Annotated in this window: 74 protein-coding genes and 4 pseudogenes (1 of these 78 cut by a window edge); 40 read left to right on the top strand and 38 right to left on the bottom strand. The window is 39.6% G+C overall.

The genetic code is table 11. The annotated features are described in order from the left end of the window. Positions 1–582 precede the first annotated feature (582 nt). Complete coding sequence (locus V6260_RS09430) at positions 583–1,218, top strand: isoprenylcysteine carboxylmethyltransferase family protein (RefSeq protein WP_341593833.1); 636 nt, start codon at positions 583–585, stop codon at positions 1,216–1,218. A gap of 70 nt (positions 1,219–1,288) precedes the next feature. Here the strand turns inward: V6260_RS09430 and V6260_RS09425 are convergent, their stop codons facing one another. From V6260_RS09425 to V6260_RS09415, 3 genes are read right to left on the bottom strand one after another with little or no spacing between them, the layout of a single operon-like run. Next, positions 1,289–3,313, bottom strand: a complete 2,025-nt coding sequence (locus V6260_RS09425) for an EAL domain-containing protein (RefSeq protein ID WP_341593832.1) — start codon at positions 3,311–3,313, stop codon at positions 1,289–1,291. A 4-nt stretch (positions 3,314–3,317) separates the two neighbouring features. Then, complete coding sequence (locus V6260_RS09420) at positions 3,318–3,833, bottom strand: YfiR family protein (protein WP_341593831.1); 516 nt, start codon at positions 3,831–3,833, stop codon at positions 3,318–3,320. Between the two features lie 10 nt (positions 3,834–3,843). Continuing rightward, complete coding sequence (locus V6260_RS09415) at positions 3,844–5,904, bottom strand: TonB-dependent receptor plug domain-containing protein (RefSeq protein WP_341593830.1); 2,061 nt, start codon at positions 5,902–5,904, stop codon at positions 3,844–3,846. A gap of 449 nt (positions 5,905–6,353) precedes the next feature. Here V6260_RS09415 and V6260_RS09410 point away from each other — a divergent pair, with 449 nt between their 5' ends. From V6260_RS09410 to V6260_RS09400, 3 genes are all read left to right on the top strand, one after another. Further along, positions 6,354–7,370, top strand: a complete 1,017-nt coding sequence (locus V6260_RS09410) for a galactose oxidase (RefSeq protein WP_341593829.1) — start codon at positions 6,354–6,356, stop codon at positions 7,368–7,370. Further along, the gene (locus tag V6260_RS09405) at positions 7,367–8,083 is read left to right on the top strand and encodes an SIR2 family NAD-dependent protein deacylase (RefSeq protein WP_341593828.1); all 717 of its coding nucleotides are present in this window, start codon (positions 7,367–7,369) and stop codon (positions 8,081–8,083) included. The genes V6260_RS09410 and V6260_RS09405 overlap by 4 nt, the downstream gene beginning before the upstream one ends. A gap of 152 nt (positions 8,084–8,235) precedes the next feature. Then, positions 8,236–9,033: a response regulator gene (locus tag V6260_RS09400; RefSeq protein ID WP_341593827.1), complete on the top strand. Its 798-nt coding sequence runs from the start codon at positions 8,236–8,238 to the stop codon at positions 9,031–9,033. Positions 9,034–9,090: 57 nt separating this feature from the next. On the opposite strand, the gene V6260_RS09395 is transcribed toward V6260_RS09400, so the two are convergent. Continuing rightward, a complete protein-coding gene (locus tag V6260_RS09395) occupies positions 9,091–10,410 on the bottom strand; it encodes a M20/M25/M40 family metallo-hydrolase (protein ID WP_341593826.1) in 1,320 nt (439 codons plus the stop codon). A gap of 792 nt (positions 10,411–11,202) precedes the next feature. Between V6260_RS09395 and V6260_RS09390 the strand changes: the two genes are divergently transcribed. The 7 genes from V6260_RS09390 (at position 11,203) to V6260_RS09360 (ending at position 23,237) form a co-directional block, all read left to right on the top strand. Next, positions 11,203–15,186 carry a DEAD/DEAH box helicase gene (locus tag V6260_RS09390; RefSeq protein ID WP_341593825.1) on the top strand — a complete coding sequence of 1,328 codons (3,984 nt, stop codon included), beginning with the start codon at positions 11,203–11,205 and terminating at the stop codon, positions 15,184–15,186. Next, the gene (locus tag V6260_RS09385) at positions 15,183–17,306 is read left to right on the top strand and encodes a PIN domain-containing protein (protein ID WP_341593824.1); all 2,124 of its coding nucleotides are present in this window, start codon (positions 15,183–15,185) and stop codon (positions 17,304–17,306) included. The genes V6260_RS09390 and V6260_RS09385 overlap by 4 nt, the downstream gene beginning before the upstream one ends. Beyond that, positions 17,303–18,439, top strand: a complete 1,137-nt coding sequence (locus V6260_RS09380; RefSeq protein ID WP_341593823.1) for a hypothetical protein — start codon at positions 17,303–17,305, stop codon at positions 18,437–18,439. The genes V6260_RS09385 and V6260_RS09380 overlap by 4 nt, the downstream gene beginning before the upstream one ends. Before the next feature lie 4 nt (positions 18,440–18,443). Then, positions 18,444–20,288, top strand: coding sequence for an AAA family ATPase (locus V6260_RS09375; protein WP_341593822.1), 1,845 nt, complete (start codon positions 18,444–18,446; stop codon positions 20,286–20,288). Continuing rightward, a complete protein-coding gene (locus tag V6260_RS09370; protein ID WP_341593821.1) occupies positions 20,288–20,869 on the top strand; it encodes a 4Fe-4S single cluster domain-containing protein in 582 nt (193 codons plus the stop codon). Before V6260_RS09375 ends, V6260_RS09370 begins: the two co-directional genes overlap by 1 nt. Positions 20,870–21,041: 172 nt before the next feature. Next, complete coding sequence (locus tag V6260_RS09365; protein WP_341593820.1) at positions 21,042–22,643, top strand: hypothetical protein; 1,602 nt, start codon at positions 21,042–21,044, stop codon at positions 22,641–22,643. Next, positions 22,644–23,237: a dTMP kinase gene (locus tag V6260_RS09360; protein ID WP_341593819.1), complete on the top strand. Its 594-nt coding sequence runs from the start codon at positions 22,644–22,646 to the stop codon at positions 23,235–23,237. Positions 23,238–23,578: 341 nt separating this feature from the next. On the opposite strand, the pseudogene V6260_RS09355 reads toward V6260_RS09360, so the two are convergent. Next, positions 23,579–23,733: pseudogene (locus V6260_RS09355) on the bottom strand (short-chain dehydrogenase); the annotation flags it as partial. A gap of 193 nt (positions 23,734–23,926) precedes the next feature. Here V6260_RS09355 and V6260_RS09350 point away from each other — a divergent pair. After that, complete coding sequence (locus V6260_RS09350; protein WP_341593818.1) at positions 23,927–24,265, top strand: hypothetical protein; 339 nt, start codon at positions 23,927–23,929, stop codon at positions 24,263–24,265. Positions 24,266–24,474: 209 nt separating this feature from the next. Here V6260_RS09350 and V6260_RS09345 read toward each other — a convergent pair whose 3' ends face one another. Then, positions 24,475–25,155, bottom strand: coding sequence for an SDR family oxidoreductase (locus tag V6260_RS09345; protein WP_341593817.1), 681 nt, complete (start codon positions 25,153–25,155; stop codon positions 24,475–24,477). A 228-nt stretch (positions 25,156–25,383) separates the two neighbouring features. Continuing rightward, positions 25,384–26,064 (bottom strand): SDR family oxidoreductase, encoded by a 681-nt coding sequence (locus V6260_RS09340; RefSeq protein WP_341593816.1) that lies wholly within the window; start codon positions 26,062–26,064, stop codon positions 25,384–25,386. A 282-nt stretch (positions 26,065–26,346) separates the two neighbouring features. On the opposite strand from V6260_RS09340, the gene V6260_RS09335 reads away from it, so the two are divergent. Then, positions 26,347–27,201 carry a mechanosensitive ion channel family protein gene (locus V6260_RS09335; protein WP_341593815.1) on the top strand — a complete coding sequence of 285 codons (855 nt, stop codon included), beginning with the start codon at positions 26,347–26,349 and terminating at the stop codon, positions 27,199–27,201. An 87-nt stretch (positions 27,202–27,288) separates the two neighbouring features. On the opposite strand, the gene astB is transcribed toward V6260_RS09335, so the two are convergent. The 3 genes from astB to V6260_RS09320 form a co-directional block, all read right to left on the bottom strand. Continuing rightward, entirely contained in the window at positions 27,289–28,635 is a 1,347-nt protein-coding gene (astB, locus tag V6260_RS09330; RefSeq protein WP_341593814.1) for an N-succinylarginine dihydrolase, read from the bottom strand. A gap of 636 nt (positions 28,636–29,271) precedes the next feature. Further along, a complete protein-coding gene (locus V6260_RS09325; protein WP_341593813.1) occupies positions 29,272–30,378 on the bottom strand; it encodes an L-dopachrome tautomerase-related protein in 1,107 nt (368 codons plus the stop codon). 1 nt (position 30,379) lies between these two features. Continuing rightward, positions 30,380–31,390 (bottom strand): zinc-binding alcohol dehydrogenase family protein, encoded by a 1,011-nt coding sequence (locus V6260_RS09320; protein WP_341593812.1) that lies wholly within the window; start codon positions 31,388–31,390, stop codon positions 30,380–30,382. Between the two features lie 117 nt (positions 31,391–31,507). Between V6260_RS09320 and V6260_RS19665 the strand changes: the two genes are divergently transcribed. Further along, complete coding sequence (locus V6260_RS19665) at positions 31,508–31,639, top strand: helix-turn-helix domain-containing protein (protein WP_425355705.1); 132 nt, start codon at positions 31,508–31,510, stop codon at positions 31,637–31,639. An 8-nt stretch (positions 31,640–31,647) separates the two neighbouring features. Further along, positions 31,648–32,406 (top strand): substrate binding domain-containing protein, encoded by a 759-nt coding sequence (locus V6260_RS09310; protein WP_341593810.1) that lies wholly within the window; start codon positions 31,648–31,650, stop codon positions 32,404–32,406. Here V6260_RS09310 and V6260_RS09305 read toward each other — a convergent pair. Next, positions 32,403–32,849, bottom strand: a complete 447-nt coding sequence (locus V6260_RS09305; protein WP_341593809.1) for a MarR family winged helix-turn-helix transcriptional regulator — start codon at positions 32,847–32,849, stop codon at positions 32,403–32,405. The genes V6260_RS09310 and V6260_RS09305 overlap by 4 nt on opposite strands. A 117-nt stretch (positions 32,850–32,966) precedes the next feature. On the opposite strand from V6260_RS09305, the gene V6260_RS09300 reads away from it, so the two are divergent. The 5 genes from V6260_RS09300 to V6260_RS09280 all read left to right on the top strand — a co-directional run bounded on the left by V6260_RS09300 (position 32,967) and on the right by V6260_RS09280 (position 38,431). After that, positions 32,967–33,395, top strand: coding sequence for an organic hydroperoxide resistance protein (locus V6260_RS09300; RefSeq protein WP_341593808.1), 429 nt, complete (start codon positions 32,967–32,969; stop codon positions 33,393–33,395). Between the two features lie 183 nt (positions 33,396–33,578). Beyond that, entirely contained in the window at positions 33,579–33,935 is a 357-nt protein-coding gene (locus V6260_RS09295) for a metalloregulator ArsR/SmtB family transcription factor (RefSeq protein ID WP_096794284.1), read from the top strand. Positions 33,936–33,955: 20 nt separating this feature from the next. After that, on the top strand, positions 33,956–34,966 hold the full coding sequence (locus tag V6260_RS09290; protein ID WP_341593807.1) for an ArsJ-associated glyceraldehyde-3-phosphate dehydrogenase: 1,011 nt from the start codon (positions 33,956–33,958) through the stop codon (positions 34,964–34,966). 24 nt (positions 34,967–34,990) lie between these two features. Then, positions 34,991–36,214 carry an organoarsenical effux MFS transporter ArsJ gene (gene arsJ / locus V6260_RS09285; protein WP_341593806.1) on the top strand — a complete coding sequence of 408 codons (1,224 nt, stop codon included), beginning with the start codon at positions 34,991–34,993 and terminating at the stop codon, positions 36,212–36,214. Between the two features lie 96 nt (positions 36,215–36,310). Further along, entirely contained in the window at positions 36,311–38,431 is a 2,121-nt protein-coding gene (locus V6260_RS09280; protein ID WP_341593805.1) for a methyl-accepting chemotaxis protein, read from the top strand. A 103-nt stretch (positions 38,432–38,534) separates the two neighbouring features. On the opposite strand, the gene V6260_RS09275 is transcribed toward V6260_RS09280, so the two are convergent. Beyond that, positions 38,535–39,122 carry a TetR/AcrR family transcriptional regulator gene (locus V6260_RS09275; protein ID WP_341593804.1) on the bottom strand — a complete coding sequence of 196 codons (588 nt, stop codon included), beginning with the start codon at positions 39,120–39,122 and terminating at the stop codon, positions 38,535–38,537. A gap of 112 nt (positions 39,123–39,234) precedes the next feature. Between V6260_RS09275 and V6260_RS09270 the strand changes: the two genes are divergently transcribed. Next, entirely contained in the window at positions 39,235–39,777 is a 543-nt protein-coding gene (locus V6260_RS09270; protein ID WP_341593803.1) for a carboxymuconolactone decarboxylase family protein, read from the top strand. Positions 39,778–39,839: 62 nt separating this feature from the next. On the opposite strand, the gene V6260_RS09265 is transcribed toward V6260_RS09270, so the two are convergent. Then, the gene (locus tag V6260_RS09265) at positions 39,840–40,370 is read right to left on the bottom strand and encodes a hypothetical protein (RefSeq protein WP_341593802.1); all 531 of its coding nucleotides are present in this window, start codon (positions 40,368–40,370) and stop codon (positions 39,840–39,842) included. A 51-nt stretch (positions 40,371–40,421) separates the two neighbouring features. Between V6260_RS09265 and V6260_RS09260 the strand changes: the two genes are divergently transcribed. Next, positions 40,422–40,787: a DUF1294 domain-containing protein gene (locus V6260_RS09260; protein ID WP_341593801.1), complete on the top strand. Its 366-nt coding sequence runs from the start codon at positions 40,422–40,424 to the stop codon at positions 40,785–40,787. 30 nt (positions 40,788–40,817) lie between these two features. After that, positions 40,818–41,324, top strand: coding sequence for a DUF6795 domain-containing protein (locus tag V6260_RS09255; RefSeq protein ID WP_341593800.1), 507 nt, complete (start codon positions 40,818–40,820; stop codon positions 41,322–41,324). 67 nt (positions 41,325–41,391) lie between these two features. Here the strand turns inward: V6260_RS09255 and V6260_RS09250 are convergent, their stop codons facing one another. From V6260_RS09250 to soxR, 3 genes are all read right to left on the bottom strand, one after another. Continuing rightward, the gene (locus tag V6260_RS09250; protein ID WP_341593799.1) at positions 41,392–42,477 is read right to left on the bottom strand and encodes a rhomboid family intramembrane serine protease; all 1,086 of its coding nucleotides are present in this window, start codon (positions 42,475–42,477) and stop codon (positions 41,392–41,394) included. Next, positions 42,467–43,108 (bottom strand): hypothetical protein, encoded by a 642-nt coding sequence (locus V6260_RS09245; protein ID WP_341593798.1) that lies wholly within the window; start codon positions 43,106–43,108, stop codon positions 42,467–42,469. The genes V6260_RS09250 and V6260_RS09245 overlap by 11 nt, the downstream gene beginning before the upstream one ends. A gap of 385 nt (positions 43,109–43,493) precedes the next feature. Further along, positions 43,494–43,952: a redox-sensitive transcriptional activator SoxR gene (gene soxR, locus V6260_RS09240; protein ID WP_341593797.1), complete on the bottom strand. Its 459-nt coding sequence runs from the start codon at positions 43,950–43,952 to the stop codon at positions 43,494–43,496. 77 nt (positions 43,953–44,029) lie between these two features. On the opposite strand from soxR, the gene V6260_RS09235 reads away from it, so the two are divergent. The 6 genes and pseudogenes from V6260_RS09235 to V6260_RS09210 all read left to right on the top strand — a co-directional run. Beyond that, positions 44,030–44,503, top strand: a complete 474-nt coding sequence (locus V6260_RS09235; RefSeq protein ID WP_341593796.1) for a flavodoxin family protein — start codon at positions 44,030–44,032, stop codon at positions 44,501–44,503. A gap of 64 nt (positions 44,504–44,567) precedes the next feature. Further along, positions 44,568–45,080: a DsrE family protein gene (locus V6260_RS09230; RefSeq protein ID WP_341593795.1), complete on the top strand. Its 513-nt coding sequence runs from the start codon at positions 44,568–44,570 to the stop codon at positions 45,078–45,080. Between the two features lie 8 nt (positions 45,081–45,088). Then, the gene (locus V6260_RS09225; protein ID WP_341593794.1) at positions 45,089–45,718 is read left to right on the top strand and encodes an SGNH/GDSL hydrolase family protein; all 630 of its coding nucleotides are present in this window, start codon (positions 45,089–45,091) and stop codon (positions 45,716–45,718) included. A gap of 84 nt (positions 45,719–45,802) precedes the next feature. Then, on the top strand, positions 45,803–47,341 hold the full coding sequence (locus V6260_RS09220; RefSeq protein ID WP_341593793.1) for an EAL domain-containing protein: 1,539 nt from the start codon (positions 45,803–45,805) through the stop codon (positions 47,339–47,341). Between the two features lie 55 nt (positions 47,342–47,396). Further along, complete coding sequence (locus V6260_RS09215) at positions 47,397–47,918, top strand: hypothetical protein (protein ID WP_341593792.1); 522 nt, start codon at positions 47,397–47,399, stop codon at positions 47,916–47,918. 66 nt (positions 47,919–47,984) lie between these two features. After that, positions 47,985–48,172, top strand: a pseudogene (locus V6260_RS09210) (response regulator transcription factor); the annotation flags it as partial. 80 nt (positions 48,173–48,252) lie between these two features. On the opposite strand, the gene puuE reads toward V6260_RS09210, so the two are convergent. Genes puuE through xdhA form a run of 8 tightly spaced genes read right to left on the bottom strand, consistent with a single transcriptional unit; the run spans position 48,253 to position 57,331 of the window. Next, a complete protein-coding gene (gene puuE / locus V6260_RS09205; RefSeq protein WP_341593791.1) occupies positions 48,253–49,185 on the bottom strand; it encodes an allantoinase PuuE in 933 nt (310 codons plus the stop codon). A gap of 1 nt (position 49,186) precedes the next feature. Next, positions 49,187–50,398: a urate hydroxylase PuuD gene (locus tag V6260_RS09200; protein WP_341593790.1), complete on the bottom strand. Its 1,212-nt coding sequence runs from the start codon at positions 50,396–50,398 to the stop codon at positions 49,187–49,189. Between the two features lie 4 nt (positions 50,399–50,402). Continuing rightward, positions 50,403–51,767: a guanine deaminase gene (gene guaD / locus V6260_RS09195; RefSeq protein WP_341593789.1), complete on the bottom strand. Its 1,365-nt coding sequence runs from the start codon at positions 51,765–51,767 to the stop codon at positions 50,403–50,405. A 2-nt stretch (positions 51,768–51,769) separates the two neighbouring features. Continuing rightward, a complete protein-coding gene (uraH, locus tag V6260_RS09190) occupies positions 51,770–52,120 on the bottom strand; it encodes a hydroxyisourate hydrolase (protein ID WP_341593788.1) in 351 nt (116 codons plus the stop codon). After that, positions 52,117–52,617 carry a 2-oxo-4-hydroxy-4-carboxy-5-ureidoimidazoline decarboxylase gene (gene uraD, locus V6260_RS09185; protein WP_341593787.1) on the bottom strand — a complete coding sequence of 167 codons (501 nt, stop codon included), beginning with the start codon at positions 52,615–52,617 and terminating at the stop codon, positions 52,117–52,119. The genes uraH and uraD overlap by 4 nt, the downstream gene beginning before the upstream one ends. Continuing rightward, a complete protein-coding gene (gene xdhC / locus V6260_RS09180; protein WP_341593786.1) occupies positions 52,614–53,504 on the bottom strand; it encodes a xanthine dehydrogenase accessory protein XdhC in 891 nt (296 codons plus the stop codon). The genes uraD and xdhC overlap by 4 nt, the downstream gene beginning before the upstream one ends. Further along, positions 53,497–55,836, bottom strand: coding sequence for a xanthine dehydrogenase molybdopterin binding subunit (xdhB, locus tag V6260_RS09175; protein WP_341593785.1), 2,340 nt, complete (start codon positions 55,834–55,836; stop codon positions 53,497–53,499). The genes xdhC and xdhB overlap by 8 nt, the downstream gene beginning before the upstream one ends. Further along, positions 55,823–57,331: a xanthine dehydrogenase small subunit gene (gene xdhA / locus V6260_RS09170; protein ID WP_341593784.1), complete on the bottom strand. Its 1,509-nt coding sequence runs from the start codon at positions 57,329–57,331 to the stop codon at positions 55,823–55,825. The genes xdhB and xdhA overlap by 14 nt, the downstream gene beginning before the upstream one ends. 711 nt (positions 57,332–58,042) lie before the next feature. Here xdhA and V6260_RS09165 point away from each other — a divergent pair. After that, positions 58,043–58,678 (top strand): trimeric intracellular cation channel family protein, encoded by a 636-nt coding sequence (locus V6260_RS09165; RefSeq protein ID WP_341593783.1) that lies wholly within the window; start codon positions 58,043–58,045, stop codon positions 58,676–58,678. Between the two features lie 2 nt (positions 58,679–58,680). On the opposite strand, the gene V6260_RS09160 is transcribed toward V6260_RS09165, so the two are convergent. Further along, positions 58,681–59,115 (bottom strand): GNAT family N-acetyltransferase, encoded by a 435-nt coding sequence (locus V6260_RS09160; protein WP_341593782.1) that lies wholly within the window; start codon positions 59,113–59,115, stop codon positions 58,681–58,683. A 97-nt stretch (positions 59,116–59,212) separates the two neighbouring features. Next, positions 59,213–60,679 carry a DASS family sodium-coupled anion symporter gene (locus V6260_RS09155; protein ID WP_341593781.1) on the bottom strand — a complete coding sequence of 489 codons (1,467 nt, stop codon included), beginning with the start codon at positions 60,677–60,679 and terminating at the stop codon, positions 59,213–59,215. Positions 60,680–60,965: 286 nt separating this feature from the next. Between V6260_RS09155 and V6260_RS09150 the strand changes: the two genes are divergently transcribed. The 5 genes and pseudogenes from V6260_RS09150 (at position 60,966) to V6260_RS09130 (ending at position 64,116) form a co-directional block, all read left to right on the top strand. After that, on the top strand, positions 60,966–61,805 hold the full coding sequence (locus V6260_RS09150) for a DUF417 family protein (RefSeq protein ID WP_341593780.1): 840 nt from the start codon (positions 60,966–60,968) through the stop codon (positions 61,803–61,805). Positions 61,806–61,822: 17 nt separating this feature from the next. Then, on the top strand, positions 61,823–62,074 hold the full coding sequence (locus V6260_RS09145; protein ID WP_341593779.1) for a Rho-binding antiterminator: 252 nt from the start codon (positions 61,823–61,825) through the stop codon (positions 62,072–62,074). Between the two features lie 212 nt (positions 62,075–62,286). Beyond that, positions 62,287–62,721 (top strand): annotated as a pseudogene (locus V6260_RS09140) (hypothetical protein). A gap of 70 nt (positions 62,722–62,791) precedes the next feature. Further along, positions 62,792–63,001 carry a hypothetical protein gene (locus V6260_RS09135; RefSeq protein WP_341593778.1) on the top strand — a complete coding sequence of 70 codons (210 nt, stop codon included), beginning with the start codon at positions 62,792–62,794 and terminating at the stop codon, positions 62,999–63,001. Between the two features lie 746 nt (positions 63,002–63,747). Then, positions 63,748–64,116, top strand: coding sequence for a hypothetical protein (locus V6260_RS09130; protein ID WP_341593777.1), 369 nt, complete (start codon positions 63,748–63,750; stop codon positions 64,114–64,116). Positions 64,117–64,184: 68 nt separating this feature from the next. On the opposite strand, the pseudogene V6260_RS09125 reads toward V6260_RS09130, so the two are convergent. After that, positions 64,185–64,452, bottom strand: a pseudogene (locus tag V6260_RS09125) (transposase); the annotation flags it as partial. A 649-nt stretch (positions 64,453–65,101) separates the two neighbouring features. On the opposite strand from V6260_RS09125, the gene V6260_RS09120 reads away from it, so the two are divergent. After that, positions 65,102–66,640, top strand: a complete 1,539-nt coding sequence (locus tag V6260_RS09120; RefSeq protein WP_341593776.1) for a glucan biosynthesis protein — start codon at positions 65,102–65,104, stop codon at positions 66,638–66,640. A 152-nt stretch (positions 66,641–66,792) separates the two neighbouring features. Here the strand turns inward: V6260_RS09120 and V6260_RS09115 are convergent, their stop codons facing one another. The 7 genes from V6260_RS09115 to V6260_RS09085 form a co-directional block, all read right to left on the bottom strand. Then, positions 66,793–68,076, bottom strand: a complete 1,284-nt coding sequence (locus V6260_RS09115; RefSeq protein WP_341593775.1) for an allantoate amidohydrolase — start codon at positions 68,074–68,076, stop codon at positions 66,793–66,795. Positions 68,077–68,089: 13 nt separating this feature from the next. Beyond that, positions 68,090–69,319 carry an alanine--glyoxylate aminotransferase family protein gene (locus tag V6260_RS09110; protein WP_341593774.1) on the bottom strand — a complete coding sequence of 410 codons (1,230 nt, stop codon included), beginning with the start codon at positions 69,317–69,319 and terminating at the stop codon, positions 68,090–68,092. Between the two features lies 1 nt (position 69,320). After that, positions 69,321–70,145 carry a sulfite exporter TauE/SafE family protein gene (locus V6260_RS09105; RefSeq protein ID WP_210999840.1) on the bottom strand — a complete coding sequence of 275 codons (825 nt, stop codon included), beginning with the start codon at positions 70,143–70,145 and terminating at the stop codon, positions 69,321–69,323. After that, entirely contained in the window at positions 70,142–71,716 is a 1,575-nt protein-coding gene (locus V6260_RS09100) for a gamma-glutamyltransferase family protein (RefSeq protein ID WP_341593773.1), read from the bottom strand. The genes V6260_RS09105 and V6260_RS09100 overlap by 4 nt, the downstream gene beginning before the upstream one ends. Beyond that, positions 71,713–72,921, bottom strand: a complete 1,209-nt coding sequence (locus tag V6260_RS09095; RefSeq protein ID WP_341593772.1) for an amidase family protein — start codon at positions 72,919–72,921, stop codon at positions 71,713–71,715. Before V6260_RS09095 ends, V6260_RS09100 begins: the two co-directional genes overlap by 4 nt. A gap of 333 nt (positions 72,922–73,254) precedes the next feature. Then, entirely contained in the window at positions 73,255–73,737 is a 483-nt protein-coding gene (locus tag V6260_RS09090; RefSeq protein ID WP_341593771.1) for a putative 4-hydroxy-4-methyl-2-oxoglutarate aldolase, read from the bottom strand. 3 nt (positions 73,738–73,740) lie between these two features. After that, on the bottom strand, positions 73,741–74,394 hold the full coding sequence (locus V6260_RS09085; RefSeq protein WP_211016318.1) for a TetR/AcrR family transcriptional regulator: 654 nt from the start codon (positions 74,392–74,394) through the stop codon (positions 73,741–73,743). 181 nt (positions 74,395–74,575) lie between these two features. Between V6260_RS09085 and yddG the strand changes: the two genes are divergently transcribed. Then, a complete protein-coding gene (gene yddG, locus V6260_RS09080) occupies positions 74,576–75,496 on the top strand; it encodes an aromatic amino acid DMT transporter YddG (protein WP_341593770.1) in 921 nt (306 codons plus the stop codon). Positions 75,497–75,546: 50 nt separating this feature from the next. Here the strand turns inward: yddG and V6260_RS09075 are convergent, their stop codons facing one another. Together V6260_RS09075 and V6260_RS09070 are read right to left on the bottom strand one after the other, a co-directional pair. After that, positions 75,547–77,103 (bottom strand): PepSY-associated TM helix domain-containing protein, encoded by a 1,557-nt coding sequence (locus tag V6260_RS09075; protein ID WP_341593769.1) that lies wholly within the window; start codon positions 77,101–77,103, stop codon positions 75,547–75,549. Then, positions 77,100–77,396: a hypothetical protein gene (locus V6260_RS09070; RefSeq protein ID WP_341593768.1), complete on the bottom strand. Its 297-nt coding sequence runs from the start codon at positions 77,394–77,396 to the stop codon at positions 77,100–77,102. The genes V6260_RS09075 and V6260_RS09070 overlap by 4 nt, the downstream gene beginning before the upstream one ends. 394 nt (positions 77,397–77,790) lie before the next feature. On the opposite strand from V6260_RS09070, the gene V6260_RS09065 reads away from it, so the two are divergent. After that, positions 77,791–79,842, top strand: a complete 2,052-nt coding sequence (locus tag V6260_RS09065) for a TonB-dependent receptor (protein ID WP_341593767.1) — start codon at positions 77,791–77,793, stop codon at positions 79,840–79,842. 116 nt (positions 79,843–79,958) lie between these two features. Here V6260_RS09065 and V6260_RS09060 read toward each other — a convergent pair whose 3' ends face one another. Continuing rightward, on the bottom strand, positions 79,959–80,450 hold the full coding sequence (locus tag V6260_RS09060; protein WP_341593766.1) for an ankyrin repeat domain-containing protein: 492 nt from the start codon (positions 80,448–80,450) through the stop codon (positions 79,959–79,961). A 64-nt stretch (positions 80,451–80,514) separates the two neighbouring features. After that, complete coding sequence (locus tag V6260_RS09055; protein WP_341593765.1) at positions 80,515–82,041, bottom strand: catalase; 1,527 nt, start codon at positions 82,039–82,041, stop codon at positions 80,515–80,517. A 371-nt stretch (positions 82,042–82,412) separates the two neighbouring features. Here V6260_RS09055 and V6260_RS09050 point away from each other — a divergent pair, with 371 nt between their 5' ends. Together V6260_RS09050 and V6260_RS09045 are read left to right on the top strand one after the other, a co-directional pair. Continuing rightward, positions 82,413–83,084, top strand: coding sequence for an HAD family hydrolase (locus V6260_RS09050; protein WP_341593764.1), 672 nt, complete (start codon positions 82,413–82,415; stop codon positions 83,082–83,084). A 178-nt stretch (positions 83,085–83,262) separates the two neighbouring features. Continuing rightward, positions 83,263–84,524, top strand: partial view of a hypothetical protein gene (locus V6260_RS09045; protein ID WP_341593763.1) — the 5' portion only. 460 nt of this gene lie beyond the right edge of the window; 1,262 of the gene's 1,722 nt are visible here — the first part of the coding sequence; it begins with the start codon at positions 83,263–83,265; its stop codon lies off the right edge, out of view.

The raw sequence follows: 84,524 nt of genomic DNA, 5'->3' as shown, positions 1-84,524 counted from the left end.
ATAGTGTAGCATTTGTTATGTGAAAGTAGGACATTACCAGGCTTCAAATTGTAGAGAGCCCGACTAGAAATAGTCGGGCTTTTTTACGTCTGCAGAAAAGTGAAAATAAAAGCTGTAGCCAAGACCCCATACCGAACTCAGTAGTGAAAGCAAAACAGCTAGAAGGCGAGCCCTGCACAAGGTCGCCCCGACACAATGATAGTGTAGCATTTGCACTGTGACTCTCCACCGCTGTGGGCACTACGACATTACCGACTTCAAATTAAAGAAACCCGTTACAGCTATGTGACGGGTTTTTTGCTGTATGGGATTTAATAATACCAATCTGAAATAATACTTAATTTGTTTGAGGGATTAAATCTGACACTAACTGCGTTAAAATTTTATGATATAGAACAACTAAATTCTTACCTAAAATAGATCACTTAATTAAGCGAATTGGTGTAAATAAGCAATTACTTCCTTGTTTATGAAAGCTATGAATACTAATATCTCTCTATTACATCGATATAACTGATGAATTGAAAATTGAATTAGCATTTCAATAATACATACTCAATAACTATAGTGAGCTATAACTAAATGTACTACGAAACCTTTCTTGATGACTCTTCATCACTAGTTGAATTTACTCGAATTTATTTAGCTATCTTCTATACCTTTGTTGCTGGTTTTTATACATTTAGAATAATTTATAAAAACAGAAAAGCACCTAGTGGTGTGGTTTTTCCTGGAGATAAGTTTTGCTCTAGTTGGTGGAATCATATGGTTTTTAAGTTCTTTAGAGTTGCTATATGGCTAATATGTGTAGTGAGACTATTTCTACCAGAGTTCGACAACTATCTAGGGATGTTAACTATTTTAAATGGTTGGCCTGGTGTCATGTTTGGTGTTGTTTTGCTAACAGCTGGTTTTATATTAACGATGTTTGTACATTTTCATATGGCTTCATTATGGCGATCAGGTATAGACCCTGCGGGTCCTATTGAATTAAAAACAACTGGGCTATATGAATATTCAAGAAATCCTATGTTTCTTGGTGTGGTTGCTGCTCAATTAGGCTTTTTCTTAGCCCTCCCTAGTATATTTAGTATGATATGTTTCATTGTGGGGCTAGCTGCTATATATAGACAAATACTAGTAGAGGAAGAACACTTGGCCCAGTGCTTTTCAGTTAAATATAAAGAGTATAAGCAGCTTGTACCGCGTTGGTTGTAACGAATGTTTATCGCTGAAAATGTTTAAATGTAATAATGTTTCATTTGAACGATATCGGCATAGTTCAATATCATACGAATTTTCTTTGTTCTATATAGCTGTTAATAAATTCATTTTTAGAAATTGGTTTTGAGAAAAAGTAGCCTTGAATAAAATCACACCTAAGCTGCTTTAATTGCTCGTATTGACTTTTAGTTTCAACACCTTCAGCCACAACTCGTACATCAAGGTTGTGGGCCATTGTAATTATTGCTTTAATTAGTGCAATACTATTTTTATTGGTTTCTATGTTTTGGATGAATGAGCGATCTATTTTTAAAATATCAATATCTAAACGTTGCAAGTAAGCTAGCGATGAATAACCAACACCAAAGTCATCAATCGCTATATCAATATCAATCGCGTTCAAGCGCTTTAGTTGCTGCTGTATAGAAGAGTCTGGATCCATTAGTGTGTTTTCAGTGACTTCAATCAGGATTGTATTTGCGGGAAGTTGATACTTCTCACTTGCTTCAATCCATTCATTCACCCACTTATTAGTACGATCAATTTCAAGCGGAGAGGTGTTTACACTTATTTGTATTGTTGACTTACACAGAACATTAAACTCAACAGTGTCCTTGATTGCTTGTGATTTTACCCATTGACCTATTTGCTTTATTAAGCCATTTTTTTCTGCTACGGGTATGAACTCATTTGGCCCAACTAAACCGCGGGTAGGATGATTCCAGCGGATGAGAGCTTCTGCTTTTGGCATTGATTTACCATCAATAGAAAAAATGGGTTGGTAAAATAATTCAAACTGATTTTGATAAATTGCTGTGCGGATTTCTTCTAGTAAGAGGCGCTTTTTAGTAGCTTGTTCTTCTATAGCTAAAGAGAAAAACTCATAACGATTTCTACCTTTGTTTTTAGATAAGTACATAGCCTGATCGGCTCGCTTAACTAACTCTTCAACGGTTAAGCCATCGGCAGGGAAAAACGTTAAGCCTATGCTTGCGGTTATGTATACCGTTTCGCTTTTTATTTGAATGCTCTGTATTAAGCTAATTTTTATTGCTTCTGCGATTTTTGAGGCTTCTTCTGGGTTTTTAACCCCTTCTAAAATTAAAGTAAATTCATCGCCACCTAGACGAGCTACAGTATCTTTGTCTGTTATACAGCTTTGCAATCGAGTAGCTACTTGATCCAGAAGTAAATCACCATAATCATGCCCTAATCTATCGTTTACTTCTTTAAAGCCATCTAAATCGATAAATATTAGTGAGAAAGTTACTCCTTTAATACTTACTAGGCTTTGTAGTTTTTCGTAGAAGTAACGTCTGTTAAATAAACCTGTTAATCCATCTTGGTATGCATATTGTTGTAGTTGAACGTTGGCGTTCTCAAGTTCATTAGTACGAAGTCTTACTTGATTTTCTAGAGAGTTTTCCCGTTGTTCAATATTAGATAGCATGGTATTAAAACAGCCAGTGAGTTGACCAACTTCATCTTGAGAAAGCTGGTTGGCACGTAGGCTATAGTCATTAGAAGTTGTAACTTTATTTGCTGTTTGAGCTAAATATAAGATTGGATTTAGAAATCGACGTCTCAGAAATAGCGATAGCGCTAAGCTCACGGCAAAGGTAAATAATATAATAATAATAATAAACTTTGCATAAAAAATAGCTTTTTCTTGTGTGATGCTATCGTTAGCACTAATTTTTAATTCGCCATAGTGGTTATTATCTAAAGAAAGCGGTGTAGTTATTTCAATATCATGTTGAGAAGAAGTTGTGCTATCAGAGGGGAGGGCTATAGCAACAGGTTGGCTTTGTGCCCCAGTAACAATGACCGAGATGATATCTGAGCGGATAAGCAAAGGGTTAATTAGTTCTTGTATTGCTTCAGCATCATCAAACATGAGTGCAGTTGTAATATTTGGAGAAAGCATTTTTGAAAGGGAGTCTAAACTTTCTATTTGTTCTTCTTTTGCACTGGTAATCTCATAGGTACTAAATACTATAACTACTGTTGCTGTAGAAACAAATGCTACGCTCATAAGTATAAATAGTAACTTTTTTCCCATTGTATTTAGTGCTAATAGTTTCTTCATCGCATTACCTTTCAATAATTCGGGCAAGGCGCAGTACTTTTGAGCTCATAGTAATGCCTGCGTTTTTGAGCTGTTGTGGTGAGATCTCAAATCGAATTTTACCACTGGAAAGAAAAAATCTAATATGACCGCCACTCTCAATAAATGAGTCTGTTTCACCTACAACCATAATACCGTTTATCTGATTAGATTGTTGTTTCCAAAGCTCAATAGTGTCAGATGTTATAAAAAGAATATTACATTCAGATAAGTCATCAAGAGTAATAAATTTACTTTGTAGAGGTAGGTTTTTTATTGTTTTTTTTCGTAAAGATTTGTTGGCTATATTGATGAAGCTCTTATCAGGGCTACAAATAATAAATTTTTGGCTTTCCTGATTAAGCTCCCAATGACCAAAGCGAGCGAAATTATATAAAAAACCTGCTTTTAGCATATATTCTTTTTCGACAGCATTAGCATCGTTACTAAAAAGTAACAATGCTATAAAAATGCTATGTGCTAGGTTTCTTAATCTAATCATCTAATTTAGCTTAGAAATTTGTGGAAATTGTAAACGTAAAACATTCATCTATGTAATTTGGTAATGTATAGGTTTCACTGGTGTTAGCATACTCTATATGTGATCCTGCAAGTAAGTTTTTACCGGACAACGCAATAGACCATCGAGGGTTAAATTGCCAATTCCAGCTAAGATCCAACGCTGTGTAGTTGTCAGTGTTATATGCATTGGAGTTTTCTGTTCGTAGTGTGGCAAAAATATTATGATTATTAAGAAAGGTATAGCTAGCTTTTGCAAATACTTGTCTATTTATAGAGTCGTAACCAATCGCTGGTTCTACTCTTGGTGGTAGATCGTAGTCGTACTTGGTATAGCTGTAACCCAATTCTGTATTGAGGTTATTCATAGGTTGCCAAGTTGCGACTAAATCAAACCCTTTGGTCGTACTTTTTGCTATTGAGACAAAATCTAAGTCTATACGAGTGAGTCGTAAAGCCTGACTTACTTGCTGAATTTGCCCCGTATTAAATAGTGCTAGAATAGGCAAAAATTGCTCTTCATGTGTATTAGTATCTATCACTGCAACATTTTTTGCATCAGTATGATATGCCGATAAATCTAATGACCAACTGTCATCTATAAATCGATAACCTAACTCATAAGATGTGTAATTTTCAGATTTTACTTTGTCATTGCCGTTGAGGTAAGTTGCTATTCGGTAGTTATCGATAGCATCAAGGCCAGAGCTCAACTTCGTCACATCTTTTACTTTTGTACCGTTAACTTTAAAGTTATCGTTGAACTCTATTAATGTAGGTGTGCGTACACTGCGAGACAAGGCTGCCCATGTAATATGTTGATCAGTGGGCTTGTATACTAACCGTGTCGATGGCTGATTTTCCCATCCTGTTAAATCGTTATGGTCAAGTTTAGTGCCTATAATAAAGTCTAAGGTATCTGGGAGTACGTTATATTGTGCTTGTGCTAGTAGGCCGAATTGTTCTAAGTTATTGAAATCTTTATCGCTATCTAAAAACACACTTTGGTTGAAGGAAATCGAATTGTATCGGTAATTTAACCCCCAATCTAATTGAAGGTCTTGATGTATAAAATTCATTTGGTAATCAACATCTATCGATTCAAAATCTTCTTTAATGTAAGTTTGAGAGCCATGTTGTTTTAGCCACGAGATTTGTAGCATCTGATTTGCAACACTCGATATTCTGTTTTCTAGACGCGCCATTATTCTCGAATCTGTTCGTTTTAAATTATCAGAAAACACAATGTTTTTGTTTGTATCATCAACGATACCGCGATAGTTCTGCCCTAGTTTTGAATGCGTAACATCACCTTGTAATAACGCGAACCATTCATCATTTGGTGTAAAGTCAGCTCTAAAACCAAGAGAATGTTGTTTCGTCGTATCATTTGGAAGAATTGATATGCCTTTTTTTGATGCATTAGCATTCTTTAAGTGGCCATAAAGGCGATAACTGCCTTTATTGCTAATATCGCCACCATATCGTAAATTGACATCAGTATTTATCTGATTACCAGTTGTGGCGTTAGCTAATCCACCTCGGGTATCTAGGCTATTCTTAGTTATAATATTTATAACGCCATTATTTGCATTGCTGCCCCAAAGCAAGCCTCCTTGACCACGTATGACCTCAATGCGCTCTATGTCATATAAAGGCACATTAAGTGTTTCCCAGTAAACAGCCGCAAACTTTGGGGTGTATAAGCTCTGTCCATCTATCATGACAAGTAATTTACTTGAAAATCGAGAGGCAATACCTCTTGATGAAATAGCCCATTGATTATTATCAAGTTGGCGAACTATTAGTCCTGGTACCATTTTTAAAGCTTCAGGGATTGAGGTCGCACCAGAACGAGTGATCTGTTTTTTACTTAATACATATATAGATGAGGCGGTATCAAAAGCTGATTGGGCTCTTTTCATTGCAGAAGTGGCTTGTACATCCATATTCATTAGAGCATCAAGCTCTAAATCTTCATCGTCAAATGGCTCGGCGACGGCCAATGAGCAAATAAAAAGCAGTGGCCAAAATAGATGCTGTGATATTTTCACCTAAAAGTCTCCTACACAATCCAAAAGTAATTTTTTGTAAAACATGTGATGCCACTTGATATTAACATATATTAGCAATTTAAAGTGCCAATAAAAATAACTAGTTACTTTTTAGTATATTATATTTTACAGATAGCTAAATTATATTAACTAATATAATTTGTCTTTCCTATCTAAAAGGAATAAGTTTTTGGAAAAATCATCTTAGGTAATTTACTTATTCTTACATTGATGTGAGTCATTAGGGTAACGTAGGAGTGGTTACCGAGCCCACTAGGTTGAAAATCCTGCGCCGCGATGAAATTGCGCTTAGTTAGAAGGAATTTTAATCCGCAAAAATCAACAGTTTCTAATCCAAAGCATTTGATTATTTAGATATAACAATACTGGCTCATAAAGCTAAAATAATTTAATCTGAGTATATTAATCTTTATTAAATTATTTGCCTTATGAGCCTTCTTTTTTCTCTTGCGTTAGCAAGCCTTCCCGATTTACCTGAGCCTGTTGCAAATAATGCTGTGGCTAAAGTTATTGTTAAAAATCAGCCTTACTTTTTAAGCTTTATGGGGCTGGGACGCGATAAACAATACTCGTCAGTGCATAACAAAGTGTGGGCGCTTAAGGTTGGCGACTCACAGTGGCAATCTAAAACGGGTGTGCCTTCAAGCTTGCCATTAAAAGGGCGTTTAGCAAGTACAGCAGTCGGTTTAGGCGAGTACGCCTATGTGTTTGGTGGCTACACGGTAGCAGAGGATCATACTGAAGTTTCAAGTCCCGACGTATATAGGTACGACGTAATAAAAGATACCTACATTCATCTTGCAAGCATGCCAGTACCCGTAGACGATAGCGTAGCGCTGAGCTACAAAGCGCGTTATATTTACTTAATTAGCGGTTGGCATAACGACGGCAACGTAAATTTAGTACAAGTATACGACACGCAAAATAATACATGGCAACAGGCCTCGCCATTTTTAGGTGAGCCCGTATTTGGCCAAGCCGCTGCTATTAGTGGTAACACCATTGTTATTTGTGATGGCGTTAAAACACACGCTAATCCTGATTCGCGTCGCTCGTTTGCAGGTGTAGCACAGTGCTTAAAAGGCACAATAGATTCAACTAATCCACAAAAAATAGATTGGCGCACATTGCCACATCCAACAGGCACTGCTCACTATCGAATGGCAGCTACCAGCTATAATGGTAATATTTATATGATGGCAGGCTCTAATAACCCATATAACTACAGCGCAATAGGCTACGACGGTAAACCTGCATCAGCAAGTGACCATGTTTGGCGCTTTAGTATCGGAAAAAACGAATGGCAGATTTTATCTCCTGTTGAAGTAAAGAGTATGGATCACCGTGGTTTACTTGAACACAATGGGGTTTTATATCGAATTGGCGGCATTAATAACACTCAGCAAGTAAGCGCTAACGTGCTCGGTTACGAGGTTGAAAAATGAACACCCTTTACATTACAGGGGCGGGAGTCAGCGCAGCCAGTGGCATTCCTACATTTCGAGGGGAGGATGGTTACTGGACCATAGGCAGTAAAAATTATACGCCTATGGAAATGGCAACACGCGCAATGTACCAAAACGCTCCTAAAGAGTTTTTAGCATGGTATTACCATCGCTTTGCGACGTATCGTAACCATGGCCCAAACGACGTGCATTATTGGCTAAGTGACAAAAATCTAATTACTCAAAACATAGATGGGCTTGATGGTAAAGCAGGTAATAAAAACTACATTGCTATTCATGGCAGGCTCGATCAAATGACCTTATTTCATGAGCAAGGCGACGGTGTAACGCCATTTACCGCTCCTTGGGAACACGTTGATGAAAGCTGCTTGCACAACTCTTTATTTGAAGTGTTTAATATTAAAAACCAAACACCCGAGCTTAATCGCTCCTTTAAACCTTATGTTTTATTGTTTGATGAGTACTACACCGAGCTTTATAGAATTAGCGAAGCGCAAAAACGCATGAGTAACGCGGATAAAATCGTATTTATGGGTACCTCTTTTAGCGTTAATATTACACAAATGGCAATAGAAATAGCTCGTGATTACAATATTCCCATTGAAGTTGTCGATCCTGAACCTGCACATATTTTACACCCTAATGTGAGCTATAAAAAAATGACGGCATTAGAATACATACAAAAAAATTAGACTACTTACTATTACACCTAGTTTTGAAGGGATTTAGTAATATTAACCCGCATTGGCTATTTTTTAGTTTTTGATAACTGACTGTTGATCTATAATAACAACAATAAATGTAGTGTTTGTTTTCTATAAAATAAAAAATAACTGAGAAATTAATGACAGATCAAACAGGGATCCGCAACCTTTCAATATTATTAGTCGAGCCGTCAGATGTTCAGCAAAAGCTTATAATAAAATCATTATCACAGTGTGGCGTAAGCCAAGTTGAAACCACGACCACGCAGGCACAAGCATTAACAATTCTTGAAAGCTATCAGCCAGACTTAGTAATTAGCAGCATGTATTTGTCAGATGGTACTGCCGATTCATTATTACAAAAAATCAGATCAGCACCGCGTACTGAACATCAAGCATTTATGCTGGTATCGAGTGAGCGTAATAAAAAGTATTTAGAGCAACTTCGCCAATCAGGTGTATTGGCTATTTTACCAAAGCCTTTTAGTGCTGAAGCGATTACCAGAGCACTTAAAGCAACGTTAGACATTATTACAGAGGAAGAAGTTGAGCTTGAACACTTCGATGTAACTTTATTACGAGTACTCGTAGTTGATGATAGCCGTTTTGCACGTAAGCATATTGTTAGAGTATTAACTGGTATGGGTATTCCAGCTCCCGTGGAAGCTGAGGATGGTAAACAGGCAATTGATTATCTTAACTCACAGCCTTTTGACTTAATAGTAACCGACTACAACATGCCTGAAATGGATGGGCGAGAGCTAACAGAAGCTGTTAGAAGCTCAAATAGTTATTCACATATCCCTGTTTTAATGGTGAGCTCAGAAGCCAACGAAACACATCTAGCAAACATAGCCCAAGCAGGTGTAGATGCAATTTGTGATAAACCATTTGAGCCTGCAACAGTAAAAGACTTATTGTTTAAAATAATGTCTTAAAAATAACTGTAAGCGTAGGACTGAATTTATTTGGCCCTCGCTTACTTGTAAAAAAACTTACTCTTGTAGCAGCCCTAATCTATAAATAAGTAATGCGGTTTTTTTAATGTTTTTATCAAGGCTGGTTAAATCGGCTGTTTCGTTTTTAGTGTGCGCGCAGCTGCCCATTAAACCTAAACCATCAAGTGCCATATCAACATGATTTGCCGCAAACGAAATATCAGCCGCGCCTGCATTACGTGGGTTTGCTGCTACTACTTTGTTGTAACCTAAATCGTGGCTTGCGTCGCTATATAATTCTAATAGCTTTTTATTGCCATCAGTTAATGCCATTGGTGGGTAACCGTCTTCAAAAATAAGCTCTGCTTTGCTACCGTTTAAACTGTTGCTAGCAATGAGTTGCATTGACCTTTTTGCATTTTCGAATTGCTTTGGCGAAAGTGCGCGTAAATCACCTGCTACATGCACGGTTTGTGCTATTACATTACTTTTACCAAATGCCGTTGCTGACGAATTAGCACTGTCGTAATCGGCATTTGTACCGCCCACAATAAGCCCTGGGTTAAATGTTAAATTAGGTTGCGTGGCAAGTTGCTCTCTAAAATCATTTAAAATGCGTGATGCCTCGTAAATAGCGCCATAACCAACGCTTTCGCTAAATATTTGTGACGAATGCGCTGCGTTTGCCGTTACGTTTAGCGTCCAGCCGGTATAACCACGGCGCGCCGCCATAGCTGTTTTTATATTGTTATCGCCATTTTCATATCCAAGCGCTACGTCAGCCCAAATTGCTGCATCAACAATAGCTTGTTTAAATAAGCTAAGCGGGCGACCGCTGCTTTCTTCATCGCCGGTAAGTAGTACTTTTATACTTACGTTTTCAAGTAAATTAAGGGCTTGTAAGCTTTTAAGTGCGGTAATTATTATTGTGTTACCGCCTTTCATATCGGCAACGCCTGGGCCACTGGCTGTATCGGCATCAAGCTGTTTATAAGTTGTAAAGTTATCGTTTTTGGCAAATACCGTATCTAGATGGCCGATCATCAGTATTTTTATTGCATCGGGATTTTCACTCTCATGGGTTGCTAATACATGCCCTGCACGGTTAAACGCACTGCCATCCAGCCATTTTACTTTAAAACCAATGGCTTTAAGCTGCTCGCTTGTCAGCGCGCCTACTTTTTTTACACCTTCAATATTAAGCGAACCGCTATTAATATTTACGGCTTGCTCTATTTCTTTAAGTGCTTGGGGAATGTTTCTATCGACCTGTTTTACTATTTTACGCTCGTTTTTATCAAGCGCCGCATGGCTTGTAAGCGGTAGGGTACTAGCAAGTGTGAGAATAAGTGCATGGCTAAATTTTAAAAATAACATAACAGCCTAATAATTGAAGAAAAGAGTTAGGGCGTGTTTATCTTTGATGGTTGAATTTGCAGCAGTGTGTTTGGTTTTTAGGCAAGGCAGAGTCTATGTAGTGTGGTTACTCCCCATAAATAAGCGATAACGTAGCATAAATGCCAAACATGCGCTGCCCGTTGGGTTCTTTCTAGGGACGATAAACTCTTTGTTGCTCGGTTTTTACTTAGCCCACTAGGTTACAAACCTCGCGCCGCGATTTAATCACCACTAGATTGAACAAATTTCAATCCGCAAAGGTCAACACGCCCCAATATGAAGTAAAAATACAGAGGGTTCAATAGGTGTGGTTTATGGCTTATATAAATAATAATGAGTTACAAGGTTAAGGGTTAAATGGATGTATGCTTTATTGATTTAAACCCAGGTGTTTAAAATAAAACCTCTTAACTCAGCAGCCAGTATTATTACATAACAATATGTTTGATATTACTGAGTGATTTTGTTTAGCTGAATGCTGGCGTAGTAATTGATTATCATAGTAAGAAAATGTACATTAAATAGGTAATTAAGATGCTGTATAAATATTGCACGACTTCGTTAGCCCCCTTTAATAAGTAGATGTAAGTAGCCCTCTTTCTATATTAAAAAGTGCTTGTTTTACTTATCTTTACCACTGGCTTTAAGGAGATAATAACTTATATTCTTAATATGATTCAGTGGGGCTGGATATACGAGTTAGATAAAATATTTATGATAAATATAAATGCTCAAAATGTATTGTTTTGGGTAAAGGGAAAAAGGATTGTTATGGAAAGCCAGTTTGGTGATGCGTTGTCTGAAGATGAAAACTATCAGGACCAAGGTTCGTCTAACTCATTTGCTAAAAAAGTAGTGCCAGAGACAAATAAAAAGTTGGAAGGGGTGCTTTATTGGAGCAACGAATCTAACCGGAGTGAAAAACGTTTAAAAGACTCATTAAAGCGCTTATTTTTTAAATACCCAGCATTAAAAGAAAAATATAAAAAGCATAGTGAAGGGTTAGAAGAGCAACTAGATAAGTTCTTAAATGATTTTTTTATAGAAAATATTCCGCTGCCCTATTTTGTAGCAAACTTATCGATTAAAGATGCTGCCAATGAACGCATTAACCTCGCAATTCGCATACCTAATCATGGCGAGTTTTTAGGGTACCTGCCGCCTACCAGTACGATTTGTATTCGAGGGTTTTGGGGTGTCAACCAAAGAAACCCAGTGTTTATCCCGGAAGATATTTTTACGAGTTTTAATGATGAACATGCAACTAATTACGAGGTGGAGACCCTTACATCTGCAAGTTCTATCCGCCCTGAACGTCGCTGTACTGATAATATATTAACTAGGGAGCTTGCGGCAGCGCTCCCTGCGATTTCAGTAAAAGCTGCAGAAAGGTTAGAAGCTTGGCAGGAGTTCTTAACCTTTAAAAAGCAATTAGTTGATCGAAAAACGATTGGCTTAAGGTATTTGGAGTGTACAGTTACGCCTGAGAATAACTTAGCGTTCCTTGTTGTCAGTGAGGACGCTCAGTTAAACCAAGCAGGGCATTTATTTAAAAGAAAAAGCTTAGAGGCGTTCGAGTTAGGGATCTCCCAAAACAAATGGGACTTTACACTCGATGCTAATAAAAAGTCTACTCGTATCCCCCGGGGTGAGGAGCTTGGTCAACTTAAAGGTAAGATAAATAAATTAGATGCCAAGACACTAAAAGAAAATACTAGCCATATTAACTTTTTGAATGAAAGTGGTATTAAAGATCCTACTTTAGCATATTTAGTGGTTGAACCATCTGAAGATTGGAAGAATAAACTTGATAATGCGCAAAGGCACTTTGAATTAATTGAACATGAAGGTGAAGCTGAAGAGACACTGAAAAGTTCTGATGATGAGACTGAGTTTGACCGCGTTATAAACGCACTACTGAATGCTATCCCTAAACAAGGTTTTATCTCTTTCCCCTCTGTAGGTGATCTAGCTCTCATCAAACGCCATGAACAAACTGTAAAAAACCTACGTCAAAATGAAAGTTGTTACTCTCCCTATTTATCGAGTTACCTATTTGATATCACGCAAGCTAATCAGTCAACAAATGATGCTCATATTGCGTCGTGGTTTAACGAGCAATTAAACGATTCTCAGAAACTTGCCGTTAATAAGATGATGTCTGCACCAGATTTATGTTTAGTGCAAGGCCCACCAGGGACAGGGAAAACAACTGTAATCGCAGAAGCTATTCTTCAATTAGCACGCAGGGGGGAAACCATTTTACTCGCGAGCCAATCACACGATGCCATCGATAATGCTCTAAGTTGTATTAAAAACCGCCCTGAATTAAGAGCTATTCGACTTGCGCGCGGACAGGGGAAAATCACCGAAGAGGGAAAAGGGTTCGCTGAAGATAAAGCACTAGAGCGATATTATTCTAGTTTGAGTACATATGTATCGCAGCAGTGGCTTGAGCCTAAAAAGCAACGTGATAAAGAGTTTACACAATTCCGGCTATGGATTGATGAAGCTGATTATGTGAGTGCTGATTTAGAGTATGCTCAATCCGAGTGCAACGACCTGCGACAGCAAAGAAGTGTAGCTAAAGCGCGCTTGAGCACAGAGCAGCGAGCTTATAAAGCAGCGGTAACCAACTATGAAGCATTGGCTAAACAAAAAACAGCAACAAAGAGCTCTTTGCTAAGCATTGAAAGTCAAAAGTGGGAATTGTCACATGATTCATTTTTACCAAAAGTTAGCCAAAACCTGCTTCAAGCATTGCAAAGGATGTCAGTACACAATATTAGTGTAGATCCTAATTTTTTAGAGTTTAATCAATTTAATAATCAAAACTCCTGCTTGTTGGTACTGAACACGTTACTGGATACGTGGGCTAATGTTAAACGTATACTCCCAGCGATCAGCACTGACTTATTGCGCCTGCGTGATGCTGGGGCTGGTGCATTACAAGACACTGCTATTAGAGAAGAGTTAGCGTTACTTAAAATACGAGAAACTGAACTCGCTAATCGCATGGATGAAGATGACACCGAGGAACTCGCTCAGCAGTGGCGTGAAGTCAGAAGACACATCAAAAAGCTAAAAAACCAAGCCACAGGATTAGATGCTTCAACATATAATTGTTTCGTTGATTGTACACATATCATTAACGTCATCGATGCTTCGAAAACGTATGCATTGTTAGCAACTCGCCTCCATGATTTAGAAGTGCTCGATAAAGAAATTAGCAATGCACTTAATATAGTCGCCGATCAATTAAAGCAATGGTTAATTGAATATGATGCGATTAAAGCACCTGCTGATGAACAAATAAAAGAGATAGAGGCGTCGCTTTCACAGATAGAGAAAAAGTTAATCTCACAAACCCGCCGTCTTGAGTCACTTCAAGCCAGTGCTTCTAGATTAGTATCACAGCGCAATGATGATACAACACTTAGCTTAAGTGAATGTTTAATAAAAGCTAAAAAAGATTATGAGGAACAAATGTATGTGGCCATGGAGGAAGATAAGCGCCAGGCACCGATGCAAAACTTTTTAAGTGATTGGAAAGATAACTTAACGAGGGAGAGTTCAGCGCAATACGACTGGGAGCATGTTAGTGAAACGTTCGTTGAAAATTGTAACCTCGTTGCTATTTCGTGTAATGAGAGTGATAAAACGCTTAGAGATGCGGGCATGGAAAGCTTTGATACGGTTATTATTGACGAGGTATCTAAAGCAACCCCCGTTGAGTTATTACTCCCTTTGATGCGAGCTCGACGAGCGGTATTGGTTGGTGATCATCGTCAATTACCACCTGTTTTTCAAGAGAGCCAAGATGCGCAGGCGTTTACGGACAAAGTTGAAGAGTCTGGAGATGATGCCGCCGAGACACTACTGACAAAAGTAAACTTGCAGCGTTTCGAAAAAATGGTGACAGCATCACTTTTTAAAGAGCACTTTGAGAATGCGGATGAGTCCATTAAAGAAAGACTAACCACACAATATCGTATGCACCCGCAAATTATGAGTCTTGTAAATCACTTTTATGATGGTCAGCTTATATGTGGCAATAAAGATAAAGATCGTTCACACAATATTGTTTTGAAAAGCCGCAATAACAGACTTTTATCCGCAAATGATCATGTGTTGTGGATTGATACATCGCTTGATTTAAAGCGAAAGCCATTTAAAGAAAGTGAGGATAGAACCAATCGTTTAGAAGCTGAGCTTATCGCTAAAACACTTGTGGAGATCAATCAACAATATTCACAACAAGGATTTGGTAAACAAGGAAAGAAAAAGCAAGCGGTTGGGGTGGTGTCTTTCTATGCTGCACAGTGTCGCGTTATTCGAGAGGCAATTAAAAGGCATAACCATGGTAAGGTTCAGTTTAATGCTATTCATATTGAGATCAATACGGTTATAAGGTATCAAGGCAAGGAAAAGCCCGTTATTTTAATGAGCTTAGTACGTAATGATGGTGGGCCAAAAGAAAGGCGCAGATCGGCTAAGGCAAATATCGCACGGTATGAATTTATTAATGTGGCGATGTCACGAGCACAAAACTTACTGATCGTCTTTGGTGCACGAAATATGCTGGAAACCAGGGACATATGGCTTCCTAATATGGACAAACCTGGGAAACAAAAGAAGCAGGTTTATCGGCAAATATTTTCTCAATTAGATCGGGAGGCAGGCATTTTTGATGCTGCTGAATTTGCGGAACAATTTGCTCATACAACACCGTTAGGTAAAGGAGTGCAACGATGATTTACGAGCATAATCTACGAATAGATGTCCCTGTTTTTATTATAGAATCTAAGGTTGCCTACCAAACGGTACGCCGCCCTACGGTATTTGAAAAAAGCGTATTGCAGTTGTTTGCTAAGCACGCTGAGCAGCTGGGACATTATCGACTTGAAGATATAGCAAATCAGTTAAAGGTTAACTCGGTCTTTTTTGTAGAAGCACTTAAATATTTGAGTGGATTTAGGGCTGTGGAATTTTTATATGGCTACACAATATCAGATGGTGCGGCATTAACATGCAATAGTATTGCCATTACCGCTGAGGGTCGAGAGTTTCTCGAAAAAAACGCATTGCCGAGTAAAAGTAAAAATACAACGGAAACGGCATACTACCATCCTTTTTCCAGTAAGCTAATTGGAAAAAACCAAATAAAAACGGATACCTACTCAGATGTGAAGTGTCTTCCTAGTGAAGAGATGGACGTTACGCTTTCTGCGGTTAGGCCGCTGGTGGATGAGAAACTGCGTCAACAATGGGAAAAAAAACCGAATGAACGAATTAAAAGCATAGAATCTGCATTTCGTGGTGCGCTTCGTGATCGAAAAACGTTTAAAATAGATATTACTCATAATGGCAACATAGAAATCATCGCTAATGATAATGATTTTTCAATATGGCTTGACGCGGCTGATGCGGAATATCTTTGGCAGTTTTTGGTCTCTCCAACTTTTACCACAGAGTTTAGTAACCCTCCTTTTAGGGTGGACTGGCGTCAAGTACGCGATTTAGCCCCTATTAAGAAAACAAGCGATTTAATTGTAAAGCAAAAGCCTTATTATCTTTTTTCTTTAGTAAACACCATTAAAACTGATGACGTACTTATTGTTTTAGATCCAAGTGAAGAAACGTCATTGGTCAATAAGGTCTTAACGCTAAAAGAGTCTCCAGTTGAATTGGATAGTGATGTTGATGCACTAATAAAAACTAAACCTAAAGAAGGGAGTGTTTTAAAGCGTGGGCTCTGCGAGGTTTCTTATCGTGGTCAGCCACGGCTTGTTGATCTGGCATTACTGGTTGAGTCGAATGAAAAAATAAATGAGTTAGAACACTTTTTGCTAACAAGCAACGATATTAATATTATTATTTTTTCTGCCGTTATCGGTGTACAGCAAGCCATTGATCGCTTACCTAGTTTATCTATGTCTCAGGTAGTCGAGTACTACGAAAAAATGAAAAAACTTAATACTGAAGTATCTCCTCATCACTTTAGAAATAAAGCTAAGATATTGAGAAGTAAAGAAGAAGTAGTGAGTTATGCTCAGTTATTTAATGAGCAAAATATAAAGTTAGATGCATTAACACCTGAGTGTGCGGTTACGCTTATCAACAGCGCTATTAAAAAACGTGAACCTACACCTAGTTTATCTATTTCTAAGACACTTGCAGAGTTGGCTGATGTGTACGCGTCACTTAGAAATAAAACAGGGCAGGATTTATTAAGCTTAAATGACTTTGACTTGTTAAAGCTTAATGTTGCACGCTATAAGCTCTTACATAGCCTTCACGATCACGTTAATGTGTTTCGCGAAAGTCTTAACCCATCTATTTTTAGCTGCTCAGATTTAGCGGCATTAGAAGATAAGCTAATAAAAGCGCTTGCCCACTTTAGTATCCAATATGAAGACCCTCAGAAAATTAATAAGCGTATTATCATTATTGATACGAACTGCCTCATGCATAACCTGCATCTCCTCGATAAAATTAAACCCTCAGACGAGCTCAAAATCCCTGTCACAGTAACACACGAGCTTGATAAGTTAAAAAATGACAAAAATAAAGAGGGTGAGTGGACTGAAACCGCTAAGCGCGCCAGAGCTGCAATTAATCGATTAAATGAACAGAATAGTTATGAGCCTTCTCATATCGAGCTGGTAGAGAAAATGGATAGATCTTCATTAGACTCAGCAGATATTCATATTCTATCGGTGGCTGTTTATTTTAGATTATGCAATTCATTACTGCTCACCGATGATAAAAATTTAAGAAATATGGCTAATGCAGAAGGCATAGTAAATAAGTCGACACAGGAGTACCTAATGAGCTCGACAGGTAAAAAGTCGAAGAAAAGGAAGAGAAAATGAGCCAAATACATGATGCACGCTATAGGTTAGAGCGTGAGCAGCGCCAAAGAGTAGCTATGGAACGGGTCCGAAATACCACATACTCATTTATCGAACGTTACCATAGTGAGTTAGCAAGTATACATCAGCAAGGTTTAGCTGAGTATGTACAGGAACGTTATAACAGTTGTTTATCCCAGCTTAAGCAAATAGAAACAGAGCTTGCTCATGATCCATTTAGTGCTAGAGAAAGATCTAAATCGTTAGGTAATGACGTTTTTGCTCTGCGTAATGTAGCGCGACGTATTAAAGTGCAAGTTGAAGAGACACAGTATCAGCAACACCGAGATGAGCTTGAGGCAAAAGCCAACGCAGTAAAAGAAAGAAAAGCACATATAAGTAATGCGTGGTCAGAAGCGCTACGTAATTGGACTGATAAATTATCACTGAATTTAATGCTAAAAGAAGTTAAAAAACTTGAACAGCAAGTGTTCGCGGAGCAATCATCAGTAACACTTCAGGATTTATTAGATCAATTTAAGCAACTTAAAACCAGAGGGTTAGCAAAAGCGGTGGAGCATCGAGCTATCATCGAAAAGCAAACACAGCACACGACTAATTGTGATGTCGTCCAAGCTGTAGTCGACATTGTTTCACCAAGCCTGCCAGCTGATGAGTCTAAAAAATTGATTGAACAAGCAAATACAATTATCTCTGCGAATTCTAAAGATGCAAGTGAGCAGCTTAAAGAAATAGATCACTTATCAGATAGAGCAGATAAAATAATCGAAAATGAAGCGGTGAGAAAAGAAACGGTAAAAGCTATTTTTACCACGCTAAAAAGCACTGGTTTCACAGTACAAAAACCAAAAGTGGTGGAAACGAAAGCTGGCGTTCGCGAAGTCGTTATTGCTGCAAGTAGGCCTGCTGGAAACAGAGCAAGATTCAAAATACGTTTGGATGGCAGTTGCACCTATGAGTTTGATAATTATAAAGGCCAAACTTGTAAAAAGGATATTGATCAAGTTCTACCAAAGCTGAGTGAAGTATATGGAGTCGACTTATCCGATTCGCGGATAGTGTGGAGTAACCCTGATGATGAAGATGCACAGATGAAGCCCATACCATCGCAAACGATGAATAAAAAAGGGTAAGTACATGAACAAGCATAAGTTGTCAGAATGGATTGAAGATCTTTCGCGCCAGGCAAAATTACGCCGCGGAATTGTTATAAGTGGTAATGTTAATAATAGTGTTTTTACTCAAGAGGGAACACAGCAACCTTTTAAGCAGACGTTAAACACAACTTTTGAAAGGCTGGGTTTTAAGCACGTAATTCATTACTCTAGGGTAGGAGGGATTTGCGGTATATCGCCAGAAGATTGGAACGAATTACAGCTATCATCAACTCCACCTTCTGAACTAGTAGAGGGCGATGATTATGACTTTGATGATGAGTCACTGGTTGATCAGCAACAAGTGCAAACGGGTCAAACAGAGCTGACACCACAGGATTTTTTTACAGTTGCTCAACGTGTAATGTTAAATCCTCATTTTCCGAAAGTCGCATTTGTTATCGACTGGTCCAATTTACTTTTTGGGCAGGTAAATGCGCTTTCGGAGCAAGAGCGGGGATGGTTAGCGCAATTACTGCATAACCTACGGGATTCAGCAGATGAAATGTCGCGTGTAGAAATCGATAAAGTACAAAGTTTAATGGTTTTTGTTTGTGAAGGCGCGAACCAACTGCCACCACAGTTGACCGTAGGTAACCCACAATTTGCTGAGATCGTTGTTCCGCTACCAAACCGTGCTGAACGCCAACAAGCGATACTAGGTCTTTCTCCTATCTTTAATCTTGAAGGCAGCTTAACGGTAGGATCTCGTTTATTAGAGGATTTTGTTGATTTAACGGATTCGTTAACACTGCGTGAGATAAACCAACTCGCTCGGCTTTCACGTCACCAACAAGAAGCCTTATCCTTGGAGGCATTAGTTTCATTATATCGCTACGGTAAAAAGGAATCGCCGTGGGAGCAATTAAACTATGACAAGTTAAAAGATGTTGAGAGTACCTTAAATCAGCGAGTAAAAGGACAAGAAGAAGCCATAAAATTAGTTAGAAAAGTGCTTGTTAGAGCGTTTACTGGTTTATCAGGTCTACAGCACTCGGCAAAATCTAGAATGCCAAAAGGAGCACTTTTTTTTGTTGGTCCAACCGGTGTGGGTAAAACAGAACTAGCAAAATCACTAGCCAGTTTTTTATTTGGTGATGAAGATGCCTGTATGCGTTTTGATATGTCTGAATTTAACCATGAGCATGCAGATCAGCGTTTGGTAGGTGCTCCGCCAGGATATGTTGGTTATGAAGAAGGTGGGCAGCTAACTAACGCTGTCAAAAAAAGGCCGTTTTCATTGTTATTATTTGATGAAATTGAAAAAGCTCACCCGCGTATTTTAGATAAATTTTTACAAATTCTAGAAGATGGTCGACTTACTGATGGCAAAGGCGAGACCGTTAACTTTTCTGATACCTTCATTGTCTTTACTTCGAATATTGGTGCGAGTGAAATTGAACCCGGTGAGCAAGCGCTCGAGCAGTTCAAAAGCCACGTTACAAAGCACTTTGTGAAAGAACTTAAGCGCCCAGAGCTATTGGGGAGAATAGGTGAAGCAAATATAGTGCCTTTCAATTTTATGACGGATTTAGATTTTCTGGTTGCAATTGCGAAGGCAAAGTTAGAGCCTCTAAAAATACGTTTAAAAGAAAAGTGGGGCGTATCGGATCTTATTTTTGATAATGAAAGCAAAGCCCTCACCACAATTGTCGCGCAAGTTGATAAAACAGCAGGTGGGCGAGGCGTGCTGAACGCGATGGTATCGGCTCTGTTTGACCCTTTAGCTGAGTTTCTATTTGAAAATATTTCGGATTTTTCGGACTTTAATGGCCGGCCAATCAGAGTAGTACAAGCAGGTAAAACCTTTGATTTTGAGGTGGATTAATGGCGTGGTTAAACGTAGCTGCAATTGTAGATGCTACTGATGCAGAAGGCCCTGGCACCCGTACCGCTATTTGGGTGCAAGGGTGTTTGAAGCGGTGCCCATCGTGTTGTAATCCTGATTTTTTAAAGCTTGAAGCGGCAAATGTAATTGCAGTCGAACAATTGAAAAAGCAAATTCAGTCAAACAAAGAGCACTTTGGCATCGAGGGGATAACTTTACTAGGCGGTGAGCCAGTGCTCCAAGCGCCAGGGTTATCGGAGCTTGCAGAGTTTGCACAGTGTATAGGCTTATCAGTGATGTTGTTTACAGGGTATAAACTTGAAGAATTAAAAGAGCAGCAATTTAGTGGTATAGATAAGTTATTACAATACGTGGATATTGTGGTTGATGGAGAGTTTGAGCTTGATGATATTGAGCAAAACCGAAACTGGGTTGGCTCTGAGAATCAACAGTTTCATTATTTGAGCCAGAGGTATAATAGTGCTATTGAACCTATCAAAGAGGGGGTTATGACTGAGTGGCGTATAGATCCCGATGGGCTCGTTTCAGCAAATGGAATACCGTTTGTTGTGAAAGTTTGAGCTAAGTCAGCTAAAGCTTGCGCTGATAAGGTATAGAGTAAACTCTAAATTACTTAATAGCTGTTAAAGACATTAACATAACTGTATTTAGAGGTAAGTACCAAAATAATAAGGGTGTTGTAAGCACCTTATTATCTTTAAAACACGCAAATAAATATAAAAGGGACAGTATATGACTACACTAGAATTAAGCAATGAGGCTTTAAATTGTGAACCTTCATGGGCAATTAATAACCCATACTTAGAAATATTATCGCCACGTTTTTTTTCAAACCATTACTCGGCCGATTGGTCGGACTTACCTAAGCGTGTTGGAAGATTATTTTTAAAGGCAGAGAAAAAATATTCAACCTTGGATGTAGCCGAAGAAAAAACGTTAGCGCTTGTAAAATTAATACACGAAGGTGCGTTTCTTCCTAATAGCCCAGTAATGATGAATTCAGAATCTGACGACAGTACAAACCTATTTGCGTGCCACGTATTATCACCACCTTCTAGTTTTAGTGATTTAGATGTGGCTAAACAGATCCATGATGGCTGCGGTGGAATTGGTTATGATTTTTCAAACATGGAAGATCCTATCTCGGCAACATTAAATATAGAGACGCAAACAAATTTACTAAATCCTAATAGAAAAAGGAAAGCACACAGCGCCGTTACTTTATCTTATAAACACCCAAAGATAATAGATTTTATTAAAATAAGCTCTCAATTAGTAATAACCCACACAAATATTGAATTTGATAATGATTTTTTTGATAACGTGTCCAAGCATGATTCTGACTCTTTAAAATTATGGAATACCTTATGTGAATCAATTTATACAACAGGCCGCCCTTCTATTTCATTAAAGGCAGAAAAAGAGAAACGCTCTAAGAGTAAATTAATAAACAATGTCTGCGGTGAATCACTGCTTCGTGAAAATGAGTCCTCTTTGATAGGTTCGATTAACTTAACGAAATTTGTAAAAGAGGGCATTTTTGATTTTGAGCGTTTTAAAAAAGTCGCAAAAGTAGGATTAAATTGCTTAGATAACCTACATGATATTCAAGATCATGCTTCAGAGCTGGTTCAAGAAAGGTGCCTTGAAAGTAGAAAGGTCGGTGTAGGTATAATGGGTTATTCTGATGCGTTACTGATGCTGAATATACGTTATGGCTCCGATGAGTCTTTGGCATTTGTAGAAAAATTAATGTCATTGTTACAAGCTACATTAAAAAGTGAAAGTGAGCGTTTAGGGGAAGAAAGAGGATATTGTAGTCAAGCGTTACTTTTAGAAAATAGCGCCCCTAGAAGAAATGCATCTTTGATGGCAGTACCAGCGAATGGGACGTTGAGTCTAATTGCGAATGTCTCAGGTGGAATTGAGCCTATATTTTCATATTTGATCAAACAGACAGTTCAAGATAAAGCTATTTTTCAGCTTCAACCCACGCTCAAACGTATTCTTCAACGCTATGGTGTTGATACTAATGCCATCTTTACTGAATTAAAAGCTGGAGTAAATGTAGCTGATTTAACTTCGCTTCCATTAGAGCTAAAAACTGTATTGGTAACAGCGAATGATTTATCAACCAAAGAGCATATTTTTACACAATCTATGTTTCAAGCTTATATTGATGGCGGGATCTCTAAAACTATAAACCTTCCGAATAGTGCTACGATTGATGATATCAAGAGCGCATTGCTTCTTGCTAAGGACAAAGGCTGTATTGGCGTTTCTTTGTACCGGAATGGGAGTTTAAAGGATCAGCCAACACAATCGGTGAGTTAAGTGAACAGTCCATTTATCGTATTTGAAGGGATGGATGGCGCTGGTAAAAGTGTCATCAGTTCTCTTGTTGCAAAAAAATTAAAAGCTATACATTTGGAAAGCCCAATAGGGCAGTTTAAAGCGCTTCGGGAGTATGTAGACGAGTCCTTACCGAATAGTGGGCGATTTCATTTTTATATGGCTTCTAATTTCGATTTATCTAATAAGATCAGAGAATATAAAACTAATAACACCTGTGTTATTTGTACTCGTTATATATACAGTTCAATTATAGGGTATGCGTCTAGGCAAAATATAGATATAGAAACTCTCTATAAGCGAAGTATGGCTGAAAAAGATGAACTTGAGAAACCTGATCTAACATTCTTTTTATACGTTGATAAGACGCAGCAATGCTTAAGAATTAAATCTAGGAGTGATAATGAAAATAGTAAAAGTGATTTTATGTCCCTCAATGATGAGTCTTACCAAAAAAGACTATCTATGAACTATAAATATGTATCAGAAAAAGAAAACTGGTCTCATATTGATACGACTTCAAAAGACATTTCAGAAGTCGTCGATTTATGTATCGAAGCGATAAGTAATTTGTAACATAAGTGTAGTGGCATAGTTAATTTGACCACCCATTAAGGAAGAAATTAAGATTGTTGAATCGGCGCTGTTTGGAGTATTTGATGAGAAAGGTGAGAATGCAATTAAAAAGTGGCAATTTAAGCCTGCGCAACTGGAGGAATGGCAGTTAAACAATATGTCAAAGTTAGATTGGATTGGAAGATTCAGATCTATCAAACTCCCTAAAAACTCAATACCTTTGTTTTATTCTTGATTGTGAACATCGACTATACTGAGCATAAACAACAGTCAGGCTTAATGCTACGGGGATTAAACCTGACAGCTCAAACTTAGCCAACGTTAGTTGGCATTAAATAAATCTAGCGTACGTTGTTGCGCTGGTTTACTTCTATTGCAAACAATACCACATCTTGCGGGTCGGGTTTAGCTTCATCAGCAAATGGGGTGTTTACCATACCAGGGTCATGGTGGTAAAGCAGTCATTCCACTCGCTCATTTCCTTAGCTAAGTTTTGGGCACTTAGACAAAATATAAGCAAACTAGACACCCATTTTAATTTCCTCCTGTATTTAGGTAAGGCGAAGCTAACTAATTGTTTACAGTTGAATATTTTGCGGTCATAGTAGGTTTTTGTAATATGTAAATATTTTTGTTTTGTAATACGGCAAATGTCGTAGACTAGATTTTAACAGTTCAAGGAATAGTTTATGGAATGGCTTTTATTAATTTACTTTATTGTTAGCCTAACATCTTTGTATTTTAGTTATGGGTCTAAGCATTATATTCCCGAAAAAGTGTTGGTAGACATGGGAGAGCAAGTGTTAATTTCTCACTTACCCGTTGCTAGATTAAATAAAAAATACGGGAAAACTATTCCTAAGTCTTCGGTTACTAAAATCCAGTTAGCTGGTAATTATGTCAGTTTTTTCAATGCGAGTGATAATGCTGTTGATATTTGGGCACCAAGCGATCGTCTAGCGAAGCCCATTTTTGAGTATGCAAGAGAGATGTTTAAAGATGCAGACGTTGTTGTTATAAACTGCTAACAATCATATTAAGCTACTCGCAAGGACTATAGCACGAGCGAATTGCAGCCGACTCGAATTTTAGATCGTATGTCTGTGTGCCTCATTAGATAATAAATTAGACACCCATCTCAAATTTTTAATCTATCCAGCCGGTATTTAGAGTTAACGACCATCAGGTTTAACACCATTATCATTAAACCTGACAGCTCAAATTCAACCAATCAACGTTAATTAGTTGGCATTAAATAAATTTCGCGTACGCTGTTGCGCTGGTTTGCCTCTATTGCAAACAATACCGCGTCGGCTACATCTTGTGGGTCGAGCTTGTCGGGCTTAGCTTCATCAAAAAATGGGGTGTTTACCATGCCAGGGGCTATGGTGGTGCAGCGGCCATTCCACTCGCTCATTTCCTCAGCTAAGTTTTGCCCAAACCCGTAAGCAAACCATTTAGTTGCACCGTAAATAGAGCCTTTTATTGGCTTACGGCCCGCAGCTGAGCTGGTTAATATAAAGTGACCTTTGTTTTGGCGTAAATGCGGCAGGGTTAATTTTGCAGTCCACAGTAGGGCTTTAATGTTTATGTCAATCATGGTTGACCATTCATCAGGGTCGCCTTTTTCGGTGCCAGCGGTTGAAACACCCATTCCTGCATTGGCAAATGCGGCATCTAGTCGGCCAAATTTTTCGAGCCCTTTTGTTACTACGTTTTCAAGCTCGGTAAAGTCGGTGGCATCTGCGGGTACACTGAGTGCGTTATCTTCACCTAATGATTGTACTAATTTAGTTAATTTGTCTTCGCTTCTGGCTGTAAGTATTACTTTGTGGCCGTTATTAACCAGTGTTTTAGCAGTTGCTTCACCTATGCCACTAGAAGCACCTGTAATGAGGACTATTTTTTCTTTCGCCATGATTATTTCTCCTATGTTTACATATTCAAAATGATTAGAACGGTTTAACTAATATGTGCTGTTTACTGTAACAGTACTGGGTTAACAGGGCTTGAATGGAGAAGCCTGTTTATCTTTTGAGGTTGAATTTGTCGCAGTGTGTTTGGTATTTTGGAAAGGGGCATAAACACAGAGCGATTAGACTCTTCTTGGATAGAACCAATTTTAATTCTGAAAGGTCAGGCCTCATTAATTGGTTGGTCTTAGGTGTATTTCTCTGATGTTATTGCGCTGATTTGCCTCAATGGCATAGAGCACTGCATCGGCAACATCTTGCGGGTATAATTTGTCGGGCCTTGCTTCATCGGTAAATGGAGTATTTACAGCACCTGGGGTTATGGTGGTGCAGCGCCCGCCCCATTCACTCATTTCTGCTGCGAGGTTTTGGCCAAAGCCATAAGTAAACCATTTACTTGCACCATATATTGAGCCTTTAACAGCCCTGCGGCCAGTGGCTGAGCTGGTTATAATAAAATGGCCTTTGGTTTTACGTAAATGGGGGAGGGTGAGTTTAGCGCTCCACAGCAGGGCGTTTATATTTATATCAAGCATAGTTGCCCATTCGTCGGGGTCGCCTTTTTCTATTCCTAATGTGTTTAGCCCTTTACCTGCGTTTGCAAATGTAGCGTCTAAGCGGCCAAATTTGCTAAGCCCTTTCGTTACTACGTTTTCAAAATCGGTAAAGCTGGTGGCATCTGCGGGTACGCTGAGTGCGTTATCTTCACCTAATTCTTTGACTAATTTTGTTAGTTTGTCTGCGCTTCTGGCTGTAAGTATGACTTTGTGGCCATTGTTAACAAGCGTTTTAGCTGTTGCTTTGCCAATACCGCTAGAGGCACCTGTAATGAGGATTACTTTTTTGTCCGCCATGGTTATTTCTCCTATGTTTACATGTCCAAAATGAGAAAGGTATTTACGGTAACTTTTGTACTAACACTAACAGTGTGTGGTTAACCTAAATTGAATAGAAACTTTAGAAGAACATAGCTTTTACATAATGTTTTAATTTAATACAAAAACAGTAGGTATAACTAATTTATAGCTATATACTCGCGCGGTTTTTTAGCCATTAAGGCTAAATTGTGGGTTTAGTGCATTTAGCTTTGCTCATTTTTAAATTGTGCTGAGCGTCAGCCGTTTTTTGGAATATGTATGAAAGATAAACTTATTGTGTTTTGGCAAAGCCATTCAGAAACTATAATCACTTTAGGTTACAAAGTGGTATTAGCGTTGGCTATTTTAGTTGCGAGTGCACTTATTGCCCGCTCGGTTAAAAAAGCGATTAAAAACTCTAAATCGCCATTAAAAAAAGTGGATAGTACGCTGCTTCCTCTTTTATCGAGTATTGCTGGTTATTTAGTTTATATAATTGGTGGGCTATTTATTTTAGATATTTTTGGCGTTAATACGGCCAGTTTAATTGCGCTAATGGGTGCTGCTGGTTTAGCGATTGGTTTAGCCCTTAAAAATACGCTGAGCAATATTGCTGCGGGTATTATGCTGCTAATACTCAGACCTTTTAAAATAGGCGATTTTGTTGATGCCAGTGGCACACTTGGTACTGTGAGTGAAATAAACCTGTTTACCACTATTTTTAAAACCACCGACGGTCTTTATATAGCATCGCCTAACGGCAAAGTGTGGGGTGGCAATATTAAAAACTTTACCCGTAATGGCAAAAGACGAATGGATATAGTGGTGGGAATTTCGTATGCCGACTCTATTGATGTTGGCTTAAATGTACTTAAAGAATTAGCCGCATCAGAGAGCCGATTACTCGCAGAGCCTGCACCTAAAGTAATGGTGACATCAATAGGCGAAAGCGCAGTAAATATACAATTACGTGCGTGGGCTGTTAATGGTGATTATTGGCAAACTGTGTGGGATTTAAATAAACGTGTTAAAGAAGCTATTGAAGATGCTGGGCTGAGTATTCCGTTTCCGCAGCGTACACTGCATATATCTGAGTCTATGGCATCGGCAGTAATTGTTAACAAAGATACCTAAATATGTATTAACATAAACATAAACACAAATAAAAATAGCGAGCCTTGGCTCGCTATTTTTGTATTAGCCTTTGTGTAGGCTGAGGTATTAACCTTCTAATTGAAAGTCGTACACTGAACCTAAATTTAGTAGCTGCGTTAGCTCATCAAGTGCTTGGTAGCTTTCAGTTAATAGGGCTGAGTCTGCAAAGTCACTTGCGCCTAATTTGTCGCGGTAGTTACGTTTTGCCCAGTCACACAGTTGTGTGTATTTAGTATCAGTTAAAATAACCTCTGGGTTTACTGCAGCAAGTTCTTGCTCGTTAAGGGCTACACGTAAACGCAAACAAGCAGGGCCGCCGCCATTTTGCATACTTTGGCGTAAATCAAAAAACTGTACTTGGTTTACTGGGTTATCAGCCATAATCATTTCTTCAATGTAGGCGTTAACCGCGCTGTTGCGTTTACACTCTTGTGGTGCCACTAACAGCATTGAACCATCTTCAAGGCTCACTAGCTGGCTATTAAATAAATAACTACTTACAGCGTCGGTAATGCTTACTTTATCGGTAGGTACTTCAATAATATAAAATTCTTTATTGCCCACATACGCTTCGCGAATATCTTGCAATGCCAAAGCTTGGTTTAAAAATGCTTGCTGGTGGCACAGTAATACGTTGGCGTTACCTACTGCAATTACATCGTTATGAAACACACCTTGATCTATTACGTCTGGATTTTGCTGTAGTAAAATTTGGCTCGTTTCTTTTAAGTTATGTAAACGGCAAATTGCTTCTGAGGCTTCTAGTGTTTGCCTTGCAGGAAACTTAGCGGGTTTTGGTAATTGGCTGTTAAACGCGCTGGCACCAAATACAAACATTTCAAGGCCTTGCTCGCCGTGGCTGTCACAAAAACGAGTATGGTTTGCTGCACCTTCGTCGCCAAAAAAGCCTTGATCAGGTAAATGGGTGTGGTGCGCAAAGTATTTGTCGTTATTAAACATCGCTTTTAATAAGCGTGTAGTGGTTGCAGGCTCTAATGAACGATGAAACTTATTATTTAAATTAGCTGAAGTAAAATGTACTTTGCCGTCGGTTGTATCAGGAGATGGCGATACCGTAGCAGCATTGGCAGTCCACATTGCTGACGCTGAATAACACGCGCGTAATAAAATAGGATCGGCTTTAAACGCTTTATGAATTACTTGTGCATCGTTACCGGTAAAGCCTAAGCGGCGCAGTACGTTTAAGTCGGGGCGCGCATGAGGGGCAAATACACCTTGAGTTAGGCCTTTGTCGTGCATGGCTTTCATTTTTTCAAGGCCTTGAAGCACTGCCTCTTGAGGATTTGAAAAGCTTGCTGCGTTATTTAACGAGGCAACATTACCATACGATAAACCAGCGTAGTTGTGAGTAGGGCCAACTAAGCCATCAAAATTAACTTCCAAAGCGTGCATACACGTTCCAACTAAAATTTTTCAATAGGGTGCAACAATACAACGCAATAGGGCTGCTTGCAAAGTTATAAACGCAGTGTTTTTACTAATTTTTTGATGTTTTTAAATGTGGAGTTTATTACAAGGGGGTTGTTTTTATATTGAACGATTAATTTGAAGTTTAATTAAAATGTACGCATAAATTTCATAGTGCGCAAAAGCTTAGCCTAAAGTAGGTTTATATATTTAAGCTTTATGCCAAGCCTTTACACAATACGATGTTACTTAACATAGGCGCGTTCTTTATCAGCGGTAGTGCGGGTATTTGTTGGATCATTAACTTGCCAAACGCTAATGTCTAAACGCCATAAAAGGTAAAGGGTATGGTATAAGTTGAACATGGTTTTTTCTTGCTATTTTCACTGAACACATCAGTTTATAGGAAGAAGTATGCCAACATTAACTTGAATATTTTATGAATAGAAATCAGGTATTTAGTATTTAAGTGTAAATACGTACAAAAGCATTAGCACCAAAGCGGTGAAGTATTACTAAAAGATGCACCAGAGTGGTGTGTATTTAACAAAAAAGCCCTGCAACTATTGGGTCACTTAAATGTGCAAGGCTTTTTAAAAATGTAGTCGCTTAAAAAGTAAATTAGCGGCCTACTTTTCCTTTTACTAAAGGCTCGAACGACATTACTTTAAACTTACCGTGGCTTTGATTTTTGCCATTATTGAGTACAGGCGAATTATGTAAATCGTCAACGGTAAAGTATATTTTATGATCGGCTCCGTAGCTAAAGCCATCAGGCCAGCTAAGACGATCGTCTTTAAATAATACTTCGTAGTCGCCAGTGGGTTTAACTACGCCAATTGCGCCATTGGTTATGTCGGTTACATATACGTTACCGCCGCCATCAACAATAATACCATCGGAAATTGGCTTAGTGCCGTATCGCGTGACTTTGTCTTCAAGTGTTTTAGCCGACAGGCTCTCGTTATTTATATCGCTGGTGGCAATGCGGTAAACCGATGTGCCCGACATAGAGCCAAAGTAAAGCCAGTCTTCGTTAGGGTCAAGCGTAATAGGGTTAACACCTAAGCGTGCTGGTTGTCCGCCAAGGCTCATTGTGCGCCCATCAATAACCATGTCGATATTTTCGGCGGTGGTGTAATGGCTATTTTGTAACACTCTGCGTGCTACACCTGTTTTAAGGTTTACCGTAATAATAGCGGCTTGGCTGCCTTGTGCTGTGTCGGCAATGTATACAACGCCATGTTTATTATCGATGACTAAATCGTTTAAAAACGAGGTGTCGGTAATGGTCGGTTTAGCCAGATAAATAATTTTGTGCAGTTGCTCTTTGTTTGTATCCCAACCTACTAAGCGCCCAGCGTGATCGGGCCCTGAAGTGTCAAGCATCCATAAAACGCCATCGCTTGATACGTTTATGCCAAGCACGTCGTAAAAACCTTTACCGTTATTGTACGCGTATGCCCACTCTTCATTAGGGTAGGGCTTAGTTGTACCATCGCTTAAAAGCTCCATAATTTTTTGTTTTTGACCAAAAAAACCATGTACAGATAAAAACTTTCTGCCCGATGGGGTGATAGCAATATTACCTGGTGGGTGCTGCGCATCAAACGTGGCTACTGTTTTAAAATCAGTATTTTGGCCAGCAGTATTAGCAAATACAGCATTGCTGCCTAAAAGTGCCGTGCTACATGCCGCCGCTAATAGTAGTTTTTTTATATGAGTCATTTTAAAAGCCTTCTAAAACAAGTTTACCGCGTGATGTATGCGATTCTAAAATTTGATGTGCTTTGTATAGGTTTGCAGCGTTAATAGTACCTAAGTGCTGGCCTAACGTTGTTTTAATTGTCCCTGCATCTATTAGTTCACTAATTTCATTAAGCAAAGTGTGCTGCGCTGTTATATCGGTTGTAGTAAATAATGAACGCGTAAACATAAACTCCCAGTGTACAGATATACACTTACGTTTAAATTTTAAAATATCGAACGATGTTGGGTCGTCTATTAGCGCAAATTTACCTTGCGGTTTAATACACTCAATTATTTGGTCTTGATATTGGTCGGTGTGAGTTAAGCCAATAACGTAATCAAACTCAGCTAATCCAAGTTCTACGCGCTGCTCGTTTAAGTTTTTAGAATGATCGAGTACATGATCGGCACCTAACTCTTTAAGCCATGCAACACTTTTCTCGCGTGATGCAGTACCTACCACTTTTAGCCCAGTAAGCTGTTTTGCAAGCTGTACTAAAATAGAGCCAACGCCACCTGCGGCGCCAATAATTAAAATAGATTGCTGGGTATTTTGCTTATTTTTAGGCACCTGTAGGCGGTCAAACAGCATTTCGTAAGCGGTAATACTGGTTAGTGGAAGCGCTGCAGCTTGCGCATCGGTTAATGTTTTAGGTGCACGTCCTACAATACGTTCATCCACTAATTGAAATTGCGCATTACTGCCTTGGCGCGATAAATCGCCAGCGTAAAATACACGATCCCCCACATTAAATAACGAAGCTGACTCGCCAGCGGCTTTTACAATGCCTACGCCGTCCCAACCTAATACTTTGTAGCCTTGCTCTGGCGTTACATTGGCGCGTATTTTTGTATCTACCGGATTTACTGAAATAGCATTCACTTCAATAAGTAGGTCGTGACCAGTAGCTATTGGGATTTCAAGCTCAATTGCCAGTATAGACTCTGTACTGAGCGTTTTAGAATTACGGGTGTAACCAAATGCCTTCATAGCGATTCCTGATGAATATTTATATGTATGTGCTTTTTATATATTTGTACTATAACGCAGTTGAAAAATAGAAAAAGACATGAAAAACTAAAGCACTTTCAAATTTAAATTGAAAATATGCGGTCTTTTAACGATTTACAAACTTTTATTGATGTTGCCGCCTGCGCGAGTATTTCTGAAGCCGCTAGGCAAAACGGACAAACACCCGCAGCAGTGAGTGCAGCCATAAAACGCCTTGAAAAAACTTAGGAAACGTGTTGTTTATTCGCTCTACTCGCAGCTTACGCTTGAGTGTTGCAGGTGAGCAGTTTTTAAGTTATGCAAAAGATTCGTTTGCGCTATTGCAACAAGGCGTTGCGGCAGTGCAAATATCAGCAGGGCAGGTTAACGGCACTTTACAGGTGTCGGCACCGTGTGATTTAGGGCGTAATAAGTTAAGCCTTTGGTTAAATGAATTTTTAGCGCAATATCCGCATGTAAAACTAAAGCTGCATCTAAGCGACGAAGTAAGCGACATTTATAGCCAATCAATAGATATTGCGCTGCGTTTTGGTGTACCAAAAGACTCGCAGCTTATTGCTATCCCCTTATATTTAACTAATGCGCGCGTTTTAGTGGCCTCACCTGACTACATTGCCAAACATGGGCTTTTAACTCATCCACTAAATTTAGCCGATCACACAACTATTACTTTTATGCGCTTTAGCGAAGTATTTAAAGAATGGCGATTTTATAAAAATGGCGCGGTGCAAAAAGTGCAGCTAAATTGCCAACACATAGTAAACGATGGTGAAATGGTTAGGCGCTGGGTGCTAGAGGGCAAAGGCATTGCGTATAAGTCGTACTTGGATGTAATTGATAATTTAGCAAGCGGGGAGCTCGTTCATTTATGTCCTGACTGGCAAAGTGATCCGCTACCGCTTTACATGATGTATGCCGATAGACGCCAAATGACCCCTGTTATTACCGCATTTAGAGATTTTATTCAGCAAAAAATAGCAACATTAGTGGGTTAACTAATTGTCTTAGTATTTAAATCATTTACGACTAAATCAAGTAACTGCATAAGCTGCTTTGCTTGGGCTGTGTCTACACTGTCAAACTTACATAAAATATTTTTAGGAATATCGGCCGCTTTTAACTTAAGTGATTGGCCATGCTGGGTTAGCTGTACTAGGCGTTTGCGTTTGTCGTGCTCATCTTTAATAACAGCAAGTAATGATTTCTCGCTCATTTTTTTGAGTATTTGGGTCATTGCACCGCCATCTATCGCGGTTTTATCTATTAGCTCTGCAATTGTTATTTCGTCTTGCTCCCACAGCGCCATCATTACTACGTATTGCGGATAAGTTAAATTTAGCTCGTTTAAAGGCTCGCGATACGCACGCGCAATGCTGTTAGATGCCATGTATAACCGATGGCATAACTGGTTTTTTAACTTTAATTGCTCAAACGGCATAACTTTATCCTTTATTTCGATACAAGCCATTTTAATTTGCATGCAAAGTATTTGCAATCTCTAATTACCTGCCCTATTATTTTGCACGCAAACTAAATTAACACCCTGAGGTTTATTATGAATGTTTTACAAAATGTAGCTTACACAGCAAAAGCAACAGCAACTGGCGGCCGCGAAGGCGTAGCTAAATCTGATGATGGTCGTTTAGATGTAAATTTATCAACACCTAAAGGTTTAGGCGGAGACGACGGTCAAGGCACTAACCCTGAGCAACTATTTGCCGCAGGTTATGCTGCGTGTTTTATTGGCGCACTAAAATTTGTAGCAAGCAGCGAAAAAATAGATTTACCAAGCGACACACATATTAATTCACAAGTATCTATTGGCGCGATTGAAGGCGGTTTTGGTATTGCGGTAAAACTGGCTGTATCACTAGGTGATATGGATAAAGCTGCAGCGCAGGAGCTTGTAGATAAAGCGCACCAAGTATGTCCGTATTCAAACGCAACACGTGGCAATATTGAAGTAGAGCTTTCTGTTATTTAATTAATTGCTAAGTTAACTAATTAGCTAATGCTGTGATAGCCCAGTGGTTTTGCAACTGGGCTTTTTTGTGCGTGGAGTTTAATAAAATGAGCCGTTAAATTAATATGCAAAAAATCATATATTCACTATTTCATATATTCTGTTTTTGTTTTATTGTATGTGTAATAAAACTGCGAGGACAATATGGAACAATTCAACCCACTTCAATTTTATAAATGCCTAGCTGACGATACGCGTTTAAAAGCAATGCTGCTCATTAGCGACCAAGAAGAGCTATGTGTATGCGAACTGGTTGCTGCACTTGAGCTAAGCCAACCTAAAGTGTCTCGCCATTTAGCGCAGTTAAGACAATGCGGATTGTTGAGCGACCGTAAACAAAATCAATGGGTTTATTACAGTATTAATAAAGCCCTACCAGAGTGGGCTAAAAATGTATTAACGCAAACGCTTACTGCTAACCCTTCATTTTATGAAAACGATTTAACGCGCTTAAATGTTATGGGTAATCGCCCTGAACGTATTACTAGCTGCTGTAACTAACTTATTAAAGGTATTTAATTATGACTATTAAAGTAGGTATTAACGGTTTTGGCCGTATGGGACGTTTAACTCTGCGTGCAGCAGTTGATTGGCCAGAAATAGAGTTTATTAAAGTAAATGATGTAGCGGGCGATGCTAAAACCCACGCACATTTAATTGAGTTTGACTCAGTACATGGGCGCTTAGCACAACAGGTTTCTAGTGATGATAATAGCTTTAGTGTGGGTAAACACACGATTGCAGTTACTAACAACAAAAGTATAAACGAAACTGATTGGTCAGATTGCGATGTTGTAATAGAGGCCAGTGGTAAAATGAAAACCACTGAACTGTTAAATCAATATTTAGCGCAAGGTGTAAAGCGTGTTGTGGTAACAGCACCTGTAAAAGAAGACGGTATTTTAAATGTAGTAATGGGTGTGAACGATCATCTTTATAACGCAGATGAGCATAAAATTGTGACCGCCGCCTCGTGTACTACTAACTGTTTAGCGCCAATAGTAAAAGTACTGCAAGAGAAAGTGGGCATTAAACATGGCTCAATGACCACTATTCACGACATTACCAACACGCAAACAATAATAGATGCACCACATAAAGATTTACGCCGTGCGCGTTCGTGCGGTACAAGTTTAATACCTACTACAACCGGTAGTGCAACGGCTATTACGCATATTTTCCCTGAGCTTAAAGGTAAATTGAACGGCCATGCTGTGCGTGTACCTCTTACTAACGCATCAATTACTGATTGTGTTTTTGAGCTAGAACGGGGTGTTACACAAGACGAAGTAAACACTTGGTTTAAAAACGCTGCAAAAAAGGAGCTAAAAAATATTTTAGGTTACGAAGAAAAGCCGCTTGTATCTATAGATTACAAAACAGATCCGCGCAGCTGCACCATAGATGCGATTTCAACCATGGTAATTAACAACACTCAACTTAAACTATACGCTTGGTACGATAACGAGTGGGGTTATGCCAACCGTACCGCTGAGCTAATGCTTAAAGTTGCAAAAAGTGATTTGGTTTAATCTCGTTTAAAAAGGTTTAACGCTATGTTTGCGCAGTTAGCTAATTTACCAAGTTCTATAAAACAATATTTAATAATTACTGGTAATTATTGGGCATTTACTTTAACCGATGGTGCGTTACGCATGTTGGTGGTGCTGTATTTTCATCAGTTAGGTTATGGTGCATTTGCAATAGCCATGTTGTTTTTATTTTATGAAATATTTGGGGTGATCACCAATCTAGTAGGTGGTTGGCTTGGAGCGCACTTAGGGTTGAACAAAACCATGAATGCAGGGCTTGGGCTACAACTTGTAGCTTTAACCATGCTTTGCGTGCCAGGGGATTGGCTAACCGTTGCCTATGTTATGGCAGCGCAAGCACTGAGTGGCATAGCTAAAGATTTAAATAAAATGAGCGCAAAGAGCGCCATTAAGTATTTAGTACCACAAGACGATGCAGGGCAAAGCCAATTATATAAATGGATTGCCATACTTACCGGCTCTAAAAATGCTTTAAAAGGGGTGGGCTTTTTTTTAGGCGGTCTATTACTGACTGTCTTTGGTTTTGTGGGATCCTTAATTAGCCTAATTATTTTACTTAGTATTGCGTGGGTTATTAGCTTAATTTTTTTAAAAGGCGATATTGGTAAAGCTAATAACAAACCTAAGTTTAAAGAGTTATTTTCTAAATCTAGGGCAATTAACTTACTTAGCGCAGCGCGTTTATGCTTGTTTGCGGCGCGCGATGTATGGTTTGTAGTTGCACTACCTGTTTACTTAGCCGTTCAGTTTAACTGGGATCATTGGTGGGTCAGCGGTTTTATGGCTTCATGGGTAATTGCTTATGGGCTGGTGCAATCGCAAGCACCGCTTATAACAGGGCAAAGTGTCTCAACCTCACATTCAGTCAAAAAAGCATATTGGTGGGTTGCTTTATTAAGTGGTGTAACTGGCGTTTTAGCGTTGTTGATGCAATTGGATATAGCGGTACATTTTACACTTGTAATAGGCTTACTTATTTTTGGTGGTGTATTTGCTGTAAATTCATCGCTGCATAGTTACTTAATAGTAAGTTTTGCTAAAAATGATGGGGTGTCACTCGACGTTGGCTTTTATTATATGGCCAATGCGATAGGGCGTTTGCTTGGTACGGTTCTTTCAGGCTGGTTTTTTCAGGTCTATGGGCTTAGTGCGTGTTTATGGGTAAGTGTATGTTTACTTGTGATGGCTTCTACTGCGACAGCTTTTTTAGTAAAAAGCAAAAGCTAAACGTTTGCAATAAATTAAAATTGTTTAGCGATATTTATAGCTTCATTTCACAGATCTACTAAACTATACCAGTAGTTTAATTAAAGGATGGGATGAATGCGGGAAATATCGTTAGCAAAAAAATTACTTTGGCTTACTATTGGAAGTATATTTATTACTGTTTTAGGGCTTTCAAGCATTTTATGGTGGCAATTATCAAAGAGTAATACAGAACTTGCAGGTAACTCTAAAGAGTATATTGTGGCCGAAGTTGAAGAGAAGCTAAATGCAAATGCGGGTGCGTATGGAGAAAAAATAGCGGGTTTTATCAACGAAGCGTATCGAGTGCCTTATTCTTTGGCTGCTTTATTAGGTAATTCTGCACAAAAGCAGACTTTAAGCCGCGATATGGTAGTAAGCATAAACCATTCTATTTTAGAACAAAATACATTACTCTCATCTATCTACTCTCAGTTCGAGCCAAACGCGTTTGACGGGCAAGACTCAAGCTTTAAAAAGGGCTATAAGCATTCTGTTAATGGTGACGGTACTCTTGAAGTATATATTACTCGTGATGAAAAAGGGGTTATCGAGCAACAAAAAGTAGCTAATGCCGCCGATAAATACATAACCTCGCTTAACGAGTTTGGTATTCGTGAAGCGCATTGGTATTTGTGTGCAAAAGACACTCTTAAGCCTTGTATTATGGAACCGTACCTATACGAAATACCATCGGGTGACTCGGTAATGCTTACCTCATTAACTGTGCCTATTTTAAAATCAGGTCAGTTTATTGGTTTAGCTGGTGTTGACTTAACCCTGCCTACATTTCAGGCTCTAACTGAACAGTTATCTAGTGAATTATATAATGGCCAGGCTAAAGTAACGCTATTGAGTGATTTAGGGTTAGTGGTTGGAAGTAGCCACTATAAGTCTAAATTAGGGCGACCATTTAAAGAAGCTGTAAATTCTACCACCTTTAAAGAGCTTGAAAAGTTCAAGGGTCAAACAGGTATATTTAAAACACCTTCGGAATACTTGGTCAATTATCCTATAAATATAAAATTAGCTAATACGCAGTGGTCTTTACTTATTGAAGTACCAAGTAAACTCGCTCTAGCTGGCCCTGATGCTTTAGCAAAAGACATGGACGACACCGCAAATGATTTAGGTGCGATGATTTTAATTACAGGCATAGTAATAGCTGTGATAGCTTTTCTAGTAATGAAGCTTGTTGTTGGTACTGTGGTGGCTCCTCTGCAACAAATTCAACAACGTGTAGATAACCTTGCAAGTTCAGAAGGCGATTTAACGCACACACTTCATGTTGAAACCCATGCAGAGCTAATTGCTTTAGCTGGGGGCTTTAATGCTTTTTTATCAAAGTTACGTATTTTAATTACAGAGCTTAAAGATGTATCGATGCAAACTAAACAACAAGGTGAGATAGCGCAACATATTGCTATTGATACTAAGCATAACGTGCAATCTCAATTTCAAGAAATTGAAAGTGTGGTAACGGCTATGAACGAAATGAGCGCTACAGCGCTTGAAGTCGCCAGAGCATCAGAGCAGTCAGCGCAGCAAGCGGATGAAATAAATAGTTTAGTAGTAAGTAGTGAGTCGAGCTTATCTTCAGCCATGACACAAGTTAAAACGATGTCTGAAGAAATTAAAGAGGCTAACCAAGCTGTTGAAAAAGTCGCTTCGCGTAGTAAAGACATTACTCAAATATTAGATGTAATTCGTACCATTTCAGAACAAACAAACTTATTAGCACTAAATGCAGCCATTGAAGCTGCACGCGCTGGTGAACATGGTCGAGGCTTTGCAGTTGTTGCAGATGAGGTACGTGCACTTGCTTCTAAAACACGTTCATCAACAGATGACATAAGTCAGTTAATTGATAGTTTATTATCTGAAGTGGGGAACGCGTCTACCGTTATTGAAAAAGGTGTGATACGTGCACAGGATGCGGTTGATGAAACATCAGTTGCTTTTGATGCTCTGCACAGTGTTGTAGTTAAAGTTGCTGAGATAACAAATCAAATTACGCATATTGCAACTGCTGCTGAAGAGCAAAGTTCGGTAACAGAAGAGATAAATCGTAACTTAACTCTTATATCCGATGCTGCTTCGCAACTGGCTGATTTATCTGCACAGGCGGGGGACAGCAGCGAAGCGCTTAATGCTCTTGTTGCTCAGCAAGATAGCGAACTAAACAAGCTTAAAACTTAACTTATAACTTAAGTTTTAAGCACAAAAAAATGGCCAGTTAATACTGGCCATTTTTATTTAGTAAACATAGTATAATTTATTGAGGATGCTCGTTAGCTGATGTTTATAACTTTTTAATTAACATGAACATTTGGTTGATCATTGGCTCAGCAAACTGTTCTACATTAGGGCGGTTAAAATAACCACGCAAACCTGTAAATTGCACCTGGAAAAAGCGGGCATATTCAACAGCGGTCAACGTATTTCCTAACTCACCATTGTTTATTGCTTGCGTAAACAATTGTGTTAAATAAGCTTCAAATTGAGCCGTTAAATCTAAGCTTAGCTCATACAGGTTTGTGTCTTTTTCTGCAAACTCGCTGTTTGCTTTAACTAGCATACAAATAGCGCTTGGACTGCAATCTTTTGTTTTAATTACCACGTTTTCAACAAACGCACGTAATCCACCAAGTAATGTATCGGCACTTGATAAAAACCCTTCTATTTGGGTTTTCATTTGTACTGTGTAATCTTTCAGCGATTCGCTGTATAGCCCCTCTTTAGAGCCAAACGCAGAGTAAATACTACCTGGGCGCATATTAACAGCTTCTTGTAAGTCACGCGTTGAGGTTGCATGAAAACCTTTTTGCCAAAATAGCTGACTAGCAACGCGAACTACATTCTCGCGTTCAAATTTAACCTTATTAGCCATATCATTCTCAATCAATTTGAACATCTGCTCAATTTTAACTTGAACAGTCGCTCAAAATCAAATACTATGTGTCTCGAAGTTACTTAAACACATTAATTTATTGGAGCAGAACATGGCAGAATTTACGTTATATACTCAAGACAACGCACCTGAAGAATCAAAATCGCTTATGGCTGATTCAGTAGCAGCATTTGGTATGGTGCCTAACCTTCACGCAGTAATGGCTGAAGCACCTACGTTGCTTAAAGGTTACCAAGTACTGCACGACTTATTCCAAAAAACATCATTCAACGCAGAAGAGCTTACAGTTGTATGGCAAACAATTAACGTTGAGCACGACTGTCATTACTGTGTACCAGCGCACAGCGCAATTGCCGCTTCAATGAAAGTTGACCAAGGTATTGTTGATGCACTAGTAAACAAAACACCACTTGCAGATGCAAAACTTGAAACACTACGTGAAACAACGCTTGCAATGACGCGCGATCGTGGTGTGATAAGCGATGAGCAAATTGAGAAGTTCTTTGCAGCAGGTTATGGTAAACAGCAACTACTAGAAATTATTGTTGGCTTATCGCAAAAAGTAATGAGCAACTACACTAACCACCTTGCTGATACACCAGTAGACGCGCCATTTAAAAAATTCGCAAAATAAATACGGTTTTATAAATGACAAAAGGCAGCCTAGGCTGCCTTTTTTGTATTTTTAAATCACAGCTATTTAAACTTAACCGTTTTTGTACTGCGAGTATACATACGTTGTTCTGGCCTAGTCCAATCACCCTTTTTTAAATAAGAAGTTGAGGCTACAAATTTATCGTCTTTTAATTCACTCATCGACTTAACCTTAGTAATACCATCTTGACTGCCTGTTACGTTTTCGTAGGCTACAAATTGAGTAGGGCTGAGCACTTTCATAGTACCTTTTGTATAAAATTCTGCGGTTGTGAAATAGTAAAATACCAACGACTTTTTTTTACTGTCGTAAAAAATCATAGACTCGCCGCCGTACTCACCTTCATTAATAGAGTGCTTGGTATGTATCGCTTTACCGTTTAAAGCACGCTCCCAACGGCCAACATCTTGTACTGTTTTAGTTCCTTTAGGTACTTCAAAGTCAGCCTGCCAAGTTCCTAAATAGGGCTTAAATACGGCAAGTTCTTTATCAAGGTTGGTGGGTGCATTGGATGCATAGCTACTACATGTAAATAAGCATAATACTAAGAATATCGTTCTAAAATATGTCATAATTTGGCTCTTATTTTTGTAATACCAGTGCGAAGTATAGGCGATAATTAATTGATAAAGAAAATATTAATAACTCTCTCGTTACTTTATTTGGTTGCTATTTGGCTGGCTTACCTAGTGCAATACTTACCTGTTTATATACCAATATATGTACCTAGTTATATAAGTGTATTAAGCGCTATAACCTTTTTAATGTACGCGTGGGATAAGCGACAAGCTAAACAATCAACGCATAAAAAAGTAAACCGTACACCGGAGAAAACCTTGCAGTTACTATCATTATTTGGCGGTTGGCCCGGCGCACTCATTGCGCAGCAATGGCTTAGACATAAATCGCAAAAACGCCGCTTTATAGTGGCGTTGTGGCTATGTATTGTTGTAAATGTAGTCGGCATACTATCGCTATTTTTCTGGTAGGCTATAAATATAAACACAAAAAAGGATTTTATGACTAATTCAAAGTTAGCAAGTGTAACCTTAACGCTTATTTTATTTTTACTATTTCCAATTCAAGGATGTGCAGATATGTTTGGCTTTTTTAATAAACAAGATGTAACACTATCACTGCAGATAAAAGGCCGGATACTAAAAAATGGTGAGCCACAGGCGGGTATTAAAATTACCCGAGAGCTTATTTATGGTGATACCTACGAAGATAAAGTTATAAGCGATAGTAATGGGGACTTTTACTTTGAAAATAAAACCATACGTAGTTCTAACCCCTCAAACATGTTTTTTAATAGCTCTTTGTCACAAAGCGTCTATATTGGAAATAAAAAAGATGAAGATTCAATTTTGTGGTACGCCACCATACAGTTTACGCAGGAGCAAGCACTGCTGTCTGATATATTAAATAACTTTGAATGCGAACTTAGTGAAGAGGCTATAACGTACGATATACCGATAAAAAACACGGGTCAATTTTATACAGTTTACACACGTTGTAAGTTATAGAAATTAGTGAGAAATTTGATAAAGCCACTAAATACTCATCTATTAGTGGCTTTAATATGACGATCGATTAACGTTTTAATTGTGCTTCTTTTTGGTTTAGTAAACGAATTATAGGGTTTTGTTCTAATATTTTACTTTTCAAAATATAACCAATAATTAGTCCAGCTATAAAGCCACCAATGTGTGCCCCATAATCAATGCCATCAGGGCCTGTTACTGCACCAAAAATGTTAAATCCTAACCAAATAGCAAAAAACCATACCGAAGAAAGTTTCTTCTGATAAATTATAAACATGAAAGTAAGGCTTGCATGTCTAAACCACATTAAATACATGCCAAACAAACCAGCAATAGCGCCACTTGCACCCACTCCAGGGATTGGTGACATTGGGCTTACAATGAAGCTGGCAAATGAGGCAAGTAATCCGCACACCAAATACCACATTAAAAAGCGCTTATGGCCTAGTACATCTTCTAGGTTGTCGCCAACGACATGTAAAAAATACATGTTGCCTACTAAATGCATTATAGAACCATGTAAAAATACGCAAGTTAATACAGTCCATAACTTATTACCCTCACTCAAATCTGCAGGGGTCATAGCAAAGTTATCAATTACATAGCTAAATGAGCTCGGATTTAAAAAATAAAGTGCAAAAATCAGCGTATTCAAAACAATAAGGCCGCGAGTTACCCAAGGGGTCTTTTGTGGCTTAATATTATACTCAACAGGCATTTGCGTTAAAAATTGAAACAAGTAAGTTTTCCAACTTACTTTTTGATTCAGCTCGCCTAAACAGGCTTTTATTTCAGGACTTTTTTCAACACTTTCAAGCTCGTCTTTATCAATCCATGTTCCATCACAGTGTCTACAAACATCAATTTCGGTATGGAAAGCTTCGAGTAAATGAAAGCGCTCTAAGTTTTTTTTACAATCTGGACAGTCAAATTCAGAAATACCTAATGATTCACCAAAGTGAGTTTCAAATTTATCGCCTTCTGGACTATCATTTATTTCGGAAATCATCCGATTAACTTCGTTTTTTTCAAACCATAAGCCACCACATTCACGGCAGATATCTATCTCTTCACCTTGGTAGTTTGTTACTTCTAGCGGGTGATCTTTACAATGTGGACAGCTTTTAGTTGGCATTGGTTAGTTCCTTTAATGACCCGACAGAAATGTTGTTTTGTTTTAACTCTAGTTTTAGTTGGTTTGCACTGTTTTTTAATCTAGGCAAGGTTTGTGTTTGCATTAAATCAGTGATTTTTTTCAGTTCTGTTGCAGCATGTTTAGCTGATGTTTTTCTGTTTACTGCTACATTGATTAAAAATTCTGCACGAGAATAAAAACGGCGTATTTGAGTTAGTAACTCACTCGGCGTCTCAAGGGTGGTTGGGGAATACTGCATAGTTTGCCAAATGTACTTTTCAAGTTTAGGTTTAAAGTATTCCATTTCAGATTTTGGTGGACTTTTCGCTAAGCGAACTGCGTATTCAGCTATAGTAGTAGCGTTATCATTTACCTCATCATAAAGGGATGTACGTAAATAATAGTTATCTTCCATTTTACTAAATGAGTCAAATTTAAGAGCTTGCTCTAAACCGCTTTGAGCTGCTAGATAAACCCCAAAAACGGTCGAGACCACCATGAAAACTTGGTTTAACCAAAAGCCGGTACTTTTAAGTTCTTTGTTATCAACCGTTTTAAGTGCTAGTGCAAGCTTTTGAGTCGCAGCGGGGCTTTTAGTATTATTTTGTGGTGTAGGAGTTGTTGGTTCCAATGTTATATCCTTATTATTGCTTCCTTTTAAGGTACGAAAGAATACTTAAAAACTCATCAATTATCAATGCTATATTTACTATTATGAGCCCTAACGGTTAAGGGCTCGTCTATGTGCTATTTAATTATATATTTAGCTTTCATATATTTACTTGAGCTACACCAGGGTGTTACTTTAGTCGCAGTATCACTTAATTGAGCTTGTTTTTGTCGGTAACTTTGTGATTAAAAATAAAGTATGCGGCCATGATCTTTCCTAAACTAAACGTTAGTGATAATTAATAAGTACGAGCAAACCTGTCTTTGCTGCAGAGAAAAGTATATTGGTTTAAATAAAGTTGATAATACCGAATTATGGCTAATTAGCTTTTACTTTATCTATAAAGTTAAGAGTTTAAAAGTACAGCTCCACTCTCTTTATGGCCTAAATGATCATCTTTATTATAAATTGGGCAGCTTTTAAGAGATAAGCAACCACAACCTATACAGCCATCTACTTTGTCGCGTAAGCGCTGCATATACGCAATTCGCTCATTAAGTTGCGCTTGCCAATGCTTTGAAAGGGCTGACCAGTCTTCTTTTGTTGGTGTGCGACTGTCGGGCAGGGTGGCTAACGTATTTTTAATTTCATCAAGGGTTATTCCCATTGCTTGTGCAGCTTTTATTACCGCTATACGGCGCAGTACATCTTTTTTGTAGCGACGTTGATTGCCGCCATTCCGCCAGCTAAGTATTAGCCCTTTTGTTTCGTAAAAATGCAGGGTTGATACTTTTACACCACTTCTTTTTGCTACATAGCCAACGGTTAGATTGGCATCTGTTAATTTTTTCTGTCCTGTTGACATTATTTTAATCCTTTAGTTGACCTCAATATAACTTGAGGTTTTAAGCTTCTTGCAACATTAAAAAAGGAGCTAACTAAATGCAACAAAAACTTGATCGTAGCACTGTTATTATTTATTCAAGTGCACGCAAAAATGGTAATACACAGGCGCACGTTAACGGATTTGCAGAGCAAAATAATGTGCGGGTAATATGCTTAGATGATTATAAAATAGCGCCATACTGCTACAGTAAAAACTATAAAAACGATGACTTTTACGCAGTATTTGAAGCACTTTTAACGTATGACCATTGGGTGTTTGCTTCACCCGTTTATTGGTATAGCACCACAGTACAAATGAAATTGTTTATCGATAGAATAACCGATTACATGGACGATGAAGTATTAAAGCCAAAGTTACGAATTCTACGCAGTAAGCATTTTTCGGTGCTTTCTAATGCCTCATCAAGTGAAGCCCCCGCCTGTTTTGTAGAGCAGTTTAAAAATACGTTTAGTTATTTAGGTATGCAGTTTATTAACCACAGCCATAAAAGTACCCAAAAGGTTGCTTAAATTGCAGCCTTTTTTGGTTGTCTCTGGTAGTTTAGTAATAAGCTTAAAAACACAGGATTGTTTTATGAAATATTTACTATTGTTAGTGCTGCTTATTAGCCCTTTAATATATGCAACAGAGCAACCAATTAAGGGGTATGGTAATTATTACAGTGTACCTGAGCATGATGAAATTAATGATGCTACGGTATTTAAAATAGCGTTTGATGTTGGTGATGGCGCTGAAAAGGGCAAAAAAAACAATTCAATGAACTCACTTGCACGCTTTATTAATATGCATGTTGCGCACGGTGTAAAACCAAAAAAAATTCAGTTAGCGTTGGTGGTACATGGAAGTGCTAGCGTTGATGTATTGGCTAATAGTGAATATAAACAGCGCTTTAATATTGATAATAAAAATCAAAATTTAATTAAGCAACTCCTTAACAGTAACACTATGGTGTATGTATGTGGGCAGTCAGCTACGCATTTTAAAGTAGCGCCCGAACAACTAATTAAAGGTGTGAAAATGTCACTTTCGGCGATGACAGCGCATGCCCAGCTGCAACAGCAGGGTTATACACTCAATCCATTTTAATGACTCATATGACAAAAAATATACTTTGCTTTGGTGACTCTAATACCTGGGGACTAAACCCGACAACGGGTAAACGTTTTGATGAAAATACTCGCTGGACATCACTGTTAAATAAAAAACTAGGGGTTGGTTTTAATGTAATAGAGGCTGGGCAGCCAAATCGTACTTTGGTACATAATCCGCCGTTTGACGGTGTGCTTAGTGGTATTAGTTATTTAAAGCCTTATTTAGATAAGCATGAGCTTGATTTTATTATTATTGTTCTTGGTACAAACGATCTTAAAAAGCGCTTTAATTTAACACCTAGTTCAATAGCAGATGGATTGAATAATTTGATTAGTTTAACCCATTCTCATTATGAGCAAAGTAATACTTTAAAAGCCCCTAAAATTATAATTGTTAGTCCACCTAAAATAAGAATTACCGAACAGTATTCATGTATTTATGAAGGCGCAGATATAAAATCTGTAATTCTTGGAAATATATTTAAACACGTTGCTGTTAATAACAAGTGTGAGTTCATTGACTTAAGTACAATTAACCTATGTGATGGGGATGGTATCCATTTTGGACCAAATGAGCATTTAGCAATAAGCTGTAAAATAGCTACAGTTATTTACGACTTATTTGATAATTAGTAAATACATCCATTTGAATTTAATGTGGAGTATGCAATCAATTTAGATTGAGTGCGAAATACCAATTAACAACCTCAGGACACTATGAGAAAGTACCAAAGAAAATCTATAATAGCTGTTTTAAGCGGTGGATTCGTTTTTGTAGCTGGTTGTCTTATTTTACTGTATTTTGCAGCGCAGCAACTAACTACGCAAATTAACGCTGACACTAAACATATTATTGAACATGTTGACTCCGCAGTTTCAGAGCGTCGTAGTATTCTCTCCCCACTCAATAAGCTTGCTTTTAAACAATGTGATGAAACCACACTACTTGAAATGAGGCGTGCTTTATTTGATTCAAACTATGTGATTGATATCGGCTTTTTTATTGGTGATCAGTTAGTATGTACAACTGGCGCTGGCATACTAAGCAAGGCTATAAATGACCGAGAGCCTGACTATATTCGTAAAGATGAAAATGTGCGTGTGCGTTTTGAGCCGCAGTTATATTTATTATTATTTACTGGTCGTCCTATGGAGGTGGTGATAGCTCGCCAAGGAAGCTTTAACTTAATTATGGACTCAAGCGCATTTGATTCTGCAAGTATTGAGTCTCCTAATTGGGAAGTAATATATAAAGATAATGAAAGAACACATCACTTAGCGGGTAAAAAAAGTATTTATAATAAAGTAAGTCATCGCGGTTATTTACCATATGAGACTGGCTTAGCGTGCAGTAACGAAAATGCTAACTATTGTGTTGCGGTAAATTTACCTTGGAGTCAATTTTTTTCTAATAATCATTTTCTATTAATCATTTCTTTAATTTTAAACTGTTTAGCTGGCGTTTCGAGTGCGTTAATGGTTAATGCAAGAATCGCTGCTCGTCGCTCTATTAATCAGCGTATTCGTAAGGGACTTAAAAAGAGATCATTTTACTGGACTTACCAGCCCATAATTTGTTTGCAAAGTGGCAAGCTAATTGGCTGTGAGGTGCTTGCGCGTTTTGAAGATAAGTACGGAGCTTTATTTCCTGATGAGTTTATTCCGGTTATTAGAAAAAACAATTTAACCTGGACTTTTACTGAGGCAATGATAGAAACTACAATAAAAGAGTTGTCCTCTATAGAGATATTACCGGAAGGCTTCAAAGTTTCACTTAATATATTTCCGTGTGATGTAGAGCTGGGTAACGTGTCACTGCTGCCGCAGATTACAGAGCTTATCAACTCACGCTTTATTATTTGTTTAGAGATAACTGAAGACGAATACCTTGATACAAGCATTGCTCATACTCATTTTAGGACCTTAGTTGAATCGGGATTTAACTTATCATTAGATGACTTTGGTACGGGTTATTCGAACCTAAGAAACTTACAAAATTTGAGCTTTCATCAACTTAAAATTGACCGTACGTTTGTTCAAGATATAGCAACTGAGGGTTTAAAAGCCTCTATGATTCCTAATATTATGGAGCTTGTGCATAAGTTTAATTATACCTGTGTAGCTGAAGGCATTGAAACCTCAGAACAAGAAGCAATTTTAAAAACAACGGGTGTACATTATGGACAAGGTTGGAAGTATGGCAAGCCAATGATAGCGTCTAAATTTGAAAATTATATAACCAGTCAGCATTTTTAGATCTCAGCTGCCATACTAAACGTATAGTATTAAATTTAAAAATATTAGGTTCATTATGATCAAGTTAACATTAAGTGCTTTTGCAATTTTACTACTTAGCGCATGTACAACACAGTACCCAAATCAGCAATTAACAGGTAAGCAGTTTCCAAGTATTAGCGGTGAAAGCTTAGATCAAAGTATGGTAACTATACCTAATGATTTTAAAGCAGATAAAACACTACTGCTCATTGGGTACAAGCAAGACAGCCAGTTTGATATAGACCGTTGGTTAATTGGTTTAGATATGGCGGGCATAACGCTCCCTACATACGAACTACCAACCATTGCCGGCATGGCACCACGTATGTTTAGCACATTTATAGACAGCGGTATGCGCAAAGGCATCCCTAAAGAATTATGGGGTGGGGTAATCACTATTTACAGAGATGGCGAAACAGTTCAAAAATTTACAGGCAACCAAAGCCCGAATAACTCACGCGTGATACTTATAAATAGCAGCGGCGAAATTTTATATTTTTATGATCGAGGGTTTTCTGTTGATGCGCTAAACAAGCTAAAAGCAACGTTAGAATAATTAACCCTAAAGGTTAATTTACACTAATGTATATTTAAGGCTTTAAGAATTACTTAATTACTAATCCAGTCCGTTATTCATTTAATTGCACAAGATGCGAGTAACAATACAATTGCTGATAAGCTCAACATTAGCGACCACACTGTAAAAACACATCTATACAGTGTGTTTAAAAAAACTAGCTCACGCAACTCAGTGGAGCTTGCTAATTGGTACAGCGCTATATATTGGTTTTGCTGCTAACAGGGAAATAGTTTTTTGAATAAATTTCACTACTCCTAAACTGACCTCAAGCCCAGCAGTGCTGGGCTTTTTTTATTTTACTGAATTACAACTAGGCTTTTTTATACGGGTGGGTTTTAAGCCAGTGCTCAGCTATTTGCTCGCGGGTGGCAAACCAAACTTGCTCATGCGAGCTGGCATATTCAAAAAACCTTGCTAATGCTTTTATTCTTCCTGGTCTGCCAATTAAGCGACAATGTAAACCTATCGACATCATTTTAGGGGCGTTTTCACCTTGTGGATCGCCTTCTTCATAAAGCGTATCAAAGGCATCTTTCAAATAATTATAAAACTGATCGCCGGCGTTAAAACCTTGCACAGCTGCAAAGCGCATATCGTTTACATCAAGTGTATAAGGCACTATTAACTGTGGTTTACCTTCTTTGATACTGTAAAAGGGTAAATCGTCGCTGTAATCGTCGGCATCATATAAAAATGTGCCATTTTCTACCACAAGGGCAGCAGTATTTGGGCTTGTGCGCCCGGTGTACCAGCCTTTGGGCTTTTTACCAGTAAGTGTTTGAATGATCTCAATGGCCTTTTGCATGTGCTCGCGCTCGGTTTGTTTATCTATATTTTGATAATTAATCCAGCGCAGGCCATGGCTTGCAATTTCGTGCCCTGCATCAACAAAGGCTTTAGCAACATCGGGGTGGCGCTCAAGAGCCATCGCCACGGCAAAAATGGTGACCGGTATATCGTATTTTTTAAAGAGTTTAAGTAAACGCCATACACCTGCTCGCGAGCCATATTCGTAAATAGACTCCATGCTTATATGGCGGTCTTCAACATGTGGGGCGCTAACTATTTCTGATAAAAATGTTTCAGCGGCGGCATCGCCATGTAATACACAGTTTTCGCCGCCTTCTTCGTAATTTAATACCACTTGCACAGCAATGCGGGCTTTATTGGGCCAATTTGCATGGGGCACCTGTGAGCCATAACCGACTAAATCGCGCGGGTAGTGTTTAAATTGCTCGCTCATGTTATTGCTCCTTTTTAAGCGCTGTGAGCCAAGAGCCTAGCGTTTCGCGCTCTGCATCAGTCATTTTGGTCATATTTGCCAATGGCATGTCTTTGGTTATAACCGCGCGGGTATGAATAAGCGTGCTGGCTTTTTTTACATCATTAATAGAGTCGAGCTTAAAGCCAAGCGGCGCTGTTTGAAAAAGCTCAGAGGTAGGTGTTTCACTGTGGCACTGTGTACAGTGCTTGCTGATTATATCCCACGCTTGAGTGTCGGTAATGCTTGCTTGTAAAGGTGCGTTTTCGCCTGCATTTGTTGGGCTGCTAGGCCACGGAGCTATAGCCAGCATTAGGGCAAAAAAGGCGGCAATACCACTTATAAGTACCGAAGGTTTATTAATACCTTGGTGCTTTAAGTTAAAGTAATGGCGTATCCACATGCCAATACCAAATAACGCAATTAAGATAAGCCAGCCAAAGTTGTGGCTGTAGGTGTAAGGAAAGTGGTTGCTCAGCATAATAAATACCACTGGTAACGTGGCGTAGTTATTATGAATAGAGCACAGCTTTGCTTTTAAACCCGGTGCTGAATCAGGAATACGGCCAGCTTCTACTTCGCTTACCATGTAGCGTTGCCCTGGCATAATAATGTGGTACACATTGCCAACCATACACGTACCAATAAGCGCACCTACATGAATATACACAGCGCGGTCACTAAATAGCAGGTCAACCCCGTAAGTCCAAAGGGCCAATATGCCAATAACCACAGCAATAAACGCTTTACCGTTTTCAACGAGCGGGGTTTTGCACAATAATCGATAAACACCATACCCTAAGCCAATAAAGCCAAGCGATGCGCCAATAGCGGCAAATTTACTTAGCTCACTTTTACTGTTATCGATTAGGTAAACATCGGCGCCAACATAATAAAGTAGGCTAAATAATAAAATACCGGTGATCCACGTTGTGTAGGCTTCCCATTTAAACCAGTGCAAGGTATGCGGCATCTCTTCAGGGCCATTTTGATACTTAGCCACTTCGTAAAAGCCACCGCCGTGCACGGCCCATAAATCGCCTTTTATGCCTTTGTCTTGTTTCCATTGTGGCGGGGTTTGTAAGTTATTATCAAGCCACGCAAAATAAAACGACGCCCCAATCCACGCAATGCCTGCAATTACATGAAAATAACGCAGGACTAAATGAGCAAGCTCAAATAAATAGTTTTCCATTAGGTTAAGCCTCTTCTAATTGCGGTGTGTGGGTTGTTGAAAACTGCTCTTTTGCATCGCGCTTATACACGCTTTTACCCATGATGTAAGTTTGTTCTATGCAGCGGTCATCGCCTAGCATCATCATGGCAAAAAGTTGCTCATGCAGGGTTTTTGCATGGCCAATTCTAAATTTTAAAAATGAGGTGGCTGCATAGTCCATTACTATAAAGTCGGCTTCACAGCCAATAGCAAAGTTACCTATAGTGCCTTCTAAATCAAGCGCCCGTGCACCGCCTAAAGTAGCGAGATACATGCCTTTAAATGCTGAAAACTTTTGACCTTGTAATTGCTGGATTTTGTAACCTTCGTTACCTGTTTGTAGCATAGAAAAACTTGTGCCTGCGCCCACATCGGTACCCATACCCACGTTTATTCCATGCTCTTCACATCTCTTTAAATTTAATAAGCCAGAGCCTAAAAATAAGTTAGAGGTAGGGCAGTGCGATATGGCCGCGCCCTGATCTGCAAGGCAGCAAAGCTCACGTTCAGATAAATGAATACTATGGGCAAATACCGAGCGTTTACGCACCATTTTAGCTTGCTCGTAAACGCCAAGGTAATCTTCTGCTTCTGGGAATAATCCTTTTACCCATTCGCACTCGTCTTTGTTTTCAGATAAGTGTGTATGCAGGTAGGTGTCGGGGTATTCTTCTAATAATTGAGTACATTTTTGTAGTTGTTCAGGGGTTGATGTGGGCGCAAAACGTGGCGTTACTGCATAGCTTAACCTATCAACATTGTGCCATTTTTCTATCAGTGCTTTTGATTGATCGTAACTGGTTTGCGCGCAATCTGATAAGTCATTTGGGCAGTTTCTGTCCATCATCACCTTACCGGCAATCATGCGTAAATTACGTTTTTGTGATTCGTTAAAAAATGCATCCACCGATTGCGGGTGCACAGTACCAAATACCAACGCGGTAGTGGTGCCGTTTCTAAGTAGCTCATCTAAAAAGCGGTTAGATATGTCTTTTGAATAATGCTCACAGGTAAACTTTTTTTCGGTTGGAAAGGCGTATTCGGTAAGCCAGCTTAAAAGCTGCTCACCATACGCGCCGACCATTTCGGTTTGCGGCAAGTGTATGTGCGTGTCTATCATGCCGGGCATAACCAATTTGCCATCGTGGCGAATAATAGCGGCTGATTTATCTAAGCTTGGCAGTATGTCTAGCTCGTAACCAAGCTTAACGATTTTGCCGTTTTGAATAACTAACGCGCCTTTTTCAAAATAGCGATGGGCGCTTTCGCCTGCTATGGCGGGGTCGTCAACAAAATCGAGTATGTTGGCACAAATTACGGTTATTTTATTATTATTTTGCGCGCTCATTGTTAGCTGCCTCTGTACGTTGAGTAGCCAAATGGGCTAAGTAATAACGGAATGTGGTGATGCTTTTTGTCTTGCAATCTAAAGGTTATTTGCGCTTCTGGGTAAAACGCTGGGGCAGGCTGGTTTTCATAGTAACTATCTAAATCAAATACTAGCTTATAGGTGGCAAATTCTACGTCTGTATTTAGCCAGTCGGTAATACGCCCGTCGCTATTTGTTTTACCTTGGGCAATTAATTCCCACTTGTTATTAGTGTATACAAACAATTGTACAGCTACATTTTCAGCCGGTTTGCCTGTGCTGGTATCGAGTATATGGGTAGTAATAGGGCTTTTGTTCATACTTTTATTCATATCAGGGACTCCAATCTTATTTTTGTTATTTTGGCTTGTTCGCCTGCAGCTATATTAAGCTCTGTGCTTCGGGCGTTGTGTATACGCTGCTCAATAAGTTCAAGCATTTGCTCAGCACTTTTACCGCTGGCACACACAATAAATATAAAGCCAAATTTACTGAGGTATTCTTTATTTAGCGCAATCATTTTTTTTAGGGTTTGCTCGTTTGCTTTGCTCATTCCTGATTGTTCGTGCCCCGCTTTTTGCGCTGTAGCGGCGTACTTTTTACTTAATGTTGATAAATCGCCAATTTGCGGGTGGCCTTCAAAAGCGGCTAAATAATCGCTCTCACCTAGGCTATCCCATACGCTTTGAGCGCTCTGAAATAGATGCTCTTTATTTTCAAATGGCATGGTATTTAGCATACCGCTTACCCATTTAGGGGCGGCGCAGCAATGCTCTAATGCCTGATGCGCTTGCGCTTCATTTAGGTTATTAATTTTTAAGCTACTCATGCATTTACTTCCTCTTGCGTGGTGTTAATTAGGGCATTTTTAAGTGCTCGCCATTGCACACCTTGGCGTTTAGGCGCATGGGTTTGCATAGCCTGATAAAGGCCAATTAACTGCCCACTAATTGATATTGCCACTTCCATAGGGAGCTTGCCCATTACATTTTCAAGCCCGACAGGGCAGACCATTTGCTTTATTTGCTCGGTGGTAAAATCGCGATGAGCTAAGCGCTGCTTAAAGCGTTTTGCTTTGGTATCTGAGCCAATAACGCCAAGCCAATTGGCATCAGCACGTTTAATAATGGCTTGTGTAAGTGCAAAGTCGAGCTGGTGGTTATGGGTGAGTATTAAGTAATTATTAGCTTTGGGCGCGCGTTTAACTTGCTCTGTTGGCTCTTCATCAACCACTTTTACTACGTTATTAGGAATGTTCTGTGGGAATACATCGGCGCGGCTATCTATCCAACGTATACGCATAGGCAGCTGTGCCAATATACCAATAAGCGCTTGTGCTACATGGCCTGCGCCATAAATATCAAGCGTAAAGCGCTCGCATTGCATGCACTCAAGCATCACGGTGGCAGCCCCGCCGCAGCACTGGCCTAAATTTGCGCCTAGGTTAAATTGCTCTATCACTTGCGCGGCCTCACCTTTGGCAAGTAGCTCGCGGGCTTTTTCTATTACTACGTATTCAAGGTGACCACCGCCAAGGGTGTCGTAAATATGTTCGCCACTTATTACCATTTTAGAGCCTGTGCCCCGTGGCGTTGAGCCATTAGTTCCCAGCACAGTGGCAATAACATAGTTAGTGCCGTTTTGTTCGTGCTCGTTTATAGCTTGCGCCCAATTTTGAGTATGAAAACCCTGAAACGACTCATTTAAATTAGCCATGTTGATGCTCCTTAAACCAGCTAGCGGTTTGCTCAATTGCATTTAATACACGCTCAGGAGTAGCAGGCGTATCAAGTGGGGCGGTGTATTTGTAATCGGCCACACTGCTTATGGCATTACGAATAGCACTCCATACACTAAAGGCCAGCATAAACGGCGGCTCGCCAACCGCTTTTGATCTAAATACGGTGGTTTCTGGATTGGCCGAGTTATATAAATTGACGTTAAATTCGGCAGGGGTATCGCCAATAGCCGGAATTTTATAATTAGCGGGGCCAAAGCTTGCAAGCTGGCCTTTATCATTCCATTGTAAGTCTTCGGTGGTAAGCCAGCCCATACCTTGCACAAAGGCACCTTCAATTTGCCCAATATCAAGTGCTGGGTTAATTGAACTGCCCACATCGTGCAGTATATCCACGCGGGTTACGGTGTTTTCACCTGTCAGCGTATCGATTTCTACTTCACTGAGCGCTACGCCGTGTGCGTAGTAAAAAAATGGGCGGCCTTCGCCTTTGGCTCTATCGTAATGAATTTTAGGCGTGGCGTAATAACCCGTTGATGAAAGCGATATACGATTCATGTAGGCAAGGTTTGCAAGTTCGCTAAAGCTAATTTCGCCTTTACTAAAGGTAATGAGATTATTTTTAAATACAATATTTTGGCTGTCTACTTCAAAGTGCTCGGTAATAAAATCAATTAAGCGCTCTTTTATTGTGTTTACTGCATTTAGCGCCGCCATACCGTTTAAGTCGGTACCGCTTGAAGCCGCTGTTGGCGAGGTGTTTGGTACTTTGTCGGTACGGGTCGCGCTTATGCTTACTGCGTCAAAATCAACGCCAAAGCCATGGGCTACAATTTGCGCTATTTTAGTGTTTAAGCCTTGGCCCATTTCGGTGCCGCCATGGTTTAAATGAATTGAACCATCACTATAAACATGCACTAACGCACCTGCTTGGTTTAAGTGCTGTACCGTAAACGATATACCGTATTTAACCGGCGTCATCGCAAGGCCTTTTTTTATAATAGGGGATGATGCATTAAAGGCTTTAATCGCCTCTTTTCGTGCCCAGTAATCACCCGACTCCTCAAGCTGGCTTATCATATCTTTTAAAATATGCTGCTCTACTGTTTGATGATACGGGGTGGTGTCGCGGCCTTTTTTGTATAAATTAAGTTTTCGGATCTCAAGCGGATCTTTACCTAACTTAGCGGCTATGTCGTCCATTATTAGCTCGCCCATGATCATGCCTTGCGGGCCACCAAATCCCCTAAACGCGGTGTGACTTACGGTATTAACTTTACAGCGATTCCCTTTAATGGTGGCAGCTGGGTAGTAATAAGCGTTATCTGCATGAAACATTGCGCGGTCTACAATGGCATCAGATAAATCAGGCGAATAACCACAAAATCCATTTACGGTTACATCAGCGCCTTCAATTAGGCCATTTTCGTCAAACCCTACATGGTATTGGTTATAAAATGGGTGGCGTTTACCGGTAAGTTTAAAGTCGTCGCTGCGGGCTAGGCGCATTTTCACTGCACTGCCAAGGTAATAAACCGCAAGCGCTGCAAGGCAAGCCCACGGTGCGCCTTGGGTTTCTTTACCACCAAAGGCTCCGCCCATGCGGCGGGTTTCTACGTTTACAAAATTAAATGGCTTTTTTAAAATTTTGGCAACTAAGTGCTGCACCTCTGTTGGGTGCTGCGTAGAACATTGCACATGAATCCCGCCGTCGTTATCGGGCTGAGCGAGAGCTATTTGTCCCTCAAGGTAAAAATGTTCTTGCCCGCCTATGTGTATTTCACCTTTAAGCTGGTGGGCTGCATTGTTGATGGCTTGCTCGCTATTACCACGGTTGAGTGAATGTGGCGGCCTTACCCAATGTTCTTTTTTTATTGCTTCTTTAATATCAAGTATGGGAGTGGTTTGCTCGCACTCTATAACCACTAAGCGAGCAGCGCGGCGCGCAATTTCATAGCTGTCGGCAACAACTACCAGTACCGGTTGCCCGTGGTATTGAATTTCATGACTAGTGAGTAATACATCACCAGGAAATACCGGGCCAATATCTAATTTACCCGGTACATCTTCGGCCGTTAAAATACGTTTAACACCTGCAACTTCAAGTGCTTTACTTGTATCAATTGATTTAATAAAGCCGCTGGTAATTGGTGCAAGTACAGGGTAGGCGTGTAAGCAGCCATGAGGCTCTGGGTTATCGTCGGCGTAGTTTGCATTGCCACATACTTGTTTTATTGCACTTTCGTGGTATTTAGATTGGCCAACGCTTCCGCCTTGGGCTTTTAGTTTATCCATTTCAAAGTGACGCATGTGAGATCCTCGTAATGGCAATGTTGTTATGATTTTTATTGCTGCTTGGCTGTGCACCGCAAAACTCAATACCAATACGCTGTAGCAAGTTTTTGCTTACCGTAGTGCGGTAATGCGCGCTGCTGCGTACATCACTCATAGGGGCAAAGTCATCATTTATAGCATTAGCGGCATCTACAAAAGTGCTTACTTCTAATGGCTGAGTTTTGAGTTTTTGCTCTATGTGCGCGGCGCGTTTGGGTATTGCAGCCATACCGCCCATGGCGCAGCGGGCATTGCTAATTACGCCTTGTGTTTGCTCAATAGCCAGTACTAAACACACAGTAGATATATCATCTTCAAAGCGTTTTGAAATTTTATGACACGCAAGCTTTAACGAGTCTGGGCGCTTTGGCACTGTGATTTTGCTAATTACTTCATCGCGTTTAATTACTGTTTTTTTGTAATCAACAAAGTAGTCGGCCACGTTTATAGTGCGAGTGCCTGCTGCGCTTAATAAATCTAGAGTGGCATTAAGTGCAATTAATAATGGGGCTGGATCGCCAATAGGAGAGGCATTTCCTATGCTGCCACCTAAGGTGCCACTGTTACGTACTTGGTTAGAGCCAAGGCGTTCAAACAGCTCCTTAGACTCTGGGTAGTAATCGTAAAAAGCATCTACAAACTGGCTGTAAGGGAGTGCCGCACCAATATGTAGCTCGCCGTTGTTATCGCTTATTGTGCACAGCTCTTTAGCTTGGCTGAGGGATATTATTACATCGGGCAATAGCATATTTTGGCTAAGCTCAATGGCAAAGTCGGTGCCACCAGCAACCAAGTGTGCATGGGGATATAGTGCTTTTAGTTCAACAAGCTGCTTAGCATTTTGTGGCAAGTAGAATTTGCGAGGACCATTTTTTAAAAATGGAACATCGTCATCATATTGCGTATTAAGTGAGGCTTTAAACTGAGCCGCTAGGGCTGAGTAAGGCTCATTTTTGCGCTCATAGCTGTAGGCTTTTTCTACCGCGAGTAAAATAGGGCTGTAGCCAGTACAACGGCACAAGTTGCCACCTAAAGCATGAATAGCGGCTTTTTTACCTGGGTAACTCGGGTTATTAATATAAAGCGCCAACATGCTCATTATTATACCTGGGGTACAAAAACCGCATTGCGAACCATGGCACTCTACTAACGCGCGCTGCACTGGGTGTAAGTCTTCAAGAGTTGGGTAAAGCCCAGCAGTTACAGCCTCTACGGTTACTATATGCTTTGCGTGTGCATTGCCTAATAAAAGCAAGCAGCTGTTCATGGTTTGGTAGTGCCAAACAGCGTTACCGTTTGAATTTGTTTTTTCTTCGCCGACTAAAATTGTGCACGCGCCGCAATCGCCTGTAGCACACCCTTCTTTGGTGCCTACTTTCCCTTTTTTGGTGCGTAGCCAGTCCAAAATGGTGAGACTTGGCGAGCATTCTTCTACTTCTATTGGCGTGTCATTTAATAAAAACTGAATCACACAGACCCCCTTATTTTTTATAAAGCCATGATGTGTACAGGCTTGGCGTATGTTTTTTCTTTTTGTTTGCGCACGGGTAAGAAAAATACTTTTCATCTTTGGTTAGTGTATTGCAGTTACCATGCCATTGTTGACCGCTTGGTCAGCAAGTGGTTTTGGACAGCTGAATTATCAAGGCGTAGGTAATAACGACGTAGCCTTAAAAAATAAAGCACAGTGAAGTTAATGTTCTTAATATTTAAATCTAAAGGGGAAAATAGATCTGGTAAAAGCACATCAATAAAAATACTTTAATAGCGTGGTTAAACCTGACCAAGAGGACATGTTTTTAAATGGTTGTATAATACCAATTAGCAACGAAAAATTAGGGTGGATGTCAGCGTTACTTTTTATGTCATTCTGCAAGTTGGATAAGTATTACCTTAATAATCTTTGAGCCAATTTTTGTAGGTTATCTTACTTATTTTTAGTGGATAAATAGCGCTATCTTAATTTATGGGCCTACTTATAAACAACGTGTAAAAAATACCTACTTTTAAAATAATTACCTTCTCAAATATTACCTTTCATAAAACCTAACCTCAAACTGCATTCAGTGTAAATTACACAGTTGTTTTTAAATGTATTTTTTAAAGTTAATTCAACCTTTGAGGGATGTTTTTTGGCACGTAAGTTGATACAACTCCTAATAAACTTTAAAAAGGAATTACCATGACTGCTGAATACTTTATGGTACTAGGGTTACTCGGTGTTGCATTTTTTGCTGTTGCAGGGGCATTGCTTGGGTATGAAAAAAACATTAGTGGCTTTGGCGTCGTAGTGGTTGCAACTGTTACAGCATTAGGGGGCGGTACCCTCAGAGATATACTTTTAAACAAACCGGTATTTTGGATTGCTACCCCACAGTATTTATATTCAACCTATGGGGCCGTTATAGCAACAATTGCATTTATTCGATATTTACCGCGCGTTAATAATTACTACTTTTTGTTGGTAGACGCTGTGGGTATGGCGCTATTTAATATTATGGGGATAGAAAAAGCACTCATTAATGGCTCTGGCATGGTGGTCGCAATTACCATGGGAGTAACTACGGGGATTTTTGGTGGTTTAATACGTGACGTAATTTGCCGTGAGGTGCCAACTGTTATGCGCAGCGAACCATACGCCTCTGCGTGTTTAGCGGGTGGCGCAGTTTATGCTGCTTTATTTAGCCTTAATGTAGATTACATTTGGTGTATTTTAGGCTCATTTTTCACGACTATCTTTTTAAGATTAGGCTCTTTGCATTGGGGTTGGCATTTAACTATTTTCAGAAAAAAAGACTTCAGAGATCAAAGCGACTAATTTTAGCTACGAATAGCCCGCATTTGCATGCGGTACTCGTAATTATCCTCACCCGTTATAGTAAAACCCAGCCGCTTGTAAAGCCCTAATGCTGGGTTGTTTTTAAGTACTGTGAGTTTAATAGGTTTTGACTGCGCACTTGTAATAACTTGTTCAATAACCGCTTTCCCATGCCCTTTATTTTGGTGTAATGGATGTATTTGCAATTGCATTATTTCAACGTGTTGGGCGTGTGTTTTGTATTTTAAAGTACCAATTGGTACCTCATTTATAACTATAAGATGGGAGCAGTCATATTGATCATCAAGCCTTAAAACATGCTGTTGATCTGTTAAAAATAACCCGGCATTTTCTAAGTGTTCAACCATAGTCAGTTTTCTGATGTTTAATAAGTAGTCTCGGTCTGAATATGCTGCCTTTATGAATTTAAAAACCATAGTGCTCCCTTGCAACAGCCTTAATGTTTATATTTGTAGAACGAACCAAAATAAGTGCGCAGTATTAAATGTGTAAGCCAAGCTAACAAAGGCAATACTACCAATACCCAAGTGCCTTCCACCAAAGACCGCCAATAATACCCCACACACTTAAATTAATAATGCTCATAATAAGCCCCATTACCCACCAATTTTTTAAAGAAACATAACCTGATCCAAATACTATGGGGGAAGTACCGGTAGCATAATGGGTTAACGACATCATCAAAGATGAAGCGCCCGCTAATAGCAAACCAAGAAACAGGGGAGGTGCGCCAAGTGCTATACCTGCAGCGTAAAAAGCAGCAAACATAGCTGTGATGTGTGCAGTCGTACTGGCAAAAAAGTAATGAGCGTAAAAATACACTGCAACCAGTATTATGGCCGATATAATCCAATCGAAACCGAGCTGCGCAATATTGCTCTCAACTAGGCTTGAAAACCATGTAACTAAACCTAATTTATTTAAAAATGTTGCCATCATTACCAGCGCTGAAAACCACACTACCGTATCCCAAGCAGACTTTTCTTTAAGCACATCGTCCCAACTTAATACTCCGGTAATTAATAAAACCGAGAGCCCTAAAAAGGCCACTGCGGTTGTGTTAACTGCATAATCAGCACCTAAAATCATAGCGGGAACACCGGCCCATAAAGTAAGTAGCATGGCAAACACACCCACCATTACTTTTTCGCCGTAACTCATAGGTCCCATTTCAGACAGCTTAGATTCTGCGTAGGTTTTTGCATCAGGCGTACTTTTAACCTCAGGAGGGTAAATGGCATATACAACCAAAGGCACCAGTGCAATACATAGCAAACCAGGTAAAAGTGCAGCAAGCGCCCACGTACCCCATGTAATACTAATGTTAGCGCCTGTGGCGTCTGCAATCAGTTTTACAATTAGTGGGTTTGGCGCAGTTGCCGTAATAAACATAGCAGAGGTAATAGGGTTTATGTGGTAACTCACAAGTGCGAGGTAGTGGCCTATTTTACGAGATGTGCCTTGCTCTGGTGATGACCCAAAGCTTGTTGCAATAGACTTCATAATTGGGTGGATAATAGCACCACCTCGAGCAGTATTACTTGGTGTTACAGGGGCAATAACCAACTCAGAAAGAGCCAATGCATACCCAATCCCTATTGTTTTTTTGCCAAATAACGAAATAAAATTATAGCCAATACGGTTACCTAAACCGGTTTTAGCCAATCCACGAGAAATTATAATAGCAATACCAATTAACCAAATCAGCGAGTTAGAAAAGCCACTCAATGCATCTTTAACAGCGCCCGAAGGACTGCTATTAGTCACTCCCGTTAATGCAACAGAAGTAATAGCTAAAATAGCAATGGCGCCGATAGGCATTGCTTTACCAATAATGGCAACTACAGTACCAATAAATAAAGCGAGCAAATGCCATGCGTTTTCGGTAACACCTTGCGGGGGCGGTACAGCAAACCAAAGTAGTAAAACAATGGCTATAGAAATCAGTCCAGAGGTAACTCGAATATCAGTACCCTTCATTAAAAATGTCCCTAAGTTTTAGAAATGCATGCATTCTGTGTATTGAAAAGGCGACGTTATTCTACTTCATTTTATAATAAAAAAAATGACGCACATCATATGAATATTAGACTTATTTAATTTTATTAATAAAGAGGTAATAAATCATAAACTAAAGTGATTGATTACATTACCCGATGAGAGCTTACGTTGTGCTTAATCAACTCTTATATTTTTAAGAGTTAGCTTGAATTGTTTTATCGACTAGCAAGGTCTTTGTAAGTCTTAACGAATACTTGGAAATACAATGAACTTAAAATTAACCAACAACGTGATTACTTTTTTATTAGCGAGTAGCTTTTTGTTACTTGGCTTATCGTTTGCGTTAGGAGCAAACCCTAATACGTTAACGGCTACGTTTAGTTTTTATGGCGTTGATTCGCTAATGTCTGTATCTGCATTAGGTTTGATTAGTGGCTCATTTATGGTTGCTTTAGCGTTTGCCACCGTGCTCGCTCACCTTAAGCTAATGAAACCTACGCCAGCACTTTTACTTGCAGCAATTATAAGTTTAGTAGCATTACTTACCTTGTTTGCCAGTAACCGTTGGATGGCTCAACTTGGCGGCTTTCCAATCATTGGTAGTGGGCAGGGCATAATTAAATACTTTGCTGTAGTGCCTTTGTATTTGTTTTTATTTTATAAAGACAAACTTACCGACAAACAACACGTACTTTTAAACTTTATACCGGTTGCCATGGTTTTATTGTGGATTGGCGGCATGAAGTTTTATGAGTTTGAAGCAAAAGGCATTGTAAGTTTAGTAGAAACCTCACCGTTTATGTCGTGGTTATACACGGTATTTAGCGTACAAGGCGCGTCTAACGTAATTGGCGGGTTTGATGTATTATTTGCCGTGTTATTGGGCTTAGGGTTATTTTTAAATAATAAAAAGCTAATTATTATAAGTGGCTTAGCGTGTTTAAGTGTATTTATGATGACCCAAACATTTTTAATTACCGCAACCGGTGCATTTAGTTCTTCCACTTTATTGGATCGTTTAGGGCAATTTGTAATTAAAGATTTGTGGTATATAGCCAACCTTGTTGTTATTGCTTTTTTAATGTTTTTTAAACCGACTAAATAACATATAAAGAGGACATTATGATCAGTTGCAACCAATACGACTATATCGAAATTGCCTGTATGCACCGTTTAAGTATTGAGCTTATATTAAAAAATGGCGATGGTGTATGTGGCGTAGCAACTGACACAAAACGAAATGCTAATAGAGACGAATGCATAGTTGTTAGCGTAAATAGCGAGTTGCAACTCATTGTGCTCACTACAATTAGTATACTTAAAGCGCGTGAGAAAAAACCATACTTTGACCACGTGAAATTTGGAAAAAGTTAGGATGACACCCATTCTAACTTTCCAGTAACCCCTCAAAAACGCCAATTAAAACAACACCAAACACTTCATTATATGCTGCGTAAAAGCACAGTAATCGATTGAACCAAAATAGGAACTCAGCTATGATTTATTTATCAATAAAAATAAATAAAAAACGAGTTAATTTATAGGCTCGTTAGGCATATACGGGAAGTATCGTGTTAAATTCGAAAATTAATAAACCTTTATTGTTCAGTGCGATTTTTAGTGCGTTTGCCGCATTGGCACATTTAGGTTGTATTATCTTCGGGGGCGATTGGTATCGATTCTTTGGCGCTGGCGAGTAAATGGCGTTGATGGCTGAAGGCGGTGACATATATCCAACGATAGTGACCTCTATAATTGTATTGATTCTGTCTATTTGGTCTCTATATGGGTTTTCCGGAGCCAGAGTATTGCCTAAACTACCCTTGAGCCGTATAGCACTGGTGCTCATTTCATGTATTTATATTTTACGCGGCGTTTCCTTCGTTTTTTTAATGCCCATGTTCCCTGAAAATAGCGTGACATTTTGGGTTGTTAGTTTAACAATTTGTTTCGGTATTGGTATACTATATTTATTGGGTACCTATCAGAGTTGGTCACGACTTAGTGCAAAACATGCTTAACAAACGGCTCAAACCGACCACCAGTGCGTTGCTTATTTTGTGCTGAAAACTAAAAAAAAGGAGTTTAATAATGAAACTATTTAGAATTAAAACTGCGAGTTATATTTCTAAGATAAATATCCCATCCACTTCTTTGTTATTTATAGCCTCTGTAATTCCCGTTACTTTAGTAATTCAGAGGGAGTTTTTTATTGGCTCAATGTTAATGGTAATTGTAGTGGGTGTTTATTTGTCGTTATTAACTGGTAAGGGTTTGTTTAAGTCTAAAAACAAAAGCTAGGGCCGTTAAATAGTAAGCTAAGATTAGTACGTTAGGGTGGCACTCATTCTAACTTTTACGTGGATCGCTAATGATAGCAGTGAGTTAGATTAAAGTCATAAAAATGAATCACGCAAAAAGCTGAGCTATACTGACTGGATGAAAATAAAAATAGATAGTCCGATAGGCGAGAACAATTTTTATTAAGAAATGGTAAACAACTCGGCTTCATTGAGTCTGCTTTCCTTTAAATAAAAAGCAGAATGTTATTATGAATAAAGGGATAAATAAATTAACCTACGAGGTCAAACAAAAGTGAATACCTTTATTTTACGCTGCCGCAACTGTATTGCCTTATTCATAAAATAGAAAAGTTACAAGACACGATGCTTTGAGAAGGGGAAGTCCTTTTAACCTAAAATAAAGCCACTCAAACACCCGAAGTCCCTTCCAAAGCGACAATTAAAACAGTATTAAATATTTCTTTATATACTGCGTAAAAGTACAGTAATCGATTGAACTAAAATAGGAACTCAGCTATGGTTTGTTTATGCATAAAAATAAATAAAAACGAGTTAATCTATAGGCTCGTTGAAATTGTAGAATTACTTTTTTAAGAAAAACAGCCTGTTTTATGGGGTCCAGATGTATTACTAATGCTCTAAAAACGCTTAGAGTTAATTACAGAAACACTCATTATTTAATTGAATTTGGCTATAGGAGTTATTTTACAGCCTCGTTATATTTTCTAGAACTAAGGAGAGGTTATGAATATGAAAAAATATGTTACTTTAATATTTGCTTTTTTATTAACTGCATGTGTTAAACACCCACAGGTTACGGAGTTGGATATTGCTAAAATTGAAGAGTCGATAACCCAGATACCGAATAAATCTGAAGAGCGTGTTCTCGACAAAGATAATATCCCTAATCTCTTACTGGAATTAAACCCAAAAAAAATTGAAGTTAAAAATGGTGAGGTTTTTATTACTCTTCACAGTAGGTTTGGTCAAGAAAGTGGGTTTTTATGGTCTCCTCGACTTGGTAATAGCAATATTAGTTCTTTTACTTCATCAGGTTATATGCCTGAGTACATTCGCGTAAAAGACAATTTATTTACGTTCAGGCGAAGGTAATGAAAACAGAGAATAAGCTAGACAGCCATCTTTATTGTTGGGGGCATAAACACATACGAAAGTTGATTTAATTTCTCAATTAACGAGAATTGTTCAGGGAGTCGGACATAAAGAGAGCGGTATCCTTTTCTAATTCGATGCGTTGGATTTGCTTTTTAAGTTCACGAATTTCAATCTGCTCGGGCGTCATAGGTGACGCTGTGGGTGTCTGGCTATTTCGTTCTTGCTTTAATTGAGTAACCCATTTACTTACTGTTGATTTACCAACACCCATAGCCTGGCTGCATCTTCTTGCGTGTAAGCTTGGTCGACTACTAGGGGCTGTTGATCTTTCAAGGTTAAATTTACAGCAGTCTGTTTGGTATTTAGGCAAGGCAGAGCCTATGTAGTGTGGTTATTCCCCATAAATGGGCGATAACGTAGCATTAATGCCAAACAGGCGCAGCCCAAAGGGTTCTTTCTAGGGGCTATTTACTCTTTGTTGCTCGGTTTTTACTTAGCCCACTAGGTTACAAACCTCGCGCCGCGATTAAATAGCCCCTAGTTTGAACAAATTTTAATCCGCAAAGATCAACAGACCCTAGTTGAGCTGTTTCTAATTTAATTGCCGCAGAATACGTTGCGCGTTTTAATTTCGTCATTTCTTCACCCAAATTTGTATGCTTATTAGCATAACATTTCTTTCTTGATGGGTGGCCAAAATCACTGTATCACTACAATCCATACCTCTTGACGGCTTCGTCCAATAAACGGGGTAGTCTCCGTTTATTTTCACTTAAGTGATATCATTAAACGCACGCAATTTCTCTTAAAACCAATACCCTAAAACAAATTAATTATGGGAGGTCCTGTAGTCAAATAACAATACTTTAGTAAACGCTAGTTCATATTACCTCACGTAATATCCATACAGAACTTTAAGTTAAACATACGTTCGTGCAGCGTTCCCATTTTTATTTGACTCAATTTATTGGACATTCTTTTTATGAAATTAAAGTTATTTATCGCAATTATTTTTAGTACTTCGATGTCGTCTTACGCGACACAACCAGTAGATAAAACTGAGTTTTCATTCGAAGACTTAAAAGCGCTGGCAAAAGCCTCAGCTGAAAAGCCCTATACAGAAACTAAGGTGCCAGCGCCGGAGCTAATCGATAAAATTACGTATGACGAACACTGGAAAATACGCTTTAAAGAAGATGAAACTTTATATCCAAGTGGAAAAAAGGCGCCTGTACAATTATTTTATCCTGGCCGATATTTCCCTGAGCCAGTAAAAATCTACATCAGAGACGATAAAAAGCAAGCACAAGATGTACCATTTAGTAATGAACTGTTTGATATGCCGGCTGACAGCCCAGCACACGACTTGCCTAAAGGGTTTGGATTTGCAGGCTTTAGAATAATGCGACCGGATATGAAGCCTGATTGGATATCTTTTTTAGGCGCATCTTATTTTCGTACTGATGGGCCTGAGGGGCAATATGGACTGTCAGCCCGAGGTATTGCGATTAATACGGGTATGAATCAACCAGAAGAGTTCCCGCGCTTTTCTGCATTTTGGATTGGTCCTGCAGAAAAAAAAGGTGAAAGTTTATCTGTTTGGGCATTGCTTGATGGCCCGTCTATTACAGGTGCCTATCGGTTTGGTTTAGCTAAAGATAACAAAGAAGCCAAAGGGCATATTACTTCTGTAACGGCTAATTTGTATATGCGCGCCGATGTTGAACGCTTAGGTGTCGCGCCTTTAACCAGCATGTATTGGTACTCACAAAAGGATAAAACAGTTGCGAAAGATTGGCGTCCAGAAATTCACGACAGTGACGGACTCGCAATTCACACCGGGTCGGGACAATACATTTGGCGCCCACTAAATAACCCTCAATCTGTATCGACTAATAGCTTTTTTGATGAAAACCCACAAGGGTTTGGCTTAATTCAAAGAGATCGTGATTTTGATAACTACCAAGACGATGGCGTTTTTTATAATAAACGCTCATCTGCATGGATAAAACCTAAAGGAAATTGGGGCAAAGGGGCTGTTCAGTTAATCGAAATTCCTACAAAAGATGAAACGTTCGACAATATTGTTGCCTATTGGGTGCCCGAAAAAGAGGCGCGCAAAGGTGATGAGTTTACCTTTTCTTATGATATTGAATGGCGTCCACTCGATCCAAAATCAAAAAACCTTGCAAGCGTTGTAAATACTCGCCAAGGTTTAGGCGGTATTCCCGGCCAGCCTATTCCTGAAGGCGTTAACAAGATGGTGATTGATTTTGGAGGTCCAGTATTTAAAGGCTTAGATAACAAAAGTGGTATAAAACCTATAGTTGAAGCCAGTAACGGCGAAATACTAGAGCCAATTGGCGCTTACCCTATAGTGGGTACCAACCAATGGCGATTAGCGTTTGACTACAAGCAATCTAACAATAACCCGGTGCACATTCGTGCGTATTTAGTGGATAAAAATGGTGAAGCTATAACCGAAACGTGGGTAAGTGATGCAAAGGTAACTATTAAATAAGACTTTAAATAAGCATTAAAGTAAAACGGGTGGCTATATTTTTATTTTCTGTCAATTATAGCCACCATAATGTCTGCTTAATCGAACGTTGCGAATAAGGGGGAGTTAAAGTGGCTGTTTTAGACTTAATTGTTGAAAATTTCTTTTTGCAATCACTCACACTCTTTCACATAAAGCATAAGCGCGCTGTACATTACACTGAGTGCCTTTGTTACATCGCTTTCTATAACCGCTTCTGCTGGGTGATGGCTTATACCGCCAGGGCTGCGTATAAACAACATGCCAACGGGGCAAATAGGAGCTATGGCCATGGCATCGTGCCCAGCGCCTGAGGCAAGCGAAGGTGAGGCTTGGTTGTTAAGTTTGCATGCGCTAGTAAATAAATGCTGAATTTGAGCATCGCACGCTACGGCATCGGCGGCGTGTGTCCATTGCCAATCAAGCGTTAAATTACGCGATGTTGCAATTTGATCTGCGCGTGTGTGTATTGCATTAAGTAATATGGCTAGGTCGTCATCGTTTTGAGCGCGTGCATCAAGGCTAATGGTGGTTTTACCGGCAATAACGTTTGTAGCGCCTGGGCGTGCTTGAATTTGCCCAACGGTGGCTACTTCGCCATTACTCGCACTTTTTGCTAGTTGCTCTATCGCAAGAGTCAGTTCGGCGCAGCCTGCTAACGAATCCTGACGTAAATTCATAGGGGTTGTGCCTGCGTGGCCGCTTTGACCTGTTAGGGTGATCATCGCGCGTTTAGCACCTGCTATAGCTGTTACTACTCCTAATGCTTGATTTACCGACTCAAGCACAGGGCCTTGCTCTATGTGGGTTTCCCAGTAACCAAGTAACTCGTTTTTGTTAAGTGCGGCCTTTGCGTAGTTTGCAGGGTTTAAACCAAAGTCCAGCATGGCTTGGCGCATGGTTATGCCATTTGTATCTTCTATATTTAACCACTGTGGGTCAAATTCGTTTGCCAGTGCTTTTGAGCCAATTAATGTGGTGGCAAAGCGAGTGCCTTCTTCATCACAAAAACCCACTACATCTAAGTGAAACGGTAAATCAAGCTTTTGCGTGTGCGCAAGAGCGGCTATTTCAATACCGAGTAATACACCTAGAATGCCATCGAATGCGCCGGCATTGGGTACGGTGTCTAGGTGTGAGCCTATAATTAAGCGTTTAGCGTTTGGGTTTGATGATTTTAGCCTGCCCCATACGTTACCAACTTCGTCTTGCCACGATTGCATGCCGGCCTCAGCCATCCACGCGGCGGTAACACTATTACACTCTTTGTGCTCTTTTGATAAATACACGCGGTGAATGCCGCCTTGCATTTGCGATAGGCTACTGAGTGTTTTACAGCGTACTAAGGCGCGCGCGGCAAATGTGTTAGCTAGCTCATTATTTAATAATGGCGCCGGATGGTGGCTTACAATCGTCATGCTAAATCCTTTTTTATTTATAATGGGCAAGGGCGGCCATAGCGGCTTCGCCTTTAGGGCCTTTGTAACCGTTGGCATGCAAGCAGGCATCTAAACTTGCCAAAGTTTGCAGTACGGCATCTTTACGGGCGTTGTAACCCATGGTGCCAATACGCCAAATTTTGCCATGCAGTGGCCCAAACGAAGTGCCAATTTCAATACCAAAGTCGGTTAGCATTTGAGCGCGTACGTGATCGGCATTAATACCCTCGGGAATATACACACCCAGCACGTTGTTCATTTTATTGTTTAAATCGCCAAATACGTTTAAGCCCAGCGCTTGAATACCCGTTAGCATGGCATCGCCATGTAATTTATGACGGGCTACGCAGTTATCTACGCCTTCTTCAATAACAATGCGGGCACATTCTGAGGCGCAGTAAAGCATGCTGGTGGCTTCGGTGTGGTGATTAAGGCGCTCCTCCCCCCAGTAATTCATGATCATGCCTAAATCAAAGTAGTTAGAGCGTACAAATGGCTCACTACCATCTGTATGCTCAGCGGTACGAATACCCGCTTCTACTTTTTTACGTTTTTGTATCCAATCGGCGCATTTGTCGCTCAGTGTTAATGGCGCAGAGCCAGACGGACCGCCTAAACACTTTTGCAAACCCACCGAAAGCGCATCGAGTTTCCACTCATCGGCAGGTAAATCGTTGCCTACAATGGATGCGGTGGCATCGCAGTAAAATAATACATCGTGCTTTTGGCAAATATCACCAATGTATTCAAGAGGTTGGTTCATGGTTGTTGAAGTATCGCCTTGTACCATGGCAAGTACATGGGGTTTTACATCAACAATGGCTTTTTCTATTTGTTCGGGAGTAAATACTTCGCCCCATGGTACTTCTATGGTGTGCACTTTAGCGCCAACGCGCTCGGCTATTTCAGCGAGTAAGTGGCCAAAGCGCCCCATAATTGGCACAAGTACTTTATCGCCTGGGCGTAAAATAGAGCATAAAACGGCTTCTATGCCAGCGCGTGATGTACCATCAACTAACATGGTCCATTCGTTTTTAGTTTTAAAAATTTCGCGATAGCGCGCCATGGTCTCATTCATAAAGCCGGTCATTACTGGGTCGTATTGGCCAATTAGCTGCGCAGACATTGCACGTAACACTCGAGGATCAGCATTGATAGGACCGGGGCCCATAAGTAAGCGCTGTGGTGGATTTAATGTTTGTATTTGTGTTTCGTTGAACATTTTATGCTCCAAGTGTTTGAATTAACATGCGTATGCCCGTGATCATTAAGACAACAGCAAAAGCGCGTTTTAATTGTTTTTGATCCAGCTTGCTACCAATTTTTACGCCAATAGGCGCAAATAAAATAGTCAGCGGAATAATAAGAAAAAAGGCAGGGAGGTTAACTAACCCCCACGTACCTAGGGGAGCATCGGTTGGCGTTGTGCCAATACTTAATAAGGTAATTACGCCCGGTAGCGCAATGAGTAAACCAAATACCGCTGCTGTGCCAACGGCAACATGGGCGCGTACGTTAAATGCGTTGAGCATAGGTACACCAATTGTACCGCCACCTATGCCGATCATGACCGATAAGCCACCGACAATACTTGCCATTATGCCTTGGCCAAATTTACCCGGTAACTTACTTACAAGGGCAGGGGCGCCGGCTCTAAATAACATATTAAGGCTTACTAAAATAGCAATACACGCAAACATAAGTACCAGTGCGTTACCGCGTATTGAGTGCGCTAAGTAGCTGCCTACAACAGCCATTACTAAAATAAACGGCGCCCAGTATTTAATTAAAGCAAGATCAATATTGCCCTTTGCATGGTGTGAGCGAATAGACGAAATAGACGTAGGCACTATGGTGGCAAGCGATGTTGCGGTGGCTATCATCATGGCCGACTCAGGGCTTACGCCAAAGCCTTGCAGTAAAAAGTACAGCACAGGCACAATTACTATGCCGCCGCCTACACCAAATAGGCCTGCTAAAATACCAGCAAAAATACCGGTTGCTATTAAGGCCGCAATAATGGGCCATTGGTTTATTATTTCTGTCATTGTGTTCCTGCTGTAGTTACTATTGCACGCCCATCTGAGCGAGGATCTGTGGCGGCTTCAAGACCAGTAGGTGCATCTAATATAGCCCCTGCGTGACCCATCATTTCATTGTTATTATCAACGCTTACCCAATCGTGGTCACGTTGATTTAATTCATGTTCAAGTTGAATTACTAAGCTTTGCTCTACCTTTAAATTTGTGCTGGTATCACCCCAAGTGCGCCCTAATAGCCAACGAGGGTCGCTAATGGCTTGCTCAATCGTTTTGTTTCGCCACGCGTAACCGCTAAATACTACGGCTTGAGTTTGTGGTTGGCCCTCGCCACCCATGGTGCCGTAGGCAAGGCGTCTGCCATCGGCAAATTTAGCCATTGCTGGGTTTAGCGTATGCGCAGGTTTTTTATGTGATTTAAGAGCGTTTGTATCTTCTGCGTTTAAGCTAAAACTCAAGCCGCGGTTATTCCAAACAAAACCTCCTTCACTCATTAATACGCCGCTGCCAAATTCCCAATAAACACTTTGAATAAAGCTAACTAGTTGACCATTTTTATCCCGTGCAGCCATCCAAACAGTGTCGCCTGGCTCTGCACTAAATGGCCATTGCTTGGCTTGGTTCATATCAATATTGTTGGCAAGCTCGTTTAAGCGCTCATCAGTTAGTGCATTTTTATAATCATTCCCAAGCACACTAGGATCGGCCCATAATTTTGGGCGGTGAGTAAAGCTTTGTTTTGTGGCCTCTACAATCAGGTGCATCCAATCGGCATCGGTTTTGGCTAAATGCTTTAACTTATTAACGGCACCAATTATTTGTAGTGAATGCACGCCTTGAGTGGGCGCGGGTAAGTTATAACAATTTATGCCCGATAAATTAGCATTCAGTGGGGCCACTACATCGGCTTGCGTGTTGGCAATGTCGGCAGACGAAATAACACTGCCTGCGTTTGCTAAATCGCGGGCAAACGAGTCGGCAAGTGTGCCTTCGTAAAAATCGTTTAAACCATGTTTTGCTAAATGTTCAAAGGTATTGGCAAGTTGTGGATTTTTAAAGTGTTGCCCTGCTTGTAAAGGCTGACCATTGGGTACGTATAGTGCTTTAAACGCATCGTTGGTATTGGCAACACTTGCCAATTTTTCGCAGCCCGCTTGCAGGCTTTTTGTCACGGTAAAGCCCTCACGAGCGAGTTTAATAGCAGGGGCTAAAATAGTGCTTAGTGGCAGGGCTGCGTGCTCATCTACCTCAAGGGCTTTTTGCCAGCCACGAAGGGTGGCCGCTTGAGTAAGCGCGCTTAAACCGCCGCGCTCTGGTATGTGTTGCTCATTACTGTAGGCGCTTATGTCACTAGGCGCGCGCCCGCATGCATCTATGGCTGTGGGTGTGCTTTGATTTGGGTTATCAATAAGCCAAAAGCTATCGCCACCAATCGAGTTCATATGTGGGTAAACCACGCTAATAGCAGCGGCGGCCGCTACCATTGCCTCGGTGGCAGTACCACCTTGTTTTAATATTAAGGTGCCTGCTTCGGTCGCTGAAAAGTGCGGGGCAGTAAATGCAATGTTGTGTGTGCTCATGCAAGTGTGTCCTGTTTAAAGTGTGCAGCTAATTGTTGTACGCAGGCAAGCAGGCTTTTATCGTTGCCGTGGCTCATCATCAATGAAAACCCATATGGATGACCATTTTCTAAATTAGCCAATGGTAAGTGAACTTGCGCCGAGCGGCTTAGACCAGCAATGGCAGATAAAGTGATTATTTGCATGCGTAAGGCGCTTGTGTCGGCGCCCAACTTAGGTGCGGTTGTGGGTGTGGTTGGCAAAAATAAACAACTATTTGTGTTTAGGTTTTTAGCAATTATTGTTTGCCACTGAGTTTGTACTTTTAATGCTTCTTGTTCTTCTTGGTATGTTAAGGCAAGCGCCATGTTAAAACGGGCCTCAATTGCCGGAGCGAATTGGGGAAGATGCCCCGGCAATTGTAGCCAATCTTTATGTGTTTTTGCGATTGCTCGCCCTTGCAGTATTCTAAAACTATCAGCGAGTTCGCTTAATAAGTTGCTGTTAGGCAATTTAAATTCTTTGTGGTGTTTAAAATAAGGCTTGGTTTGTTCTAGTAGCTGCTTAATAGGTGTTTGTAAGGCAGGGCTTACTAGCTCAAATAATGGTTCATAAATAACTAAGGTATCCACAGTATTAATAGCTTGATTTGGTAACAATGCATTGCCTACATCGCTTAGTAGTTTTGCACTTTGGGTAAGCCAGCCTATGGTGTCAAAAGGGGGAGCAAGCGGAATTAGGCCATCTTTTTCAATAACGTTGTGGCTGGGTCTTATACCAAATAAGCCACAATAACTTGCGGGAATTCTAATTGAGCCACCGGTATCAGTGCCTAGGCCTATATCAGCTAAGTTAGCGGCAACGGCAGCTGCAGATCCCATGCTCGAGCCGCCACTTGCATGGCCGCTAAGTTTTGGGTTTTGTGCCGCACCGTAGTGAATATTATTCCCCTCTAAGCTGTATGCAAGCTCGTCGGTATGGGTAAAGCCTGTAAAGCTACACCCCTCGTTCATTAACTTATTTACGGCACTCGCTGTTTGCTGTGCAGGCTTTGCTGCTTTGAACCAAGTAGGGTTACCTGCGCTGTTGCGCTCGCCTTTAACTGCAAATACATCTTTTACTGCAAGGCGCTTATTATTAAGCATACCTTGATTATGTGTTTGCCATGCTTTTGGACCATGGTCACAAAAAATACCGGCCGTGTTATTGTTTTTTTGGGTACTCATTATCACCACTCGTTATAACAAATTTGACCAATGGGTTAGGGTGATTAAAAAGACGAACTTATTATTTTTATTTTTCAGCCCAGTGCATAACTTATTATTTTTATTTTACAGAGCCTGATCCGCTTTTTAATCGGTTAGCCTTTTATACTGCCTAAATGCTAAGCAAAAGCAATGCCAAAAAAATAAAGTTGTCCGCTCGGTCAAGATTTGTTGGTGTTTAGCTATGTTTTTGAAAAAGTAAGATTTGATTAGCTGAGGTTTTGGCGCTAAAACACACCAAGTTGGTGCGAGACTGCACCAACTTGGTAGTAAAAAATAGTATTATAAAGAGGGTTATAAAAGCGGGGCGCTGCTAATAATTAAGCCGTTAACATCGGCGTATAGCCAATCGTTAGGATTAATAGTGGTGCTAAGCATAGTCACTGCTTGGTTTTTATCGCCAAATCCTCGCTTTGAGGTGCTACGCGGAGTAGAGCCTAAAGCCATAACGGGTAAATCCATAGTGGCGAGTATTTCAATATCACGGCAGCAGCCATTAATAACTACGCCTTCCCAGCCATTTTTTAAGGCGCGCTCCGCCATTATATCGCCAATAAAAGCAAAACGTTTGCTCGCAAAACCATTTATTACCAGCACCTTTCCTTTACCATCTTCATGCAATATATCGGCGGCAAAGGAGTTGTCTTCTGGGCAGGTAACAGTTACTGCTTGGCCACTAAACGTGGTTTTTTTGCCAAAGTGGCATAGGCCGCTGTCGGCTACTTGGACGTTATCGCGGTGATCGTCAAATAAATCGGGGGTGGTAAAGTTATCCATGGGTTAAGCCTCGCGTTGCTCAGGTATTTTTAAACCTATACCTTTTAAAATAATATGGGCAATTGATTGCGTTATTTGTGCCACATCGGTTTCGTCATATTCTAACTTATTCATTACTAACAATACTTCGGCTTGAAAGTCTGCGTAATATTGTGTGGTTGACCAAATAGTAAAGAGCAAATGGTATGGGTCTACGTTATCCATTTTATCGGCATCGATCCACGCCTGAAAAACATCTACTTTTTGTTTTACCCATGGGCGAGTATTGGCTCTAAAATAGTTTTGTAGGTAAGGTGCACCACGTAGTATTTCGCTGGCAAATAAGCGCGATTGCAACGGTTGGTTTACAGCAAGTATTACTTTGCTTTTAACGTAATTATAAAGCACATGTGCGGGGTCATCGTCTGGGCTTACATTATCTAAGCCTAAGTTCCAGTGAGCAATAATGCGGTCTATCACGTTTTCGTAAAGGCCGTCTTTACTTTTAAAATAATACAAAATATTAGCTTTAGGCACACTTGCCTCTTTGGCTATCATGCTCATGCTTGTTCCGTCGTAACCAAGCTGAGAAAATAATTGCTCTGCGGCATCGAGTATTAACGTTTGGTTTTTTTCTCGAGTGAGTTCTTTTTTATTTGGTTTAGTTTGAGTGCTCATTAGCATTTATTTGTATTTAAGGCGTTGATTGATTTTATCTTTATTGACCGAAAGGTCAATTACTAAAGTGAATGAATGTTAAATACAGGCAAGTGGTTTAAGCTATTCGCATTGATTGTTTAATTAAACAATTACTGTTAGTTTAGTTTCAAATTTACAAGTAGTACTTTTGGATTGGCAAATGGATTTTATAAGCAAAAATAAATATACGCTATACGGAGTTGTCGCAATATTACTGTGGAGCTGTTTAGTAGCGTTACTACGGGATATTTCTGAGTTGTTTAGCCCTATTGGCGGTGCTGCGGCTATGTACTCTGTAAGTTCTATATTTTTAATTTTGGTTATGGGTGTGCCTAAACTTAGTGGTTTTTCGAAACGCTACTTGGTAGTAGGTACTTTATTATTTGTCGCATACGAAATTTGTTTAGCGCTTTCTATTGGTATGGCAAATAGCCGTCATCAGGCAATGGAAATGGCGGTCATTAACTATTTGTGGCCCACACTGACTATATTGCTCTCTATTATTATTGGCCGTAAAAAAGTAAGTTACTGGGTTTACCCGAGTATGATTATTGCTTTTTTAGGCGTTGCTTGGTGCATTACGGGCGATCAAGAAATGTCGATGGATACGCTTGTTACTAACTTTGCAGATAACCCCGCTACTTATTTAATGGCACTAGCTGCTGCGTTTATATGGGCTATTTATTGCGTAATAACGCAAAAGCTAAGTAATGGTAAAAATGCCATTACGATATTTTTTAGCGTTACGGCAATGAGCTTGTGGGTCCAATATGGTTTTAGTAATGAAGCACCATTAACATTTTCACTGGGCTCAAGCCTAACATTATTATTAGCGGGTGTAGTCGTGGGGAGCGGTTATGCACTGTGGAACCAAGCGATTATTGGCGGTAATTTAATGTTGTTGGGGACGCTATCGTATTTTACTCCAGTGTTTTCTACTATTATTTCTGCGCTGTATCTATCTATTACGTTGAGTGCTTCGTTTTGGCAAGGGGTTGTGCTGGTAACGGTTGGCTCGCTCATTTGCTACTTTGTAACCCGAGAAAAGCCTATTAAAAAGCAAACTGAAGCGTTAAATTAAATTTTTAGAGTAAGGCGCGCTATGCGCCTTACTTTATGTAGCTAAAGAGTTTATATTTTTGTAGGTGCAATAGTGTTGTTGGCTAATTTCATCTTTACTTTTTTGGCGCTGTAGAAAAATATCAATGCGAATATAACCGCACTCAAATCAACAACACTACTTTGATAGTACTTAAAATAATTATTTGTGGATATTGCCTGCAGCAGTGTCGACCCTGCCATACATAAACATAATCCTGCAAGGCTAACTAAGCCCCAGTAACTGGCATGATGCGTACCTTTTTTAAATGTATAAGCAATAAACGCAAAAAACACCACGTAGTAACTGTATAAATAGCTGTAATTTGCATTGGCTAAATAGTGGTTTAGCCACTTAGCTAATAATAAAGTGGCTGTCACTGCTATCATTGACCCTAAGCACACACCAATTGTTAAATTAGCCATAAAAAGTGTACTGCGTTTATTAGCATCTTTTTTAGCGCGCTTGTCTAACCACAATAAATTACCGGAATAAAACAAAAAAGCACCAAACAGCCCCATTACAAAATAACCCCAACGTCCCCATTCACCACCATAGGTACCAAAGTGAAGTGAAAAGAAACTTGCGACTATATTACCCCAAATGCCATCTTCACCTTGTGGGTAGCTAGAATTAAGGACTTTTAATGTATACGGCTGTAAAAATAAGTAGTCTGTATCTGGTCCTCTTACTACTGCACTATCGTTACTCATTTTAATAATTGCGGTAGGGCTATTGGTATTTAGTCGACTCAATGCAATGTGAATAGGCTCATAGCCTGGCGCATAATTTTTTGCTGCTAAAAGCTGTTTTTCTATACTGGGTAAGTTTTCAATATGATAACTTTGCGCTGCTGGAGGTGGACGTTGAAAAAACGATTTGTCGTCGTAAAACGGCGACAAGCCATCATAAATTAAATCGTGAAAAGCAAAAACAACCACGGTAAAAGCAATAATTAAATGAAAGGGTAAGCTGGCGATACCCACTAAATTATGGCTATCGAGCCAAAAGCGGCTAGGGCCTTTTTCTTTTCTGATTGCAAAGAATGTTTTTACAAGTGTTGGTAGTAAAATAATTACCCCAGACACCAATGCTAAAAAGTATAAGACAGACGCAATACCGAGTATGTATACACCTGATTGATCATGCCCAATTTCCCCAACAAAACCAGCTGTGCGATGTAGATAGTCTATTAAATCAGCGAGCTTATTTTCGCTTTTTTGCTCAATGGCTAGCTCATTTTCATCATTTAAATGTAAAAACTGTAATTGATTATCAAGGGCCATTCCTCGCTCTTTACCTTGGCTATACCAAGATAATGGCGCTTGATCAGTTAATAAATCGATGGAGAAGCCATTACTCATTTGCTGAGGGTATTGATCTATGGCTTTATTTACTAAGGCTTGATAATTATTGCTGTTTGGCCCAGTGACTGGTGCACTTACAGGGACTGCCCAATTAGCCAGCTCATACTTAAACATAGTCAAACTACCCGCGTAAAAGCCGATAAAAAGCACTAAACCTGCAATGATCCCAGTCCAAGTATGAACTCCTTGGTAGGTACGTAAAATATCTGATCTTACTTTCATAGCCCGTGCCCCAGCATTAAAAACAAGCTATAAAGCGTTATATTTAACCCACCTAGCGTTAACCATGCTTGTTTTGCAGATCTAAATAAATACGTGAAGCTAAAAATGGTTACCCATATAAGTGGGATCATCCACATATTAAATTGTACTTTGTCGCGTGCATCTATTCCTCCGGGGCCATACCAGGCAAAAAAAGCAACAAGCACAAATGAAAGGGTTAAACCTAAAAAACCTCCCGCTAAACTTTTACCGAGCCAAGTTGGCTGTATTTTTTGTCTTTGTGGTGTGCTCATTAGTTAACATCCTTATTTTTAAATAAGCTCGTAAATGGGACGATCATTAAGGCCAGCATAACCATAAAAATAATAAAGAACGTGGCCGCAGCGGGGGTAAAAATATAAAAAGCTAAAGCAACAGCAGCTATTAAAAGAAGGGTTGCAGGCACACGCCAGTGCCCAGAGATAGACTTTTTAAGTAACCGTTGATGGCGATTAGTGCAATACAGCAAGGTTGTAGCAATCAGTAGGATAAAAATAATTGTAAGTTTTAGCATAAATACAAATGGTTATTAATCTTTATGATATTGTAAATGATAATTAAACTCAATTGCAATAAGGTTGTTGTTGTGTTACTTTTTTCGCGAAATTTACAGCTAGTCATACCAACTATTAATAAAAGGAAATAACTGTGGTTGCTTCATTTAAACGTAACAAACTGTCTTTATTTATTGCGAGTTCATTTTTATTTACTCAAAGCTACGCTTTTGCTGATGATCAAGTAAGTCGTGAATCAATGGATACTATTGTTGTCACAGGTGAAAAAATTGAAAAATCACTCAAAGATACAATTACATCGGTAGCAGTAGTAGATAAATCGTTATTAGAAAATGGGCAACTATCTTCTGTTTCTGACGCTTTAGCCGAAATGGCTAATGTGGTTGTACTAACAGGGGCCGTACCTGATATGCGTGGCGTATCGGGCAATGGCGGAGCAACTGGGTTTAATTCGTTTAGTGGGGGCTCAAAAGCACGCGTTTCGACTTTGGTTGATGGTGTAAGTCAGCCGTTTGTTGCTGATTTAACTGGCGATACTGGTTTGTGGGATATAGACCAAATAGCGGTATACCGCGGGCCACAATCTACTAGTAATGGACGTAATAGTATTGGCGGTGCTGTATATATGACAACCAAAGCACCCACACAAGATTTTGAAGGCGCTGTACGTGTAGGGTATAAAAACCAAGATAATTACCTGGACACTGCGGCTGTTGTCTCGGGTGGATTAATTGATGATGTACTCGCATTTCGCTTATCTACTCAATATGTTAACGGTGAAACGTTTAGTAACCCAACGGTATACGAGACAAACCCAACGGATAAAAATCTTAATGAGCTCAATACCAGTAGTACGCGCGCAAAATTACTGTATACCCCAACGACAGACTTATCGGTGCAGTTAACTTATTCAACGTACAGCGAAGAGGGTAATACCGGCCGTAAATATTTTGAAGGTGATGAGCCATCTGATTATATACCGTTATTTCAGCGCGATATGGATACGCAGTCAGATACAACGCAAGTGGATATTAGCTATAAAATTAATGACAATTACTCGCTTGATATTCTACTTGCTTATATGGACTACGAGTGGGGCTACGAAGCGTATGAAGCACTAGCCAGTGCTGAGTCTGATGTGTCTATGGATGAAAAAAATATCACTATTGATAGCAAGCTAAACTTTGGCTTAAACAGTGATTTTTATTCAGGCTTTATAGGTATTGCTTACTTTGACCGTGACCAAGACTTTAAAAGTGTAGGTGCAACAAATTACTTTGGCGACGACGACAGTGACTCCAAAGCTATTTACACAGAAACAAGCTTTAAGTTAAGTACAGCGTTTACGCTTACCGCAGGGCTTAGAATTGAGCGGGAAGAGCAACTACGTAATTTTGATATGGCTTTTGGGGGGAGTAGATTAGTTGAACAGCTGGACAACTCAAACACTATCAAATTACCTACGTTAGCAATTCAATATAAAATATCTGATGAAACAACATTATCAGCCAGTGCTAGGCGTGGTTATAATGCTGGTGGTGGTGCATTAAACTTCACTGCGCAAGAATATTACTACTATGATCAAGAAACAGTAAACACCTACGAGCTAGGCTCACGTAGCGTACTCAGTGATGGTGATATAAATATTAGTGCTAATGTTTTTTATAATAATTTTAATGGTTATCAAGCGTTAAGTTCAGATAGAAAAATCACAAATATTGATGATGCACACAGCTATGGTTTAGAGCTTGAGGCATACAGTATGCTAGGCGAACAATGGCAATTGCATGCGGCGCTTGGGTTACTTAAAACTAAAATAGATGAATCAGCCACCTATTCGGATGCTGTTGGTAATGAGCTTAATTCGGCTCCAGAGTTAACAGCAAGTTTAGGGTTGTCGCATTGGTTTACTGATAGCTTAAAGTTAAATGTTAGTGCTAATTACGTAGATGAGTATTATGGTGATTTAACTAACACACAAGAGCGTATTGCCGGAGGCTATACAATTACGCGAGCAACTATTAGTTACGATAGTGAGCATTGGCTAATAAGTGGTTATGTAAATAATGCGTTTGATGAAGAGGCTTATACGTCGGTAGAACCTGCAAGTGGCTCTTACCCAACCGGCTATGTTGCTGTTGTTAACCCTCAAACGCTAGGTGCGTCTGTAACGTATCGCTTTTAATGTTTAAAAGAGAATGAGACTGTTATTAAAAAACGAGTCTCATTTTATATATTACCGCGTGATTATTAATGTGCTTTCTCCTTAATTGCTTGGTTAAGCAGGTAAATAATAAAAAGTTAATTTTGATTATTTACCTGTGCTAGTAAGTCGAGCACTTTTTGTTGACCAAAGGTTTGTGCAAATAGCTCGGCTGTTTGCCCTGCTTTATTTTGATGGTCGTTGTCGCAATCTAGGCTAACAAGTGTTTTAGCTATACTAAATTCACCTCTAAATATTGCGGCCATCAAGGCTGTATTTCCTCGGTTATCTTCAAGGCAAGCATTGGCGCCTAATTGAAGTAAGGTATTTACCGTGCTTTTATTGCCGTGGTAAGTGGCAATCATGAGTGCGGTATAGCCTTTGTTGTTGAAACTATTAATAGGAATGCCTGCATCAACAAATTGCGTTATAACGGCTGTGTCATTGGTGCGCGCGGCAGCAAAGTAATAAGCAAGTAGGTTTTCGTACTGTGTTTGGGTGGATGTTGGCTCATTTACAGCACTTTGCGGCTCATTAGCAAAGCTTGAAAAGCTCATCATTAAAGTAATTATTATAAGTAAATTACGCATACAGTTTACCTTTTTTAGAAAAAGAGGAAGGGGAGTCAGCCCTTCCTCAAGGTTGGGTAAATTATTAAAGTTTAGCGGCTAGTTGCTTCACTTGCTTCATGTCGCCGTTTACAGCGTTGGTTAAGCGCGTACCGTATTCAGTGTCTGCTTTGTAAAAGTGGCTAAGCATTTTGTGCATTACTTTAGCGTCTTTCACTTTACCTAAATCGCCTGCTAGGTTGTTTATTAGGTTAGTACGCTCTTGCTTGCTAAAACCACGGTATAGAACACCTGCTTGTGCAAAGTTTTGCTGCTTTTTAATTGCTGCTTGTTGCACGTAGCCTTTAAGCTCTGTTTGGCTTCTGCGAGCAATTGGGTTTTCTACTACGTTTTCGTGGCTTGGTTGGTAGTTCACGTTACTTGTAGTATTACCGTAGTTCATTGCGCCGTCTTGGTTGTAGTTAACTACGTCAACTTTTGCACGGTTAATTGGCAATTGCTGGTGGTTTGCGCCTAAACGGTACATTTGCGTATCTGAGTAAGAAAATACACGCCCTTGTAATAGTCTATCTTCAGAAGGCTCAATTCCTGGAATTACATTTGCCGGTGCCATTGCAACTTGTTCAGTAGATTGAAAGAAGTTAGTTGGCATACGGTTTAATGTCATCGTGCCTACTTTTGTTTCTTTTACATCTAACCACATTTTAGTTGCATCAAGTGGGTTGTAGTCAAAGTCACCTAACTGAGATGGATCAAGTGTTTTAATGTATAAGTCCCATTTAGGGAAGTTGCCTGCATTTACTTGCGTGTATAAATCTTGCGTTAAATGTTGAAAGTTTTTACTTTGTACTTCAGCTACTTCTTTAGCATCAAGGTTATCGATACCTTGCTGACTTACCCAGTGAAACTTAACGTATTTTACATCGCCAGATTTGTTAATCATTTTGTATGCGTGTACGCCCCAGCCATCCATTTTACGAAGGCTTGCTGGTGTACCGTAGTCGCTGTAAACCCACGTTAGCATGTGAGTTGAGCCTGGCTCGTAAGAGAAAAAGTCAAAAAGACGGTTAGGATCTTGAATGTTATCTACCGGAGATGGCTTTAACGAGTGAACCATATCTGGAAATTTAATCGCATCACGAATAAAGAACACAGGTAAGTTATTACCTACTAAGTCCCAGTTACCTTCGTCTGTGTAAAACTTTGTTGCAAAGCCGCGTGGATCACGCAGTGTTTCAGGGCTACCTTTAGAGTGAATTACTGATGAAAAACGAACAAATACGTCGGTTTCTTTACCAGCCTCTGCAAAGGGTGCTGCAATTGTTAAATCATCTAGTTCTTTTGATGCTACAAACACGCCGTGTGCGCCAGTACCACGAGCATGTACAACACGCTCAGGAATGCGCTCACGTGCAAAACGTTGTAGCTTTTGAATTAGTTGTACATCTTCAAGTAATACACTGCCGCGCTCGCCTGCAGTTATTGAGTTTTGGTTATCGCCAACTGCTGCGCCATTATCTTTTGTTAATGTAGTTGCTGCACTTACTGGTATTGCCATTGCTAGTGCTAGAGCACTCAGCGTTAATGTTGTTTTGTTATTAATAGTCTTCATTGTCAACCTCGTCTTAATAAATGTGCCAGCGTTGTTGCAGGCTGTTTAACTGTTAACGAGTGTATTAACAAAACGAGTTTCGGTAAAATTGATTGTTTAGATTGTTGTAATCATAAAATTAGATTGAAGGGCGTTTAGTTTACTGTCTAAATAAGTTGCTAGCGCGCTTATTCGACCTTAGTCGTAATCGTAAAATTGAAGTTAATGAAAATACAGACTATTTCATATTTAATGCATAAATATTCACCAGTATGGTGCGTTTTAATTTATCAATATGTTGACTTATTATTACAATAAAGAGAATATGCTCAATCACTGAGCTTATGCTCAAGTTGAGGTTGCACCAAAGTAGGTGCATAAAAAGGGGCAATATGAATACTAAAATAGAATTAGTTATTTTTGATTGTGATGGCGTTGTTATCGATAGCGAAATATTAAGTGCGCAGGTATTAATAAACATGCTCGCTGATATTGATGTGAATATTGACCGTGCGTATGTACAACAACACTTTTTAGGTTGTAACTTTAAAACAGTCACACAAAATTTATTTGATACCTTTAATGTAACCTTAGCTGAAAGCTTTGAAGCCGATTACCGAGAAGCACTTTTAAAAGAGTTTGAAACGGCACTGATACCAACAAACAATATTAAAGATGTTTTACAGCGATTATCGGTAGCGTGTTGTATAGCTACAAGCAGTAGTCCTAAACGCACAGCCAAGGCATTAAACGTTGTAAATCTTGAGCAGTACTTTAATAAGGTATTTACCTCAAGTGAGGTGAAAAACGGTAAACCAGCACCAGATTTGTTTTTACATGCCGCTGAGCAAATGGGTGTTAAACCTCAACATTGTTTAGTGATTGAAGACTCTAAAGCGGGCGTGTGCGCAGCACTTGCCGCAAACATGCAGGTCCTGCATTACAGTGGTGGCACTCACATGCAAGGCGCAGTGAACTTTGTTCACCAAGCTTATCCAGATGTTGCGCATTTAACGCACTGGGATGAGTTTTATAAACAGTTTACGGCATTACAAACACAGTAATAGAACAGTGCGTTACGCTTTTACACTGACAAAGCATAACGCTCAATGCATAAAGTATTAAATAGATATAGTAGTAGCATTATAAGAAGACACAGTATTGAGTTAATTATTAATTTAAACATTAAACATATATTTAAATTAATAATTAGTGCTGTGTTTAAAACAATAGGAAAATACCATGGCATCAAGTCCACACACACAAACATTTAAAGATGTTAACGAAGAGCAGCTTCCCGTTGCTAATAGCAAGCTTCATGGTTGGAAGCATTTTGCAGGTTTATACGCTGGAGAACACGTAGCGGCAACTGAGTTTGTTATTGGTGCAACGTTTGTTGCATTAGGCGCTTCGACAATCGACATTTTATTAGGTTTATTAATTGGTAACCTTTTAGCTATGTGTTCTTGGTGGTTAATTACAGCCCCAATTGCTGTTGAAACCCGATTAAGCTTATATAATTACCTAAATAAAATTGCGGGTAATTCAATGACCAAGCTCTACAACTGGGCAAACGTCATCATATTTAGTGTTATATCGGCCGCCATGATCACTGTATCATCCACGGCCGTTCGGTTTTTATTTGATATACCTGCTCAACTTGATTGGTATCCTAATAGTTTATCATTTGTTGCTATTGTACTGGCAGTAGGCTCTATTGTTGTATTTGTAGCTATGTATGGTTTTTCTACGGTTGCTGACTTTTCTAAGCTATGTGCACCATGGTTATTTGTTATTTTTATAGCGGGTTCATTTGCACTTTTCCCAGAACTTTCTAACCATGTAATTGGCTCTACTTCATTAAGTAGCTTTAGTGACTTTATGACCATAGGTGACTCCTCCATTTGGACGGGCACGAATGCTGATGGTGAAAAAGGTATTGGCTTATTAGAAGTAATTGGTTTTGCGTGGGCAGCTAACTCTATCACTCACTTTGGCTTAATTGATATGGCAATCTTTAGATTTGCTAAGCGTAAAAGCTATGGTTTGTTTTCAGGCGTAGGTATGTTTTTTGGTCACTACCTAGCGTGGATCTCTGCTGGTATTATGGGCGCGGGTGTTGCTGTATTACTTAAAACAACTATTTCGTCGCTTGATCCAGGTGACGTTGCTTACCATGCTTTAGGTTGGACAGGCTTTGTTATTGTAATTATTGCAGGCTGGACTACAGCAAACGCAAACCTTTATCGCGCTGGCCTTGCTGCCCAATCTATTTTTGTTAATCAGTCTCGTGAGCGTACAACAGCAGTAGTAGGTGTTGTAACGGTTATAATTGCGTGTTTCCCATTTGTATTTTCACAAATGCTACCACTGCTTACTTACGCAGGTTTATTAGTAGTACCTGTAGGCGGTATTGTATTTGCTGAACACGTACTGTTTCCAAAAATTGGTTTAACTCGCTACTGGGCTAAATACAAAAACATTACACGTAGCGTACCGGCTAT

It is taken from the genome of Pseudoalteromonas aliena (assembly GCF_038155085.1).
GTDB classification, from domain to species: Bacteria; Pseudomonadota; Gammaproteobacteria; order Enterobacterales; family Alteromonadaceae; genus Pseudoalteromonas; species Pseudoalteromonas aliena_A.
The sequence above is the reverse complement of the archived record's forward strand: the minus strand, read 5'-3'. Positions and strand labels throughout refer to the sequence as shown.

Excerpts from the sequence above, each read along its gene's own strand:
- V6260_RS09145 (WP_341593779.1), top strand. The coding sequence starts at position 61,823 with ATGATCAGTTGCAACCAATACGACTATATCGAAATTGCCTGTATGCAC.
- xdhC (WP_341593786.1), bottom strand. The coding sequence starts at position 53,504 with ATGGCTAATTTAAATGAGTCGTTTCAGGGTTTTCATACTCAAAATTGG.
- V6260_RS09220 (WP_341593793.1), top strand. The coding sequence starts at position 45,803 with ATGAGAAAGTACCAAAGAAAATCTATAATAGCTGTTTTAAGCGGTGGA.
- V6260_RS09115 (WP_341593775.1), bottom strand. The coding sequence starts at position 68,076 with ATGACGATTGTAAGCCACCATCCGGCGCCATTATTAAATAATGAGCTA.
- V6260_RS09070 (WP_341593768.1), bottom strand. The coding sequence starts at position 77,396 with ATGAGCACACCACAAAGACAAAAAATACAGCCAACTTGGCTCGGTAAA.
- soxR (WP_341593797.1), bottom strand. The coding sequence starts at position 43,952 with ATGTCAACAGGACAGAAAAAATTAACAGATGCCAATCTAACCGTTGGC.
- guaD (WP_341593789.1), bottom strand. The coding sequence starts at position 51,767 with ATGAGCGCGCAAAATAATAATAAAATAACCGTAATTTGTGCCAACATA.
- uraD (WP_341593787.1), bottom strand. The coding sequence starts at position 52,617 with ATGAGTAGCTTAAAAATTAATAACCTAAATGAAGCGCAAGCGCATCAG.
- V6260_RS09365 (WP_341593820.1), top strand. The coding sequence starts at position 21,042 with ATGACTACACTAGAATTAAGCAATGAGGCTTTAAATTGTGAACCTTCA.
- V6260_RS09135 (WP_341593778.1), top strand. The coding sequence starts at position 62,792 with ATGAAACTATTTAGAATTAAAACTGCGAGTTATATTTCTAAGATAAAT.
- V6260_RS09270 (WP_341593803.1), top strand. The coding sequence starts at position 39,235 with ATGGCAGAATTTACGTTATATACTCAAGACAACGCACCTGAAGAATCA.
- puuE (WP_341593791.1), bottom strand. The coding sequence starts at position 49,185 with ATGAGCGAGCAATTTAAACACTACCCGCGCGATTTAGTCGGTTATGGC.
- V6260_RS09215 (WP_341593792.1), top strand. The coding sequence starts at position 47,397 with ATGATCAAGTTAACATTAAGTGCTTTTGCAATTTTACTACTTAGCGCA.
- V6260_RS09405 (WP_341593828.1), top strand. The coding sequence starts at position 7,367 with ATGAACACCCTTTACATTACAGGGGCGGGAGTCAGCGCAGCCAGTGGC.
- V6260_RS19665 (WP_425355705.1), top strand. The coding sequence starts at position 31,508 with ATGCGGTCTTTTAACGATTTACAAACTTTTATTGATGTTGCCGCCTGC.
- V6260_RS09430 (WP_341593833.1), top strand. The coding sequence starts at position 583 with ATGTACTACGAAACCTTTCTTGATGACTCTTCATCACTAGTTGAATTT.
- V6260_RS09255 (WP_341593800.1), top strand. The coding sequence starts at position 40,818 with ATGACTAATTCAAAGTTAGCAAGTGTAACCTTAACGCTTATTTTATTT.
- V6260_RS09250 (WP_341593799.1), bottom strand. The coding sequence starts at position 42,477 with ATGCCAACTAAAAGCTGTCCACATTGTAAAGATCACCCGCTAGAAGTA.
- V6260_RS09395 (WP_341593826.1), bottom strand. The coding sequence starts at position 10,410 with ATGTTATTTTTAAAATTTAGCCATGCACTTATTCTCACACTTGCTAGT.
- V6260_RS09350 (WP_341593818.1), top strand. The coding sequence starts at position 23,927 with ATGGAATGGCTTTTATTAATTTACTTTATTGTTAGCCTAACATCTTTG.
- astB (WP_341593814.1), bottom strand. The coding sequence starts at position 28,635 with ATGCACGCTTTGGAAGTTAATTTTGATGGCTTAGTTGGCCCTACTCAC.
- V6260_RS09400 (WP_341593827.1), top strand. The coding sequence starts at position 8,236 with ATGACAGATCAAACAGGGATCCGCAACCTTTCAATATTATTAGTCGAG.
- V6260_RS09095 (WP_341593772.1), bottom strand. The coding sequence starts at position 72,921 with ATGAGTACCCAAAAAAACAATAACACGGCCGGTATTTTTTGTGACCAT.
- V6260_RS09060 (WP_341593766.1), bottom strand. The coding sequence starts at position 80,450 with ATGCGTAATTTACTTATAATAATTACTTTAATGATGAGCTTTTCAAGC.
- V6260_RS09050 (WP_341593764.1), top strand. The coding sequence starts at position 82,413 with ATGAATACTAAAATAGAATTAGTTATTTTTGATTGTGATGGCGTTGTT.
- V6260_RS09335 (WP_341593815.1), top strand. The coding sequence starts at position 26,347 with ATGAAAGATAAACTTATTGTGTTTTGGCAAAGCCATTCAGAAACTATA.
- V6260_RS09370 (WP_341593821.1), top strand. The coding sequence starts at position 20,288 with ATGGCGTGGTTAAACGTAGCTGCAATTGTAGATGCTACTGATGCAGAA.
- V6260_RS09230 (WP_341593795.1), top strand. The coding sequence starts at position 44,568 with ATGAAATATTTACTATTGTTAGTGCTGCTTATTAGCCCTTTAATATAT.
- V6260_RS09150 (WP_341593780.1), top strand. The coding sequence starts at position 60,966 with ATGAACTTAAAATTAACCAACAACGTGATTACTTTTTTATTAGCGAGT.
- V6260_RS09305 (WP_341593809.1), bottom strand. The coding sequence starts at position 32,849 with ATGCCGTTTGAGCAATTAAAGTTAAAAAACCAGTTATGCCATCGGTTA.
- V6260_RS09075 (WP_341593769.1), bottom strand. The coding sequence starts at position 77,103 with ATGAAAGTAAGATCAGATATTTTACGTACCTACCAAGGAGTTCATACT.
- V6260_RS09380 (WP_341593823.1), top strand. The coding sequence starts at position 17,303 with ATGAGCCAAATACATGATGCACGCTATAGGTTAGAGCGTGAGCAGCGC.
- V6260_RS09155 (WP_341593781.1), bottom strand. The coding sequence starts at position 60,679 with ATGAAGGGTACTGATATTCGAGTTACCTCTGGACTGATTTCTATAGCC.
- V6260_RS09165 (WP_341593783.1), top strand. The coding sequence starts at position 58,043 with ATGACTGCTGAATACTTTATGGTACTAGGGTTACTCGGTGTTGCATTT.
- V6260_RS09340 (WP_341593816.1), bottom strand. The coding sequence starts at position 26,064 with ATGGCGGACAAAAAAGTAATCCTCATTACAGGTGCCTCTAGCGGTATT.
- arsJ (WP_341593806.1), top strand. The coding sequence starts at position 34,991 with ATGTTTGCGCAGTTAGCTAATTTACCAAGTTCTATAAAACAATATTTA.
- V6260_RS09425 (WP_341593832.1), bottom strand. The coding sequence starts at position 3,313 with ATGAAGAAACTATTAGCACTAAATACAATGGGAAAAAAGTTACTATTT.
- V6260_RS09410 (WP_341593829.1), top strand. The coding sequence starts at position 6,354 with ATGAGCCTTCTTTTTTCTCTTGCGTTAGCAAGCCTTCCCGATTTACCT.
- V6260_RS09200 (WP_341593790.1), bottom strand. The coding sequence starts at position 50,398 with ATGGAAAACTATTTATTTGAGCTTGCTCATTTAGTCCTGCGTTATTTT.
- uraH (WP_341593788.1), bottom strand. The coding sequence starts at position 52,120 with ATGAATAAAAGTATGAACAAAAGCCCTATTACTACCCATATACTCGAT.
- V6260_RS09300 (WP_341593808.1), top strand. The coding sequence starts at position 32,967 with ATGAATGTTTTACAAAATGTAGCTTACACAGCAAAAGCAACAGCAACT.
- V6260_RS09130 (WP_341593777.1), top strand. The coding sequence starts at position 63,748 with ATGAATATGAAAAAATATGTTACTTTAATATTTGCTTTTTTATTAACT.
- V6260_RS09420 (WP_341593831.1), bottom strand. The coding sequence starts at position 3,833 with ATGATTAGATTAAGAAACCTAGCACATAGCATTTTTATAGCATTGTTA.
- V6260_RS09345 (WP_341593817.1), bottom strand. The coding sequence starts at position 25,155 with ATGGCGAAAGAAAAAATAGTCCTCATTACAGGTGCTTCTAGTGGCATA.
- V6260_RS09100 (WP_341593773.1), bottom strand. The coding sequence starts at position 71,716 with ATGAGCACACACAACATTGCATTTACTGCCCCGCACTTTTCAGCGACC.
- V6260_RS09265 (WP_341593802.1), bottom strand. The coding sequence starts at position 40,370 with ATGACATATTTTAGAACGATATTCTTAGTATTATGCTTATTTACATGT.
- V6260_RS09225 (WP_341593794.1), top strand. The coding sequence starts at position 45,089 with ATGACAAAAAATATACTTTGCTTTGGTGACTCTAATACCTGGGGACTA.
- V6260_RS09110 (WP_341593774.1), bottom strand. The coding sequence starts at position 69,319 with ATGTTCAACGAAACACAAATACAAACATTAAATCCACCACAGCGCTTA.
- V6260_RS09275 (WP_341593804.1), bottom strand. The coding sequence starts at position 39,122 with ATGGCTAATAAGGTTAAATTTGAACGCGAGAATGTAGTTCGCGTTGCT.
- V6260_RS09295 (WP_096794284.1), top strand. The coding sequence starts at position 33,579 with ATGGAACAATTCAACCCACTTCAATTTTATAAATGCCTAGCTGACGAT.
- V6260_RS09090 (WP_341593771.1), bottom strand. The coding sequence starts at position 73,737 with ATGGATAACTTTACCACCCCCGATTTATTTGACGATCACCGCGATAAC.
- yddG (WP_341593770.1), top strand. The coding sequence starts at position 74,576 with ATGGATTTTATAAGCAAAAATAAATATACGCTATACGGAGTTGTCGCA.
- V6260_RS09085 (WP_211016318.1), bottom strand. The coding sequence starts at position 74,394 with ATGAGCACTCAAACTAAACCAAATAAAAAAGAACTCACTCGAGAAAAA.
- V6260_RS09385 (WP_341593824.1), top strand. The coding sequence starts at position 15,183 with ATGATTTACGAGCATAATCTACGAATAGATGTCCCTGTTTTTATTATA.
- V6260_RS09390 (WP_341593825.1), top strand. The coding sequence starts at position 11,203 with ATGGAAAGCCAGTTTGGTGATGCGTTGTCTGAAGATGAAAACTATCAG.
- V6260_RS09320 (WP_341593812.1), bottom strand. The coding sequence starts at position 31,390 with ATGAAGGCATTTGGTTACACCCGTAATTCTAAAACGCTCAGTACAGAG.
- V6260_RS09160 (WP_341593782.1), bottom strand. The coding sequence starts at position 59,115 with ATGGTTTTTAAATTCATAAAGGCAGCATATTCAGACCGAGACTACTTA.
- V6260_RS09375 (WP_341593822.1), top strand. The coding sequence starts at position 18,444 with ATGAACAAGCATAAGTTGTCAGAATGGATTGAAGATCTTTCGCGCCAG.
- V6260_RS09290 (WP_341593807.1), top strand. The coding sequence starts at position 33,956 with ATGACTATTAAAGTAGGTATTAACGGTTTTGGCCGTATGGGACGTTTA.
- V6260_RS09325 (WP_341593813.1), bottom strand. The coding sequence starts at position 30,378 with ATGACTCATATAAAAAAACTACTATTAGCGGCGGCATGTAGCACGGCA.
- V6260_RS09105 (WP_210999840.1), bottom strand. The coding sequence starts at position 70,145 with ATGACAGAAATAATAAACCAATGGCCCATTATTGCGGCCTTAATAGCA.
- xdhB (WP_341593785.1), bottom strand. The coding sequence starts at position 55,836 with ATGCGTCACTTTGAAATGGATAAACTAAAAGCCCAAGGCGGAAGCGTT.
- V6260_RS09280 (WP_341593805.1), top strand. The coding sequence starts at position 36,311 with ATGCGGGAAATATCGTTAGCAAAAAAATTACTTTGGCTTACTATTGGA.
- V6260_RS09235 (WP_341593796.1), top strand. The coding sequence starts at position 44,030 with ATGCAACAAAAACTTGATCGTAGCACTGTTATTATTTATTCAAGTGCA.
- V6260_RS09120 (WP_341593776.1), top strand. The coding sequence starts at position 65,102 with ATGAAATTAAAGTTATTTATCGCAATTATTTTTAGTACTTCGATGTCG.
- V6260_RS09055 (WP_341593765.1), bottom strand. The coding sequence starts at position 82,041 with ATGAAGACTATTAATAACAAAACAACATTAACGCTGAGTGCTCTAGCA.